The sequence below is a fragment of the Dokdonia sp. Hel_I_53 genome (assembly GCF_007827465.1).
In the GTDB taxonomy this organism is placed as follows: Bacteria; Bacteroidota; Bacteroidia; order Flavobacteriales; family Flavobacteriaceae; genus Dokdonia.
On the sequence record NZ_VISL01000001.1, the window covers coordinates 1791029 to 1906371 of the forward strand.

Annotated in this window: 107 protein-coding genes and 1 tRNA gene (1 of these 108 cut by a window edge); 43 read left to right on the top strand and 65 right to left on the bottom strand. The window is 36.7% G+C overall.

Annotation, left to right across the window (positions count from 1 at the left end):
• Positions 1-229: 229 nt before the first annotated feature.
• The 6 genes from OD90_RS07990 to OD90_RS08015 form a co-directional block, all read right to left on the bottom strand.
• A complete protein-coding gene (locus OD90_RS07990; protein ID WP_144668661.1) occupies positions 230-4912 on the bottom strand; it encodes a LamG-like jellyroll fold domain-containing protein in 4683 nt (1560 codons plus the stop codon).
• 171 nt (positions 4913-5083) lie between these two features.
• The gene (locus OD90_RS07995) at positions 5084-5833 is read right to left on the bottom strand and encodes a LytR/AlgR family response regulator transcription factor (RefSeq protein WP_144668662.1); all 750 of its coding nucleotides are present in this window, start codon (positions 5831-5833) and stop codon (positions 5084-5086) included.
• Positions 5834-5854: 21 nt separating this feature from the next.
• Entirely contained in the window at positions 5855-8806 is a 2952-nt protein-coding gene (locus OD90_RS08000; protein ID WP_144668663.1) for a histidine kinase, read from the bottom strand.
• Positions 8807-8976: 170 nt separating this feature from the next.
• Positions 8977-10119 carry a methionine aminotransferase gene (locus OD90_RS08005; RefSeq protein ID WP_144668664.1) on the bottom strand — a complete coding sequence of 381 codons (1143 nt, stop codon included), beginning with the start codon at positions 10117-10119 and terminating at the stop codon, positions 8977-8979.
• A 54-nt stretch (positions 10120-10173) separates the two neighbouring features.
• Positions 10174-10740, bottom strand: a complete 567-nt coding sequence (locus tag OD90_RS08010; protein WP_144668665.1) for a DUF3109 family protein — start codon at positions 10738-10740, stop codon at positions 10174-10176.
• Between the two features lie 57 nt (positions 10741-10797).
• A complete protein-coding gene (locus OD90_RS08015; RefSeq protein ID WP_186434733.1) occupies positions 10798-11658 on the bottom strand; it encodes a winged helix-turn-helix domain-containing protein in 861 nt (286 codons plus the stop codon).
• A 116-nt stretch (positions 11659-11774) separates the two neighbouring features.
• On the opposite strand from OD90_RS08015, the gene OD90_RS08020 reads away from it, so the two are divergent.
• Complete coding sequence (locus OD90_RS08020) at positions 11775-12338, top strand: YceI family protein (protein ID WP_144668667.1); 564 nt, start codon at positions 11775-11777, stop codon at positions 12336-12338.
• A gap of 77 nt (positions 12339-12415) precedes the next feature.
• Here the strand turns inward: OD90_RS08020 and katG are convergent, their stop codons facing one another.
• A complete protein-coding gene (gene katG / locus OD90_RS08025; protein ID WP_144668668.1) occupies positions 12416-14635 on the bottom strand; it encodes a catalase/peroxidase HPI in 2220 nt (739 codons plus the stop codon).
• A 197-nt stretch (positions 14636-14832) separates the two neighbouring features.
• Between katG and OD90_RS08030 the strand changes: the two genes are divergently transcribed.
• Positions 14833-15417, top strand: coding sequence for a MarC family protein (locus OD90_RS08030; RefSeq protein ID WP_144668669.1), 585 nt, complete (start codon positions 14833-14835; stop codon positions 15415-15417).
• Positions 15418-15423: 6 nt separating this feature from the next.
• Entirely contained in the window at positions 15424-15618 is a 195-nt protein-coding gene (locus OD90_RS08035) for a hypothetical protein (RefSeq protein WP_144668670.1), read from the top strand.
• A gap of 345 nt (positions 15619-15963) precedes the next feature.
• On the opposite strand, the gene OD90_RS08045 is transcribed toward OD90_RS08035, so the two are convergent.
• The 3 genes from OD90_RS08045 to OD90_RS08055 form a co-directional block, all read right to left on the bottom strand.
• Positions 15964-17553, bottom strand: a complete 1590-nt coding sequence (locus tag OD90_RS08045; RefSeq protein ID WP_144668672.1) for a S41 family peptidase — start codon at positions 17551-17553, stop codon at positions 15964-15966.
• Complete coding sequence (locus tag OD90_RS08050) at positions 17554-17982, bottom strand: deoxycytidylate deaminase (RefSeq protein WP_144668673.1); 429 nt, start codon at positions 17980-17982, stop codon at positions 17554-17556.
• An 83-nt stretch (positions 17983-18065) separates the two neighbouring features.
• The gene (locus tag OD90_RS08055; RefSeq protein WP_144668674.1) at positions 18066-18659 is read right to left on the bottom strand and encodes a HupE/UreJ family protein; all 594 of its coding nucleotides are present in this window, start codon (positions 18657-18659) and stop codon (positions 18066-18068) included.
• A 90-nt stretch (positions 18660-18749) separates the two neighbouring features.
• Here OD90_RS08055 and OD90_RS08060 point away from each other — a divergent pair, with 90 nt between their 5' ends.
• Positions 18750-19178, top strand: coding sequence for a TerB family tellurite resistance protein (locus tag OD90_RS08060; protein ID WP_144668675.1), 429 nt, complete (start codon positions 18750-18752; stop codon positions 19176-19178).
• Positions 19179-19265: 87 nt separating this feature from the next.
• On the opposite strand, the gene fbp is transcribed toward OD90_RS08060, so the two are convergent.
• Complete coding sequence (gene fbp / locus OD90_RS08065; protein ID WP_144668676.1) at positions 19266-20270, bottom strand: class 1 fructose-bisphosphatase; 1005 nt, start codon at positions 20268-20270, stop codon at positions 19266-19268.
• Between the two features lie 118 nt (positions 20271-20388).
• Between fbp and OD90_RS08070 the strand changes: the two genes are divergently transcribed.
• The 3 genes from OD90_RS08070 to OD90_RS08080 all read left to right on the top strand — a co-directional run bounded on the left by OD90_RS08070 (position 20389) and on the right by OD90_RS08080 (position 24127).
• A complete protein-coding gene (locus OD90_RS08070; protein ID WP_144668677.1) occupies positions 20389-20868 on the top strand; it encodes a GNAT family N-acetyltransferase in 480 nt (159 codons plus the stop codon).
• A 78-nt stretch (positions 20869-20946) separates the two neighbouring features.
• Complete coding sequence (locus OD90_RS08075; protein ID WP_144668678.1) at positions 20947-22197, top strand: aspartate kinase; 1251 nt, start codon at positions 20947-20949, stop codon at positions 22195-22197.
• A 103-nt stretch (positions 22198-22300) separates the two neighbouring features.
• A complete protein-coding gene (locus tag OD90_RS08080) occupies positions 22301-24127 on the top strand; it encodes a GNAT family N-acyltransferase (protein WP_144668679.1) in 1827 nt (608 codons plus the stop codon).
• Positions 24128-24131: 4 nt separating this feature from the next.
• Here OD90_RS08080 and OD90_RS08085 read toward each other — a convergent pair whose 3' ends face one another.
• The 23 genes from OD90_RS08085 to OD90_RS08195 all read right to left on the bottom strand — a co-directional run bounded on the left by OD90_RS08085 (position 24132) and on the right by OD90_RS08195 (position 44016).
• Positions 24132-24914, bottom strand: a complete 783-nt coding sequence (locus tag OD90_RS08085; RefSeq protein ID WP_144668680.1) for a DUF1206 domain-containing protein — start codon at positions 24912-24914, stop codon at positions 24132-24134.
• A 159-nt stretch (positions 24915-25073) separates the two neighbouring features.
• Positions 25074-25604: a DUF421 domain-containing protein gene (locus tag OD90_RS08090; protein WP_144668681.1), complete on the bottom strand. Its 531-nt coding sequence runs from the start codon at positions 25602-25604 to the stop codon at positions 25074-25076.
• A gap of 117 nt (positions 25605-25721) precedes the next feature.
• Entirely contained in the window at positions 25722-26138 is a 417-nt protein-coding gene (locus tag OD90_RS08095) for a response regulator (RefSeq protein WP_144668682.1), read from the bottom strand.
• Positions 26135-27628 carry a PAS domain-containing sensor histidine kinase gene (locus OD90_RS08100; protein ID WP_144668683.1) on the bottom strand — a complete coding sequence of 498 codons (1494 nt, stop codon included), beginning with the start codon at positions 27626-27628 and terminating at the stop codon, positions 26135-26137. Before OD90_RS08100 ends, OD90_RS08095 begins: the two co-directional genes overlap by 4 nt.
• A 131-nt stretch (positions 27629-27759) precedes the next feature.
• Positions 27760-28179, bottom strand: a complete 420-nt coding sequence (locus OD90_RS08105) for an arsenate reductase ArsC (protein WP_144668684.1) — start codon at positions 28177-28179, stop codon at positions 27760-27762.
• Positions 28180-28217: 38 nt separating this feature from the next.
• A complete protein-coding gene (locus tag OD90_RS08110; RefSeq protein ID WP_144668685.1) occupies positions 28218-28703 on the bottom strand; it encodes a DUF6428 family protein in 486 nt (161 codons plus the stop codon).
• A gap of 10 nt (positions 28704-28713) precedes the next feature.
• Entirely contained in the window at positions 28714-30132 is a 1419-nt protein-coding gene (locus OD90_RS08115) for a pyridoxal phosphate-dependent decarboxylase family protein (protein WP_144668686.1), read from the bottom strand.
• A gap of 6 nt (positions 30133-30138) precedes the next feature.
• Complete coding sequence (locus OD90_RS08120) at positions 30139-30462, bottom strand: ArsR/SmtB family transcription factor (RefSeq protein ID WP_144668687.1); 324 nt, start codon at positions 30460-30462, stop codon at positions 30139-30141.
• Between the two features lie 107 nt (positions 30463-30569).
• Entirely contained in the window at positions 30570-30971 is a 402-nt protein-coding gene (locus OD90_RS08125; protein WP_144668688.1) for a TM2 domain-containing protein, read from the bottom strand.
• A gap of 56 nt (positions 30972-31027) precedes the next feature.
• A complete protein-coding gene (locus tag OD90_RS08130; RefSeq protein ID WP_144668689.1) occupies positions 31028-31423 on the bottom strand; it encodes a VOC family protein in 396 nt (131 codons plus the stop codon).
• A gap of 58 nt (positions 31424-31481) precedes the next feature.
• On the bottom strand, positions 31482-31997 hold the full coding sequence (locus tag OD90_RS08135; RefSeq protein ID WP_144668690.1) for a DUF4199 domain-containing protein: 516 nt from the start codon (positions 31995-31997) through the stop codon (positions 31482-31484).
• 30 nt (positions 31998-32027) lie between these two features.
• On the bottom strand, positions 32028-32966 hold the full coding sequence (locus OD90_RS08140) for a 2-hydroxyacid dehydrogenase (protein ID WP_144668691.1): 939 nt from the start codon (positions 32964-32966) through the stop codon (positions 32028-32030).
• A gap of 45 nt (positions 32967-33011) precedes the next feature.
• A complete protein-coding gene (locus OD90_RS08145; protein ID WP_186434734.1) occupies positions 33012-33416 on the bottom strand; it encodes an acyl-CoA thioesterase in 405 nt (134 codons plus the stop codon).
• A complete protein-coding gene (mgtE, locus tag OD90_RS08150; protein WP_144668693.1) occupies positions 33413-34762 on the bottom strand; it encodes a magnesium transporter in 1350 nt (449 codons plus the stop codon). Before mgtE ends, OD90_RS08145 begins: the two co-directional genes overlap by 4 nt.
• A 96-nt stretch (positions 34763-34858) precedes the next feature.
• Positions 34859-35725 (bottom strand): 16S rRNA (adenine(1518)-N(6)/adenine(1519)-N(6))-dimethyltransferase RsmA, encoded by an 867-nt coding sequence (gene rsmA, locus OD90_RS08155; RefSeq protein ID WP_144668694.1) that lies wholly within the window; start codon positions 35723-35725, stop codon positions 34859-34861.
• Positions 35725-36033: a DUF4286 family protein gene (locus OD90_RS08160; protein WP_144668695.1), complete on the bottom strand. Its 309-nt coding sequence runs from the start codon at positions 36031-36033 to the stop codon at positions 35725-35727. Before OD90_RS08160 ends, rsmA begins: the two co-directional genes overlap by 1 nt.
• 9 nt (positions 36034-36042) lie before the next feature.
• Positions 36043-37836 (bottom strand): tetratricopeptide repeat protein, encoded by a 1794-nt coding sequence (locus OD90_RS08165; RefSeq protein WP_144668696.1) that lies wholly within the window; start codon positions 37834-37836, stop codon positions 36043-36045.
• A 73-nt stretch (positions 37837-37909) separates the two neighbouring features.
• The gene (serS, locus tag OD90_RS08170; RefSeq protein WP_144668697.1) at positions 37910-39181 is read right to left on the bottom strand and encodes a serine--tRNA ligase; all 1272 of its coding nucleotides are present in this window, start codon (positions 39179-39181) and stop codon (positions 37910-37912) included.
• Between the two features lie 95 nt (positions 39182-39276).
• Entirely contained in the window at positions 39277-40698 is a 1422-nt protein-coding gene (locus OD90_RS08175) for an HTTM domain-containing protein (RefSeq protein WP_144668698.1), read from the bottom strand.
• Positions 40698-41642, bottom strand: coding sequence for a bifunctional riboflavin kinase/FAD synthetase (locus OD90_RS08180; RefSeq protein ID WP_144668699.1), 945 nt, complete (start codon positions 41640-41642; stop codon positions 40698-40700). Before OD90_RS08180 ends, OD90_RS08175 begins: the two co-directional genes overlap by 1 nt.
• Before the next feature lie 2 nt (positions 41643-41644).
• On the bottom strand, positions 41645-42274 hold the full coding sequence (pth, locus tag OD90_RS08185; RefSeq protein WP_144668700.1) for an aminoacyl-tRNA hydrolase: 630 nt from the start codon (positions 42272-42274) through the stop codon (positions 41645-41647).
• Positions 42275-42408: 134 nt separating this feature from the next.
• Positions 42409-43047 carry a 50S ribosomal protein L25/general stress protein Ctc gene (locus OD90_RS08190; protein WP_144668701.1) on the bottom strand — a complete coding sequence of 213 codons (639 nt, stop codon included), beginning with the start codon at positions 43045-43047 and terminating at the stop codon, positions 42409-42411.
• Positions 43048-43074: 27 nt separating this feature from the next.
• The gene (locus tag OD90_RS08195) at positions 43075-44016 is read right to left on the bottom strand and encodes a ribose-phosphate pyrophosphokinase (RefSeq protein WP_144668702.1); all 942 of its coding nucleotides are present in this window, start codon (positions 44014-44016) and stop codon (positions 43075-43077) included.
• 165 nt (positions 44017-44181) lie between these two features.
• Between OD90_RS08195 and OD90_RS08200 the strand changes: the two genes are divergently transcribed.
• Positions 44182-44262: transfer RNA gene (locus tag OD90_RS08200), tRNA-Leu, on the top strand.
• 82 nt (positions 44263-44344) lie between these two features.
• Here OD90_RS08200 and OD90_RS08205 read toward each other — a convergent pair.
• Positions 44345-44734: a DUF2721 domain-containing protein gene (locus tag OD90_RS08205; RefSeq protein WP_144668703.1), complete on the bottom strand. Its 390-nt coding sequence runs from the start codon at positions 44732-44734 to the stop codon at positions 44345-44347.
• 177 nt (positions 44735-44911) lie between these two features.
• Between OD90_RS08205 and OD90_RS08210 the strand changes: the two genes are divergently transcribed.
• The 4 genes from OD90_RS08210 (at position 44912) to OD90_RS08225 (ending at position 51079) form a co-directional block, all read left to right on the top strand.
• On the top strand, positions 44912-45232 hold the full coding sequence (locus tag OD90_RS08210; RefSeq protein ID WP_144668704.1) for a hypothetical protein: 321 nt from the start codon (positions 44912-44914) through the stop codon (positions 45230-45232).
• 122 nt (positions 45233-45354) lie between these two features.
• Positions 45355-46398, top strand: a complete 1044-nt coding sequence (locus tag OD90_RS08215; RefSeq protein WP_144668705.1) for a ligase-associated DNA damage response exonuclease — start codon at positions 45355-45357, stop codon at positions 46396-46398.
• Positions 46399-46484: 86 nt separating this feature from the next.
• Positions 46485-48080 carry an ATP-dependent DNA ligase gene (locus tag OD90_RS08220; RefSeq protein WP_144669669.1) on the top strand — a complete coding sequence of 532 codons (1596 nt, stop codon included), beginning with the start codon at positions 46485-46487 and terminating at the stop codon, positions 48078-48080.
• A gap of 497 nt (positions 48081-48577) precedes the next feature.
• The gene (locus OD90_RS08225; protein WP_144668706.1) at positions 48578-51079 is read left to right on the top strand and encodes a ligase-associated DNA damage response DEXH box helicase; all 2502 of its coding nucleotides are present in this window, start codon (positions 48578-48580) and stop codon (positions 51077-51079) included.
• A 20-nt stretch (positions 51080-51099) separates the two neighbouring features.
• On the opposite strand, the gene OD90_RS08230 is transcribed toward OD90_RS08225, so the two are convergent.
• The 3 genes from OD90_RS08230 to metG all read right to left on the bottom strand — a co-directional run bounded on the left by OD90_RS08230 (position 51100) and on the right by metG (position 56529).
• Positions 51100-52002 carry a histone deacetylase gene (locus OD90_RS08230; protein ID WP_144668707.1) on the bottom strand — a complete coding sequence of 301 codons (903 nt, stop codon included), beginning with the start codon at positions 52000-52002 and terminating at the stop codon, positions 51100-51102.
• Positions 52003-52322: 320 nt separating this feature from the next.
• Positions 52323-54446 carry a Tex family protein gene (locus OD90_RS08235; RefSeq protein ID WP_144668708.1) on the bottom strand — a complete coding sequence of 708 codons (2124 nt, stop codon included), beginning with the start codon at positions 54444-54446 and terminating at the stop codon, positions 52323-52325.
• 4 nt (positions 54447-54450) lie between these two features.
• Positions 54451-56529, bottom strand: coding sequence for a methionine--tRNA ligase (metG, locus tag OD90_RS08240; RefSeq protein ID WP_144668709.1), 2079 nt, complete (start codon positions 56527-56529; stop codon positions 54451-54453).
• 135 nt (positions 56530-56664) lie between these two features.
• Between metG and OD90_RS08245 the strand changes: the two genes are divergently transcribed.
• Positions 56665-57564 (top strand): LD-carboxypeptidase, encoded by a 900-nt coding sequence (locus OD90_RS08245; RefSeq protein WP_144668710.1) that lies wholly within the window; start codon positions 56665-56667, stop codon positions 57562-57564.
• Positions 57565-57924 carry a YraN family protein gene (locus OD90_RS08250; RefSeq protein WP_144668711.1) on the top strand — a complete coding sequence of 120 codons (360 nt, stop codon included), beginning with the start codon at positions 57565-57567 and terminating at the stop codon, positions 57922-57924. It begins immediately after the preceding gene.
• 16 nt (positions 57925-57940) lie between these two features.
• Here OD90_RS08250 and OD90_RS08255 read toward each other — a convergent pair whose 3' ends face one another.
• Complete coding sequence (locus OD90_RS08255; protein ID WP_261374485.1) at positions 57941-58768, bottom strand: helix-turn-helix domain-containing protein; 828 nt, start codon at positions 58766-58768, stop codon at positions 57941-57943.
• Positions 58769-58942: 174 nt separating this feature from the next.
• Positions 58943-59866 (bottom strand): LysR family transcriptional regulator, encoded by a 924-nt coding sequence (locus OD90_RS08260; protein WP_144668712.1) that lies wholly within the window; start codon positions 59864-59866, stop codon positions 58943-58945.
• Positions 59867-59955: 89 nt separating this feature from the next.
• On the opposite strand from OD90_RS08260, the gene OD90_RS08265 reads away from it, so the two are divergent.
• From OD90_RS08265 to OD90_RS13275, 6 genes are read left to right on the top strand one after another with little or no spacing between them, the layout of a single operon-like run.
• Positions 59956-60204: a hypothetical protein gene (locus OD90_RS08265; RefSeq protein WP_144668713.1), complete on the top strand. Its 249-nt coding sequence runs from the start codon at positions 59956-59958 to the stop codon at positions 60202-60204.
• Positions 60205-60232: 28 nt separating this feature from the next.
• Positions 60233-60541 (top strand): hypothetical protein, encoded by a 309-nt coding sequence (locus tag OD90_RS08270; protein WP_144668714.1) that lies wholly within the window; start codon positions 60233-60235, stop codon positions 60539-60541.
• A gap of 31 nt (positions 60542-60572) precedes the next feature.
• On the top strand, positions 60573-61535 hold the full coding sequence (locus OD90_RS08275) for a sodium-dependent bicarbonate transport family permease (RefSeq protein ID WP_144668715.1): 963 nt from the start codon (positions 60573-60575) through the stop codon (positions 61533-61535).
• A gap of 48 nt (positions 61536-61583) precedes the next feature.
• Positions 61584-61895, top strand: coding sequence for a hypothetical protein (locus OD90_RS08280; RefSeq protein WP_144668716.1), 312 nt, complete (start codon positions 61584-61586; stop codon positions 61893-61895).
• 25 nt (positions 61896-61920) lie between these two features.
• Positions 61921-62565, top strand: coding sequence for a YitT family protein (locus OD90_RS08285; protein ID WP_261374486.1), 645 nt, complete (start codon positions 61921-61923; stop codon positions 62563-62565).
• A gap of 12 nt (positions 62566-62577) precedes the next feature.
• Positions 62578-62856: a DUF2179 domain-containing protein gene (locus OD90_RS13275; RefSeq protein ID WP_261374532.1), complete on the top strand. Its 279-nt coding sequence runs from the start codon at positions 62578-62580 to the stop codon at positions 62854-62856.
• Here the strand turns inward: OD90_RS13275 and OD90_RS08290 are convergent.
• The 3 genes from OD90_RS08290 to mfd all read right to left on the bottom strand — a co-directional run bounded on the left by OD90_RS08290 (position 62851) and on the right by mfd (position 67672).
• Positions 62851-63537 carry a DUF2490 domain-containing protein gene (locus tag OD90_RS08290; protein ID WP_186434735.1) on the bottom strand — a complete coding sequence of 229 codons (687 nt, stop codon included), beginning with the start codon at positions 63535-63537 and terminating at the stop codon, positions 62851-62853. The genes OD90_RS13275 and OD90_RS08290 overlap by 6 nt on opposite strands.
• Positions 63534-64133, bottom strand: a complete 600-nt coding sequence (locus OD90_RS08295; protein ID WP_144668718.1) for a hypothetical protein — start codon at positions 64131-64133, stop codon at positions 63534-63536. Before OD90_RS08295 ends, OD90_RS08290 begins: the two co-directional genes overlap by 4 nt.
• 128 nt (positions 64134-64261) lie before the next feature.
• Positions 64262-67672, bottom strand: a complete 3411-nt coding sequence (mfd, locus tag OD90_RS08300) for a transcription-repair coupling factor (RefSeq protein ID WP_144668719.1) — start codon at positions 67670-67672, stop codon at positions 64262-64264.
• Positions 67673-67760: 88 nt separating this feature from the next.
• Here mfd and OD90_RS08305 point away from each other — a divergent pair, with 88 nt between their 5' ends.
• Positions 67761-69146 carry a dihydrolipoyl dehydrogenase family protein gene (locus OD90_RS08305; RefSeq protein WP_261374487.1) on the top strand — a complete coding sequence of 462 codons (1386 nt, stop codon included), beginning with the start codon at positions 67761-67763 and terminating at the stop codon, positions 69144-69146.
• A gap of 1 nt (position 69147) precedes the next feature.
• Here the strand turns inward: OD90_RS08305 and OD90_RS08310 are convergent, their stop codons facing one another.
• The 4 genes from OD90_RS08310 to pdeM all read right to left on the bottom strand — a co-directional run bounded on the left by OD90_RS08310 (position 69148) and on the right by pdeM (position 72834).
• A complete protein-coding gene (locus tag OD90_RS08310; protein ID WP_144668720.1) occupies positions 69148-69804 on the bottom strand; it encodes a haloacid dehalogenase type II in 657 nt (218 codons plus the stop codon).
• Positions 69805-69819: 15 nt separating this feature from the next.
• Complete coding sequence (locus OD90_RS08315) at positions 69820-70617, bottom strand: tryptophan-rich sensory protein (RefSeq protein WP_144669672.1); 798 nt, start codon at positions 70615-70617, stop codon at positions 69820-69822.
• Positions 70618-70673: 56 nt separating this feature from the next.
• A complete protein-coding gene (locus OD90_RS08320) occupies positions 70674-72122 on the bottom strand; it encodes a pyridoxal phosphate-dependent decarboxylase family protein (protein ID WP_409994634.1) in 1449 nt (482 codons plus the stop codon).
• 79 nt (positions 72123-72201) lie between these two features.
• Positions 72202-72834, bottom strand: coding sequence for a ligase-associated DNA damage response endonuclease PdeM (pdeM, locus tag OD90_RS08325; RefSeq protein ID WP_144668722.1), 633 nt, complete (start codon positions 72832-72834; stop codon positions 72202-72204).
• Positions 72835-72879: 45 nt separating this feature from the next.
• On the opposite strand from pdeM, the gene OD90_RS08330 reads away from it, so the two are divergent.
• Positions 72880-74025: a lycopene cyclase family protein gene (locus tag OD90_RS08330; RefSeq protein ID WP_144668723.1), complete on the top strand. Its 1146-nt coding sequence runs from the start codon at positions 72880-72882 to the stop codon at positions 74023-74025.
• Positions 74026-74067: 42 nt separating this feature from the next.
• On the opposite strand, the gene OD90_RS08335 is transcribed toward OD90_RS08330, so the two are convergent.
• Complete coding sequence (locus OD90_RS08335) at positions 74068-74832, bottom strand: TerB family tellurite resistance protein (protein WP_144668724.1); 765 nt, start codon at positions 74830-74832, stop codon at positions 74068-74070.
• 199 nt (positions 74833-75031) lie between these two features.
• Between OD90_RS08335 and OD90_RS08340 the strand changes: the two genes are divergently transcribed.
• Together OD90_RS08340 and OD90_RS08345 are read left to right on the top strand one after the other, a co-directional pair.
• On the top strand, positions 75032-75445 hold the full coding sequence (locus OD90_RS08340) for a BrxA/BrxB family bacilliredoxin (RefSeq protein WP_144668725.1): 414 nt from the start codon (positions 75032-75034) through the stop codon (positions 75443-75445).
• 135 nt (positions 75446-75580) lie between these two features.
• Positions 75581-76234 (top strand): HD domain-containing protein, encoded by a 654-nt coding sequence (locus OD90_RS08345; protein ID WP_144668726.1) that lies wholly within the window; start codon positions 75581-75583, stop codon positions 76232-76234.
• A gap of 61 nt (positions 76235-76295) precedes the next feature.
• Here the strand turns inward: OD90_RS08345 and OD90_RS08350 are convergent, their stop codons facing one another.
• The 14 genes from OD90_RS08350 to OD90_RS08410 all read right to left on the bottom strand — a co-directional run bounded on the left by OD90_RS08350 (position 76296) and on the right by OD90_RS08410 (position 93031).
• On the bottom strand, positions 76296-78566 hold the full coding sequence (locus OD90_RS08350) for an alpha/beta hydrolase family protein (protein WP_144668727.1): 2271 nt from the start codon (positions 78564-78566) through the stop codon (positions 76296-76298).
• A 12-nt stretch (positions 78567-78578) separates the two neighbouring features.
• Positions 78579-78731 carry a hypothetical protein gene (locus tag OD90_RS13200; protein ID WP_186434737.1) on the bottom strand — a complete coding sequence of 51 codons (153 nt, stop codon included), beginning with the start codon at positions 78729-78731 and terminating at the stop codon, positions 78579-78581.
• A gap of 8 nt (positions 78732-78739) precedes the next feature.
• On the bottom strand, positions 78740-78934 hold the full coding sequence (locus OD90_RS08355) for a hypothetical protein (RefSeq protein WP_144668728.1): 195 nt from the start codon (positions 78932-78934) through the stop codon (positions 78740-78742).
• 11 nt (positions 78935-78945) lie between these two features.
• The gene (locus tag OD90_RS08360) at positions 78946-79353 is read right to left on the bottom strand and encodes a hypothetical protein (RefSeq protein WP_144668729.1); all 408 of its coding nucleotides are present in this window, start codon (positions 79351-79353) and stop codon (positions 78946-78948) included.
• A 233-nt stretch (positions 79354-79586) separates the two neighbouring features.
• Positions 79587-81305 carry a helix-turn-helix domain-containing protein gene (locus OD90_RS08365; RefSeq protein ID WP_144668730.1) on the bottom strand — a complete coding sequence of 573 codons (1719 nt, stop codon included), beginning with the start codon at positions 81303-81305 and terminating at the stop codon, positions 79587-79589.
• A 76-nt stretch (positions 81306-81381) separates the two neighbouring features.
• On the bottom strand, positions 81382-82446 hold the full coding sequence (locus tag OD90_RS08370; protein ID WP_144668731.1) for a PA0069 family radical SAM protein: 1065 nt from the start codon (positions 82444-82446) through the stop codon (positions 81382-81384).
• Positions 82447-82634: 188 nt separating this feature from the next.
• Positions 82635-83408, bottom strand: coding sequence for an enoyl-CoA hydratase/isomerase family protein (locus tag OD90_RS08375; protein WP_144668732.1), 774 nt, complete (start codon positions 83406-83408; stop codon positions 82635-82637).
• 24 nt (positions 83409-83432) lie between these two features.
• Complete coding sequence (locus OD90_RS08380; protein ID WP_261374488.1) at positions 83433-84890, bottom strand: sensor histidine kinase; 1458 nt, start codon at positions 84888-84890, stop codon at positions 83433-83435.
• The gene (locus tag OD90_RS08385; RefSeq protein ID WP_144668733.1) at positions 84883-85434 is read right to left on the bottom strand and encodes a CopD family protein; all 552 of its coding nucleotides are present in this window, start codon (positions 85432-85434) and stop codon (positions 84883-84885) included. Before OD90_RS08385 ends, OD90_RS08380 begins: the two co-directional genes overlap by 8 nt.
• An 80-nt stretch (positions 85435-85514) precedes the next feature.
• The gene (locus tag OD90_RS08390; RefSeq protein WP_144668734.1) at positions 85515-86186 is read right to left on the bottom strand and encodes an outer membrane protein; all 672 of its coding nucleotides are present in this window, start codon (positions 86184-86186) and stop codon (positions 85515-85517) included.
• A 129-nt stretch (positions 86187-86315) separates the two neighbouring features.
• A complete protein-coding gene (locus tag OD90_RS08395) occupies positions 86316-89423 on the bottom strand; it encodes a WD40/YVTN/BNR-like repeat-containing protein (protein ID WP_144668735.1) in 3108 nt (1035 codons plus the stop codon).
• A gap of 95 nt (positions 89424-89518) precedes the next feature.
• Positions 89519-90901: an MATE family efflux transporter gene (locus OD90_RS08400; RefSeq protein ID WP_144668736.1), complete on the bottom strand. Its 1383-nt coding sequence runs from the start codon at positions 90899-90901 to the stop codon at positions 89519-89521.
• 21 nt (positions 90902-90922) lie between these two features.
• A complete protein-coding gene (hemH, locus tag OD90_RS08405) occupies positions 90923-91963 on the bottom strand; it encodes a ferrochelatase (protein WP_144668737.1) in 1041 nt (346 codons plus the stop codon).
• Between the two features lie 171 nt (positions 91964-92134).
• Positions 92135-93031, bottom strand: coding sequence for an AraC family transcriptional regulator (locus tag OD90_RS08410; protein WP_144668738.1), 897 nt, complete (start codon positions 93029-93031; stop codon positions 92135-92137).
• 129 nt (positions 93032-93160) lie between these two features.
• Between OD90_RS08410 and hemA the strand changes: the two genes are divergently transcribed.
• The 9 genes from hemA to OD90_RS08455 are packed head-to-tail and all read left to right on the top strand — an operon-like array spanning position 93161 to position 100229.
• Complete coding sequence (gene hemA / locus OD90_RS08415) at positions 93161-94468, top strand: glutamyl-tRNA reductase (protein ID WP_144669674.1); 1308 nt, start codon at positions 93161-93163, stop codon at positions 94466-94468.
• The gene (hemC, locus tag OD90_RS08420; RefSeq protein WP_144668739.1) at positions 94461-95378 is read left to right on the top strand and encodes a hydroxymethylbilane synthase; all 918 of its coding nucleotides are present in this window, start codon (positions 94461-94463) and stop codon (positions 95376-95378) included. The genes hemA and hemC overlap by 8 nt, the downstream gene beginning before the upstream one ends.
• 29 nt (positions 95379-95407) lie before the next feature.
• Complete coding sequence (locus OD90_RS08425; RefSeq protein ID WP_144668740.1) at positions 95408-96064, top strand: uroporphyrinogen-III synthase; 657 nt, start codon at positions 95408-95410, stop codon at positions 96062-96064.
• Positions 96065-96080: 16 nt separating this feature from the next.
• Complete coding sequence (hemE, locus tag OD90_RS08430) at positions 96081-97106, top strand: uroporphyrinogen decarboxylase (RefSeq protein ID WP_144668741.1); 1026 nt, start codon at positions 96081-96083, stop codon at positions 97104-97106.
• Positions 97106-97594 carry a DUF6973 domain-containing protein gene (locus OD90_RS08435; RefSeq protein ID WP_144668742.1) on the top strand — a complete coding sequence of 163 codons (489 nt, stop codon included), beginning with the start codon at positions 97106-97108 and terminating at the stop codon, positions 97592-97594. The genes hemE and OD90_RS08435 overlap by 1 nt, the downstream gene beginning before the upstream one ends.
• Complete coding sequence (locus tag OD90_RS08440) at positions 97595-98128, top strand: GNAT family N-acetyltransferase (RefSeq protein ID WP_144668743.1); 534 nt, start codon at positions 97595-97597, stop codon at positions 98126-98128.
• Positions 98125-98877 (top strand): EI24 domain-containing protein, encoded by a 753-nt coding sequence (locus OD90_RS08445; RefSeq protein WP_144668744.1) that lies wholly within the window; start codon positions 98125-98127, stop codon positions 98875-98877. Before OD90_RS08440 ends, OD90_RS08445 begins: the two co-directional genes overlap by 4 nt.
• Positions 98874-99779: an oxygen-dependent coproporphyrinogen oxidase gene (hemF, locus tag OD90_RS08450; RefSeq protein ID WP_144668745.1), complete on the top strand. Its 906-nt coding sequence runs from the start codon at positions 98874-98876 to the stop codon at positions 99777-99779. Before OD90_RS08445 ends, hemF begins: the two co-directional genes overlap by 4 nt.
• A 33-nt stretch (positions 99780-99812) precedes the next feature.
• Positions 99813-100229, top strand: a complete 417-nt coding sequence (locus tag OD90_RS08455; protein ID WP_144668746.1) for a hypothetical protein — start codon at positions 99813-99815, stop codon at positions 100227-100229.
• An 87-nt stretch (positions 100230-100316) separates the two neighbouring features.
• On the opposite strand, the gene OD90_RS08460 is transcribed toward OD90_RS08455, so the two are convergent.
• Positions 100317-102569 (bottom strand): DEAD/DEAH box helicase family protein, encoded by a 2253-nt coding sequence (locus OD90_RS08460; RefSeq protein ID WP_261374490.1) that lies wholly within the window; start codon positions 102567-102569, stop codon positions 100317-100319.
• Entirely contained in the window at positions 102518-102907 is a 390-nt protein-coding gene (locus OD90_RS13280) for a DEAD/DEAH box helicase family protein (protein WP_261374491.1), read from the bottom strand. Before OD90_RS13280 ends, OD90_RS08460 begins: the two co-directional genes overlap by 52 nt.
• Positions 102908-103027: 120 nt before the next feature.
• Here OD90_RS13280 and hemB point away from each other — a divergent pair, with 120 nt between their 5' ends.
• The 9 genes from hemB to OD90_RS08505 all read left to right on the top strand — a co-directional run bounded on the left by hemB (position 103028) and on the right by OD90_RS08505 (position 110614).
• Complete coding sequence (gene hemB, locus OD90_RS08465; RefSeq protein WP_144668747.1) at positions 103028-104014, top strand: porphobilinogen synthase; 987 nt, start codon at positions 103028-103030, stop codon at positions 104012-104014.
• A gap of 13 nt (positions 104015-104027) precedes the next feature.
• Positions 104028-104483: a DUF3291 domain-containing protein gene (locus OD90_RS08470; RefSeq protein ID WP_144668748.1), complete on the top strand. Its 456-nt coding sequence runs from the start codon at positions 104028-104030 to the stop codon at positions 104481-104483.
• Between the two features lie 102 nt (positions 104484-104585).
• Positions 104586-105689 carry a CNNM domain-containing protein gene (locus OD90_RS08475; protein WP_144668749.1) on the top strand — a complete coding sequence of 368 codons (1104 nt, stop codon included), beginning with the start codon at positions 104586-104588 and terminating at the stop codon, positions 105687-105689.
• The gene (locus tag OD90_RS08480) at positions 105661-106185 is read left to right on the top strand and encodes a DinB family protein (protein ID WP_261374492.1); all 525 of its coding nucleotides are present in this window, start codon (positions 105661-105663) and stop codon (positions 106183-106185) included. Before OD90_RS08475 ends, OD90_RS08480 begins: the two co-directional genes overlap by 29 nt.
• Before the next feature lie 3 nt (positions 106186-106188).
• Positions 106189-106662, top strand: coding sequence for a methylated-DNA--[protein]-cysteine S-methyltransferase (locus OD90_RS08485; RefSeq protein WP_144668750.1), 474 nt, complete (start codon positions 106189-106191; stop codon positions 106660-106662).
• Between the two features lie 78 nt (positions 106663-106740).
• Positions 106741-107886, top strand: coding sequence for a serine hydrolase domain-containing protein (locus tag OD90_RS08490; RefSeq protein WP_144668751.1), 1146 nt, complete (start codon positions 106741-106743; stop codon positions 107884-107886).
• A gap of 34 nt (positions 107887-107920) precedes the next feature.
• Positions 107921-109684, top strand: a complete 1764-nt coding sequence (locus OD90_RS08495) for a DUF4153 domain-containing protein (RefSeq protein WP_144668752.1) — start codon at positions 107921-107923, stop codon at positions 109682-109684.
• On the top strand, positions 109677-110393 hold the full coding sequence (locus OD90_RS08500) for a 3'-5' exonuclease (protein ID WP_144668753.1): 717 nt from the start codon (positions 109677-109679) through the stop codon (positions 110391-110393). The genes OD90_RS08495 and OD90_RS08500 overlap by 8 nt, the downstream gene beginning before the upstream one ends.
• A gap of 23 nt (positions 110394-110416) precedes the next feature.
• A complete protein-coding gene (locus tag OD90_RS08505) occupies positions 110417-110614 on the top strand; it encodes a gliding motility protein GldL (RefSeq protein ID WP_144668754.1) in 198 nt (65 codons plus the stop codon).
• A 90-nt stretch (positions 110615-110704) separates the two neighbouring features.
• On the opposite strand, the gene OD90_RS08510 is transcribed toward OD90_RS08505, so the two are convergent.
• Positions 110705-114667, bottom strand: a complete 3963-nt coding sequence (locus OD90_RS08510; RefSeq protein ID WP_144668755.1) for a M36 family metallopeptidase — start codon at positions 114665-114667, stop codon at positions 110705-110707.
• A 266-nt stretch (positions 114668-114933) separates the two neighbouring features.
• Between OD90_RS08510 and OD90_RS08515 the strand changes: the two genes are divergently transcribed.
• Positions 114934-115343: the 5' portion of an ABC transporter ATP-binding protein gene (locus OD90_RS08515; protein WP_144668756.1), read on the top strand. The gene runs 1279 nt beyond the window's last position; the window shows 410 of its 1689 coding nt (coding positions 1-410); the start codon lies at positions 114934-114936; the stop codon falls past the right edge of the window.

The following is a 115343-nucleotide window of genomic DNA, read 5'->3' on the forward strand; positions in this document are numbered from 1 at the left end:
ATGCAAATATGATTTAATTTGCTTTCGCGAAAACAGCGAAATTGCTGAAAACAGCGTTTGAACTGCTTAAAGGAAACAACACGTAAAGTTCAATTGCTGTCTAAAAAATCAAGAATTAAATTAATTTACACTGAGAATTGATTTAAAAAAAAGGGTTGCTATATAGCAACCCTTTATGGTTTATATACTAAAGTTACCTAAGCATACAAACACCCTTAAGTTATACAACTTACTGCTTAATAACTCTTTTATAAGAAGATCCTTGACCTGTCGTGATATGTACAAAATAGATCCCTGTAGAAAGTGTACTCATTTCCACTTGGCTACTAGTGGTACTAAACACTTTTTGTCCCGATAGTGCATAAACATCCACTTTTTCTACAGGCGTAGCTGTATCAATCATAAGTATATCAGTCACTGGGTTAGGATAAACGCTGACTTTAATAGCCGGCTGATCTTTTACCGAAAGTGTTTCATCTACTGTAAGATCAAAGCTACAATCTGAAGTATTACCACTTGGATCTGTTGCAGTAAAAGTAATAGTCTGCACACCTGCACCTATTGTAGTTCCAGCAGCTGGACTCTGGTTTATTGTTGCACTACAATTATCTTGAAAAGAAAGAGTATAGTTAGGTATTGTATATTGATCCCCTTGATCTACAGAAACAGTTTCATCTGCCGGACAGGTAATTATTGGTGCTTCATTATCTTCTACAGTAATTGTCGCTGTACAAGTATCTGAGTTTCCTGCTGCGTCCATTACCGTAAGTGTAACCGTAGTGGATCCTACGTTTGAACAATCAAATGAAGTGATATCAATTGCAATACTTGCAACACCTACATCATCACTACTTCCATTATCTACTTGAGCAGCAGTTAATGTAGCGGTACCATTGCTATCTAACTGTAACGTTACATCCTGGCAAACTGCAACTGGATCTTGTATATCTGTTGTATTTGAACAATTATCACTATAGTTTGCTGTCGCATCTTTAAGCCAATTATTAGACGGTGGTGTAAACCCACTATCAATCTGAATACAAGTAAGGTCTGGGTTATTAGTAACACGTACTACGGCTAATGTCGGATTATTACCGTTTGCTAAATCTAAATCTGTTAATTGATTATTTATTAAGTTAACAGAAGTTAGAGCGGGATTATTACTAAAATCAATAGACGTAAATTGATTAGAATTTAATGTTGTAATTCTCAACATAGACAAATTGGTAGTATTAATAGTACTAAGAGAATTTTGTCCCAAATTGATTACCTCCAAATTTATATTATTACTAACGTCTATAGTATTAAGATTATTGAATGATAAGTCTAGGGTCTCTAATTTAATATTTTGAGATAGGTCAATACTGCTTATACCATTTTCACCAGCAGTAAGTGACTCTAATTTTATAAGATTTGTGACATCTAGAGAAGTTAGATTATTACCTAAAAATGAAATTGTTAATAGTTCAGTATTATTTTGTAAATCGATCGAACTTAATCCGTTATCCTCAGCAAAAAGTTGAGTTAAGTTGGTAAATGCTTCAATGCCTGTAAGATCAAAAATATTCTGATTGCTTACATCTATTGTTCCCGTAAATAGACTTGCTTCATCACATTGTATCTCTGCATCTCCATTTGTATTAATAGCTGTATCCCCAATTAATGCAGCTTTAAAGTTTGCGTCTGGAAGATTTACAATACAATTACTTGCTGCACAGTTATCACTATAACTGGTTGTGGTATCTTTTGTCCAAGTTGATGGAGGGGAAAAACCTGCATCTATTTGGATACAAGATAAATTAGAATTGCTAGTAGCATTCATTGTACCCAAAGCTGCATTATTTCCATTTGCAAGATTAAGTTCTGTTAGTTCATTAGTCGACACATTTAATGTAGTTAAGTTGCCGTTATTTGTAATATCTATAGTGTTTAAATCATTATTTGCCACAGATAAAAATGTAAGAAGATTATTTTGTGTAATGTCTAATGTACCCGCTAAGGCATTACCCTCTGCAACTATAATATCTAGATTTAAGTTGTTTGTAACGTTTAGAGTTGCTAATTGATTTCCGCTAATAGATAAAGTGGTAAGGTTAATATTTTGGGAAAGATCTATTGTATTGAGACTATTTGAGCCACAGGATAAAACTTCAAGATTAACAAGATTGCTTACATCTAACGCAGTTAGCGAATTAAAAGTTAAATCTATATCGACAAAAGCTGTATTGTTGGATAAATCTACATTTGAGAGGTTATTACGAGAAGCACGTAAAATGGTAGCATTTATAAAGGCTTCTATACCAACAAGACTATTGATATTTGAATTCCCTAGATTTATAGCACCAGTATATTGACTTGCCTCATCACATTGTATCTCTGCATCTCCATTTGTATTTATTGCTGTATCCCCAATTAATGCAGCTTTAAAGTTTGCATCTGGAATATTTACGGTACACGCACTAGCATTACAATTATCACTATAACTAGTTGTAGCATCTTTTTGCCATCCTGATGGAGGTGTAAATCCACTGTCTATCTGGATGCATCCCAGATTAGGATTTGATGTTGCGTTTAGGGTAGTAATTGCAGAATTGTTATTATTTGCAATGTTTAAACTTGTTAATTGATTATCAAAAACAAAAATTTTCTCCAATAAATTATTACTTGTTAAATCTAAATTTTGTAAAGAATTTTGAGTTAAGTCTATTAATGTAAGCGAGGCATTTGAGCTTAAATCTATAGAAGCAATATTATTATTGCCTAAAGACAAATTAGTTACGGATGTTAAAGCTGAGACATCAATTGATGTAAGTGAGTTACTAACAATACCCAGAATATCTATAAGAGTATTTGAACTTAAATCAATGGTACTAATATTATTATTACCTAATCCTACGGTCAATAAATTTGTATTAGTAGACAAGTCTATAGAATTTATTGCATTACCTGACGCCAAAAATGTTTCTAAACTGGGCTGACTTGATACATCTAAAGCTACTAAATTATTATTAATAACATTGAACGTTTCTAGCAGGGTATTTGCACTTATATCTATGGTGTTTAAATCATTTCCTCCCAAATTTAAGTTGGTTAAAGAAGTGTTGTTTTGAAGATCAATTGTAGTTAAATTATTATTAACTAGAATTAATCCAGTAATATTTGTGAATGCTTCAATCCCTGTCGCATCGTTTATATTAAAACGAACAAAATTAATTTCTCCATTGTAATTACTAGCTTCAGAACATTGGATTTCAGCATCCCCATTAGTGTTAATTGTTGTATTTGCTACTAGTGCAGCTTTAAAGTTTGCATCTGGAATATTTACAGTACACGCACTAGCATTGCAATTATCACTATAACTAGCTGTAGCATCTTTTTGCCATCCTGATGGAGGTGTAAATCCACTGTCTATCTGGATGCATCCCAGATTAGGATTTGATGTTGCCCTTAGTGTATTAATTGCAGCATTGTTATTATTTGCAATGTTTAAACTTGTTAATTGATTATCAAAAACAAAAATTCGCTCTATTAAATTATTATTTGTTAAATCTAAATTTTGCAAAGAATTTTGAGTCAAGTCTATGTAAGTAATCGCGGTATTTGAGCTTAAATCTATAGAAGCAATATTATTATTGCCTAGAGACAAGTCAGTTAGAGATACTAATGGAGAGACATCAATCGATGAAAGTGAATTACCAACAATACTTAGATCACCTATTAGAATATTTGAACTCAAATCAATAGTACTAATATTATTATTACCTAATCCTACGGTCAATAAATTTGTATTAGTAGACAAGTCTATAGAATTTATTGCATTACCTGACGCCAAAAATGTTTCTAAACTGGGTTGACTTGATACATCTAAAGCTACTAAATTATTATTGATAACATTTAACGTTTCTAGCAAGGTATTTGCACTTATATCTACGGTGTTTAAATCATTTCCTCCCAAATTTAAGTTAGTTAAAGAAGTGTTGTTTTGAAGATCAATTGTAGTTAAATTATTATTAGCTAGAATTAATCCAGTAATATTTGTAAATGCTTCAATCCCTGTTGCATCGTTTATATTAAAACGAACAAAATTAATTACTCCATTATAATTACTTGCTTCAGAACATTGGATTTCAGCATCCCCATTGGTGTTAATTGTTGTATTTGCAACTAAAGCTGCTTTAAAGTTGGCATCTGGAATATTTACAGTACATACTCTCGGGTCTGTAGCATTAAAAAGACTTGTAACCTCAGCTTGAGATAATGCTCTTTCGTATAAAACAACATCATCCATTGTCCCGGAAAAAGCCTGACCTGTAAATGGCGATAATTTAAATGTTGCGTTTGATGTAAGGAATTGTGAAACCCTATTTGAGGATATAGCAGAAGATACATTTGTATCCAAAACTCCATTTATATAAAAATTATTACTAAATCCAGTACTCGTTTGTTCTATGGTAAGTGCTAGATGTACCCACTGTCCTTTTGGAACTGATACTGTACCTGCAGATTTAGCATCATTGACACTTTCAAAATCTACCTGTGTTAAAGGCCCATTCGGTTGATATGTTATTTTAAAACCCTTACCAGAATTATCAATTAACTGCACTAACCTTTGAGTAGCAGGATCGTTTACAGAGATATTTACCCAGAAAGAGATTGACACATTATTATTGGTACCCGTATATGTATAGCCATTAAATATATTACTATCAATATAAATGGAGCTTAGTGCATTGCCGAAGCGATCTGAGAAGTAGGTCAACGAGCTTGCGGAGGTTGTAAAATCCTGACTGCCTGCACTATTGTCTAGATTACCAGAAAAATAATATTCTCCTACAGCTCCAGGAGGTACTTGACCACTAGCACAGAGACTAGCAATACAAAATGTAAAGATTAATAGTAATTTTGTTCTCATATTGAAAAATTTAAAAAGTAAGTTTGATGCAAATATTCTTCAATTTGCTTTCGCGAAAGCGATCAATCTTCTAAAACAAGAGTTTCAACTGCTAAAGCAATTTTACTCTATAAAATTCTAATTAAACGACTTAAATCTTCACTCATATGAAATTGCCATGTAATGCGATTGTTACATATTAGCAACTAGCTGTAGAAACATTTCCCTTTTATCCTTAGAGATAGATACTGAAACATCATTTGTCATTAAAATATAGCCTCCGTCACTTTTGACATATTTTTTTATGAAATTGAGATTAATTAGATATGAACGGTGTGTTTTATAGAAATAAGAAACATCCTTGAGAAGATCAGTAAAATGTCTCAACGGTTTACTGATAAGAATTTTTTCGTCATCTATAGTTGTTACAGTCGTATACATACCGTCTGCTTGGAAGAAAATGATATCTTTAAAGTTGACAAACTTAATTCCATCGCTCACAGGCAATGCAATTTTCTTAAAGTTTTGAGTGGCTAGACTTTCTTTGAGTGCTTCTATTTTTTTATTGTTTTTACTAGAAGATTTTTGGTCAATTACCTTTTGAACAGCGCTAATTACTTTAGAAGGTCTTAAGGGTTTCAACAAATAATCTATTGCTGATAATTCAAAGGCTTGTACAGCATATTCACTATAAGCCGTTGTAAAAATAATCTCAAAGTTAATGGTGTTTGGATCAAGAAATTCTAAAATTTCTAAACCAGAATTTTCTGGCATTTCTATATCTAAAAAAACAATATCAGGTTTTTCATTCTTGATGATATCAATTCCAGAAAGCAAATCTTGAGCGGTAAGTACATTTGTAATTTCTTTACAGTTTTCTTCTAATATTGTAGATAGAAGTATTCTAGCTTTTTTTTCATCGTCAATAATTATTGCTTTCATATCCTTATTTTCTTCTAGAATTTATACCAGAGGTATGGTAATAACTACACAAGTACCTATTGCATTACCTTCACTATCCATTAGATCTTTATAACTCACCCCTATTAAAGCAGCTGTGCGCTTTCGCATCAATTGTAATCTTTTTTCTGTCGCTCTTGTTGCAAATGGCTTGTGCCTCTTTGAATTATAATGTGCAGATTTTTTATAGTTTCTTCCTACTCCATTATCCTCAATAGACACTTGAAGTGCCTCTCTGTCAGTTCTATAATTGATAATATTTCCAGAAATTATAAGAATTTTCTCACCTCTTTTATGTAGTAACCCGTGTTTAAGTGCGTTTTCTATATATGGCTGCAATAACATTGTAGGTATTTCATAATCATTTTCTCTAGACTGTCTATCAAAAGAAAATCTATAAGAAAAATCTTCTTCAAAACGCATTCTCTCAAGTTCAAGATAGGTTTCTAGTCCATTAATTTCATCAATTAGTAAAATCCTATCCTGGGAGCTATTATCCAGATATCCTCTAATGAGATCACTAAATTTACCTAAGTAATCACTAGCCAAATCTTTCTGATTAAGAATTATGTATTCTTGAATACTATTAAGAGCATTAAAAATAAAATGAGGATTCATTTGAGACCTGAGGTTTTCAAGTTCTAAATGAACAAGATCGTTCTGGAGATTTGCTAACTCTAATTTTTCTTCTTGCTTACGTTCTTTTTTAAGCAATAGTTGTTGAAAAACTAAACCTGCAGTGATTACTGTAACTAAGATGCAAAGAGACAAAAACCACCATCTCTTCCAAAATGGACTCTCGATAGTAAATGCGATACTCGCAGCATTTGGAAAAGTAACATATCCAAAATTTTTAGGACGCACTTGCAATTCATAATTACCACTTTCCAAAGCATTAAAGGATATAGTATTTTCTCCTTCATTCAATAATTTCCAATTTTTATTTGAATTTAGTTTGTACTCAAATATTGAATTTTGGTCTTCTTGAAAGGAATTTGTATTGACCGTAAATGATAAATTATTTTTGTCATAAGGAAGCGTATACAAATTCTTAATTATAGTATCACGATCTTGAATTTTCACATTTGAAAAATAGATATGTGGTGGTCTTACTGTTTTAAATACTTTTGATCTATGTATACCAAAAAGTCCAGAATTACTTGCAAAAATAATTTGCTCTCCTATTTTCTCAATCCCTTTAATTTTGAATGAGGGAATTCCATCTCTTTTATCGAGGGATTTAAACGTTTTAGATTTAGTGTTAAACGCTTGAATTGCATTATTACTCACTAGCCACAGATTATCTCCATCGCTAAACACTTCTGAGACCTGATTTGATAACAAACCATCATCCGTCGTGTAATTGTCAACTGCTATACCGTTAAAAATTTTGTAAATGCCATTTTTAAAAGTACTTACCCAGATTGCACCTTCATCATCCTCTGTTATGGAAATAGCAAAAATACTCTGATTCTTAAAGCGAATTGGAAATGGCTGAAAGTCCTGATCGTACCTTGTTAAATCATCTACGTGCGATACATAAAAATCTTTACCGTTCTTGCTTTTATAACTTGAATAACCGCGATTACTTGATATAATTTTTCGATTTTCTAAAGTACTCGGTTTATGCGCATTTTCAACTAATCCTGTACCAAAATATGATGTAATTAATATATCATCTTTATTTTGAAGTTCAATATCTTTAGCATTTGCAAATCCTTTTGTAGTCAAAATTTCATTTGTCTTGAGATTAATTACCTGAGCAATATTATCTTGACTCACATAAAGAATATCTCGGTAAGGATTAACCTTAATTGAGCTCACATTTGCTTCTGTAAGTAATTTTGTCAATTGAAGGCTATTGTTACTAAAATTATATACCCCCATTTTTCCATTAGTGGTCCCAAAAACAATTTGATCATTACCAAGCTTTTCTAAAGCGCTTAAATTTTTGCTATTCTTCCCATTATGAAATATACTTACGTGAATATTTGTTATTACATACACGCCATTACGTAAGGAAGTGAACCAGTAGTTATCGTCCTTATCAACGATAACATCAGAAATTGTTTCAGACGTAAGAAAGCTTTTTACAAAGCGGTAATCTTTACTTTTTTCAAAAAAATAAACACCCTTATTTGTACAAAATATCAGATGATTTTTGTGAACTACAAATTTTAAAACTGAAAGTCCAGTCAGGATTTCAAAACCTTTCATAGCTTTCTTCACTATAGCCCCATCTTTTAATTTAAATATTGCATGCCCATTTATTAATTTATGACTTAATAACGTGTCCTTGTTAAAAATTAAAACTTGTGGCACATTGTCTAACTGAAATTTTTGTCCCCTAGTCGTGTTATATAAATCTGAAATATCTGAGATTACCCTTTGTTGAAATGTTTTGTCAAGTGAAATAATCTTTTTATCTCCAACAAATAGATAATTTTCACCATAACGAGATGGTTCACCAACTGGGCCAGTATCTAATCCATTATTGTACTGTAATTTTATTTGCTTAGTAGTTATATTAATGGAATAGATGTTTTTTTTACCAAAAACCAATAAGTGGTTGTTCACTACTTTGATATTAGGTAGATTCCCTTTCAGTTCGGATCTTAAGTCAATGAAAGTTTTTAGCTTATTCCCTTCAGAGTAGAAAATTTGACCAGAAATATTTACGCACCATATTCTTCCTTCATCATCTTCATTAAGTCCAAAAACGGAAAGTCCTCTTTTTTCAGAATTTGTATACTGTAAAAAATCTCTACCATCATATCTAAATAATCCACGATCTGCAGCAAGCCAGATAAAACCTTTTTTATCCTCTAAGACATCATAGAATTCAATATCAGGCAGACCATCTTTTTCTGTAAGGTGAATGGATACAGGCTCTTGACTTTGTAAAGTAAGCCCAATAAAAAATATCCAGATAAACAATCTGACTTTAATTTTCATATGTAGAACCCAGTTATTCAAGATATATGGAATTTGTAATTTTAAATAAATTTGGTTAAGGCAAACCGATGTCTTGTCCGTAACCCTGCTAAATTATAGCTATAGTCCACTTTAAAGAAACGATAATTGCCAAAACATGCATTCTAACTTCTAAATAAAAAGAAACTTAGTTACACAGCACACAAAATTTCTCCAGCGCGTTTTAAAACATCATCATCTTTGGCATAGCAAAATCGTAGCATTTTATAATCCTCTTGATGTAGGTTAAAAACTGATGTGGGTATAGCAGCTATTTTGTATTGTTTTGTAAGTTTTTTTGCAAAATTAACGTCAGATTCATCTGTAATGGCGCTATAGCCTAGCATCTGAAAATAGGTGCCAGCACTTGGTGTATACGTAAATCGTGATCCCTTGATAGCCTCTAGAAATACATCTCTTTTTTGCTCGAAAAATTTGCTAAGCTGCATGTACTTTTTCTCATTTTCTAAATACTGACTAAGCGCATGTTGAGAAGGATGATGCACAGAAAATACGTTAAACTGATGTACTTTTTGAAATTCTTGCATTAACTCCTTAGGTGCTAGTGTATAGCCTAATTTCCATCCCGTAGTATGAAATGTTTTACCAAATGATGCGGTAATAAAACTTCGTTCTCTTAAACCTGGATAGCGAGCCACACTTTCATGTTGTTTTCCGTCAAAAACCATGTGCTCATACACCTCATCACTTAACAAAATAATATCCGTATTTTTTAGAATGCGTTCTAGAGCAATCATATCTGATTTTTCCAAAATTGTTCCCGTAGGATTATGCGGGGTATTTATAATAAACATCTTAGTTTTTGGAGTAATCGCGTGCGCTACTTCGCTCCAATCAACTTTGTAACTTGGTGCTTTTAGTTGAATAGGGACTACCTTACCACCATTTACAATCACTGCAGGTTCATAACAGTCATATGCTGGCTTAAGGACTATAACTTCATCGCCCGGTCTTATAAATGTGGAAACTATGGTAAAAATAGCTTGTGTTGCACCTGCTGTAATGGTTATATCAGAACCTGGAGCATACTCACTCCCGTAAAGTGAGTTTGTTTTTTCGGTGATTTTTTCGCGTAAGCGAAAGATACCTGGCATAGGTGCATACTGATTGTAACCCTTTGCCATTGCCTGAGAAACCAAGTTATGAAGTTTAGGATCGCTACCAAAACCTGGAAATCCTTGCGCTAGATTTAGTGCTCCCTCCTCATGCGCAAGCTTACTCATTATAGAAAATATCGTAGTTCCTACGTTGGGCAATTTTGATGTGTGCTTCATGCGATTGTTTGAAACCTAAAGATAGCAATTGGCTTTCTTTTGAATCATAAAAGACTATTTTCCTAAATCTTGAGCTGCTTTTTCTAACTCTGCATACCACTCTTCTCCAAATTTTCGAATAAGAGCATTCTTTGTAAACTTATAAACGGGTACTTTAAGTTCTGCGCCTAGCGTACAAGCATCGTCACAAATAGGCCATCTATGGTAATTTACGGCAGAAAATGAGCTGTATTTTTGGACACGCACAGGATATAAATGACATGAAATAGGCTTTCTCCAGTCTATCTTGCCATCATTATACGCATCTTCTATCCCACAACTTGCCCAGCCTTTATCATTAAAAGTGACATAAGCACACTCTGCACCGTTTACAAGTGGTGTCTCTAGCTCCCCATCTCTAGATATAGAGGTACCTTGTGCCTCAATAGCCGCAATTCCTTCTGGTCTTAAAAAAGGCTTTACATCATCATAAATATCTTGCATGATTTGTACCTCCTCTTCTTCCAGAGGTGCTCCAGCTTCTCCAGCTATACAGCATTCACCTTTACAGGCATTAAGATTACAGACAAAATCTTTTTCGATTATATCTTCTGATACGATTGTTTGTTTGAGTTGAAACATAAGTTCACAAAGATAGTTTCTCCTACTAGAAAAACAACACCTTCTGTAACTGGAATTCTAGGCTATTAGAAGTTTATAACCCACCCCATGAACGTTAGTTATTTTAATTTGTGGATCGTCTTCTAACTTCTTACGCAGTTTTGAGATGTATGTGTCCAGACTTCTACCTACAATCACACCGTGATCTTCCCACACAGCTTTAGTTATGACCTCTCGCGTTACTACTTGGTTAACATTAGTTGCCAGTAATGTTAAAATCTCGCCCTCCTTCCTAGAGAGTTTAATGTCCTTATCTGCTACCACAAGTTTACTTTGTTCTTTATAGAATTGAAAGATTCCTAAAGTTTCATACTCTTGTACAAGTGGATTTTGAGTTGCTAGTTTTACGCTTTCGCGAAAGCGTACCCCAAGAAATATAAGTAGTCCCAGTGCGAGTGCTGCTATACTCACCTTACTTAGTGAAAGAGTTGTACTGCTGTCGTTAAAAGTGACTTCTATACGATGACATGCTTCAGGAACTTCTCGTCCTTTACAGGGTACAATGGTTTTGTCCCAATTCGTATGCATTTGATAACTGTAAGAAATCTCTTGATCTTTACAGCGTACCACCTCAACGATATAATTTTTTGACAAGTCTGCTTTTTCAAAGTTACTATCCAAAAGTGCTACAAGACTATCTGGTAAAATGGCTATATCTCTCTCAAATGAAAGTTGAAACTGCTGTAAACCTATTTCCTTAACTGGTAATACCAAACTAGAACTATCACCATCCAGCAACAAAAGCTCATTACCCGCATTACGCAGGGCAATTTTTACTCGTTCTGGTGTATTCCCGTGGCTAGGCTGTTCAAATGGAATCGCCCAAGAGAGAGTAATTAAACAAATGGCAGCTATACTTATGTAAAGACTATTTTTCATTATAAATACAAATAACTGATATCTGCCTGAGAATTGACACCTATTGACACTTCTTTTACACTCTTTTGACATTTGGTAGGTTCACTTAAAGGTAGTTTTAGGCAAAACTATATTTTATGAGAACATTCTGCCTAATTATTCTTATTTGCACTGCTTATGTCTGTAATGCACAATACCTAAACACTGTTTATGATCTTGACATTGACAAAAGTTTTATTGAGTGGAAGGGAAGTTATTCTTTCAATTTTGGAAACCACAAAGGATTTGTTAAGCTCAAAAGTGGCAGTATTACCACTTATAACAACACTATAATTGATGGCGAGTTCGTGATAGATATGACCACGATTGCTAGTGATCCTGAGCAAGACCATCTAAGCCCTATAAAACATTTAAAAAACGAGGATTTCTTTTATGTAGAAAAATTTCCAGTGGCAACTTTAAAATTTAATGAGGTCAAGTATATACCGGAGAAGAATATACATGAAATAGTTGCAGCTCTGACCATTCGAGGGGTTACAAAAACTCAAAAGTTTTATGCGACTGCAAATGGCGCAGAAAAGTCATTTGTCACCCAACTAAAAATTGACCGAACTCGTTGGGGAATCATTTACAATCACAAACTAAAAGATGACGCTATAAGCGATGCGATAGAATTTGACGTTCGACTGTTTTTTAATTAAAGGGTTGAGAATTAAAAAACCCTTGATAAAAGTATCAAGGGTTTTAAATATCTGTTCGCTTTCGCGAAAGCGGAAACTTATTTTTTCACATCAAAGCGATCTGCATCCATCACTTTTACAAATGCTTTTACAAAATCATTTATAAAACGCTCTTCACCATCGGCAGCTCCATAAACTTCTGCAACAGCTCTAAGCTCAGTATTTGAACCAAAAATTAAGTCTGCTCTTGATCCTGTAAATTTCATTTCTCCCGTGCGACGATCTGTACCAGAAAACAAAGTGTCATCTGATGAAAGCCCTTTCCAGGTATAGGTAAAGTCTAAAAGATTTGTAAAAAAGTCATTAGTTAGTTGACCTGGTCTGTCTGTAAGAACTCCTACTTTAGAATTATCATAATTGGCTCCTAATACACGTAAACCACCTACAAGCGCCGTCATTTCTGGTATAGAAAGATTGAGCAATTGTGCGCGATCAATCAACATGTTTTCGGCTGCTGTATCCTTCTGTGTCTTTGAAACGTAGTTTCTAAAACCGTCTGCCTTAGGCTCTAGGTAGCCAAAACTGTCTTTATCTGTATCTTCTTGTGTGGCATCTACACGTCCTGGTGTGAATGGTACTGTAATGTCATGACCCGCATCCATTGCAGCCAGCTCTACTCCTACAGATCCTGCTAAGACAATTAAATCTGCTAATGAAACTTCACTTTCAAAAGTATCTTTAATGTCTTTTAATATAATAAGTACTTTATTAAGTTGCTCAGGATTATTTACTTCCCAGTGGCTTTGCGGTGCGAGTTGAATACGCGCTCCGTTTGCACCACCCCTTTTATCAGAATTTCTAAACGTTGAAGCACTTGCCCAAGCCGTAGTAACCATTTCAGAAACGGTTAAGTCACTATCTGCGATTGCATTTTTGAGTAGGACAATTTGTCCTTCATCTAAGGTGTAACCGTTTGCTTCTGGCAATGGGTCTTGCCAAAGTAATTTTAATTTAGGTACTTCTGGCCCTAAATATCTAGATAGTGGACCCATGTCACGATGGGTTAACTTATACCAAGCGCGTGCAAAGGCATCTGTAAAAGCTTGATGATCCTTGTGAAATTTCTGTGAAATTCTCAGATACTCTGGATCTGTTTTAAGTGCAATATCTGCCGTAGTCATCATCAAACGTTGCTTTTTTGAAGCATCTCCGGCAGTAGGAGCCATGCGTGCATTGCTTTCTTCTGTAGGCGTCCACTGATGTGCACCTGCAGGACTCTTTGTTAACTCCCAATCATAATTTAATAGTACATCAAAATAATCTGCATCCCATTGTGTAGGGTTAGGAGTCCATGCTCCTTCAATACCAGAGGTAATTACGTCATCTAAAACACCTGACTTATAACTGTTTTTCCATCCTGTGCTCATTTCTTCTATAGATGCACCGTGTGGTTCTGTCCCTACATACTTATCTGGATCTGCAGCTCCGTGTGCTTTACCAAAAGTGTGTCCTCCAGCTACTAAGGCTACGGTTTCTTCATCATCCATTGCCATGCGACCAAACGTTGTTCTAATATTTGCTGCAGATCCCATAGGATCTGGGTTACCATTAGGACCTTCTGGGTTTACGTAAATCCAGCCCATCATAACTGCGCCAAGTGGTGCTTCTAGCTCGCCATCTTCATAACGCTCATCATTTGCTCCCCATTCAGTTTCTCTTCCCCAGTAAATATCTTGTTCTGGCTCCCATACATCTTCACGACCACCTGCAAATCCAAGTGTTGGAAAGCCCATAGATTCTAAAGCACAATTCCCCGCTAATATCATTAAATCTGCCCAGGAAATTTTATTACCATATTTTTTCTTGATTGGCCATAATAGGAGACGTGCCTTGTCCAAATTTCCATTATCTGGCCAACTATTAAGAGGTGCAAATCGCTGTGTACCCGAACTAGCGCCACCACGTCCATCACCTATTCTATAGGTTCCTGCACTATGCCAAGCCATACGTATCATAAAGCCTCCGTAATGACCATAATCTGCAGGCCACCAATCTTGAGAGTCTGTCATTAAGTCAAGCACCTCTTGCTTAAGAGCTTTAAAGTCTAGACTATTAAAAGCTGTAGGGTAGTCAAAATCTTCACCCATAGGATCAGATTTCTTAGCATTTTGACGTAGTATATTTAGTCTTAATTCATTAGGCCACCAGTCTCGGTTCGTTGTACCTCCACCAGCTGTTTTTTTATGAGCTCCCCCCATAAAAGGGCAATTTGCAATTGCAGCTGGGTCGTTTAGGTCAAAAGTTTCTGTATTTTTCATATCTTAAGGTTGTGATTCACAAGTTTGAATCCTAAAGATATTTAATATACCACGATTATAGTATAGTTTATTATTAAAATTAAATGATCTGCTATAGAATATATTTATAGTAAATTTTACAATTTGTTCATATTGAATCTACAGGTTTAATGGATTAGAATAGAGTACCTTTGCCGGCATTTTAAAATAGTACAGCAATGAATTTTGATTTAAAAGAGACACTTACAGCTACAATGGTTCTTTTTGCAGTAATAGATATTATAGGGAGTATTCCTATTGTATTGAAACTTCGTAAAAAAACAGGACATATACAAAGTGAGAAGGCCGCTGTTGTGGCCCTAGTTGTAATGATCCTTTTTGTGTTTGTAGGAGAAAGTATTCTTGGGCTTATTGGTATTAATGTTTACGAGTTTGCCGTTGCAGGTTCTTTCATTTTATTCTTTATAGCCTTAGAGATGATTTTAGGAGTAAGTATATTTAAAGATGATGATACGCTTAGTAAGAAAACCGTTTCCGTATTTCCGCTTGCTTTCCCATTAGTCGCTGGACCAGGTACCCTAACCTCGCTTCTTGCATTACGTGCAGAATATAACTTAGTCAACATCATAATTGCCATCGTGCTTAACATCCTTCTTGTATATGTTGTGCTTAAAACCTCAAGACATATTGAGCGTTTTTTAGGTAAAAACGGGATTGCTGTGATACACAAAGTTTTTGGTGTAATTTTGTTAGCCATTGCTGTGAAACTTTTTACAGCAAACATTCAAGAACTTTTTAAATAACCACATATGAAATATATCATTCCAATTGGAATTTTAATGGCTTTAGCGCTTCTTATTTATAATGCTATACTTATAGACTATTCTGATCCCTTTAGAAATGATAGTAGTGTAGCCCTTATTGGTGTAATTGCCTGTGCCTGTGCGATTTTATTACTTCTTATCTTAAGAACCTCTCGTAAAATAGCTGCTAAACACCAATAACTTGTCTGTTTTGTTTCTATCTTATAGTTTTAAGAAAGTCCAACTTTCATTTCTACATTAAGTAAATGATAGACGGGTTATAAATCTCGTAAATCAGTCCTATTATAAAAGTTAGAATTGCTAGTATAGAAAATAACTTATGTAACTTTTGATATAATAGATTACGGCGTAATTTTGAAATTAACCTTTTATCCTTAAGATTCTCAATCTGAGATAAAATGACCGGAGGTTTCAAATAAAATGGACTAACTGAAATTCCATGGTTTATAAGTAGTGCAGCACTATTATCAAGCAATCTAAAGATGATAGCAATGATGTAAACAAAAAAAGCCACTACCATTAACATTACTTATCTTCTTTTGTAAGTTCTATAATTTTCTTTATCATACTATCCTCTTCATTAACCATCATTTCAAACATGTTGTTTCCATAAAGTTGACGAGCCATGGTTGCTTTCAAGTATTTCTTATATAATTCTCGATATTTGACAGCTTTTAAGCTAATATTACTTAATTGTGCAAATGCAATAAATTCTTCTACTACCTGATCGTCCACAAGAACCTCTTTTTTAAAGCGGACTATAGGTAGATTACGATAATAAGGCCTGTTTTTCTCTAGTTGTTCAAAAATAAACCTACTCATAAATCCAGACCTAAGTACATAATTGAGATGTTCTATCTCATAATCTGTATTCTTTGGCACAAATATATCAGGTATGATCCCACCGCCACCATATACAATTTTACCTAATGGGGTTCTAAATTTTAATGAATCTGCAACCTTAATACTATCTGCACTTCTAAGCTCTCCATTTTCATACCTATTGAGATAGTCTTCAAAATAATCTTTATTACCTAACTCATACGGTTTCTGAATAGAGCGTCCAGTAGGAGTATAATATCTTGCAATGGTTAATCTTACGGCACTTCCATCTCCTAAATCCATCTCACGCTGCACTAATCCCTTTCCAAAGGATCTTCGCCCCACAATTAGTCCTTTATCATTATCTTGTAAAGCTCCAGCTACAATTTCACTGGCGCTGGCAGAATTTTCGTTAATCAATACAAACACCTCTCCATCTTCAAAGAGACCATCATCAAGAGAAAAGCTATTTGAAATATTACCTGTTTTATTTTTTGTGAATAGTATGAGCTTATCTTCTTCTAAAAATTCATCTGCAACACCCTCTGCACTGGATATATACCCTCCGGGATTATCTCTAAGATCTAATGCTAATTGCGTAGCACCTTTTCTTTTGAGCTCCCTTAATGCAGTCCTAAATTCATCATGGGTAGTTTCTGCAAATCGATTAATTTTTATATAGCCCAACTCATCTGTAATCATATAACTCCCCACCACACTGGAAATAGGCACGTGATCCCTCTTGAATTTAAAGGTAAGAAGCTTGTCTAAGCCAGGTCTTTTCACTTTGATTTCTATGGGTGTTCTTATCTTACCCTTTAGAATTTTTGATAATGAATCATCTGTAATTTCATTGTCCGTTAACTCTATACCATTTGCATAAACAATACGATCTCCTCCTTTAATACCAGCCTTCTCACTAGGCCCACCTTTAATCGCTTGTATCACTGCAACAGAGTCTTTATAAGGATAGAAACTAACACCTATTCCCACAAAGTCCCCTTTCATGTTTTCTTCTAAAACTTGATATTCGTCTGATGGTATATAAGTTGAGTGGGGGTCTAAATTATCTAAAATGCCATTTACTGTGACATCTACGATACTATCTGTATTAATAGCATCCACATACTCATAATCAATGTAATCTATGAGCTTGTTAAGTTTCTCTTTTTTTGCGTTAGATGTAAATAGCGCTGTATCATTGTACCCAAAATCTAATAGACTTCCCAGAAAAATACCCAAGGCAATGCCTAGGCCTAATAATATGGGAATATACTTTCTACTAATGTTCATTTATAGGTCTATATCTTCTAAGTGTACTATCTCAACGCCAGCTTTGGCTAAAAATTCTACTCCAGCTAAATCTTTATATGAATTTGTATAAACGACTCTTTTAATGCCTGCTTGGTGTACTAATTTACTACAATCTTTACATGGGCTTAATGTAATGTATAATGTTGCTCCATGACAAGACTGAGTAGAACTTGCAACTTTTAAGATTGCATTTGCCTCTGCATGCAATACATACCATTTTGTTATCCCATTATCATCTTCACATACATTCTCAAAACCAGTAGGCGTTCCGTTATAACCATCTGAGATTATCATTTTATCTTTAACAATAATAGCACCTACCTGTTTGCGCTCACAATGAGAAAGTTTCCCCCACTCCCGTGCCATGCGTAGATAAGCGATATCATATTTAAGTTGCTTTGAAGACATTGTTGCTTTTTTTATTTCGCGAAAGCGTAATTATCCACACTCTTTTCTAAAAATAGTCTTAACACTAGGCTGTAAAGGTTTCATTAAAAATTTATACTTGAAAGTGCTGTTCTAAATACTGGTATTGCCACCCCAATTACTATAGATGAAATTACCATAACCCAATCTCTCAACGAAAATCTAAAAATAGCTTGTCCCACAAAACTTATGATAAGCACTATAAACACAATTATGAGTTGTGCGGCTTCTATACCTAAAGTATATTCTAATAAAGGTAGTAATTTACTTTCTTTACCAGCGGTCATCATCTTAAAATAGGTAGAAAACCCTAATCCGTGGATGAGGCCAAAGAAGAGAGCCGCAAATAGGTGTATATTGATTTTTGAATTGCGAGATTTTTTTCCCGCAGTAAAAATATTATATAGTGCTGTAATTAATATGGTAATAGGAATAAGCACCTCTACTAAAGAAGTATTTACGGCAATAATACCGTAAGCAGATAATGCTAGTGATACTGTGTGTCCTATGGTAAAAACAGTAACTAAAGTGAGTAATTTTTTCCAGTTTGAAAATAGGTAAGGAACTGTTAAAACTACAAGGAAAAGAATGTGATCATATGCATCCCAATCTAATACGTGATAAAGTCCTTCTTTAAAATAGAACCAAAATGTATCCATCTGCTAATTTTAGGGGGTTTTTATCAAATGTACAAATTAAAAATGGTCAATAAATAGCTATATTTGACACTCTATTTTAAAATTAAAATTATGTCTTTTTCAGATTTATATGATAGCGGTTTCCGCACTAGAAACCAAGATCACTTTGCCTCAATTGTTAGAGTGGCGATGGATGATGGAGTAATTTCAGATGCAGAAAAATCTTTTTTAGATCGATTGGCTCGTAACCTTTCCATATCTATGGAAGAATACGACGTCATACTTGAAGATTATATGTCTCACCCTATCAATCCTCCTACGACATATGATAGGAGATTAGAGCGCTTATATGACCTTACGAGAATGGTGCATATTGATCATAAATTTGATGAAGAAGAGCCTCTTTTAAAAAGACTTGCTATAGGCTTAGGATTTTCTATTAGCAATGTGAAATATGTGGTTGATAAAGCTCTTAATCTAGTTAGAGAAGGTGTGGATATTGATACGTTTCAAGAGGAAATTAAAAGTATGCACAAATAAAAGATAAAGTCTATTAAAAAAAAGTGGGGCTACACTGGTGTAGTCCCACTTTTTTTATTTTGTATAAACTCTTTTCTAGTAAAGCAATTATTCATTACTCATAAATTCTTCTGCTTTTTCTACCATAAGCTTGCTTCCACAGAAAAATGGTACTCTCTCGTGTAATTCTTTAGGCTTAATATCCAGTATTCTAGTAAACCCATCGCTTGCTTTTCCTCCAGCTTGCTCAGTAATAAAAGCCATTGGGTTACATTCGTAAAGTAATCTCAGTTTACCATTTTGTGCTCTAGAGCTTTTAGGATAAATATAGATCCCGCCTTTTATCATGTTGCGGTGTATATCTGACACTAAAGAACCTATATACCTTGAAGTATAAGGTCTTCCTTCTCCCTCTTCTTGACAGTATTTAATATATTTCTTTACTCCTTCTGGAAAGTGCACATAATTTCCCTCATTGACAGAGTAAATAGGCCCCATCTCTGAGAATGTCATATTAGGGTGGGAAAGATAAAATGTTCCTATAGCAGGATTTAAGGTAAAACCATTAACTCCATGACCCGTTGTATATACTAACATTGTAGACGTTCCATATATAATATATCCAGCGGCTACTTGTTCTCTTCCTGGTTGCAAGAAGTCCTCTAATTTAACAGGAGTGCCAGCCGGAGTAATACGTCTATAAATCGAAAAAATAGTCCCTACAGATACATTGACATCAATATTAGAAGATCCATCCAGTGGATCCATAAGTAAGACATATTTATTATTATGATCTTCGCCTTGTCCTTGGATCGTTATAAAATCGTCGTTTTCCTCACTTGCAATTCCACAAACAATGTTTCGGTTAGTGAGTGTAGATATAAATGTCTCATTTGCCATCACATCTAACTTCTGTTGATCTTCACCCTGGATGTTTGTTTCTCCTGCTGTACCCGTTATATCTACAAGACCTGCTTTATTTACTTGATGATTTACCACTTTTGCGGCAAGCCTTATAGAATTTATTAACCTGGATAATTCTCCAGAAGAATATTGAAACTCTCCTTGATTCTCAATAATAAATTCGCCTAGGGTTTGATTTTTACGTGACACTAGAAGTAGATTTTATAAATTTCCGTAAAAATACTTTTATTTGTGATTACTACAACGTTTTAGACCTTTATTAATGGGTTATATTCTTTATTTTCGTTAAGAACCATTACTATACTATATGTCATTTTCTATACGCAAAGCTACCTCAGAAGATATGGACGGTGTGCTAGACCTTATAAAAGAACTAGCTGTTTTTGAAAAGGAGCCACATGCTGTAAAGATAGATAGTGAGATTCTACGCAAGTACGGCTTAGGAACGCACCCTCTATTTACCTGCTTTGTTGCAGCAATAAAAGAAAATATCGTAGGGATAGCATTAGTTTATAATCGCTTCTCTACTTGGGCAGGAAAATCTCTACATCTTGAAGACTTGATTGTTTCTCAAAAATACAGAGGTCAAGGCATAGGGCAATCTTTATACGACAGGGTAATGACTCACGCACATGAGAATGATGCTAAACGGGTAGAATGGGTTGTATTAGATTGGAATAAAAATGCCATTGATTTTTACAAAAAAAGTGGCGCACAATTTTTAAAAGATTGGTATTTGGTGCAAATGGATGAGAAGCAATTATCATCTTATGTAAAGAGATTATAGTCCGCTTTCGCGAAAATTTGAAAGCCTAAAATTAATTCGTAATGAAAATATTTCGCGAAAGCGGAAACATAGAGAGTTATGCAAATATTTAAATTTGGTGGTGCATCTGTAAAAGATGCATCTGGTGTTAAAAATATCGTTGCCGTTTTACAAACGATGGAAGCTTCTAATAAAGTGGTTGTAATCTCTGCCATGGGTAAAACGACAAATGCGATGGAAGCTGTGGTTAAGGCATACTTCAAAGAGACTTCAAGTGCGATTATACAATTACAAGAGTCTATAGATTATCATGCCTCGATTGTAAAAGAATTATTTAAGGAAGGGCATCAAGTCCATACATCAATACAGCTTTTGTTTGACGAGCTTAAAGGCTTTTTATTCTGGAATAAATCCCCCAAATATGACTTTGTATACGATCAGATTGTAAGTTATGGCGAGCTTATTTCTACTACCATAGTAAGTTTCTATTTGAAAGAACAAGGAATAAAAAATACTTGGTTAGATGCTAGAAATCTTATTAAAACAAATTCTAATTATAGAGATGCTAGCGTAGATTGGGATCAAACACAACGCAATATCAAAGAAAATATAGTTTCTAAGGGGCTTTATATCACACAAGGTTTCATCGCATCAGATAGCAATAATTTTACAACTACATTAGGAAGGGAGGGCTCTGACTATACTGGAGGGATTTTTGCATATTGTCTAGGTGCGCAGAGTCTTACAATTTGGAAAGATGTTCCTGGTGTATTAAATGGAGATCCACGTGTTTTTGAAAATACCGCACTATTGCATGAAATTCCTTACGAGGAAGCTATTGAACTGGCGTTTTATGGAGCCTCAGTCATACACCCTAAAACGTTACAACCTTTACAAAGAAAAGAGATTACACTTTTTGTAAAATCTTTTAAAAACCCTACCGCTAGTGGTACTTCTGTCACAAATACAAAGTCACTTGTACCTTTAATACCCTGTTATATAGTAAAAAAAGGCCAGGTTCTTATATCGCTCTCCTCTTTAGACTTTTCCTTTATGATGGAAGACCATATAGGTGAGGTATTTAAATTACTAGCTCAATATAAAATGAAAGTAGATCTTATACAAAACTCGGCGATAAGTTTTTCTGTTTGTGTAGATAATAAGTTTAACCGATTAGAGGAACTCACTCAACAGCTCAAAGGAAAATTTAAGATAGACGTGCAAAAAGATGTTTCATTATATACTGTAAGACACGCTACAACAAAGAAGCTAGAAGAGTTTACTAAGGGCAAAAACATTCTTTTAAAGCAAGTAGCTGGCCGTACAGTACAGCTTATAGTACAAGAATAATCTTTGTTTCTTATTTTTTCAATTTATGAAGGCTCGCTATACTCAAAGAGCTCTCTTAAAGTGTGTATTGCCTATATTTGTTATCTAATATTCTTTTAAAAATATGGGTCTTGTTACCGCAAAAGAGGTTGCACATGCTATTAAAGTCGATAAGCTAGGTTTTATAGGCACGTTTATGGGGTGGTCACTAATGAAAGTGCTCAAGATTTCTACGGCAAATAAGATCTACAACCGAAACAAACACCTTAACGATCTAGACTTCTTAAATGCGCTTCTAGATGAATTCCAAATTAAATTTGAAATACCCGAAGAAGATTTAAAAAGGCTCCCTAAAGATGGTGCTTATATTACAATCTCTAACCACCCATTAGGCGGAATTGATGGCATTTTATTACTTAAATTAATGTTAGAACAGCGCCCAGATTTTAAAATCATTGCAAATTTTCTACTACATCGTATTGAGCCCTTGAAGCCCTATGTAATGCCAGTAAATCCTTTTGAAAACAACAAGGAGGTAAAGTCAAGCATTGCAGGTTTCAAGCATGCTATTAAACATTTAAAAGATGGGCATCCACTTGGAGTTTTTCCAGCAGGAGAAGTCTCTACGTATAAGGATGAGAAACTTGTCGTTGATAAACCTTGGGAAGAGGCAGCTATGAAATTAATCCAACGCGCAGAAGTCCCTGTGGTTCCCATTTATTTTCACGCAAAAAACAGTAGACTTTTTTATCAGCTATCCCGCATTAGTGATACTTTAAGAACAGCTAAGTTACCTAGTGAACTTCTTTCTCAAAAAAATAGGGTAATCAATGTGCGTATAGGCAATCCAATTAAAGTTGCAGCTCAAAAAGAACATGCATCCATACCAGAATTTACTGAGTTTTTACGCAAGAAAACGTATATGCTCGCAAAGACTTTTGAGAAGAAAAGTTTACTTAGTAGTATTCCTGGCACACTAAAATCAACAAAAGAGCCCAAGGAGATTATCACAGAAACTAGTGCACGACTCATAGCAAAAGAAATTGAAAAGCTTAGAAATGACGATAAAAGACTATTACAATCTAAAAACTACGAAGTCTTTTTAGCACCCGCAAAAGAGATCCCTAACACCTTACAAGAAATAGGCAGATTACGTGAAATTACTTTTAGGGCCATAGGTGAAGGAACCAATGAAGCAACAGATGTCGATAAATTTGACCGTTATTATTACCACATGTTCTTGTGGGATAATAATGCAAAGAAAATGGCAGGTGCTTACAGAATGGGGCTTGGGTCTAAGATTTATAAAAAGTATGGTATAGATGGTTTTTACTTACAAGATCTATTTAGATTTGAACCTGAGCTGCACAAAATGATGAGTCAGAGTATTGAAATGGGTAGAGCTTTTATTGTAAAAGAATATCAACAAAAACCAATGCCACTATTCTTACTTTGGAAGGGAATCGTTCATACTACACTTCGTTTTCCAGAACATAAATTTTTAATTGGCGGTGTTAGTATTTCAAATCAATTTTCAAACTTCTCGAAGTCGTTAATGATTGAGTTTATGAAATCGCATTACTACGATCCATATATCGCACAATACATAAGGCCTAAAAAAGAATTTAAAGTCAAGCTTACTGATGCAGACAAAGAATTTGTTTTTGACGAAAGTGAAGCCGATTTAAATAAATTTGATAAATTGATAGAAGAAGTAGAGCCGGGCTCTTTAAGGCTTCCAGTGCTTATCAAAAAATACATCAAACAAAATGCAAAGGTTATTGCATTTAACGTAGATCCGTTGTTTAACAATGCTGTAGACGGCTTAATGTATATAAAGATTTCTGATTTACCAGAAAGTACTGTAAAACCAGTTATGGAAGAATTTCAAGAAGAATTAGAGAAGAAATATGGAAATATAGCTTCTACTACATTAGATAGCGATAATTAAAAAATTAGCTAGATTGTGAAACCACAAGGCTGCTATATTTTGCCTTGATAATCATAAAAACTCCATAGCCAACTAATCCAAGAGCTACAATACCCATAACAATAGACCCAAATTCGTCTTGAATAAAACTAAAAGCGTCTGTTTTACTAAGCTTTTGAGCATTATCACCTAGACCAGCTTTTACAAAAAGAAAGCCAAGTACACCTGCAACAATACCCCTCGAAGTATATCCTACTTTACCAGCTTTCATAATAAATTTTTGAGCTCTATGATCAAGGCCAGCAGACTCAACTTCATCTTTAAATTTACCTGAATAACCTTGATAAAATTCATAGACACCTTTTCCTACTAATATCAACCCAATAATTATAGCACTTGCAGTGGCATATTCTGAATTAAAAAGTTTAGAAAAAAATGAATTTCCTCCTTGAGAATTGTCTCCCATTACAATTTTTATGGCTGTATAGGCCAGTGAGCCATAAAGAATACCACTCACAAAATATGCAACTCTTTTTATAATGCCCTTACTGTCGTTATCTAAGTTGTTTGGATTTGCAATTGCTTGATACCACCTCCAGAAGACATACCCTAAAAGACCTATAGCTAATACAATAAGTATAAATTTTCCATAAGATTGAGAGGATAGGAATTCTAAAACAGTTGTAGAGTTAGATTTTTTACCTCCGTATCCAAAGGCTGTCATAGCAGTCAAAAGACCTATTATAAAATAAACAATTCCTTTTGTTGCAATTCCAAAGCTGGCAAGACGTTCTCTTTTACTACTCATTGTATATCATTTTCATGCAATTTATTTTAAAATAAAGAGAAGTGTACTAATTTTTAGATACTTTATTATTTATTGTTAAAGAAATGTTGGGAAATTAACTTACGCTTTCGCGAAAGCGTATATAGAAAATTTATATACTATTTTAAGACAATTTGCTTTTCAAGACTCAACTCCATCTAAAATATAGTCATCTACAGAGATATTTTCTGAAGTATGAAGAACGCTTACATCCCCCGTAGTTTCTAAAATCACAGCTTTAACATGGCTCAATTGTAAGGCATTAGCCTCTCGTAGTTTACCTCTAAGCTCTGCTTCTGTAATTTTTGTTCTTTCAAGATTTTTGTGTAATAGTTTCCCATCTTGCATTAATAGAATAGGAGAATTATCTATAGCTTCCTCTATGTTTTTACTCCTATATCTAGCTAAGGTAATTAGATAGTTGAATAAATATAAGACACCTATAATTAGCGCCCCTAGTAAGGGACCTGGCTTTGCGGTGGCAATACTCATTGCTAATAAGTTACCGATAGCCAGCGTATTGAGAAAGTCAAAGCCTGTCATTTTACTGAAGCTCTTCAATCCAAATATTTGTGTATATAAGAGCACAAGTATGTAAACTCCTACTGCTGCAATAATAGACTCTGGTAATTTATCAAAGCCTTGTAAAAAGTAATTCCAATTGATATCCATAACTCCATGTTTTTTTATGAAGTTACATGAAATAGAACGAATGCAATATCAATAGCAAAAATTTCACATAGCTTTAGCAAAATCACGTCTATGTTGAATGATCACTAGTAAATAAAATTAATTGTTTGCATGCATTTCCATTTGTTGCGAAAGTGTTTTTAGTTTATCTTGACTTATAGGTTTAACCACAAAGTTTTTGACATTAGAGTAAGACGCTGCCTTTTCTTGATCTCTTGGATCGATAGAGCTTGTCACAACAAATATTGTCACCTCTTTAATTACTTCTATCCCAATTATTGCATCTAAAAACTGCCATCCATCAAGAACAGGCATATTTATATCTAGCAAAATCACAGAGGGAATAGCAGATTCTATATCACCTCGCAATACTGGAAGTAAATGATCTAATGCTTTCTGTCCGTCGTGAAAAATTAAAAATCCTTTACAGAAATTTGACATTTTCATTAAGCGCTGTGCGCCAAAAACGAAAATGGGATCATCATCGATTATACATGCTATGTCTATTGGTTTCATTTTTTTAGATAGATTTTAAATGTTGTTCCTATTCCTTCTTCACTCTCTACAAGTACTTTGCCACCCATAGCTTCTATTTGATTTTTAACTATAAAAAGTCCAAGACCTCTTGAGTCAGGATGTCTATGAAATGTTTTATACATTCCAAAAATTTTACTGCCGTGTAAGTCTAAGTTTATGCCAAGCCCGTTGTCTTTAAAGCTTACTATGGTATAATCCTCACTAATATCTATTTTAATTGTAATGTTTAATACCTCTGTTTGCTTTCTGTATTTAACAGCATTTGTTAATATGTTGAGAAAAGAACTTCGCAAATATTCTGGAATCACTGTAACTTTAATAGCGTCTTCTTTCGAAAAACTAATATTGCAATTAACTTCATCTAATAATGCTTTTATACTTACAATACTACGTTCTATTTCTTTACATAAATCTACTTCAATATAATCTTCTTTCCTGCAGTTTTCAAAACCAGAAATATCGCTAAGGTTTACAATGGTTTCCTGCAAATTCTTAAACGCTTCCTTTAATAATGAGAATACCTCAACATCCTTAACTTGTGGTACATCATTTTCAAGGAAACCTAATAACATATCAAGATTACTCGTGTGAGATCTTAAATTATGAGAAACTATGTGTTTAAAATTTAGAAGTTTATTATTCTTGCTTTCTGTCTCTTCTAAGAGTAGTTCAATCTTTTTATTAGCATTTTTAAGAGAGCTAATATTTGTTATTTGAGAAATAAAGTAAGACGGTGTTTTATGTTTAGTGCGCACTAAAGAGACAGACAGTATGCACCAAATAATATCCCCAGATTTATGGATATAGCGCTTCTCAATCTGATAATTATCATCAACACCTGCAAGCAACCTGTTGACATTTTTGAGATCCTTAGCTAGATCATCTGGATATGTTAATTCTTGAAAAGTTCGAGTTAACAATTCTTCTTCTGTATAACCTAATATGGTAGATAATTGCTTATTGGCCTTGATCCACTTCCCATCTAAGGAAACCAATGCTACGCCATTAGGAGCACTTTCAAAAGTTTGTTGAAATTTCTCTTCACTTTGATATATAAGTGCTTCGGCTTTTTTTTGCTGATCTATATCTTGAAAAACACCATATACCTTAACGCACTTTCCATTATTAAAAACAGGGACCCCTACAGATCTTACCCATTTTTCTTTTCCAGATTTAGTGACTATAATATATTCCTCATCAAATTCTTCACCTGTTTCAATAGAATTGTTAAAGTCTCGAGAAATTTTGTCCCTGTGAAATCCCTCCTTATAAAAATTTATAGCTTCTTCTATAGAAGGGTCGTAATCTAAACAAACTTCATGAATTCTTTTTGTAGTATCACTCCACTTAACGGTATTAGATTCAATGAAAACTTCCCAAAGACCCACTGACGCAGCTTTCTGAAGCAATTTATAGGATTTTTCCCTTCTTGAAAGAGAAAGTTTTTTAGGGATTTTAAAACTTTTCATTTGTATGTTATTCGACTATAACTAATCGGGGGAGTACTTCAACTTCGTGATTTAATATTAAATATGAAAATGATATATTAAGTTTAATACAATTATAAGTAAATAATCGGTAAAAACAACATTTATATCGATCAAATGCAATAATCGAAAATAAATTGTTTACAGTAGGCCTTTATTTCCTCCCTAGCCTTTTCAAAAGCTAATTCAGTTTCTTGAGGTGAACCTTCAAATTTTGAGGGATCGTAGAAGTCATGGTGCAGCCTTACCGCGTTAGGAGCAGCTATAAATGGGCATTTTTCGTAAGCATGATCACATACCGTAATTATATAATCCCAAGTTACATCTACATACTCGTTAATGTTATTTGAGGTATGACTTGATATGTCTATTCCATCTTTTTTCATAATAGCTACGGCTCCAGAATTAATCCCGTGGGTTTCTATCCCTGCGCTATATATATTTGCATTTTTTCCGGTCATTTTTTCTAAATAACCGTGTGCCATTTGACTACGGCAACTATTTCCTGTACAGAGAACTAATATATTTTTCATTTTTTCATTTTTTATGCTTTCGCAAAAGCGTATGCTACTTAACAACACCCACTTCCTGGGGCGCACCCTGCCATTTCTTCTACTTCACTAACTTGAATACCACATGCTTCTTTTGCTTTACAATCTGTCGCTTGTGAAGTAAGTTTCATCAAAATATTCTTGCCACGCACCTCATAGTCATTTACAAAAAGTTGTGCCGTATGAAAATTTGCATTGCTATACTCTATTTTAAGTTCGGCATCCATTATATAGGACTTTATAGTCCCTACCTTATTTAAAATACCCATTGCTTTAAGTGCACTCATAAAAGTAGTTTTCCCAAGCTCGTTAGGGTCTTCCCATAGTTGAACAATGGTTTCTTTCCAAGCATCTACACCTGCTCCACAGTCTACAGAGTCTACAGTAATGTGCTTTATTTCTGTGATGTGATAATTTGCTCCCACTAATAAATTAGGTGCATACTCAAAGAGTAGTGATTTATCTTGGTGCTGTTTGAGTATTTGTAAAAATTCTTCAGTTTTCATGAAATGTAATTTATTTGTTATTTACTATTTTCCTGATGTTTTCTAAAAGCGCCGCTAGGTGGGTCATGTTAGTAAATGGATTCATCACCGTCATCCTAAGAAAGAAATCACCTCTTAACCTAGTAGAGACTATGTAAAATATTCCATCTTCAAGAAGAGATCTTCTTATGTTTAAGTTTATATCATCTAAATTTCCACCCTTACCTATATGTCGAAAACAAACAATGTTAGATACAGGATCCAGTGCTAATTCAAAATCTTTTTGTTCTTTTATAAATGCACCAAAATTTATAGCGGTGTCATACAATGTGGTGAGGAAATCTTCAAAGAATTGACTTCCATATGCGTTAATCAGTACATAAAAGCGCAAGCTCATCATGCTCTTTGTACACTCAAAAGTGCGTTTAGCAAGATTGAACCAGTCAGGATCGTCATTTTTTTCCCAAAGATATTGTGCCTTTTGCTCAAAAGCAGCATAGCTTGATGTGCTTTTTTTAAATAGAACAGCAGTAGTTATTGCGCTGATCCCCATCATTTTATGGCCGTCAATAATTATAGAATCTGCTTGATTAGCTCCATTGAGCAACTGCTTGTACTTTGATGAAAAAATAGCCGCTCCTCCGTGAGCAGCATCTATATGGAACCAAATATTTTTTGCTTTCGCGAAAGCAGAAATAGCCTCAAGATCATCATAAACTCCAGTACTCGTACTTGGGGCGCTGCCTACAACTGCAATTATTTCAAATCCATTGTTAATCGCTTGAGCATAATATGTTTCAAGCAAATCTGTACGCATCTTAAAATTTTTATCTGATGGAATTTTTATAATTCCTCCAGAGCCTAATCCCATAATACGAGCACTGCGATCTACACAGTAGTGTGCTTCTTCTGAAACCAAAATGGCTAATTTATGAGTAGCACCTTCATTCCAAACATCGCTAGAAGCTTTTATACTGCGAGCGGCTAACAGTGCCGTAAGGTTTGCAAGTGTACCTCCTGAAGTCAAAAAGCCATCTCCATTTTTAAAACCCAAAGCTTGGGTAAAAAATTCAATTACAACCCGTTCCAGAGCTGTAGAGGCAGCTCCCATTTCATAAACCGCCATTCCATTGTTAAGCTGTGCGCTTAGTAAGGTGGCTAGTGCAGATAGTGGTACAGAGGGTGCTACTTGATGTCCTATGTAGTGAGGGTGATGGGTATGAATGGATCGCTCTATAACCGTCTGAAAGAGCTGCGAGGTAGTGTAGCCTTTTTGTTTGAAATTTTTCCAAAAGAGGTATTCTTCATCTGGCTCAGACCAGTTAATAACCTTCTCACTCTCCATAGAGACTGTCTTACTTAAATAATCTGATAGTAAGTTAATGAGATGATCACCCTCTTCCTTAAAAATGGAACTATCATATACTTTATGCAATAAAGGTGTGCTCATAATAACTTAGCAACATTTTGCTTTTGTAACATTAAAAAAACCATTGAAAAGCTCTTGAACTTGTTCCCACTTAAGGACATCTATACTGTAATATTGTGATTTTCCTTTGAAGTAACTTTTTAAGATTCCAGCCTTTTTTATGACTTGTAGGTGTTGAGAAGTGGTAGGTTGTGATAATCTTATTTTATCTGATATATCTTGACATAAGCAACCATCACAATCTCCTATATAATCAATAATAGCAACACGAGCGGGATGAGAAAATATTTTTGCCAAATCTGCTATCATATTTGCCTGAGTGGAGTGAATGTGTCGTTTTGTAACGCCCATAATAATTAAACTTTAAACAAAGTTAATTAAAAAATGTAATATAGCAATATTACGATGATAACCTATATTAAAAAAACGCTCAGCATTGCCCAGCGTCATTTATACTTTTAAAACCAAGGCTTTCTACCTGATTGGTAAGTGTTATAAAATTCGGCATCTGTTTTTGTTAAATATATGACACCTTCTACAATTCCAACAACCCAAGCAATACCAGAAGTTATACCACAGGTTACAAAACCTAATAAACTCATTACAAGAAGAACAATCCCTTCTTTTGTATAGCCTAAAATAAATTTATGAATCCCTAGTGAGCCGAGTAAAATTGCTAGTATTCCAGAGAGTAATTTTTTATTTTCAGTACTATTGGTTGTTTGATTCCAATCTTCTTTAGCTTGATGAAAAGTGTTTTTTGCCTCTTCTGTAAATTCTCTTGCTTTCTCTTCAAACTGGTCTGCCATTCTCTTTGCATCATTTCCAGTCTTATCTCCTGGTATTTTATCTTCTTCCATGGTTTAATGTGTCTTATCGATACTCATTTCTTAAAATTCAAAAATCTATTTTAAAGCTATGATCCTTCCTTTTCAAAAGCACTGTCAATAGGCTCCCAAAGCTCAATCTTATTTCCTTCTGGATCTAAAATCCAGCCAAATTTCCCATAACTATACTCTTCCATTTCACCTATAACCGTAACTCCTTCTTTTTTTAAAATAGCTAATAAATCTACTAGATTATCTACTCTAAAATTAAACATAAATGGCTTCTCACTAGGTGTAAAGTAATTGCTATCACTAGCCATAGGGCTCCACTGTGTTGAGCATTTATTGCCATTTTCATCACGCCACCAAAAAGTCCATCCATACTGATCTGTAGGTAGGTCAAGATGTTTTTTATACCACTTTTTTTGGGCATCAGGATCCTTACTCTTAAAAAACATACCACCTATACCTGTGACTCTTTTCATAAATATATTATCATTTTTTACCCTAATGAAACAGTTCAAAAACTGTTAGCTACCTTTACTATATTGTCCTCTTTAAAATAACACCAGAAAGTACCGCGCATAAAGAGCCCAATGTAAATGTCATAAAAAACATCATAGCTCCAGCCATAAGTGATATTTTAAGTGGACTTATATTTTGATAACTCTTAGATGCATTTTGTGCTTGCTCTATTTTTGACGGAATTCCACTTTCTTCTGCTAGTTGCAGTTGATAAGCGTTGTAGTCTCGAAAAAAGTCTGGATGTATAAACTGGGTAAATATGACATCGATGAGCGCTATTCCGAGTGCGCCACAAATAGCAATAACAATACCTGTTTGTAAAGCCTGGCTAAAAGTAATTTGCCCAGCATTTACAGTATCTCGTCTATAGGCAATTCCAAAATAGACTAAGGCCACCACCATCCCTATAACTGCATACCCTATAAGCTCTTGAGTGCTATAATCAAGTGATTTTCCTAGAAACAATGCTGCCCCAAAACCTATAAACCCAGAGAGAAAAGCAATCATTCCAAATTTTTTTACAGCTAGACCCATTTTAATATTTAATTTAGGACTTCTAAGTTACTAAAAACGTGCGAGTATTTTATCAACTATAGTTTGAGACAATTTAACCTTACTCTCTATTGTCCACCCAGCAATGTGAGGTGTAAGTATTACATTATCTTGTTTGATAAGATATTCTAATGGCACAGGTATGCTTTGGTTTCCTGTAAAAAGATTTTCAAAAGATAAATTTTCATATTCTAAAACGTCTAATCCAGCACCTAATATTTTACCATCCTTCATCGCAGCAACGAGATCTTTTGTAACAACTGACTTACCCCTTGCAGTGTTTATGAGATAGAACGCTTTCGCGAAAGCGTTTATAAAATTACTATCTACCATTTGATCGGTTTTAGGGGTCCAAGGTGTATGTAAACTCAACACATCTGCCTCTTTTTGAAGGGTTGTTAAAGACACTTGTCGAGCGTTTTCATCTCCCAGCCCATTCTTTAGATCATAGCATACTACATTGCAATCAAAACCTTTTAATTTCTTTGCAAAGGCTTTTCCCATATTTCCATACCCAATGATCCCAACGGTTTTTCCCTCTAATTCAACACCCCTATTCTGCTCCCGGTTCCAATGACCCGCTTTTACCTCTCTATCTGCACGATTAATATTATTGAAAAGATTTAGAAGCATTCCTAATGCCTGTTCTCCTACAGCATTTCTATTTCCTTCTGGTGAGTTTATAAGATAAATCCCTTTTTCTTTTGCATATTTAACGTCAATACTCTCTAAACCAGCACCTACACGAGCGATGAATTTTAAATTAGTAGCAGCATCTATAAAAAGTCTGTCTATTTTGAATCTGCTTCTTATCACAATGCCATCATACATTCCTATAATCTTCTCAGTCTCTGCTTTTGAAATTTTATAATTCTCATCATTAGTATGTCCTGCATCTGTAAGTTGATCTACAAGTAGTGGGTGATTTTTATCTAAATGTAATATTTTCATTAAATACTAATTAAAATATAATGTGTATGGTTTTACGTACATTCTTCAAAACAAAGCAATGATCTCTTCGGGAACTCTCATGGGTTTACCCTCCGGCATTTTTAATAAACACCAATTTGTGATTGCGCTTGCTAAGATTTTATCGTCATCCTTACGACGTATGATTGTATGACGCTCTGAAGTTACGGCAGTGAATTTCTCCACAAAGGTGGTGACAATGACCTCGTCATTTTGAAAAGCTTCAGACTTATAGGTTATATAATGGTCCTTGACTACCCACACCATTTCATTTTTGGGAATATCTTTAAAATAGTTTGCTGTGGCTTGTTCCCAATGCTTTGAGGCTGCCGTTTGCACCCACTCTAAATACACCACATTATTCACATGACCTAGCATATCGATGGCAATAGCAGGAACTGTAAGGTGATATTCAAACTTTTGCTTTTTCAAAATCCTAAAATTAATTTGGCTATAGAAAAGAACAACAAAATTCCAAAAATATCATTACTAGTAGTTATAAAAGGTCCTGTAGCAATCGCTGGATCGATACCTCGCTTATCTAAAATAATAGGAACAAAAGTTCCTACTAAAGAAGCTACTATTATTACAGATAGCATCGCTGCAGCAATCGTAATACTTACTAAAATACCAAAGTCAAACACAACTCCAAAGATGATGACCAAAACACCTAAGGCAACACCATTTAATAAACTCAAACCTACTTCTTTTAACAAACGATTAAAAAGACTCCCTTTTACATTATCATTTGCTAGACCTTGTACAATAATTGCACTTGATTGTACCCCTACATTTCCAGCCACCGCCGCTACAAGTGGCGTAAAGAAAAATAGCTCTGGATGTGAACTCAGTGCCCCATCAAAGGCTTGCATAATGTTTACTGCTCCTAGACTTCCTATCAATCCTAAAACAAGCCAAGGCAGTCTTGCACGCACAAGCTCAACAATCGTATCATCTGCTTCTGCTTCCCCTGTAATACCAGCGGCCATCTGATAATCTTTATCTGCTTCGTCTTTAATGAAGTCTACAATATCATCAATAGTAATTCTACCTAGTAATTTTTTCATGTCGTCTACCACTGGGATAGCCTCAAGATCATACTTCTGCATTAACTTTGCAACATCCTCTGCAGGATCGTTAACATTTACAGCATCTACTTTTGGAATATAGATTTCAGATATTTTTGTTTGTGCAGTAGAGGTAAGGAGGTCTTTAAGAGATAACCTACCTATCAATTCATCCTCTTTGGTAACTACATAGATAGAATGTACGCGTGTCACCTCCTCTGCCTGACGGCGCATCTCTCGCACACATCCAGCAACCGTCCAAGTCTCTTTTACCTTAATAAGCTCTTTGGCCATTAATCCACCAGCACTATTTTCATCATAGAGCAACATCTCACGGATGTCTGCTTTATGCTCTGCATCTTCTATTTGATCAATAACAGCTCGCTGTATATGATCATCGAGCTCTGCAATCATATCTACCGCATCATCGGTATCCATTTCTTGCACCTCATCTGCAATTTCTTGAGGAGTAAGGTTAAATAGTAATTTCTCTCGGACATCCTCATCCAGCTCCATTAAAGCTTCAGAAGTTTGCTCACTATCTAGCAGCCTTACAAGATATGCTGCTTCTTCACCATGAATCTCATCAAAAACTTCGGCAATATCTGCGTGGTGCTCACCACTCAAGATCTCGCGCAGTGCACTATCGTCCTCATTTGCTATGAGAACTTGAATGTGATCTATAAAGTCTTCTGTAACTTCAAACTGCATGATATCCTAGATTTTTCGAGCTTCACAAATATAGGTAAATACTATGTCTGAGTCGTGTGAAAGAAGATGAATGAAATGCAACTTAAAAAAAAGTATTTACTCAGATTTTAATTCGATTTCTATCGATCGCGTAAGGTTTATAAAGTCTTGTACTGATAGCTGTTCTGGGCGCAGGTTTAGGATTTCGCTTTCGCGAAAGCGATCACTCAATTCAAACCCCTTGAGACTATTTCTCAACGTTTTTCTACGTTGTTGAAAAGCTGCTTTTACCACTTTGAATAACATGTCTTCACGACAGCCAATGTTCTCAAAATTTTCTTTTCGCTTTAAGCGTAATACGCCACTATCTACCTTAGGTGGTGGAATAAACACAGTAGGAGGTACTGTAAAAAGATACTCCGCATCATAAAAAGCCTGCGCTAGTACTGAAAGAATTCCATATGTTTTACTTCCATGACTTGCACAAATACGCATTGCCACTTCCTTTTGAAACATTCCTGTAAATTCTGGGATACGACATTTGTGTTCAATCGTTTTAAACACAATTTGAGTAGAAATATTGTAAGGAAAATTACCCGTTATAGCTAGTTGCTCATTTGGATATATAGTATCCAGATCGTACTTAAGAAAATCTGCTTCTAGCACTGTGAAAGTCTCTTCGTTTAAATTATGTTCTAAAGTGAATGAACTTTGCAAATAGGCTATAGACTCTCTATCTAAGTCCATTACGGTGAGTTCTACTGGTTTTTTAAGGATGTATTTTGTGAGCACACCTGTTCCAGGGCCTATTTCTAAAACATGTTTGTATTTCTCTAAGGTAAGTGTGTCTGCAATGTCTAGAGCCACACTCTCATCTCCCAAAAAGTGCTGACCTAGATGCTTTTTTGCCTGCACACCTTGATCTCTAGCATTACGGCTAGCGTGTGGCTTTTCAAACTTACGCTTTGCTGAGTATTTTGCCATTAATGCTGTGATATTAACTCTAATTCTGTTCTAAATGCAACAAATTTTCCGGCAAATTTATTGGCCGATAATTGCATGCGCTCTTGATCTTCATTATAATAAGCCTCCAGCATTTCTTGACTTGGGCAGCTGTATTGGACACTGTAAGTTACTCCACCCATGTCTTCCTCTACACGTACTTTTGTCATCAAAGCACTTTGAAATTTTTTAGTTTGAAGTACTTCTGGAATATGTGTTTCCTGCATCCAGATAAGCCATTCTTTCTCAATTTCTTCTTCTACGTTAATCGTGACATTGTATATAATCATAGTAGTTTCTTAATTAATTGCATCTCCCCGCAAGTTCCTAAATCGTTTCTGTGCTTCTACATAGTAAATACTATCTGCTAAATCAAAGATGATACGCTCATAGTGTTCCTTTGCTTTTTCTGTATTATTAAGAGGCCCCTCATAGAGTCTTGCAAGTCTATAGTGAGCATCATCTGCTAGAATACCATCACTATAATAAGCGATGATAGTAAGGTAATTTTTTTCTGCTTTTGCAAAAGCGTTTTTAGATTCGTGTAGTTTTGCCTGTGCAAGTAAAGCCTCATCTTCTATTTTCTCTCCTTTATGCTCCTCTAAAATGTTTTCATAAAGCTGGATGGCTTCATCTGGCTTGTTTTGATAGGTGAGTAAATCTGCTCTCGCATATTTCTTAAGTGCCGTTTGTAAACTATCATCCATAGAGTTATCACGGATCACTAATAGCAACTCTAGTGCGTCATTTGCTATCAATTGAGTATTTCCTCGTTTAAGTACGTCCAGTTGTTGTTCTGCCCAGTCAAAATCACCTTTATAATAACTTGTCTTGGCTACTTTAAATCTTGCTTCTTGTGAAACAAGGTTATTTTTAATCTTGTTCTGAATTTGAGAATAGTAAATAAGCGCTTGATTGAATTTCTCCTTAAGCACAAGAATATCTGCCAATTCCATCTTTAAACGAGCTTCATCAAATCGGTTACGGGGTTTTTTAACTTCCTCTCTAAGGTATTTAAAAGCCTCGTCTGGTTTATCCATATCAAAAGCAACAAAATGCGCATAGTTTACTTGTATAGGAACGGCGTATAAAGCAATATCTGGTTTTTGCAATAATGTTTCAAAACGACTTTTTATAAGTTCTTTATCTTGTGTTGTAACCGCCTTAATGATGGCTATTTGTAATAGTTTTTGCTCAGATTCAAACTCAACATCCTCATTAACTATATTTTCTTTTAGAAAAAGAAGAATTTCTTCTGCTGCCTCATACTCTTTTTCTTCTATAGCAATATCTGCAAGATTTACAAGGCCATTAAAACTCCCATCTGTTCTTCTGTAGATTGCCTTTTCTTGTACAAAAGCTTTGTGATATTCTTTCTGTTGAATGAAGAGCCAGCTCAACAATTCATTATAAAGCACATTTTGCTCAGTCTGTAATCGTTTGAGAATGGTTTTTCTAAAAATAATATTTGCATCATTAAGAGGATCTTCATTAATATAGATAGCAAATGTGCGTTGAGCCACCGCCGCATAATTAGGGTTTTTATTAATAAGATTGAGGTAAGCATCATACATATTTTTGACTTGACCTAATTCCCCATAGAGTTTTGCCAGCTGTATATTATAGTTTGCATTTACATTTGCTTTTGCGCCAGCTTCATAAGCTGCGACAGCCTGTTCCAATAAACTATGACTTTGAAATGTAGTCGCCACACGGTGAGTATTCATTGAGTTATTCACAACACCTTCTATGGCTCTAGCGTAAAATTGTGTAGCTAAGGAATCATTTCCTCTTAACTGTTCGTTATACCCTAATTCAACCAGTAGAAATCCTTTATCTACAACTTTAGATAAATAAGATTTGAGTTCGGCTTCTGCCTCTTCGTATTGCTCTATTTGCTGATAACTTTTTACTAATTCTGCTAAGAGCTTAGGGTTTCCTCGTTCTGTTCTGAGTGCTTTTTGATATAATAAAATTGCTTTTTCATACTCGCCTTGGTCTGCATAGTTACGAGCAAGCTGTCCTGACTGCGCGTGTATTAAACCGCAACCAAGCACAACCCATAGTAAAAACAAAACAAAATCCTTCTTCATAGCCTTAAAGATAACTAAAAACGTGCCATAGCAATCGCTACAACACGTTTGTTAAGTAGTATTAGTAAAACCTCTAGTCAATCATCTCAAAACCGCAATAAGGGATCAACACTTTTGGTATTTTAATTCCTTCTGGAGTTTGGCAGTTTTCAAGAATACCTGCAAGTACTCTAGGCAGTGCTAAAGCACTTCCATTAAGAGTATGGGCTAATTTGTTTTGTCCATCTTTATCTTTAAATCGTAGTTTAAGGCGATTTGCTTGAAAGGTTAGAAAATTCGATACAGAACTTATCTCTAGCCAGCGATCTTGAGCTGTAGAAAACACCTCAAAATCATAAGTAAGATGTGATGTAAAACCTAAATCTCCACCACAAAGGCGTAAAATTCGATACGGTAATTCTAATTCATCAAGAATTGTTTTTACGTGATCTACCATTCCTTCAAGTGCAGCAGCACTTTTATCTGGATGTTCAATACGTACGATCTCTACTTTATCAAATTGATGTAAACGGTTTAACCCCCGTACATGAGCGCCATAAGATCCTGCCTCACGGCGAAAACATGGTGTATATCCAGTACACGTAATAGGAAGTTCATCGTGAGAGCGTAAATCTCCACGAAACATATTGGTTACAGGAACCTCTGCCGTTGGTATTAAATACAAATCATCCTCTGTAATATGATACATTTGCCCTTCTTTATCTGGAAGTTGACCTGTACCAAAACCTGAAGCTTCATTTACAAGATGTGGCACTTGATATTCTGTATACCCTGCCTCCGTATTTTTATCTAAAAAATAACTTATTAATGCGCGTTGTAGCTTAGCTCCTTTTCCTTTATATACTGGAAAACCAGCTCCCGTGATTTTAGTTCCTAACTCAAAATCTATAATGTCATATTTTTTTGCAAGTTCCCAGTGGGGTTGTGCACCATCGTGTAAAACTGGGACTTCTCCTTTTTTAAAAATCTCTACATTATCTTCATCTGTGTTCCCAAGAGGAACACTATCGTGAGGAATATTTGGCAGTTGGTATAATAGACTTTGAAGCTCTTCAGAAGCAGTATTTAATTGCTCTTGTAATGTCTTAGACTGCTCCTTTAAACCTGCTGTTTTCTCTTTAAGGAGATTTGCCTTTTGGGTTTCTCCAGATTTAAACAACATACCTATTTCTTTAGAAAATTTATTACTATCTGCTAGAACTTCATCTAATTGAGCCTGCGAACTACGGCGCAACTCATCTGCAGCAAGTACTTTATCCAGTAACGGAGCAGCATCAATATTACGTTTGTGTAACGCTTTCGCGAAAGCGTCCTTATGTTCTCTAATCTGTACAACTTCTAGCATAATAGGATGTTTTAAAAGATGGGTGCAAATTTAAGGAAATGCCAGTAGCTTGGCTATAGAAACCTATTGTTTAGAAATAGAAATTATTAAGCTATCTATTTAGTACTTTCTTTTTCTTTTGATCGTGCATATTTTTCTACAGAAGGTGACTTCTTATCTAAATATCCATCACTATCTAAAACCCACTCATTATGACGCAGGTGATCCCATTTTACACTGGCAAGGTCTACTTCTGGATCAATAAGAAGTTTTGACGGTCGTCCATTCACTCTAACACGGCATTTTACATAAATCGCCACATCTTTTCCTAGTGCTTGCTGTTCTCGCTTTACATATTGCGCAAATTGCCAAATAATATCGGGCTTAGACCGAATATTACGCTGTTGATTTTTGGTTAAATACTCTTTATAATTCAGGACTCTTCTTTTCCCAGTCGCCTTATCTTCCATCGTGAATGTTACTGCACCTCCTTTTGATCGTAACATCATACGCCAACTAAGACGATGTCCTTCTTCTGTCCATAGAACTTTATCTTTTATAAAATGTTGACGTAGAGGTAACGCTATCTGCACAAGGAAGTAAATTCCAAATGCCATGAGCATTAAGTTCTTATAGTGAGGAATTGACACATTGCTATCCTCTAATGTTACTACATCGGTATCGCCAGCATAATAATAAGGTTTCCAGCGAGTTAAAAAGAGACGGTGAATAGTTTTGGGCTCAAAAAAGAACACACAAAAAGCCAGTGACATATATGGGAAAATCCCTATTTGAAAAACGATGGAGTTGAATAGGTGAAAAAAGATAGAAATGAAAAACGCCCATTTTCGAGTACGTTTCCATAGAAGTAACGGAATGATTAATCCGTCAAAAAGTATCCCTACGTATGAAATAGTCCAATGTACCCAGCGTTCTTGTAACAAATCACCCACAATTCTATAATCGCTGCGTCCTCGCATTAAAATTTGTGGCACCGTAGCATCTAGCCAGTCTGGGTATAATTTTGCAATGGAAGCATAGGTGTAAACTATCCATAGTTGTAAAATAATCAAAAGCGTCACCCATCTAGGCATGGAGATGTCTCTTACGCTTTCGCGAAAGCGTGCATCTATTGAGAAAGCAGCATTTGCAGGGAGAAGGGCCATTATCCATAACAACAACATCAACAAATAGTAATGGTTATTATAGGCTGTTTTTTGCATTAAATACACCACACTCCACATAATCGCATACCCAATAATGGCTATACGATACTTGTAACCTAGCATTACCATGACACCAAATATTCCCATCACTGCAAACCAGCCATACATTTGTGGTCCTGGGCCTGGAAATGTTTGTAGAAAATCAAATCCAATAAAGTTGAATGTAAATTCTGGATTTACAAGAATACGACGCACCCATCCAGTAGCTAGTGCTCCCCATGCTTCGCAGGTAATTAAAAATCCAAAAAATACTCTAAAAACAATGAGAGCGCTATTATCTATTCGTGTAAAAAGATATTTATCAAGATTCATCAAACAGCTGTATTATCTAATTTAGAAATGTATGCTCTAGAAAAAATCTCGTCTTCTTTCATTGCAGCAACCAGCTCCTCTATATTTTTAAAAGACTTTTCATCACGTATGCGCTCTAAGAGTTGAATCTGCAGGCTCTTCCCATATAAATCTTCATCAAAATCAAAGAAATAAGTTTCAATTGTTTGGGACTTTCCACCTACTGTAGGGTTGGTCCCAACATTCATCATTCCGTAAACGGGAGTTTCATTTATTAATGATTGCACTACATAGACCCCTTGTGCTGGGATGAGTTTATAATTTTCTTCAACACTTAAATTAGCTGTGGGGAAACCTATAGTTTTACCTATTTTTTTTCCATGAACAACCTTGCCATTTATAATAAAAGGAGCTCCTAAGAAGTCATTAGCCCGTTTTATATCTCCGCTGTATAAAGCTTTACGGATTTTTGTAGAACTTATCGCAACGTCCTCTATTTCTTGTTTTGAAATTTCTTCTACCTCAAAACCAAGTTGCTTACCAAAACGCTTTAAATCTTCAATATTTGCGTTGCGATTACGCCCAAAACGATGATCATAGCCTATGATTACTTTCTTTGCATTCAAAGAATTGACTAATATTTCTTCTACAAATGTCTCTGCGTGATATCTAGAAAAATCTAAGGTAAATGGATGTATCACAAGGTGATCTAAACCTAGCTCCTCAAGTAATTGAGCCCGCTCATCTATAGTATTTATAAGCTTAATATTGGCGTCTTTTTGTAACACCATTCTTGGATGAGGGAAAAAAGTAAGCACACAAGATTCCCATCCATTTGTGTGAGCACTCTCATTAAGTTTTTTTATAATCTTACGATGTCCCCTATGCACCCCATCAAAGGTGCCTATAGTAACTACAGTTCCTTTTGTAGATGAAAATGTATGTGCGCTATTGTGTGTTTTCAATATTATTTACCGTTAAAGGCGTTCATTGTATTATTTATCCCTGCACTTACAAAAGAGGCTATTACTTCGCAACTCTTATCAAGACGCTCAGGCATTGCTGCTGCTTCTTTTGCATCCCATTCACCTAATACATAATCTACTTGACGGCCCTTTGAGAACTGGTCACTTATCCCAAAGCGAAAACGATTATATTTAGTTGTATTAAGCTGTGCTTGTATATCTTTTAATCCATTGTGACCTCCGTCAGAACCTTTGGTTTTTACCCGAACGGTACCGAATTCTAGATTCAAGTCGTCAGTAATCACCAGTAAATTTTCTATTAAGATTTTTTCCTGCTGCATCCAATAACGCACTGCCTTTCCGCTTAAGTTCATAAACGTATTAGGTTTAAGCAATATAACCGTTTTACCTTTTATTTTAGTACGAGCGATATCGCCTAGTTTTTCTGTTTCAAATATTATATCATTCGCTTTCGCGAAAGCGTCTAAAATCTTAAACCCAATATTGTGACGTGTATGTTCATATTTGGGACCTATATTGCCTAGACCGACAATGAGAAATTTTTTCATAGGATCTACTACAGAAACCTCCTTTGTTGATCTTTTTAAAATTCTACCAAAAAAAGAAAGCATTATTTGTTTGTATAAATGTGATTAGTAAGTACGCTCTGGATTTTCTACAAAGTATATTAGTACTATTTGCTATAAAAATAAAAAAAGCATCTCGAAGAACGAGATGCTTTTGAAATTATAATTGCTAAAGTGAATTAATCTTCCTTTACAGCAGCGACATCATCTGTCTCTGTTGCTGGAACATCTCCTTCTTCACCTTCTTCATCTTCATCCTCATCATCTACAATTGCAGTACGAGAAGTTCTTACTTGACAAACTACGGTGTTGTCTGGATGCATAATAGTGATACCATCACTTGCAAGTGCCCCAACATACAATTTATTACCAATTTTAAGTTCAGTAATATCTGCTTCTAAATAATCTGGAAGATTTTTAGGAAGCGCTTTTACACGTAATACACGGTTTGTCTTACGTAAAACACCACCATTACGTACCCCTTTAGAGTTTCCTACAAAGTGTACTGGTATATTCATTGTTACTTCTTTACCTTCAAAAATCTGGTAGAAGTCAATGTGTAAAATACGATCTGTCACTGGGTGAAACTGTATATCTTGTAAGATGGCAAGGACAGTTACTCCGTCTAATTCAATTTCTACAGTATGCGCGTCTGGAGTGTAAACCAAATCTTTAAACGCTAGTTCTGGTGCGCTGAAATGTAATGGCTCGTCCCCTCCGTATACTACGCAAGGTACCAGTCCAGCATTACGTAAGGCTTTTGTAGCTTTCTTGCCTACGCTTTCTCTTTTAGATCCTTGGATCGAAACTGATTTCATGTTAAATAATTATAGTTAAAAAAAATATTACATAATAAACTTTGATGCTATGCTCGTGTTACTATTCACACGGTGCATAACATCTGCAAAAAGTGGGGCACAGGTTAACACCTTTACCTTATCACTTTTATGATCTCTCGGGATTGAATCTGTTACAATTAATTCCTTGAGCTGACTGTTTTCTATTTTCTCGTAAGCGTTACCGCTTAAAATTGCATGCGTACATATGGCTCTTACACTTAGTGCTCCTTTCTCCATCATAAGATCTGCTGCTTTCGTAAGCGTTCCTGCAGTATCTACCATATCATCTACAAGCACTACATGCTGTCCTTCTACATTACCTATGAGCTCCATATGTGATATTACATTTGCTTTTGCTCTTTGCTTGTAGCAAATTACAACATCACTCTCCATCGCCTTACTATATGCATAAGCTCTCTTACTACCTCCCATGTCTGGAGATGCGATGGTAAGATTATCTAGACCTAAATCTTTCAAATAAGGAAGAAAAATAGTAGAGGCAAATAAATGGTCTACTGGTTTTTCAAAAAAGCCTTGAATTTGATCTGCATGCAAATCCATAGTTATGATACGCGTCGCGCCAGCAGTTTCTAATAGACTTGCCATTAATTTTGCTGCAATAGGGACACGAGGCTTATCTTTACGATCTTGTCTCGCCCATCCAAAATATGGAATCACTGCGGTAATATGCCTTGCACTAGCACGTTTTGCTGCGTCTAGCATTAAAAGCATTTCCATCATATTATCTGCAGAGGGCATGGTACTTCCAATTATGAAAACACGAGATCCACGTACAGACTCCTCAAAAGAAGGTTGAAACTCCCCATCACTATACGTCGATGTGATAATATTACCTAGTGGTTGTCCAAAAGCTTTGGCAATCTTTTCAGCCAGTGGTTTGCTTTGTTGACAAGCAAAAATCTTCGGTTGTGGTATGCTAGCGGTCATCTTTGTGACAGTTAATGGTTTGAATTTTATATAGTTCTCCCTAAGGAGGTGCAAAAATAGTAATTAAAATGAGTGCAGCATCACAAAAAAAGCAGTTTTATAGGTTGTAAATCAAATTATTCTTTAATTTTGCAGTCTACCTAATCGTACAGATTAGTTCCATTTGCCGAAATGGCGGAATTGGTAGACGCGCGCGACTCAAACTCGCGTTCCTTTGGAGTGCGGGTTCGATTCCCGCTTTCGGTACAACTTAAAATCCTTATTCAAAAAATGAATAAGGATTTTTTTTGACCTTTATTTTAAATAAGCACTTGGATCAACACCTTCTCTAGTTTTCCATATCTCTTAATTGTATTTCTAATGCTTTCGTAGAGAGTTGAACCTCATAAAGTGATAATAATAAAGAGCATAATAAAGCCAGTAAGCTAACACCAAATATCATATTAGCCCAAAACAGAATCTCGATATAGATTAAAAACATAGTTATCACAGCCAATAAAAAGCTTATGATCGCCATGGCTTGCATGTTTTTTATAATTATGAGTCGTTGCCTTAGTTTCTTAACCTGTAAGCCTATGTTTTCAGATTCACTGACCTGATAAGCCGCATACAAATTCCTTATCAAAGCAGCTATAGCAAGATATCTGGCGTTATAAGCGAGCATAGTAAGTGAGATTGCTGGAAACAATAATGCAGGAATACTTAGAGAGAGTGTCATTTATGATTTTAGGATTTATTTGTTCTAAATATAGCCATTGTATAATTCATATTTGTTTGCAATTTATTAAGATGCAGTCACAAACAATGGTTAATTAAAATTTTAAAATACTCCTTCCTAATTATCTTTATAATAGGAAAATTAAAAGACAGCTAGTCTTTTCAAAAACAGCTTATTATGAAAACGATTCTTATATTTTTGACAGTAATCATGTTAGGGTTTAACTCGACATCAACCTTGGTAGAATCATACGATATCTCAACAACTAAAGACGTAAATATTTTGACTTTTGACGGTTATGAAGGTGAGTATTTTTTCTTTACAGACCACAATCAAAAAGCGTTGATTCTTGAAAAAAGTTATCAAACTGAATTAAATAGTAAATTATTAGAAAAAAATAACAACACAGGAAAAAGATTTAGAGTAACTTATTTGGCTTCAGATATAGAAGAAGATAGCTCAAGTCAAGGAACCATACTTTCGGTAGAAAAAATTTAAAAACGCACTAAAAAACCAAAGCCTTTTCATTCCCGAAAAGGCTTTTTTATGCCCTAAACTTTTCCTAAAACTCCTAGCGCAAAAGGCTGGCACCTTTATCTTTAAGAAAAAACTAATTACCCTTGAAAAAACCACTCCTAGAATTTACAGATAAAGGCATCTATTGCCCTCCAGCAAAAGTCTATCTCGATCCTTGGAAACCGGTTGACAAGGCACTTATAACCCACGGCCACGCAGATCACAGCCGTTGGGGTCACAAAAAATACATTACGCACGAGAGCAACGTCCCTATAATTTTTCATCGTTTAGGAGATATAAATGTTTCTGGAGTACGCTTTCGCGAAAGCGTAAACATCAACAACGTAAAATTCACCTTTCATCCTGCTGGGCACATTCCTGGTTCTAGTCAAATTCGGGTAGAACACAAAGGGGAAGTTTGGGTATTCACGGGTGATTACAAAACAGAAAACGACGGAATATCACAACCCTACGAACCCGTAAAATGTGACACGTTTATTACGGAATGTACCTTTGGCTTACCCGCTTTTAAATGGACTCCGCAGGATGAAGTCATGCGGGATATCAATGAATGGTGGGCACAAAATAAAGCAGATGGTAAGTGCTCTGTGTTATTTGCCTACAGCTTAGGTAAAGCTCAACGATTACTGAAACACTTGGACCCAAACATCGGAAAAATACTTACACATGGCGCGGTAGAAAAAATGACTGCCGTATTGCGTCCCATGATTGACATGCCTGCGACAGAATTGATTACAAGAGACACGCCAAAGGCAGATTTTAAAGGTAGCCTTGTTATTGCTCCACCGGCAACACACGGCAGTACATGGATACGTAAAATGGTTCCTTACGTTACTGCAAGCGCAAGTGGATGGATGGCATTTCGAGGTGCACGTAGACGTAGAGCAATAGACAAAGGGTTTGTAATGAGTGATCACTGTGACTGGCCATCACTATTAGAGAGTATAAAAGAAACGGGCGCAGAAAAAATCATTTGTACACACGGTTACACAGATATCTTTTCAAAATATTTACGCAGTATAGGATACGATGCGCGCACAGAAGAAACCCAATATGAGGGAGAAAGTATAGATGACAAGAGTAAAGAAGATGAACTTAAAAGCGAGACACTTGAAACCTCAACTTAATAAAGGGCAAGCCTTAAGATAATTACATGGAGAAAGTGCAAAATATAGCAACACCACCGTTAACAGAAACTAAAGAGATTTCGGGTATGCAACTCTTTGCGTCGCTCATTAAGATGCTAGACTCTACCAATAAAACAAACGAGAAAGTAAAAGCTCTAGCCCATTACTTTATAGAAGCACCAGACACAGACAAAGTCTGGACAATTGCCATACTCTCTCACAGAAGACCCCCTCGCCCAGTAAACACTACCCTGCTTAGAGAATGGGCTAGTGAGCTTGCAAACATACCGCTGTGGCTCTTTGAGGAGAGCTATCATATTGTAGGCGATCTAGCAGAAACCATTGCGCTTGTGGTTCCCGCGGCTACAGACTCATCAGAAAAGTCGCTTACGCAGTTTTTAGAAGAAATGATTGCGCTCAAGAAAAAGAGCGATAAGGAAAAGAAGGAGTACCTCTTTGAAAACTGGGCAAATTTAAATTACTACGAGCGTTTTGTATTTACTAAATTAATTACAGGTGGTTTTCGTATAGGAGTGAGTCAAAAGCTTATGACAAGAGCGTTGTCTCAAGCAACTGCTATAGATGAAGATGAGCTTGCTTATAAATTAATGGGAGATTGGAAACCACAAACCGTCACCTTTCATGATCTTGTGATAGAAGAAGACGCTAGCCAGCAATACTCAAGACCCTATCCATTTTACCTTGCCTATGCCATTGAAGAAGATCCGGCAGATCTAGGTGATGTAACAGATTTTCTTGCAGAACACAAATGGGATGGTATACGCTCACAAACCATTTTTAGAAATGGAGAGATGTATATCTGGTCACGAGGAGAGGAGTTGGTAACAGACAAGTATCCGGAGTTACAGGCTTTACTAGAAATTATTCCAGACGGGACCGTTATAGATGGAGAGCTATTGCCATTTTATGACGGACAAATAGGTACTTTTAATGATTTACAACAGCGTATTGGACGTAAAACTGTAAGTAAAAAAATGCTCAAAGATGTGCCGGTTATTATCAAGGCATATGACATTTTAGAGTGGGAAGGAAAAGATATACGTGAGACCGCTTTTGCAAAAAGAAGAGAAATTCTAGAAAAATTATATCAAGATGTAGCCGCAGAAGCACTTCCACTAAGGCTATCAGAAACGTTAGAATTTGATAGCTGGGAGACAATGGCTATAGAGCGTAGTAAAAGTAGAGAGATGCGTTCTGAAGGTTTAATGATAAAACGTAAGGACAGTCCTTACAGAGTAGGTAGAAAAAAAGGCGATTGGTGGAAGTGGAAGGTAGATCCGCTCACCATTGATGCGGTTCTCACTTACGCTATGCGTGGCCACGGGAGAAGAAGTAACCTCTTTACCGATTATACTTTCGGTTTATGGAATGAAGACAAGAGCGAACTCGTAACATTTGCAAAGGCCTACTCAGGACTAACAGACGCAGAGTTCAGAAAAGTGGATGCTTGGATAAAACGCAATACTTTAGAACGGTTTGGTCCCGTGCGTTCTGTTACTCCGCATCACGTGTTTGAGATTGCTTTTGAAGGTATTGCACTATCAAAAAGACATAAAAGTGGTATTGCCACTCGCTTCCCGCGTATACTTCGCTGGAGACAAGACAAAAAAATTGACGAGGCAAATAGTTTAGAAGATCTTAAAAGTATGATTCCGAAATAAAATTTTCTTCTCTTAAACGAAAAACGTGGAAAGGTTAATAATATGAAAATGAAATTTCACGATATTCAAGAAATTAAATACTAAATGAAAAGCGCAATTAAAATATTTCTTTTTGTCATTATAGTAATCATTTTTCATTTCTTAATAGAATTATTATATCGAACAGTTTTATATTCGATAACTAACATTTATAATTTTGAAAAGATCCAAAGAATGGCTATTAGAATGAGTTCGTATCATATAGTTTTTAACTTTTTTCAAATACCGTTCTTATTCATATTGTGTTTTAATATTAATAAGCTATCAAGAATATTCTTCTTAAATTTTCTATTCGTCCTTTTAATGTGTGTTTTTTGGATACCATCTGGTCCCTTTAATTCAAATTGGTATCTTAAATATAGGTTCAGTTTATCTTTATCATCGCTTATTTTATTTATAATTTCTATATTTTACCAACCTAGATATTTGCAACTTAGTAATTGGGTTTCTAAATTTAATTGACAAAAAAAGACTTACTACATATAGCCGAATCTTGGTTTGAGTCGCAAGACTGGAAACCCTTTCCCTTTCAAAAGCAGACTTGGAAGGCCTTTCTCTCAGGGAAAAATGGGCTTCTAAATGCGCCTACAGGAAGCGGAAAAACGTATGCGCTTTGGTTTCCTATAGTGTTGAATTACATTAAAAAAAATCCAGAATATAAAACTAAACACAAGAAGGGATTAAAGGCCATATGGATCACCCCACTTAGATCCCTTTCAAACGAGATCGAACTTTCTGCCACGCGAATAACCAGTGATCTAGGCACACAAATGACAGTGGGCATTCGTAATGGAGATACCCCACAGTCTGAAAGAGCGAAGCAAAAACGCTCCATGCCTGATTTATTAATTACCACCCCAGAAAGTTTGATGCTACTGCTAGCCTCAAAAGGGTATGAAAAAGTTTTCAAAGATTGTAGTGCAATTGTTGTTGACGAGTGGCACGAACTTCTAGGTACAAAACGTGGAGTGCAAATGGAACTGGCTCTTAGTAGACTCAAGTCCATAGCAAGCGAAATGCGTATTTGGGGTATTTCGGCAACGATTGGTAATTTAGAACAAGCCAAAGATGTTTTGCTGGGACTTCCCGAAAATCAAACGGAAGATCGTAAAATACTAGATGACCGCTTTCGCGAAAGCGTAATTATCAAAGCGAACATTAAGAAAAAAATTACCGTAAAATCGATTATTCCAGAAACTATGGAAACCTTTCCTTGGAGAGGTCACCTCGGTATTCACTTGCTCGAGTACGTAATCCCGATTATTAACGCCAGTAAAACTACCTTACTTTTTACGAACACAAGAAGTCAGTGTGAGATTTGGTTTCAACGTATTCTTGCCGCACATCCAGAATATGCGGGAGAGATTGCCATGCATCACGGGAGTATTAACAAGGAAACGCGCACGTGGGTAGAAGGCGCCATACGTAACGCCTCTTTAAAAGCTGTAGTGTGTACGTCAAGTCTTGACTTAGGCGTCGACTTTGCCCCGGTAGAAACTATCATACAGATAGGAGGCCCTAAAGGTGTTGCTCGTTTTTTACAACGTGCAGGACGTTCTGGACACAGCCCTGGGAAAGAAAGTGTTATTTACTTTTTACCCACCCACGCTATAGAATTGGTTGAAGCTTCGGCATTACAGCGCGCTGTTAAAGAGAATACAGTAGAAGATCGTATTCCGTATTTAAACAGCTTTGATGTCTTGATACAATACCTCGTGACACTAGCGGTATCTGATGGGTTTTTACCTGAGGATATCTGGCCAGAGATACAAGGAACCTTCTGTTTTCAAGCGATGAGTAAGGAACAATGGGAATGGTGCCTCAATTTCATCACCATGGGTGCTCAATCTCTTCAGGCTTATGACGAATATAAAAAAGTTGAAATTCTAGAAGATGGACGCTTTAAGGTAAATTCTCGTATGGTGGCTATGCGACATCGTTTACAAATAGGTACGATTGTGAGTGATGCTAGCATGCTTGTAAAATTTCAGTCTGGTGGATACATAGGTACTATCGAAGAGTTTTTTGTAAGCAAACTCACTCGTGGTGATGTGTTCACTTTTTCTGGACGGACATTAGAATTTATTCGGATTAAAAACACAGAAGTACACGTAAAAAATAGCCGCAAAAAAACCAACCGAGTACCCTCCTGGGCGGGTGGTCGTATGACCTTTAGTAGTCAGATGTCTCAATTATTACGTGAGGAATTGTATACGGGGAATTCGCTTTCGCGAAAGCGATCTCCAGAAATCAACGCTTTAGAACATATTTTTCGCCGTCAAAAGGAGGAAAGTATGATCCCAAGTGCTGATCAGTTTTTAATTGAGACTTTCAAGTCCCGAGAAGGGTATCATCACGTTTTCTATCCATTTGAAGGAAGATTTGTGCACGAAGCCATGGGAAGTTTGCTGGGATATCGCGTGAGTTTGTTAGATCCAATTACTTTTTCTCTGGCATTTAATGATTATGGATTTGAGCTGCTTTCTGACCAACAGATCGATATCCAGCAGCTGCTAGACAACGACTTATTTTCAACCGAATATGTACACGATGACCTCCAAAATAGTCTAAATGCCACAGAAATGGCACGCCGTAAATTTCGTGATATAGCTGTTATTTCTGGCTTGGTATTCACGGGATTTCCAAACAAACAAATCAAGCAAAAACACCTGCAAAGTAGTAGTCAGCTATTTTTTGATGTTTTCCGGGATTATGAGGCAGATAATTTATTGTTTCAGCAGGCTTTTAGAGAGACCTTTGAGCATCAATTAGAAGAAGGCCGTTTGCAAGAAGCGTTAGAACGCATTGCCACACAAGAAATCGTATGGATGGATTGTGAAAACCCAACGCCGCTTAGTTTTCCAATTATTACAGACCGCTTACGCGAAAAATTAAGTAGTGAAAAACTCGCCGACCGTATCAAAAAGATGACGGCAAAGTTGATGAAGAAAAAGAAGTAATAGCCCTACGAAAGTTTGTACTAAAAGTAAATATCTTGCGCCAATCTAAACGTATTTGCGTGTGCGTCAATTATCACTTTTATGTCTCGAGAATAGCCACCTCCCATACTGCATTGCACAGGAATTTTTAAATCGTGACAAGTTTGCAAAACAAACCGATCGCGCTCTTTACAACCTTCAATACTACATCCCAGTTTACCCAATTTGTCACTCGCCAAAATATCAACACCGCATAAATAGAAGATAAAATCTGGTTGTTGGTCTTTGATAAGATTTGGTAATGTTTTTTTGAGAATAGTGAGATATTCTTCATCACCTGTGTGGGTTTCTAGTGCAATATCAAGATCTGAGATCTCTTTTCTAAAAGGATAGTTTGCCTTACCGTGCATAGAAAAAGTAAACACCGAATCGTCACCCGTAAAAATCTCTGCCGTTCCATTACCTTGATGAACATCGAGGTCTACAATGAGAATCTTTTTTGCAAGCTCGTTTGCCTGTAAATATCGCGCAGCAATCGCTTGGTCGTTGAGAAGACAAAACGCCTCTCCGTGATCTGTATAAGCGTGGTGTGTACCTCCCGCAATATTCATAGCAATCCCATTTTCTAGCGCATAGTGGCACCCATCAATGGTACCTTGAGTGATGATTAATTCTCTATCTACCAGTTCTTTTGAAAGCGGAAAACCAGTTTTTCGTTGCGCCTTTGGAGTTATTTGTAAACTTTTTAGGTTGGTTAGATATTCTTTGGTGTGACATCTTAGAATATCAATATCATTTGCAGTATTCGGTTTAAAAAAATTCTCTTCAAAGCAGGTTCCTTCATGTAAGAGTTGGCGCGGCAATAAATCATATTTCTCCATAGGAAACCGATGCCCTTCTGGAAGTGGATGCTTGTAAATAGGGTGGAATGCGATTTTGAGCATTATATAATTTATAGTACACAAACAAAGATACAGCCATTTGTCATTTCGAGCTTGTCGAGAAATCACATTTGAGTAAGCAAACCATCTAACTTAAAAAAATAGCTGTTACTTTAACCCCTCGACAGCATTGAGGTGACTACGGCTAATAAGAAAAATTTAAGTTTTCTAACAACTACACTCTTTAGCCACTTGTGTGATCTCTCCTATTGTCGAGATGACAATCGTTCGTCATTTCGAGCCTGCCGAGATATCGCATTTAAGTGAGTGCACAAAAAAGCTACTTGTGAGACCTCTCGATAAGCTCAATGTGATTAAAATCTTTACTTCTCCAACTTCAATTGTATCCTCTTTCTTGCGATATCTACTTCCAGTACTTTAACGATCACCTGCTGTTGTAAGCTTATGTGTGCCGAAACATCAGAAACAAAACCATCTACAAGGTTTGAAATATGTATAAGGCCGCTTTCTTTAATACCTATGTCTACAAAGGCTCCAAAAGCTGTTACATTATTTACAATCCCTGGCAGTAACTGTCCAGACTGTACATCTTCTATGGTGCGTATGTTTTGATTAAAAGTAAACACCTTTGCTTTTTCTCTAATGTCTAGACCAGGCTTTTCTAGTTCGCTTATAATATCGGTGAGTGTAGGAAGTCCTACCTCATCGATTACATATTTTTGAAGGTCTATTGATTTTAGAAGGCTTGTATTTCCTATCATTTCGGCAACAGAGACTTTTTGATCTTTGGCGATGCTTGCAACCAACTTATATCTTTCTGGATGTACAGACGAATTATCTAATGGATTTTCGGCACCAGTGATTCTTAAAAAGCCTGCCGCTTGTACGAATGCTTTTTCTCCCAGACGTGGTACCTTTTTAATCTCTTGACGTGTTTTGAAGGGTCCTTCGCTTTCGCGAAAGCGTACTACACCCTCAGCCAGTTTTGGTCCAATACCTGACACATAACTCAATAGCGGAGCACTTGCCGTATTTATATTCACTCCCACGGCATTTACACAGTTTTCTACCGTTTGATCTAGTGATTTTTGAAGTGCGGTCTGGTCTACGTCGTGTTGATATTGTCCGACACCTATAGATTTAGCATCAATCTTCACAAGCTCAGCTAGCGGGTCTTGCAACCTGCGACCTATGGAAACTGCGCCGCGTACCGTCACATCATAATTAGGAAACTCATCACGGGCAATCTTACTTGCACTATAGATAGAAGCACCCGCCTCGCTCACGACAAAAACTTCCATCGCATTCTTAAAATGGATGCGTTTTACAAGTCGCTCCGTCTCGCGGGAAGCCGTACCATTACCGATGGCAATTGCCTCCATTTTATAAGCATCTGTAAGGCTAGCTATTTTCTTAATAGCACCTTTTTCATCATTTTTAGGGGCGTGTGGATAAATGGTTTCATTGTGCAGTAGTTGTCCTTGTGCATCAATACACACGAGCTTGCAGCCTGTCCGAAATCCTGGATCTAGTGCAAGAATACGTTTCTCACCTAGCGGCGAACCAAGGAGTAATTGTTTTAAATTTTTTGCAAAAACCTGAATAGCAGTTTCGTCTGCTGTTTTCTTTGCTTCAGATAGCGTTTCATTAGAAAGTGCTGGAAATAAAAGTCGTTTGTAAGCATCTTTTATCGCAAGCTCAATTTGAGTGGCGCTATCGCCGCGAGAGCGTATGAGTTTGCGTTCTATTTTCTCCAGTGCGCGCTCATCGTCTATTACAACTTTTACACGAATGTAGCCTTCACTTTCTGCTCTTAGAATGGCGAGTAGTCTATGTGACGGACAGCGATTAAGCGATTCTGACCAGTCAAAGTAATCACGGAATTTCTGAGCCTTTTCATCATCTGCCATCTTCTTAACCACTTTGGTTTCAATGGTGGCAAATCGCTTCAACTGCTCACGTATATTGTTACGTATATCTACACGCTCATTAATCCACTCGGCTATAATGTGACGTGCTCCTTCTAGCGCACTTTGTGTATCTGGAACCTCCTTATTAGTATATCGATGCGCTAGTCCTTCCGGGTCTTGCGCATTTTGAGACATAATAATTTTGGCAAGTGGTTCTAGTCCGTTTACACGTGCTGTCTCGGCCTTCGTTTTACGCTTTTTCTTGTACGGTAAATACAAGTCTTCTAGCGTAGTAAGATCTAGCGTTTTTTCAATCTTATCTTTGAGTTCGCTAGTAAGAACGTCTTGCTCTTCTAGTGATTTAAAAATTGATTTCTTACGTTTTTCTAAGGTCTCATACTGTTCTTTGAGCTCGATAATTTTTCCAATCTCCACCTCATCTAATCCACCCGTCGCTTCCTTACGGTAACGCGCTATAAAAGGTAGTGTGCAGTCTTCTGATAGGAGATCTAGTGTGTTTTTTACACCTTTTTCTGATAAGCCTGAGCTTTTTATTACGTATTGTAAAACCTCCACACGCTTAACTTATCATATTCCCATTAACCACTCCTTCAGTATCAGGATTTACAAAAACCAATTTCCCGCTGGCATCTTCTGTCATTAAGATCATTCCTTCACTCTCTACACCACGTAGTGCTCTAGGAGCTAGGTTTACGAGTACGGTTACTTGTTTCCCTATTACTTCTTCTGGCGTAAAGCTCTCTGCAATACCAGAAACGATGGTACGTACGTCTATACCTGTATCTACCTTTAAGATGAGGAGCTTCTTCGTTTTCTTCATCTTTTCTGCTCCGATGATGGTACCTACTCGCATATCGAGTTTTGTAAAATCATCAAAGGTAATTGTGTCCTTTTGTGGCTCTACAACTGCATTTTCGGCAGTGGCTTCTGCTTCGTTTGCTGCTTTGCTTGCTTCTAGCTTATCTAGCTGTACTTGTATCTGACTATCTTCTATTTTTGAGAAGAGTAATTGAGATTTATTAATGGTGTGACCAGCTGGAAGTAAGACCTCCTTAGATGATATATCACTCCATTGTAATGCGTTTTCATCTGCACTTGAACTCACATTAAGAATATCTTTCAGTTTTCCGCTTGTATGCGGTAATAATGGCTCACTCAACACAGAAAGTGCAGCTGCTATTTGTAAGGCTACGTACATTACAGTTTTAGTGCGCTCTTCATCTGTTTTGATTGTCTTCCACGGCTCTTCGTCTGCTAGGTATTTGTTTCCTAGACGAGCGAGATTCATGAATTCTATTTGGCTTTCGCGAAAGCGGTATTTTTCTATACTGCTACCTATCACTGCAGGATATGCTTTTATAGCATCTAACACTTCTGTATCTAACGCATTAAACGCACCCGGCTCTGGTATCGAGCCATCATAATACTTGTGGGTAAGCACGGTAACTCTGTTAATGAAGTTTCCGAAAATGGCTACAAGTTCGCTATTATTTCTAGTTTGGAAATCTTTCCAAGTAAAGTCGTTGTCCTTAGATTCTGGTGCGTTTGCCGTAAGTACATAACGCAACACATCCTGTTGATCTGGAAATTCTTCTAGATACTCGTGTAACCATACTGCCCAGTTTTTTGAAGTAGAAAGCTTGCGCCCTTCAAGATTCAAAAACTCATTTGCAGGCACGTTATCTGGTAAAATATATTCGCCGTGACCTTTGAGCATCGCAGGGAAAATCAAACAGTGAAAAACGATATTATCCTTCCCGATAAAGTGAAGTAGCTTTGTGTTTTCATCCTTCCAGTACGGCTCCCAGTCTTTACCCTCACGCGCTGCCCACTCCTTTGTAGAAGAAATGTAGCCTATAGGCGCATCAAACCAAACGTACAACACCTTTCCATCTGCTCCCTCAACTGGTACTGGGATTCCCCAGTCTAGATCACGAGTTACGGCACGAGGACGTAGTCCATCATCTATCCAAGATTTGCACTGCCCGTACACATTGGTTTTCCAGTCTTTTTTATGTCCTTTTATGATCCACTCTTTAAAGAAGTCATTGTATTGATCAAGCGGTAAAAACCAGTGTTTTGTTTCTTTAAGTGTAGGTACAGCTCCTGTTATAGCGCTTTTTGGGTTTATGAGATCTGTTGCGTTGTGTGAAGTACCGCAGCTCTCACACTGATCTCCGTAAGCCTCCTCATAACCGCACTTAGGGCAAGTACCCGTTACAAAACGATCTGCAAGAAATTGGTTTGCCTCTGCATCATACAACTGCTCATTTGTTTCTTCAACGAACTTACCTTGGTCGTACATATTTTTAAAAAACTCAGATGCTGTATCGTGGTGAATTTTTGCAGAGGTACGTGAGTAGTTATCAAAAGTAATCCCAAAGTCTTCAAAAGACTTTTTGATAATCGCATTGTACTTATCTACCACATCTTGTGGAGTAACGCCTTCTTTTTTGGCTTTGATGGTGATAGGTACACCGTGCTCATCACTTCCACAAATAAAAGCAACATCTGCTCCCTGCATACGCTGGTATCTTGCATATATATCTGCTGGAACATACACACCAGCGAGGTGTCCTATATGTATAGGTCCGTTAGTATAAGGTAAAGCGGCAGTAATGGTAAATCTCTGTGACATGTAACGTATTTTGAAGCCACAAAAATAGGTAATTTGAGAGCGAAATTCTTCTCGATTGACACTGAATAGAAATTTACAGAACTCGAGGTCATAAAAGTAGAATTTATAGTATATTGAATTGTGAAAAACCAACTGATGATTACACCTCCTTCTCTTAAAAAAGGCGACAAAGTTGCTCTAGTGGCTACTGCACGCAAGATAAAATTAAAAGAACTTGACGAAGGGATTGCTTTGCTCAAAAGCTGGGGGCTCGTGCCTGTGATAGGTAACACGATAGGACTTGAAGATAATCAGTATGCGGGTACTGATGAGCAACGTAGGGCAGATTTTCAAACAATGCTGGATAACACTGAAATTAAAGCCATTTGGTGTGTACGAGGAGGCTATGGAACTGTGCGGATTATCGATCAGCTTGATTTTTACAGGTTTGTAAAGTATCCAAAATGGATCGTCGGGTATTCTGACGTAACCGTATTGCACAGTCACTTACATAAAATTGGATTTAAAACGATACACGCCACAATGCCTGTATCGCTGGATAATAATACCGCTTTCGCGAAAGCGACACTCAAACAAGCATTTTTTGGCAAAAAGCCAAACATTACATATGACACATCAAACACCCTAAACAGACTAGGAACAGCCTCTGGCGAACTCGTAGGCGGAAACCTGTCTATGTTATATAGCCTTACAGGTAGCAGTTCTAGTTTAGATACGGAGGGGAAAATTCTATTTATTGAAGATCTCGATGAGTATTTATATCACATAGATCGTATGATCATAAACCTGAAACGCAATTTCATGCTAGACCATTGTGCAGGAATGATTGTAGGAGGTATGACGAAAATGCACGATAATAGAATTCCGTTTGGAAAAACAGCTCAAGAGATTGTTATTGATGCGGTAAAGGATTGCAAATTCCCTGTTGCCTTTGATTTTCCTGCTGGACACGTGGACGATAATCGTGCGTTAATCTTAGGAAGTGAGGTAAGCTTATCTGTAGATAATGCAAACTCTTCATTAATATACCGCTAATTGACACCAAAAGAACTAGGCGAATACGGTGAAGAACAAGCAACCCTGCATTTGATTAAGAAGGGTTATAGCATACTTGAGCGTAATTGGTTTTTTGGGAAAAATGAAATTGATATTATTTGCCAAAAGGAAGAAAGTACCTTGGTTATTGTAGAGGTGAAAGCAAGAAATTCAGATTTCTTTGGTGATCCGCAGAGCTTTGTAAGTCCTGGAAAGCAAAAAACAATTATAAAAGTTGCCAATGAATACGTGCTTGAGAACAATCTTGATGTAGAGGTTCGTTTTGATATAATAGGCGTACTCAAAAATTCTAAACAAGAACGGTTAGAACATTTTGAAGACGCCTTTTACTTCTTTTAAGAAAGTAAGATAGCTGTTATGTAGTTATTTGATTTTTTAGTACTTCATACACCTTCAGAATAATAGCTACATTAACCCCCTGTACAAGTATACTGGCTGGCCCACCCACAATAGCAAATAAAATCGTAAGAAGCATTCCACCTATTACTATGTGCATAATACCAGAGACTTGCGGTAGTTGCCCAAGACCCTTGAGTTTGAAAAGCCCCCAGCCAAAAAACACATACATAAGCCCTATTATAATACAATACACAACTCCATAAGCCTCTTTAGGAATGAGTTGAAATTCAAGATCTATCAAACCATAGCAAGCTAACACGGCATTGATAATAATCAACAGTATGGAGATCATTTTAAGAAAAGCGTTTTTGAATAAATTACCTATAAGTACAAAGGACCGCATGTATATACTAAACAACACTATTGAAATTATTCCTAAGATTACTGTATATGTTTTCCCAAAGTAATAGGTCTCATCTATTACATAATGCCAGTCGTCTATTGCCTCAAAAACAAATGCAATCATACTTAATATACCAGCAATCCACCCTATATGTAGTTGAGTAAATAAAAATGACACATCCTTACTTTCGTCTATCTCCACAAACATTACCTCCTTGACCTTTTTTTCAAAAATGGATTCTTGCTGCAAATCATCAAGGTCTCTATCCAAAGCAGATAGAATGGTTTTAATAGTATAAACTCTAGGCGTTGTTTCTCCTGCTTCAATACGCTGTATGGTGCGCACAGAAATATTGCATTGTTCTACAAGTTCCTCTTGAGTAAGCCCTTTTTGTGTACGTAGTTCTAAAATTTTTTGTCCTAATTCTGGTTGTTTCATCATAATAGTTTTGTCTTGTAATGATGCGCATCAAATGTACAAGAAGTTATACAAGACAATAGTACTATGGTTTTGAAATAAGTTTAAATATTTAGGCAGTAATTAACCCGACATTTGCCCGTCACTTTAGAAAATACAGCACTTTACATGGATCACGCTTTCGCGAAAGCTTACCCTTTAATACGTATTTAACCAACCAAAATGCTTCTCATTAAGCGCTGTTTTATGCTCTTCAAGAAAAGTAATAAAGGCCTTTGCAGTAGGAGAAAGCTGTTTGCTTTTTTGCCAAATGAGATTCCAGTGTGTGGTAATAGGCAATCCTTTGCTTGGGATAATTTGGACATCACCACTAATAAGAGCATTTTTAAGCCCCACGAGCGGAAGAATAGAAATCCCTATTCCAGAAATTACAGCTTGCTTTACCGCCTCATTTGAGGTAAGTTCTATTTTTTTTCGGGTAGGAAGTTGTCGCTCTGCAATATAATTTTCCATAGATACCCGTGTTGCAGATCCTTTTTCCCTGTACACCACGGGTAGTTTATCAAAATCTTTTTTTGATATGGTTTTACCAGAGTAGGTGTGCTGCCTTCCTCCAACTAAAAATAACTTGTTTGGAATAAGTGTCACTTTATCTATCGCAATGTGTTCTGGAACTACAGATACCAAAGCAAAATCTGTTTCGTTTTTTTCAAGATGACGTATCACTCTGGTTTTATTTGTAACATCCATTTCTAGATCTACACCAGAGTGCATATTCATAAAGTCTGCGACATAATAAGGCATCAAATACTTACCTGTGGAGACGATGGATATTTTTAATTTACCCGACAGCTGACCTTGATAAGCCATCGTTTTGTAATTAATTGCATCAACTTCGGCAATTATTTTACGTGCTGCAGCGGCAATTTCTTCACCAAAATCTGTTACGAATAATTGTCTTCCCACTACTTCTGTAAGCGGAATAGGGAACTGATTTTGAAAATTTTTAACCTGTATCGAAACCGCTGGCTGCGTGAGATGTAGCTCTTCAGCAGCTTTTGTAATGCTTTTAAATTCTGTGACTTTCAAGAAGACTTGAAGCTGATGTAATGTATAATGCATTAATATTTTTTATGTAGTTCATTATAAATATAAATAAAAATATATGAACTCTAGCATCCATCTTTGCATCATCAAAACAATGAGAACCTATGATACAAAAACTAATAATTGAATCATTTAGAAATGACAGGTACACACCTCAACAGGTCAAGACCAGTATATCTCTAAACTGGACAGCTCTATTATTTGTCTTAAAAAATTTGATACTACTCGCTATCCCTATAGTAGCCATTACACTGTCCATATTTTCAGACTACCTGTTTCTTACAGAAATTCTATCTGCTAGTTTGTTAATAAGCCTACTTGTGTTTATAAACATTGCTAGTAAAGCATCTTAATCACTTATTCATTAAAAAAACATTTATTATGAAAACATTACACACAGAAACTGTAACAATAACAAATCAAAAAATCAATCTAATTGAGGGAGAATTTACAGCAACTGAGGCTGGAGACATCTTACACGCTATGCTTGACAAAAAAATTAACTTTCACAAATTACAACGCTTAAGTCGTACTGAAGGAAATATAAATGACTCTTGCAAGTACGATAGTGGACGCATTATTGAACTACTAGATGAGAAAGGAAAGCTAAAAGACTTTTTAACTAACGTACGTGCAGACGGAGGCAAATTAGAAATAAAAAGTACTGTAGAGATACGTATTAAAGATTGATTACCACACGAAGAGCCTAATTCTTTTTTTTATGGACTTACACTTACTCGTCGATAACTTGACAAACCCTGCACTCTTGTTTTTCTTTTTAGGATTACTTGCGGTACAACTCAAAAGTGACTTAGCCATACCGCCTAGTTCTTCAAAGTTTATTTCTCTTTACCTTCTACTTTCAATTGGATTTAAAGGAGGACAAGAGCTCGCTCACTCAGCATTTGATATGGAGATTGTATGGTCTTTAATTTTTGGAGTAGTTCTTGCTCTTTCAGTTCCCCTTTATGCGTTTTTTACTCTCAAAAAGCGCGTCGGAGTTCAAAATGCCGCAGCCATCGCTGCGGCTTATGGCTCTGTAAGTGCAGTTACTTTTGTCACAACAGTTGCTTACCTTGATATGGAACAAATCTCATATAGTGGGTATATGGTCGCGGTTATGGCCATTATGGAAGCGCCGTCTATTATAATAGGAGTGCTTCTTATGATGCTCTTTACGGCAAACAGAGACAAGACTATCTCTATGGGAAGTATTATTAAACACTCTGTTACAAATGGGAGTGTGATATTAATTATAGGAAGTCTCGTCATAGGTTTTATGGCGAGTGACGCACAAGCCCAAGGCATTGCTCCTTTTACCACAGATATATTTAAAGGTTTTCTAGCTGTCTTTTTACTAGATATGGGAATCTCAAGTGGTAAAAAAATAGGGACCCTGAAAGAATATGGTGTATTCCCTTATGTATTTGCAATCGCCGTCCCTGTTATAAACGGTATCATCGTGAGTTTATTAAGTGGGTTTATTACAGAGTCCGTAGGTAACAGGTTGCTGTTTGCTATACTTGCAGCAAGTGCCTCCTATATTGCAGTCCCTGCCGCTATGAAACTCGCTGCGCCTAAAGCAAACGAAGGCCTATACCTACCTATGGCACTTGCCATTACCTTTCCCTTTAACATCACACTAGGGATGCCGCTTTACCTCTGTATTATAAACTGGAGCTAATATATTTTTAATCACGCTTTCGCGAAAGCGTACTCAATACTTTACTCTATGATTCTCTCACAAAGCAATACCCTAACAGAAGATATAGCAGCAGCGAGAGTCGCACGTTTTACGTCAGATTTTATGTATAGAGACGGCCGTTTATTGTGTAGAACTAACAATCGCTGGTATCAAATAGAAGACCTCACACTTGTAGAATATTGCAGGCACGAGGGAATGAATGACCCAGGGGATAGTTCGATTTTATTTTTGATAGAAACTAATGATACTATAAAAGGTTGCCTTACGAGTGCCTATGGTAAGGATGCAGATACAGACCTCATTGATTTTGTAATGAGCTTAGAAAAGAAAGAGAATTAACTATCTTACAATAAAATCAAAAGGTATGGCGAAGGCATTAAGATCGCTTTCAGAATATGTGCAAATTCTTATAGGTATATCTTTAGCTAGTATTGGTCTTAAAGCATTTTTATTGCCTAACGGTTTTTTAGATGGAGGAGCCACGGGTATCGCAATTTTATTGAGTAAAAAATTTGACTATAACATTTCATTTCTATTGTTTATCGTGAGTATTCCTTTTTTAATATTAGGGTTCTATAAACTTTCAAAAGCCATTATTCTTAAAAGTTCAATATCTATATTGCTACTTGCGATATTAATAGGGCTAGAGTCTTTTCCTATAATTACAGAAGATAAACTGCTTATCGCCATTTTTGGCGGAATGTTTCTAGGTGCCGGAATTGGTATAAGTATTAGAAATGGCGCTGTGCTTGATGGGTCAGAAATTCTAGGTATTTATGTTTTTGATCTCTTTGGTATAAGTATTGGCAAAACAATCCTCGCTTTTAACGTTATACTCTTCGCAATTACCGCTTTAGTATTAAGTATTGAAGTAGCATTGTATTCCATTCTTACATATATCGTTACAGCTAAGTTTATCGACTTCTTTATTGAGGGTTTTGAAGATTTTATAGGTATCACGATTATCTCTCCAGAATCAGAAGCTATAGAGCAAAAAATATTAACTTAACTTGGTACAGGTATCACCGTTTACAAAGCAGCTGCTGGTTATGGAAGTACAGGTCAAAATAAGGAGCGTCGAGTTATTCAAACAGTAATTAATCGTATTCACTTGCGTAAAATTCATAGAATCATTGATGCTATCGATGCAAACTCCTTTATAGTGGAGTTTGATGTAAATAATGTAAAGGGAGGGGTTTTACGGAGATACTTAGAAAAACATCTAAGAAGTTGGCCAGTATATAAATGCTTTTTATTAGAAAGTGTTTTTCTCCGCTTTCGCGAAAGCGCAAATCTATAAACTCAAATAATAGCCTAGGTTAAGCCAGAATCTGTGATCTGGAGCACTTGTAAGAAACGAATCAAGACGATAGTCAATACCCAGCTCTACTTTATTTGCATCGTCAAAATAATATCCAAAAGACGGTACAAGTCTAATCTCAAGATCCGTCTCACTCCCTTGTATAGCGTAAACGTACTCCTGACCTATTTTTAAATATACTTCTCCAGGATCTATAAACTCTCCATTAAGGGATATATCTGAGGATAATCTATAGCGCATACGTACCTCAAGATTTTCATTAGGTGCAAAAGTTTGATCCACTCGAAACCGATGTCCAAGACGGTATCCAAAGTAGGGAGTAGTAAAAGAATACTGCTGGATAAAACGGTGAATCACTGCATCTTCTCGAAAACGCACCAAATACCCGAAACCCACCTTTGCATCTACGCCCACAGTGCGAGTCATTACAGACGTAATATCCAGAAGTGAATAAAATATATCTGTTTCACTTTCACCTTCAAAAGTACCTTGAGCCCACTCAAAACGTGGAGCAATCTCAACATTAATGGCATTTAGAGTAGCTAGCTTTGTGTCTATATTCACTTCTGGAAGAACGCCAATCTCATAAGTAGACTGCCCATAACTAGATAAAGGTCCTAATAGAATTAAAAAAATAATATACAGTCTAACTACCTTCAAAATCGCAAGATATTATCTCTCCGTATCGTAATTTGAGATCGATTAATAAACTGCCCATTGTGATCAAAAAGGATTTCAAACCGCTGTGACTTTTCTCCAGAATTACGTGTCTTTATCACGATTTCATAATAGGGCTTAAGAACTAGGCCTACTTTTTCTCTTATAAAAAAATCGTAGATATTTAATTCACTATCTATGTACTGTGCTTGTGTCTTTTCAATTTTAAAATAATCAAACGCATTGATAAAATAGCGATCTATTTGCTCTCTAGCAAGCACTGGTATTTCAGAATAATCTATCACTACCTCAACATCCTCTAGGACACCTTGAGGTGTAAATTCTATACTGTAGCGACTACCTTTAAACTTAAACTTTGCTTCAATACTAGCACCATTTTCACCTTCTTCTCTAAGCCACTTGAACTTACGGCTTTTTTTAAAGTTTGAAATAAAGGCTTTGGCCTTTTGAGGCACCTCACTGTTGTCAATGCGAAATTCTGTTTCTGTCTTAATGATCTCTATCTCTTGCGCAATGCAAACTACTGTCTGAGTTGAGATGTATAAACACCCTATAAAAATTAAAAAACTACTCCGCATGATCCTCTTTTTTTGAACGAAACAACCACCCCAGAGGTAACCAAATGACAAAGAACAAAAATTTACCTGTAACTAACCCTACTATAGTAATAATGGCAGCGATCATTGCAAGTGCTATTTTCCAAGATTTAGTCATGTGTTTGAGAGGTCTTTGTTGTAGCTTTTTTAGTGCTTTCTGGCATCAAAGGCCTAAGTAGAGCCACCACATCATTTACCGTTTTTGCATCGTCAGACTTTAAAAGCAAGCGCAATCCTTTGGACGTTTTCTTCTCTTTAATGGAAATACGAAATGCATTTTCTTGAACGTATTTTAACACACGACCAAAAGCGGGGCTTTGGTAAAACGGACTTTGTTGATCTGAAATAAAGAAACCTGTGAGCTTCCCATTTTTCATAACTACCTTCTCTAAGCCTATTTTTGTTGCCACCCATTTGATACGCACAGAATCTACCAGATCTTCTGCTTCTTCTGGAAGTGGCCCAAATCGGTCTACCAATTTTGCTTCAAAAGCATCTAGCTCTTCTTCGGTTTTTACCTTATTGAGTTCTGTGTATAGATTTAATCTTTCGGTTATGTTGTTGACATAATCGTCTGGAAATAGTAAACTAAAGTCTGTATCTATAACAGTGTCTTTAACGTAATCTTTATCCGCTTTCGCGAAAGCGGAATCCTCATCATACAACTCTGCAAATTCATTTTCCTTAAGTTCATCTATCGCTTCATTGAGAATTTTCTGATAGGTGTCAAAACCAATTTCGTTTATGAATCCGCTCTGTTCACCTCCTAGTAAATCTCCGGCACCACGTATCTCAAGGTCTTTCATAGCAATATTAAAACCACTACCCAAAACAGAAAATTGTTCCAATGCCTGTATACGTTTGCGGGCATCCTCTGTCATTGCGCTATATGGGGGCGTGATAAAGTAACAGAAAGCTTTTTTATTACTTCTACCTACACGACCACGCATCTGGTGCAAATCTGAAAGTCCAAAATTATTAGCGTTATTAATAAAAATCGTATTTGCATTAGGTACATCAAGTCCACTTTCAATAATTGTCGTTGATACTAAAACGTCAAACTCTCCGTCCATAAAAGCGAGCATTTTTGCCTCCAGCGTTTTTCCTTCCATCTGCCCGTGACCTATTCCCACCTTAGCATCTGGAACCAAACGCTGTATAAGCCCTGCCACTTCCTTTATATTCTCTATTCTATTATGGATAAAGAATACTTGTCCGCCTCGTTGTATTTCATACTGTACAGCATCACGTATCACTTCTTCAGAAAATCGTACGACATTACTTTCTATAGGGTATCTGTTAGGTGGTGCTGTAGTGATGGTACTTAAATCACGGGCTGCCATTAATGAAAATTGTAATGTTCTTGGTATAGGCGTTGCGGTTAACGTGAGTGTATCTACCGTTTCAGAAATGGTTTTCAGTTTATCTTTTACAGCTACTCCAAATTTTTGTTCCTCATCAATAACTAGTAATCCCAAGTCCTTAAACTTTACGTTCTTACTAGTGAGTTGGTGCGTGCCAATCACAATATCTATGGCACCGCTTTCCAGTCCTGCTAGCACCTCCCGTTTTTCTTTTGCTGTTCTAAAACGATTCAGATAATCTACTTTAACAGGAAAATCTTTAAGGCGCTCCTTGAATGTTCTTGCATGTTGGTATGCTAGTATAGTTGTAGGTACTAGTACTGCGACTTGTTTGCCTCCATCTACTGCTTTAAAAGCTGCACGTATGGCAACTTCTGTCTTACCAAAGCCCACATCACCACAAACTAATCGATCCATAGGACGATCGCTCTCCATGTCTCGTTTTACATCTTCAGTAGCACTACTTTGGTCTGGAGTATCCTCATAAATAAAGCTAGCTTCCAGCTCATGTTGCATATGAGTATCTGGACCAAATGCATGACCTTTTTGCAGTCTCCGTTTTGCGTATAATTTGATGAGGTTAAAAGCAATATGCTTGACCTTGGACTTCGTTTTGGCTTTTAATTTTTTCCAGGCTTGGCTGCCTAATTTATAAACCTGAGGTGGCTTGCCATCTTTACCGTTGTACTTAGATATTTTATGTAAGGAGTGAATACTCAGATATAAAATATCCCGCTCGCCATAAATTAACTTTATAGCTTCTTGTGGCTTTCCTTCCACCTCAATTTTTTGGAGTCCGCCAAATTTTCCAATACCATGATCTATATGTGTGACGTAGTCACCCACCGAGAGGTGACTCAATTCTTTTAATGTTATAGCCTGCTTCTTTGCGTATCCATTTTTAAGATTAAATTTATGGTAACGTTCAAAGATCTGGTGGTCTGTATAAACAGCGATTTTAAGATCATTATCAATAAAACCTTGATACAAAGAAAGCACTACTGTTTCGTACTCATTTACAGTATCACTAGCATCGTCAAAAATATCTTGAAAACGTTTTGCGGCCTGCTCGCTCACACAAGCGATATAATTTTTATATCCTTTTTCCGTATTATCATTTAAGTTAGAAATTAGCAAGTCAAATTGCTTATTAAATGAAGGTTGCGGTTGTTGTGCAAAAGTCACAATCTCTGTAGCAGAGGCTCCGTCAATTTCATTTGTAAGATCTACAGTAGTGAAAGCGTCTAATTGCTTTTTTAAGGACTTGCCGTGCATAAAAAGTTCTTCAGGCGAGTTGCGCTTTACTTCAGAATCTAACTTTGAAAAGGCTTCTTCCGCTTTCGCGAAATTCTTATCTGTACGATCCACAAGTAGTGATCTATTTTTGATAAAAACGACCGTTTTGGGCGAGATATATTCTAAAAAACTCTCTCGAGTTTCCATAAGTGCCTTGTTCTCTACATTAGGCATTACCGAAATCTTCTTTACTTGACCGGTAGATAGCTGACTTTCGACATCAAAGGTTCTGATACTATCCACCTCATCGCCAAAAAATTCAACACGATACGGCTCGTCGTGAGAAAAAGAAAACACATCTACAATACCACCTCGCACCGAAAATTCTCCGGGTTCAGTTACAAAATCTACGCGTTTAAATTTATACTCAAAAAGCATCTCATTTACAAAATCTAAGGAGAGCTTGTCGTTTACAGCAATTTTTAAAGTTTGTCTATCTAGCTCTTTACGGGTTACTACTTTCTCAAAAAGCGCATCTGGATAAGTAACTAAAAGAGCTGGTTTTTTACGTGAGTTTATTCTATTAAGTACCTCTGCCCTGAGCAGTATGTTTGCATTATCTGTCTCCTCTATTTGGTAAGGACGACGGTAACTACCCGGATAAAACAGTACATTTTCTTCCTTACGGAGCTGTTCTAAATCATTTAGAAAATAGGCCGCCTCTTCCTTATCATTCATGATAATAAGAAAAGGGGTTTTTGCAGCTTCAAACGACTGACTAATGGTAAAAGACAAGGCTGAACCTATAAGGCCTTTAGCCTGTACATGCTGCTTATTTTCTTGAGAAATGGCAATGGCTTCCTCTAGTTTTCTTAGTGAAGAAGACTGGGCGAAGTGTTGCGAGAGGGCGTTTTTGCTCACGTTATTAGCATTTTATACAAAGATAAAGCTGTATACGCTTTCGCGAAAGCGTAACACTACAATTTACCATTTTCCTAACACCCAAAAAATGAACCCATCACTACCTTTATCCAAAAGCAATACAATGGGATTTGAACACTATGATATTTTTGTAATAGGAACTGGAAGTGCTGGTAGAAAAGTGGCTGTGAGCTGTGCTAAAGAAGGCATGAAAGTCGCCATTGCAGATAATCGTGAATATGGAGGAACCTGCGCAAACAGAGGTTGTGATCCTAAAAAAGTATTATTAAACGCCAGTGAGATTATAGCTCGCACTACAGATCTGGCAGCCGTTGGTATTACCGAAGTGCCAAAAATAGACTGGCAAGCGTTGCAAAAATTTAAAGAAAAATTTGTGTCTGCAATGCCCATAAAAACAGAAGAAAGCTTAGAAGAAGTAGGTATTAAAATGTACCACCAATCGCCAGAGTTTCTTGAAGATGGATTGCTTATTGTCGAAGGTAAGAAAGTAACCTACGATAAAGTGGTAATTGCAACAGGACTCATCCCAAGGCCGTTGCACTTTAAAGGAGCAGAGCTTTTTAAAATTTCAGATGATTTCTTAGATCTTCCTGAGCTTCCAGATAGTATGATTTTTATAGGTGGAGGTTACATTGCCATGGAGTTTGCACATATAGCGGCAAGGTGTGGCGTAGATGTTACCATCATTGAACGAGGTAAAAGCATCTTAAAACATTTTGATGAAAATATTGCTGCGTATCTCCAAAAGATTTCAGAGGATATTGGGGTAAAATTTATTCTAAACGCCTCTGTTACGGGTGCAGAAATGTTACAAAAAAACACTAGGGTTTATTACGAACAAAATGGTAAGGAAAAAGATGTAAAAGCTATGATGGTGTTTAACACCTCTGGAAGAGTGCCTTCTATTGAAATGCTTTCTTTAGAAAAAGCAAATATTACCACAACTCCAAAAGGAATTAAAGTGAATAAATTTTTACAGAGCACCTCAAACCCCAATGTGTATGCATGCGGTGACGTAGCCGACTCTGGTGCTCTACCACTTACTCCGTTATCAAGTAAAGAAGGAAGTCACGTAGCCAAACAACTTACTTCTGGTAAACATGAAGAATACACCTTCGCTGCCATACCTACATCGGTTTATACAACTCCGCAACTTGCAACTGTAGGATTAACTGAAGAACAAGCTAAGGAACAAGACATTGAATATAAAGTGCTCTCAGAACATGTGCCAGACTGGTTTAGCGTTAAGCGTTTAAACTCGCGAGACTATTGTTACAAAACTTTAAAGGGTCCTAACGATGAAATTTTAGGCGCAGAAATTCTAGCGCCAGAGGCTAGTGAAATGATTAATTTATTTGCCATGGCGATTCAGCAGAAACTAACCTGCACGCAGTTTAGACAGACCATATTTGCTTATCCAACTTTTGCAAGTGATATGCAAAGCATGGTATAGCTTATAGTAGCTCAGCTATGTTTTTTATTGTAAGATCTGCTGGTTTAGCTAAAGGGAATTGTTTTTTATTTGGTCTTTCTACAAAACAGGTACGCATTCCGCTATTTTGAGCTCCTAAAATATCCCAGGCGTGTGAGGCTACTAGCATTGCCTCTTCTGCTTTTACATTTAGTTTTTTTAGAGCCCAAACATATACCTCTGGATCTGGTTTGAACTTTTTTACGGGTTCTGAACTAAGCATATGATCAAAGAAATGATCAATACCTGCAAATTTTAGCTTTTCTTCTAATGACTGTTGTGATGAATTTGTAAGTGCAACTAGTGTAAAGCCAGCATCTTTTAAAGATTTCAATCCATCCATAACGTCATCATAGGCGGGTAATTTTTTAAAAGGTTCTATAGTCGCTTTTTGGGCATCTTCTTTAGAAAGTGCAATGTTATTGATTTGAGCAATCATTAATAATGCACGCACTCCTATTTCACCAAAATCCTGATAACTATCGGTAGCATTTGCCACCAATGAATAATGTAGTAGTGTACTAAACCATAAGGGTATGAGTTCATCTCTATCATTTAATGCACTAGCGATATGTTGCTTTAAAGGTTGTAAATCTAATAAGGTTTCGTTTACATCAAAAAAAAGTGTCGTTGGTTTCATAGGGATTCATAGGGATTAATTAGATAGTCTTTCTTTCAATTTAATATGTGGAGCAGTCTCCCTATTCTTATAGGCATGAATACTCACAATGATAAAAAGTATAATCGCACTAGATAGCGCATAATAAGCTATACTCTCATATTGCTCTTGATGTCTTATAAAAATAGCAACTAGTGCCCAGATGGCCACTGCAGCAAACTCTCTCATATTACGCAGCCAGACCATTAGCACATTTATTAAAACAGCTACTGTAATAAGAACCATTGTCCATACAATCTCATTAAATTCTGTTCCCGTCCATCCTATGCTAGCAAAAAAAGCAGAAAAATTTGCAATCGTTGCGACAGCTATCCATCCTGCATAGATGCAAACGGGCCACCATACAAATGCAATTATGGCAATTGGGGCATCCCACCGCTCCATATTTGTACGCCAGACTACCAGAAGTAAACTACACAAAATCCCCAGCATTATAATCACAGAAAGCCCTATATATTCATAGGTGAAAGCAACAACCCAAGCTGCATTTAAGAAATTTGCGATAGCAAACCACCAACCAGTTTGTTCTATAAAGGGTGACTTTTTATTGCTAAAAAAAGCTCTTCTTATCTGAAAAATAGCGTAGCCTACAAGCATGAGAAATATCAATCCCCAAATAGAAAAAGCATAGCCCGCGGGTGTAAATAAGTTTTCATATTTATCAGACTGTTCTCCTATAGTAGTGTTATTCCATCGTTGTGCTTGAGACAAACCGTTGACTAAGAGAACGAGAAGTACAGAGATAAAATTTACAATTGCGTAGGTTTTCTTCATCATACTTTTTTTTATAAAAGTAAGTACGCTTTCGCGAAAGCGTACCCAAAATTATATTAAGACTTACCTTTTGACGCTAACAACTCATTTGCAAATCCTTCACACAGTGACAAGGTTGCTTTGACATCCTCAAATTTTGTGCGTGGATTTATCAAGCACATGCGCAATACGACTTGCTTGTTAAGAATTGTTGTCACCAGTTGAGCTTCGCCAGAAGCTGTAACCTTACCCGAAATTTTTTGGTTTAAATTGTCAAGCTCCTTTTCACTGAAGTTTTCACCAATAGGATTATACCTAAAATTAATAATCGCAAGGGTCGCTGGGGAGACAACCTCCCATTTTTTACTCTTGCGTAGTAACTTTTCCGTTTTTTCTGCAATGACGATATTATAGGTAATAGCATTTCTAAATGCCTTTAAACCAAAAGTCTTTAAGGACATATAAAATTTCAGTGCTCTAAAGCGTCGTGTAAGCTGGACACCATGATCGTAAAAGTTTATTTCAGATTCATTTCCTTCGATATCTCTTAAATATTCTGGCTTTTCAACAAAAGTACTTTTGAGGTATTTATGATTTCTAATTAAGAGACATCCCATTTCATAGGGTTGGAAAAACCATTTATGAGGATCTACAGTAAGTGAGTCTGCCTTACTTACTCCTTTAAGAAGTTGCTTTCCGTTTTTGGCCAAAATTGCAGCACCACCATAAGCGCCATCAATATGAAACCAAAGTTTCTCCTCTTTGCAAATTTTTGAAATCGCTTCTAGTGGATCTACCGTTCCTGTATTTGTGGTTCCTGCAGTTGCAATCACACAAAACGGATTATAGCCTTCTAGTCTATCTCTGGAAATAGCGCTCTTTAACTTAATGGTTGAAAATTTAAATTCTGAGTCAGTCGGGATTAATCGTATTTGCTCTCGTGTAAAGCCTATAATGCGTAAGGCCTTAATATTAGATGAATGCGCTTGATCCGATAGGTAAATCACAGCATTTGCAAAATTTTCTCCACACATCACACGTCGTGCAGTGACAATTGCAGTAAGGTTTGCCATAGAGCCACCACTGGTGAAAATTCCGCCTCCTTTTTTTACGGGTAGTCCAAAGATTTTGAGCAGCCAACTGATAGTTACAATCTCTAACTCTGCTGCTGGTGGCGATTGTGCCCATCCTCCTGAAAATACATTGAAACCCGTGGCAAGCGTATCAGACATTGCGCTTATGTAATTACTTGGGCCAGGTACAAAAGAGTAAAATTTTGGGTGAGAGACAATAGCACTTTTTTTCATTACTTTTTCAATAACAAAATCTAATACTTCTTGCGGATCTGAAGATTGTTCTGGCGCTTCTTCTAAAAATAGAGAATCCATTTCCTCTCGTGTGGCAGAGGCTAATGGAAGTTTTTTATCTTGGGTTTCAAAATGCTCTACTACAGCATCTACAATGCTATAGCCGTAAGCTTTCATTTCCTCTTTTGATAACTGTAATTTGTCTCTATCCATCAACATTAAATTTAATCTTGCAAAGGTAGACTATTGCCCAAACCATTAAAAATTGGTTGTACTTGGATTGCAAATTAATTGTGGATTACTCTACTAATATTACTTCGTCTGGTGTCACGACAAATACCTCATCATGCGCTTCTGGCTCCAATATATATTTACCCGTAAATTCCCCAAAGGCAGGTAAAATAAGTTGATTAGGTTTTTTAAAAAAGCAAGGCATTTTGAGCAATTGCCTACCCACACCTTGTAGTTTTACTCCTGGGTGAATGTGACCACAAAAATTAAACAATCCGTCCCTTTCTTCTGGAATATGTGTCAATAGGAACGTATCTAAAATGCGTTCTTGAAATATCTCAATTCCAATACCTGTAAACTGAAGCGGATTAATAATATCATGATTACCTGCTACTAAAGTGATTTTAGCTTCTTGCTGCTCCACCCACTTTTCAAAATACAGCCACTCTGTATTTAATGCCGAATGAAAAAGATCTCCTAAAAAACAAACCTCCTGAGGATTACAGCATGATATTGCAGCATCTAATTGCTCAAAATTTTTTAAAATAGCTTGTTGTGGCACTGCACTGCCATGTTTTCTAAAGTGCGCCACTTTACCTAGATGTACATCGGCTATAAAGAGAATCTCACGTTGCTCCCAGTACATAGTTCCAGTAGGCTGAAGTGTAAAAGTATTATTATGAATAGAGATTTTTGTCACCCTGCAAAGATACAGCACTACATCTTTTAGTGGTATCTTTATCTCGTGCAAACTCATTTTGACTATATCATTTTAGGAGCTGGGCTCTCTGGTTTGACAACCGCTATACGCATGTCTCGCGCTCCATTTTTTTCTCAAAAAAGTATTGCGATTATAGACCAAAATCTTAGCAAAAAGAATGATCGCACTTGGTGCTTTTGGGAAACTAAACCTAGCCTTTATGAAGAGACCGTTTCCTATTCATGGAACTCTATTCTTGTAAAAGAAAATAATATTTCAAAACCAATACCCATTGCTCCTTATACCTACAAGAAAATTGAAAGTGCAGATCTATACGCTTTCGCGAAAGCTGAATTATCTCAACATAAAAACATTTCATTTATAGAAAGTGAGGTCTCTAGTTATACTGAAAATGAAATTGGTGTCACTGTGACAACGACTGATAATTCTTTTACTTGCACCCGCTTATTAAGCAGTATTTATAATCCGACAATTCTTAAAAAACAGGATGAAGCGGTAGTTTTACAACAACACTTTGTTGGCTGGTTTGTCGAGACAAAGGAGCCTGCATTTGATAAAAGCGTTGCAATCTATATGGATTTTAGTGTCGCTCAAGAGGGTAATTGTCGTTTTATGTATGTATTACCTACAACAGCAAACAACGCATTGATAGAATACACTTTATTTTCTAAAGACTTACTCCCGCTTTCTGAATATGAAGATGCCATCAAAACGTATCTAGCAAATCTCGGGGTATCGGATTATAAAATAACAGCTCGTGAGAAGGGAAGCATCCCTATGACTACCTATGATTTTACACAGCATAACTCTGAGAATGTTTTACACATAGGTACTGCTGGTGGCTGGACAAAAGCAAGCACTGGGTACACATTTACACATACACTTGAGAAATCTGCCGCGCTTATTACCTTCTTGAAAAGCGGCAAACCTTTTACCCAATACAAATTAAAAAACCGATGGACTTTTTACGATGAAGTACTTCTCAAGGTTTTGGACCATAAAAATTATTTGGGAAAAGAGATTTTTACTGGCATGTTTAAGAAAGGAAAAACCGGTCATATTTTTCGGTTTTTAGATGAAGAATCTTCGATATTAGACGAATTGAAAGTTATTCTCAGTGCACCTAAAATTCCTTTTATTAGAGCAGCCCTTCAAGTTCTTTTTAGGTAGTAAAATTGGTAGTTACGCTTTCGCGAAAGCGTATCAATAAGATTACATTCCGCGCTCTTTCTGTATTTGTTCATAAGCCTCTTGCACATTTCTGAATTTCTCTTCAGCGCCTTTTTTGTAAGCTTCATCCATATTTACAAGCTTATCTGGATGATATTTTTTTGCCATGGTTCTAAAAGCTTTCTTCACCTCATCATCACTGGCTGATTTTTCAATTTCTAGGATTTTATAAGCACTGTCTGCCTTCTTGACAAACATATTTTTGATACTTTCAAAATCTTGATGATTTATTCGAAAATAACCAGCTATGGTACTCAACACATTTACTTCTGGTTGACTCACCTGACCGTCTGCTTGAGCTATCCCGAATAAAAAGTGTAAAATTTGTAAACGCACCTCATATCTTGTTCTATTATTGAGGTATGTACATATTCTTGAAGCAGAGATTTCTCGATTTTTGATGACCTCATTAAAAGTTCTAAAGGTTGCATTTGCACGTTCCTTACCGTAAGCTCTAACAAAGTATTGACGAGCATAGTCTAACTCATTTTGGCTTATTTTTCCATCTGCTTTAATTACTAAAGAGGCAAGGGATAGCAAGTTAAGTTCAAAATCACCAGGTGAAACATTCTGCTGTGTGGCACTTTCAAAAACATCTCTAAAAGAACGTCTATTTTGACCTCCTTGTGTTTCCGATTTATTAATAAATAAGATGTCGATAGCACTTCCTATGAAATAGCCTATCACTGCGCCAAAAAATCCGCGGCCTACAAACCACCCCACGATAGCGCCTATATATTTAATCATATGTATACTTCTTAATATAAACCACAAATTTAATGGTTCTTCTTAGTTTGACGGTTACGCAATACTATTGTTACGTTTTTTCTTATTCCCTCATAAATCTTAATACAAAACATAAGCCGTTTTGATTATTTACTGCCATTTTTGCGGTCTTACCAGCAAGGCATCCTTTTTGTATCTTTGTTTTTAAAATATATTGATTATGTATCCAGCAGATTTAGTAAAACCAATGCGTGAAGACCTTACCAATAATGGCTTCACAGAATTACATACAACAGACGACGTACACGCTGCCATGAAAAAAGAAGGGACAACCTTAATGGTTGTAAATTCTGTTTGTGGTTGTGCCGCTCGTAACGCACGTCCAGCAGCAGTTTATGCAACTGCAAATGGGAAAAAGCCAGATAATTTATATACTGTATTTGCAGGTGTAGATGGTGAGGCAACAGATCTAGCGAGATCTTTCATGGTTCCTTTTCCTCCTTCTAGCCCATCTATGGCATTGTTTAAGGATGGTGAGTTAGTACACATGTTAGAACGTCATCATATTGAAGGAAGACCAGCAGAGATGATTGCAGAAAATCTTATGGATGCCTTTAATGAGCACGTAGGATAACCTTTCTGTTTATAAGAATTATAAAACCACTCTTTCAAGAGTGGTTTTTTTTATGGAGTACCTTTAAATTTGTTTTCCTTACTAATAAGAGTCTCTCTCTTTAATAAGCCTATATTTTTTTTATTTCTCTGTTTTATGGAACATTCTCAACGTATTATAAACACTATAGCTTTTGTTCAATCTACACTAAAAAACGCAGAAGGTGGCCATGACTGGTTTCATATAGAACGTGTGTATAAAAATGCCCTAAAAATAGCGCAAGGAGAACAGGTAAATACGGCTGTTGTAGAATTAGGTGCCTTATTACATGACATTGCAGATTCTAAGTTTCACAATGGAGATGAAACGGCTGGACCTAGAGTGGCTACAGAATTTTTACTTAGCCAAAATACTGATAGCGCAGTTATTGAACATGTAGTTCAAATCATTAAGAACATCTCTTTCAAGGGAGGGAACAAAGCTCAAGAGTTCACATCACCAGAATTAGATGTAGTGCAAGATGCAGACAGGCTAGATGCACTAGGCGCCATAGGCATTGCACGAACATTCAATTATGGAGGTTATAAAAACAGAAAGCTTTATGACCCATCTATTTCCCCAAAACTGGACATGACTGTGGCAGAGTATAAAAAAAGTGATGCTCCTACAATCAATCATTTTTACGAAAAATTATTGCTACTCAAAGACCGTATGAATACACAAACGGGAAGAAAAATGGCAGAGCGTCGTCATCAATATATGGAAGATTTCTTAACCGAATTCTATAGCGAATGGGAAGGTGAAAAATAAAAAGCCTTCTGACCACAAATGGTCAAAAGGCTTTAAAATTAATTGATCTTTACAGTTTACATTATTTAAGATGCTCTGCAAAGAAGCCCATCATTGTTTTATACAAATCCAATCGATTTTCTTCTTTTGCAAAACCATGACCTTCGTCATATTTCACCATATAAGGTACAGAAACGCCTCTCTCTCTTAGCTGGGCTACAATTTGATCTGCCTCATCAATATTTACACGAGGATCATTTGCACCTTGCACTACAAAAAGGGGTTTTACAATTTTATCAGTATGTAATGCTGGAGATATCTCGTCCATAATCTCTTGTTCCTCAGGGATTTCAGGATTATACCAGATTTTTTCTACGATTGCACGGTAGTTTTCCCAGTAGGGAGGGAAAGTCGTCATGAATGTATTTAAATTACTTACTCCTACATAATCTACTCCACAGGCGTACTTTTCTGGGGTCTTCATCATGCCACGCAGTACGGCATAACCGCCGTGACTTCCTCCAAAAATAGCTACTCTATCTTTATCAATACTTCCTTGATCGATCACATAATCTATACCGTCCTCAATATCATCCATCACTTTGCGACCTATCTGTCCATATCCACTATTCAAGAATTCTTTACCATATCCTCCAGAAATTCTAAAGTTTACGTGTAGCGTCGCATACCCACGACTTGCAAAAAGTTGTGCTTCTTGATTAAATGCCCACGTATCACGCAATCCTTGAGGTCCTCCATGAGGATTGACAATCATAGGGACTTTCTCTCCTTTTTTCACTCCTTGAGGCATTGTAAGATATCCATGAATGGTTTTACCGTCCCTGCTTTTAAAAGTAATAGGCTCCATTGCTGCCATATCTTTTTCTTTTAAATGAGGTAGCAACTTGTACAATAATTTTACCTGATCTTTCTTTACATCATATAAATGATATTCTCCTACAATACGATCACTAGTGAGCATGATCATAAACTTATCCTCCTCATCCGTACGTCCTACGGTAAAAAATTCTTTGTCTCCAAACTCTTTTTTTAATCGCTTGTGCAATTTTTTATAGGTACTACTCACAGGTACCACTACAGATTTTTCTGCAACATGTGAAAAATAGTCAATTTCGTAATTACGCTTTCGCGAAAGCGAAATACCACTTACATCATAGGTATCATCTTCATACACCGTTTCGATCACCTTATTTTCTTTTAGGTCAAATCGTTGAATCTGATACTTGTCAGAATCCAAGTTTGATACTACATAAGCATCGTGCTCGTATGAAGAGTTGTAATCAAATCTTAAAATCCCAAATCCATCACCAAAGGGTACTACCTTTAACTGTTTGAAATCACCATCTATATTATATAAAATTTCAGTTTCAATCTCGTTCACTACGCGGGTTATGGCTCTTAAATTTCCATCTTTATCAAAGTCAAAACCTGCTACTGGTGGGTCTCCCTCCTTTACACTATATAATTTCTCAATAGCTCCGGTCGCAATATTTAATTTATAAGGCTCATTTTGCTTGAGATCATCTTTATTCATCTGGATGATAATATTCTTTGGATCCTCTTTTAATATGGCAAGTATATCTACTCTAACACCTTCATACGGAGTGAGATCTTTTTTATTACTTCCGTCTAAGTTAACACCATATACATGGTAATTTTCATCACCTTTAGAGTCCTGTAGATATAATAATCTATCCTCACTAGCCCAGTAATGAACCCTAATCACATCTTCGTCTTGAGCAACAGCTAATGTCTCTTTCTGTGTTTGTGTGTTTTTTAAATATAAATCCTGTTTGCCATTTTCTCTTCGTTTCATATAGGAGATATAATTGCCATCTGGAGATAATGTGAAACCACTCACCGCAGATTTTTTGAAGTAATCTTCTACGGTATATTTAAAATCTCCTGTTTCCTTAGCGGCAAGTGTAGCAAGAACAGCATCTGACGAAGGAAGTGCTGGATTCCCTGGTATTGTTTTTTCTGTTTTCATTAAATCTAATGGATAGTCTGTACCTAATTGTGTGTAGGTGCCTGTGATTTTATCATTTGTAAGTGTGCCAATATAATTCATTTTGAGCTTTGCACTTGTTATAGATATCTTATTTTCTTCTAGGATTGCACTGTCCATCGGGATATCTGTCGCTCCTTGTAGGGGTACATCCATCGTTGCCGTTAAATTACCATCTATATTCTTAAAGTTGTAAAGAAGTTCCATTTCCATTCCTTGAACTTTTAAAATACCTTTATAAGTTCCTATAAGTTCTTGTCCCATTGCAATTTGGGCAAATGCACCTAGTAAGATGCCGAGTATAAATTTAATTATTGTTGTCATAATATTATTATTTTAGTGATTAGTGATGTGTATAAGAAATAAAATAGCGATGGCCGTAAGAACACCTATGGTAATCTTACCTATTTGATCAAATCGATATTTTTTAAAACTCTGCTTAGCGTCTTGCGAGAATGATTTGAGTACTAATTCTTCTGCTGATTTCATGAGTGTTACTATTTTTGTGATGTTTTATCTTTAAAAAATTTTGTAAATAATTGATTATAAAACACATAATACAATGAGCAAAGTAGAATTAATAGCCATGCTTTTGTTTGTATTTTATCTGTAAAAGGGTTTGTACTAACAAGTTCTGAAGCAACTGCAAACAAAATAATAAAGACAATTCCTAAGGTTCCATTTTTTATCATATCTAAATGTTTTACTGAATTTGAGCATTTTTAATAATAAAAGTTTGGTGGTTTTCAGTACCTACAAACTCTAGTTTGAGTAGATCTAAGTCTTCATATCCCGCAACTTGATTTGCTAAGAGCTCATTGATGCGAGCAACCTCTTTTGTAATATTTTCATATTTGCAGTTCACAAGTTCATACTCTGCTTTCTCTGTGGAGAGTCCATCTGTCTTGCTATATTGAATTCCTTGCGCGTAGATAAATTGATTTATCTCATCACATTGACAATTTGCTGTAAGCGTTTTTTTAATAGCATCTGCTTTACTGCCACTTAGAGCGTCTTTTGCTCCACTTACAATTCCTACCAGAAATATTCCTGTAATAAGACCTACAATTAATAGAAGTACGTATTTGATTCCTTTTGTTACTTTTTTCATGGGTTCAGATTTTAAATGTTATTATGAATGATTTCTGAAACCAAAGATGTGGAGAAAACCCCCTTTTAAAAAGAAAGGCTACCCGATTTTAGGAAAATTAGGGCACCTTTATTTAATTGTATACGACTGTTATCTAAGGTGTTAATTATAATAAGTACGCTTTCGCGAAAGCGCGATAACACCTACCCTAATTTTATAAATTTAGGGTTCACAAATGATAGAAATGAAGAAAATTACGCTGCTTCGTTAAGCTTTTTGATATAAAAAGAAGGAAGGAGACCCGTATCTTTTTTGAAGTATTTTGTAAACGAGTCTGCGCTTTTATAACCCAGTTCTGTCGCAATAGAACTGATGGTGTAACTGCGAAATTTTGGATCTTGTTTGAGTCTTACAATTGCATGATTAATACGTAAATCATTAATGTAAGTGCTAAAATTTTTACCAAACTCTGCATTAATCACCTTTGAAAGGTACGTGGTATTTGTTTTAATACGTTTTGCTACGTTGTGTGCACTGCAGGCAGGATGTAGAAAATAATTTTGACGCTCTAGTTTTTTGAGACCATCGAGAATTTGTTGCGTTGTTTCTGGATTCATATCAGAGCTAGTTTGCTCTTCTAGTACCTCATCTTTTGTATCAATGATATCTTTTGGAGCTTTTGCATTATCCACTTTGTCTAGTAAGGTTTTAAACTTTATTTCATTTTCCTTACGCCTCTGGTTAGTTTTTACTAGACCAACAATTAATAAAATGATTATTACTCCACCAGCAATGCTTCCATACATTAAAAGGTTTTCTTTTCGGGCTTTCTGTTTAGAAAGTAATTTCAATTCTTTTTGAAAAGAAACTGCATCTTGACGTTTTGATACAGAATAGATATCGCTTTTCATTCTATCAAGCTCACTTGAAGTATTTATATACTTTTCTAGATAAAAGTTTGCACTATCTAAATTACCCAAACCTTTATATGCTTTTGCGGTGAGCTTATAAAGGTCTCCCATTAAACCTTCTTGTTCTTTTGGCACATCATACTTTCTAAATGCCTTTAAAAAATAATTTACAGAAGCCCTATACTTTTTTTGATTCAAAGCGATCTCACCACGATACCCATTCTCTTGAAGATGAACGTGTTTTGAATCTATTTTACAAACTGAATCTGCTTTATCAAGGCTTTGTAAAGCGTCCTTAAATTTATTATTACCTATATAGCCATCGGCCTGCATAAAATACAAGAATTTTACAATACAAGAGTCTGCAATAGAACTCATAATAAGAGCTTGATCAATGTGATACAATGCAGAGTCTGGCTTTTCTAATGTAAGGTATGCGCTAGTTAATGTATAATGATTTGATACCAAAACACTGTTCTTAAGAGTTCTTAAACTATCTGTTTCTGCTAGAACATTTTGAGATTTAGCAAGAGCCTGTTTATTTAGGGCTAATCCCCTTTGAATATCTCCAGCACGAGTATTTATAAATGCTATGGTACTAAGAATAGCGCTTTCACCAAAAGCATCATTATTATTAACAGCAATTTCTTTAAGCATATTATAGTATTCCAAACTCTTTGACCAGTTTGTGAGCGAAAAATATCCTCCAGCTGCTCTTGCATAGATTCTTTCTTCTTGGTCAACTAAATTATTGTCAAGAATGAGAGTTATTGCTTGTTGAATTGCCTTTGTAAATTCTTTTTCGTTTTTAAATTTTTCATAGATTCTTGCTTGAACTTCGTAACCAAATTGTTGTTTCTCTATATCTCTATCTCGACGCGCTTTATGAGAATAAGATAGGGAAGCCTCAAGAGCTAGCGAATCATTTTTACCAAAGTTTGTAATTATAAGTGATTTTAACTCATCATAACTTTTTGTAGCCAGTGTATCTTGCTGTGCAACACTCTTAATAGCTATGAGTCCAAAAAATAATATAGGTAAAATTATACGTAATGATATCATAGTTAATGAGTCCCTGTTAATCAGGTTTTGTTACGGAGCCAAATATAGGGAAAGGAAATACGAATGATATTAAGTCTTAAAACAAACCTAACTGACCTCTATCTGTTCTCACAAAATTTTTTGTAGAAAGTTCAGGAAGTTCTCGATCAGACATATATTTTTTCTTAGCAATCTCAAACTGTCGGTTTATTTGTGATGCTACAGGACCACTACCTCGCATTCTAGTTTGAAAGGAAGAGTCGTTTAATTGTCCTCCATGAAAAGCCGCTATTTGATGAAGAATTTTTGCTGCTTTATTAGGCATTTTTTTATAAGCCCAATCTTCAAAAATACTTCCTATCGCTCCATTGAGTCGTACTATGGTATGGCCGATCTTTAACGCACCACGATCGGATACCTCTTTTACTATAGGCAAGATCTCATGACTGGTAAGCCCAGGAATAACAGGAGCTACCATCACTCCTACAGGGATTCCTGCTTGAGTTAATTTTTCAATCGTTTCAAGTCTTTTCTTTATCGTTGCCGTGCGCGGCTCAAGTATACGACGCGTTTCTTCAGATAATGTGGTAATAGAAATCCAAACCATTGCTAGCTGATCTTGAGCTAATGCGGTTAAGATGTCAATATCGCGTTGTACTAGCGCATTTTTAGTGATAATCCCTACTGGATTTTTATATTTAAAAAACACCTCTAAAAGGGAGCGGGTCAATTGCAATTTCTTTTCTATAGGTTGGTAGCAATCTGTGTTACCGGAAAGTACAATAGGAGCTGGATTCCATGACTTTTTTTGAAAAAATTCTTCTAAAAGCTGTATACAGTTTTGCTTTACTAGTATTTTTTGTTCAAAATCTATCCCAGGACCATATCCCCAGTATTGGTGACTATTGCGGGCATAACAGTAAATACACCCATGTTCACAACCTTGATACGGGTTGAGTGAATAGGACATATGCACATCAGGGCTCTGTACTTTAGTGACGATTGTTTTTGGGAAAGTAGCTATAAAGTCAGTTTTGGGCTGTTCACTAAGCCCTTCTCTATGTAAGTGCTCCTTATAGTCATCACGAAATTCATGACTAAGATCGAAAAATTTATTTTCAACCTTCTGTTGCGCTCCTCTGCCAGTAAAACACTCTTTCATATATTGATAATGAATTAGAACTAGAAACTCATTTATACGCTTTCGCGAAAGCGTGCTAATCTAGTAGAAGTAAACAAATACTTTTTTAGTATAAAATCCAAATTTAAGTATTATTTCCATATTTCTAACTTATATCAAAAAAACCACAACATAAAGATGTTGTGGTTTTTGTAGCTATGTTATTTTATTTAAAATTCAGCCTTTCTTTTTTCTAAAAAAGCCGTGGTTCCTTCTACAAACTCATCTGTGCCAAAGCAACCTCCAAATTCTTCTATTTCTGTATCATAACCATCAACGCCGTCTTCATATCCAGCGTTTACAGCATTAATTGCCGCAGCAATAGCCATAGGCGAGTTGCGCATAATTTTACTAGCTAGTTTTTGAGCCAGTGGAAGTAGCTCTTCCATAGCTACAATATGATTTATAAGACCGTATTCTAGAGCAGTATTTGCATCTATCATTCCTGCCGTCATTATCATTTCCATAGCACGACCTTTACCTACAAGTTGTGGTAATCTTTGTGTACCTCCGTAACCTGGAATTACACCCAAGCTCACTTCTGGTAATCCCATGCGTGCATTGTCACTCGCAATTCTAAAATGTGCTGCCATAGCTAGTTCAAGACCACCTCCAAGTGCAAAACCGTTTACTGCTGCGATAACAGGTGTTCCCATTTCTGCCACGTAATCAAACAAAATTTCTTGTCCTTTTCTAGCAAGATCTGCACCTTCAGACTCTGAAAATTTTGCAAATTCTGAGATATCTGCTCCAGCAACAAACGCCTTTTCACCACTTCCGGTTACGATAACAACTCTGATAGCTGAATCATCTTCCGCTTTCGCGAAAGCGTTATGCAACTCTTCTATAGTCTCCTTATTAAGCGCATTGAGTTTTGACGGACGGTTAATAGTTATGGTATGTATACCGTTTTCTGTTGTGGAAAGTATGTTATTGTATGCCATTAGTTATGTATGTATAATTAAATTTTATTTGGGAAAAATTACTCTAAAAACGGTGCCTTTTCCTTCTTCTGTGGTAAAGGTAATAGAACCATCATAGGTTTCTACAATATTTTTTACCATGGCAAGCCCTAATCCCATACCACTGCTTTTTGTAGTAAATTTTGGTTCAAAAATTTTAAGCCTATTTTCCTCAGTAATCCCTACTCCATTATCACTTACACTAATTTCAACATCATTTTCTAAGTCATTGATATCTACAAGGATTTTAGGATTTTCTACCAGTTTTGTTGCTTGTACTGCATTTTTCACAAGATTTGTAACCACTCTTATTAATTGTGTTCGATCAAAGTTTGCGTGAATCTCCTCTTTATTAGATGCAAAGTGAATATATTGCTCATTAAAAATATCTAGAGACAACTTCACAATCTTTGGCACATCAAGCATCTCCGTTTGCTGGGCCGGCATATCAGCAAAGTTTGAGAAAGCACTAGCAATGCTACTCATAGTATCTATTTGCTGTATCAGAGTTTTGCTATATTCCTTAATCTTAACATTCACTTCTGGATCTTGAGGGTCAAAACGACGTTCAAAACTTTGTACTGTAAGTCGCATAGGTGTTAACGGATTTTTAATCTCGTGTGCCACCTGCTTTGCCATCTCACGCCAAGCGGCTTCCCGCTCATTTTGGGCAAGTTTTGCCGCACTGCCTTCTAATTGATCAATCATACCGTTATAGGCATTTACAAGAGTAATTAATTCTGAAGGCAACTCTGTTGTTTCTATTTTCTCATTGCGCTTATCCAGTTGGGTTTCTTTGATGTTGTCCTCAACAGTTTTTAAGGTCTTTGTTATGTATTTTGCAAGAAAGTAAGCTAGTACAATAGCAAGTATTACGATAAGTATTGTAATGACTACAAGTCGCCATAAAATCTCTCTCATCTCTTTATTAATAAAAGACTCACTGTCTTCATATTGTATTTCAAGTATGGCTAGAGGCTTATATTTAGGGTCATTTACATAAGAATAAGATAGTTGTTGAGAAATTTGACCGTCAATTTTATTTACATAACGCTTGTCTACCTCTGCTTCCAATTGTGCAAGTGTCTCTTTAGGTATTTTTCGCAGCTGTGGACTGTCAAAAAGTTCATTAGTAGACGTAATGAGTGGATTACCTTCTAAATCATACAACGTTAAATTTTCTCCTTGTACACTGGCAATTTCAAAAATTTCGTCTTTAAAAATTAACGGAATTTTATCTGTTTTGAGCTCGTAGGTAGTTTTTCTCAAAAAGAAATCAATCATCTTTCTTATAGATGACTCTTTACGTTCTAATCGCTCTTCATTATAATCATTGATTTGTTCTTTGTATTGAAAAAAAGTAACCAGAGCTATGAGTAAAAATGCTGCAAGGACTAGCCCGAGCATGGAGGTGAATATGGTAGTTCCTAAAGACTTTCGATTAAAATTGAGTATACTACGCATTTGGATTTTTGTCTTGTATTTTTTTGTACAACTTAATCCCAAGCATCAATAATACTGCCAGACCTATTAATCCACCTAGACCTAATAGCCAGTTTGTTGTACTTTTTGTCACCGCCAGAAAGACAACAGCAAAAAGAATGAGGGTTGCACCTTCGTTCCACAGTCGCATTTGTCTGGACGAATACCTATACATTTTTTCTTGTAAACCTCTATGTATGCGCCATGTTTTCCAATGGTATAAAAATAGAAGTGCAATAAAAGCTAACTTTATGTGCATCCAAGGCGCTCTAAAAAGTGCTGGGTTTATATAAAACATCAATCCGCCAAAAATTACCGTAAGTGCCATGGAAGGTGCTGTAATAATTTTCCAAAGACGGTGCGCCATTAGACCTAACTGTTTGCCCAATATTTCTTTTTCTGGAGATGATTTTTCACTGGCCTCTATTTGATACACAAATAATCGTGGCATATAAAAAAGCCCCGCAAACCAAGTGACTACAAAAATTATATGAAGCGATTTAAAATAGAGGTAGTATTCTCCCATAACATCAAAGATACAAAGGATTAGAAAATGAAAAAGGCGCAGAATTTCTTATGCGCCTTTAAAAATTATTCGAATGCTTCCTACAAGAATATGCTTAAGCCTCCATTTAAACCTATATTAGAGAATTTATATTTAGAATCAGATTCATCATCAGGATCTTTGATTGAACGATTACTATAAACTGCTTCAACATTTATAGAAATTGTATCATTTAAGAAAAAAGCTGCCCCAGCACCGACATTCCATTCAAATGATTGTTGTTTAAACTCATTATCTTGAATGATGGTAGGATCATTGTAACTTGGCTCGATATAAGGGTTACTAGTTTCAGTCTTTATAGAACCAAATAATACAGCTATATCTACATATGGACGTATTCTATTGTTTCCTAGATCAAAATAGTAAGTTGCAAAGGGTCCCAAATTTATATAACTTCCTGAGGATTCAATGCCTCCTGTTTTTGATTCATTTTTTGAAATTGAATAACCTAACTGTACGCCACCTACGAGGTTATCGATAATGAAATAACCAACGGATCCATTTAAGACAAAACTGCGATTCTCACGCTCACTAAAAGTTTCCCCTTCAAACTCATAAGAAGTTTTTGAAAAATTAAGCCCTCCATTTGTTGACGCTCCTAATAATAATCTACCTTTTCTTGTCGTATTTTCTCCACTACCACTCTCTTGAGCAGAGAGGCTAATTGTAAATAGAAATAGACAGAGTGCCTTAATTTTTTTAAATTTTGTCATTTTTGGTTTTATGATTGAATATTTTGATACAGGTGGCAATTTACAGAATAGTTAGTTTAGTTGACAAAACCATAATAAATAAATGCGCAGAATTTCTTATACGCCTTTTAAAATAATAAACTTCTCAAGTTACTCCTTTGCTTCCTCCACAAACAAATAATCTAATTTCAAGCTATTAAATTCTTCATTAAACGCAGCTACCTCAGCATCTAGCATATTGTCAAATGTTTCTAGTTCCTTATTAATTTGAGCAGTGAGTTGATTCTTAACGGCTATATCCTGCGCCGTTGGCGCAAAATCTCCCATCCCTACCAGGCTATTGAGGTGACCAAGTTTGTTAGTTAATTTAATGGGGAAGTTAAGCGGGTCTTGCCCTGATCGGTTTTTAGTTTGGTATAGCTCCTTTTCAATCTCGCCAAAATTTTCCTGCATTTTTTCAGCTTTTTCACGTAACGCTGTCGTGCGAGCATCATCTTCATATTGCGCTGTAAAAGATTTCAATTGCTCATTTATCTTTCTAATTTTCTTGATACTTTGGTGTGCACGATCAACCGCTGCATTTACCTCTGTTATAAAAGTATGCTGCGCTTTCATATCTGCTACAGTTGCCTCTGCATTAGGGTTTGCAAGTATTTCAAAGTTCTCAGTTTGTACTTTCCCGTCAACGTTGAGCGCTACTTTATAATTTCCTGGTACGGCTTTAGGTCCGTCTAGACTTGCCCACCATAAAATCATGCCGTCTAGCTTTTCGGCACCATCAATTCTGGTGTCCCAAGTAAAAAGATTCCCTCCTTTTTTAGCTTTTAATTGTTTGTCTTCCTTTTTTGCAGCGGTATTAAAAGACTGTAATGTATCGCCAGCCATGGTCATATAGGTAAGCGCAATGGTGTCATTTTCTTTGTCAAAATCTTTCAAATTAAAGTACGTCATCACGCCACTTGGATGATTTGTCCCTTCGGTAAGGCTCTTATTGCCACCACGGCCACCCATTCGGTAGGTAGCTTTGGGTTGGAATAATGTATCGGTTCCCGCTTTCGCGAAAGCGGCCTGACGCAACATCCCCAAGTCATCAATAATCCAAAGACTACGCCCTTGTGTAGCTACAATAAGGTTGTCGTTCTTAATGGTAAGATCTGTAATAGGAACAATAGGCAGGTTTAACTGAAATGATTTCCAGTTCATACCATCATCAAAACTGATATACATTCCGGTTTCTGTTCCTGCGTAAAGGAGACCTTTTTGCTTAGGGTCTTCACGTACAACTCTTGTAAAATGCTCGGCTGGAATTCCGTTAGTGATTTTTTTCCATGACTTCCCGTAGTCGGTTGTTTTGTATAAATAAGGTGTAAAATCTCCCAGTTTGTAACGTGTCCCAGCAACATACGCCGTTCCTTCCTCAAAAGCAGATGGCTCTACACTATTAATCATCATATTTACGGGCATACTCTTAGGGGTAACATTCTCCCAAGACTGACCGCCATTTTGAGTAACATGTATTAAACCATCATCACTCCCTGTCCACAATAACCCTTCCTTAAGTGGCGACTCTGCTGCTGCAAAAATGGTACAGTAATATTCTACACTCGTATTATCCTGAGTAATGGGTCCACCAGACGATTTCATTTTTTCTGGGTCATTAGTCGTAAGGTCCGGGCTAATGACTTTCCAGCTCTGCCCTTCATTCTCACTCACGTGAACACTCTGTGAGAAGGTGTATAATTTATCTGGGTCGTGTTTTGAGAAAATGATTGGGAAATTCCACTGAAAGCGGTATTTCATATCTTCTACACCGTGACCCATAGGGTTGTCTGGCCATACTGAAATAGATCGGACTGTGTTTCTATCGTGATTCACACGCGTTAAGAAGCCATCATAACTACCACCGTACACAATCTCATTGTTCTCTGGATCTACAGCAATATGTGCACTTTCACCACCAGCGGTGCTCTCCCAGTCATCCTCGCTAATGCTTCCCCCTTCGGTTCTATGCGGAATACGTATCGTACTATTATCCTGCTGCGCCACATAAATTCTATATGGAAATGCATTATCTGTAGTTACTCTATAAAATTGCGCCGTAGGTTGGTTCATATAAGTACTCCACGAGCGGCCACCATCATAAGATACTTGTGCACCTCCATCATCTCCTATAATCATACGATTAGGATCTTCTGGAGCGATCCATAGATCATGGTGATCACCATGAGGCGCGTTGTAGGTACTAAATGATTTACCACCATCAGTTGATTTGTGGTAACGCACATTTAATACGTATACCGTATTCTCATCTGCTGTGTCTGCATATAAACGAGTGTAATACCAAGCGCGTTGACGTAGCTTACGCTCATCATTAATTTTTTTCCAAGTAGTACCAGCATCTGTAGAGGTGTATAATCCGCCCTCTTCTTGGTTTTCTACCATCGCATACAGGCGATTACTATTTACTGGAGAAACGGTAATACCCATAATTCCTAAAATACCTTTTGCAAATCCTTCGTTGGTAGAAATTTCTTTCCATGTCTCCCCACTGTCTGTACTTTTCCATAGTGCAGACCCTTCTCCTCCAGAGCTTAAGCTGTACGGAGTTCTACGTGCATTCCAAGTAGTTGCATATAAAATACGTGGATTATTTGGGTCAATGATCAAGTCTACAACACCACTGTCTTCATTTGAAAACAGTGTCCTTTTCCAGGTTTTTCCACCATCAATACTTTTATAAACACCACGCTCTTGTGTAGGTTTATAGATATTACCCAAAACCCCTGCATAGACGATATCTGAGTTTGTGGGATGCACCCGTATTCTAGGCACATGTCTACTTTCTTTAAGTCCAGACTGCGCCCACGTTTTCCCCGCATCTTCAGATTTCCAAATCCCGTAACCAGAAGACACATTACCACGCAGAGTTTTTTCACCACCTCCTACATAAATAACATTAGGGTCGCTTTTGGAAACTTCCACCGCACCTATACTTCCGCCAAAGAAACCATCTGAAATATTCTCCCATTCTTTACCGCCATTAGTTGTGCGCCATACACCGCCTCCAGTGCTTCCCATATAAAAAAGATCTGGCTGCCCAGGCACTCCAGTGACTGCTGCACTACGCCCTCCTCTAAAAGGGCCAATAAGGCGATATTCTAGAGCGTCGTAGGCAGTTTCTTCTTGAGAAGTCTGAGCGTTACTATTAAATGAAAGACCTACTAATAGGAAACTTATAAGTAAATTAATTTTGCGCATTGTTTGCTATGGTGTTGATTCTGAATTAGAAATTTACAGAATTCTTATGAATGGCAGAAATGCGGTTGGGTATTTAACGCTTTCGCGAAAGCGAACTAGGCGTCAGAAGCTACGACCAAATTCTTTTTTACATCCCGTCTTAAAAAATATGCTGTTACAAGCGTAGACAAAATATCTGCAATAGGGAAGGCTATCCAAACCCCCCAAACGCCGAAATAGCGTGGTAATAGAAGTATAAGAGGTATGAGAAAAAAACCTTGTTTGCTCAAACTTAAAAACAAAGCAGGAACAGCTTTTCCAATAGCTTGAAAATAAACCCCTCCTATTAACTGAACAATAATCACCGGTGTCGCTGCAAATACCCATCGCAACGCATCTGGCGTACGATCTAAGAGTGCAGCATTATCTGTAAGGGTCTTTGCCGTAGCATTTTGATCGCTTATAAACCAGGACACAAAAAATCCTGGAAAAAGCATGATTACCGTAAAAATCATAAGTGCAAGAGCACCACCATATTTGATAGAGATATTAATACTTTCTCTCACTCTCGAATATTTGGTAGCCCCAAAGTTGTAACTGGCAATAGGCATAAATCCTTGTGTTATCCCAATCACAGGAAATAAGGCAAACATTAACATCCTACTTATGATTCCGTAGGTGGCGACGTCAAGTGCATCTCCATAACTTATAAGTACATTGTTGAGAAGAATAGTAAGTACTGAAATTACTCCCTGTCTAGCTAAGGTTACCCCGCTTAAACCTGCAATCTCTGAGACGACTTTCTTCTTAAGTTTAAGACATTCGGCTACGATTCTAAGTTCACTCTTAACGATGAAAAACCACAAGATAAATGCAAAACAAACCGCATAGCTTGTAAAAGTTGCCCAAGCGGCTCCTACCATCCCATAGTCTAGAACGTTAATAAGCAAATAGTCCATCCCAATGTTTCCTACAGCAGGTATGATTAAAGCAAACATGGCAAATTTAGGTTTACCTTCGGCTCTTATCACATTATTACCCATCATACACATGGCTAGCAAGACTATACCATAAAGGACAATGCGGTAATAGGTAAGTGCCATGTCTTTAAAAGAGGCATCTGCTCCAAAAAATTCAATGAGTGTGTCTTGAAAAATGAGTCCAATTACGGCAAGCAAACCAGATGAAAAGAAAGTAAGTGTTATTTGGTTACCAAATACCCGTAAGGCTTTATCATCATCTCCAGAACCTAATGCCCTCGAGAGTACAGAGCTCCCACCAATCCCTATTGCTAATCCAATGGCGGCTATAAAAAAGGTGACTGGAATGACCACTGTAATAGCCGATATCGCTAGCGGACCTATCCATCTTCCTACAAAGATGGTATCTACTATCATATTAAGCGACATCACAAGTATACCTATAGATGCTGGACCCGCTTGTTGTACAAGCAGTTTTGAAATGGGTTCAGTACCTAGAGCTGTGGAGTTTTTGGACAAATGTGACTAGATCAATACTGGTTATGCTATGGCCTTTCCAGACTCTACTATTCCCCACTCATTGATCCAACCGGCAAGAACTCCTGCCCAGTCATCTCGATCATTGATGCAAGGTATGGTGTGAAAATCATGTCCTCCTGCCTCGTGAAATATTTCTTCTCCTTCCATTGCTATTTCTTCCAGTGTTTCTAAACAATCAGACACAAAGGCTGGTGTTGCAATGGCCATTTTTTTAAACCCTTCTTTCCCCATACGTTCTATCGTACGATCTGTATACGGTTGTAACCAAGGGTCAAAACCTAAGCGTGATTGAAAACTTGTAGAATATGTAAGTGGTTCTAGATTGAGATACTCTCCTACTAATCGTGTAGTTTCATAACACTGGTGGCGGTAACAAAATTCGTGAGCTTTAGATTGTGACGCACAGCATGATCCATCAATTTTACAGTGCATGTTTGTCACATCACTTTTTCTAATGTGTCGTTCTGGAACGCCATGATATGAAAATAACAGATGCTCGTGAGCTACCCCTTCTAAACTTTCTGCAATAGCATCTCCTAGCACTTTGATGTATTCTGGCTTATTATAAAATGGCTTTACTTCAGTGATTCGCATTTTTGGAAAAAATTCATCTCTTAGCTCTTTTGCAAGCACGACAATAGTTTCTACAGTTGCCATCGCAAAATGTGGATACAATGGAAGCAATAATACTTCGTCTATTCCTTGGTCGTGTAGCTTCTGTAACCCCTTTTTTATAGACATAGAACCATAACGCATCGCAATCTCTACAGGAAGTTTTGTATGTGCTTGTACTTTCTTCTGCAAACGCTCTGTAAGTACAATAAGAGGAGAGCCTTCTTCCCACCAGATTTTACTATACGCCTCTGCACTTTTTTTAGGTCGTGTATTTAATATAATTCCCTTTACCAGCAATGCCCTCGCTGCATAGGGAACGTCTATCACACGCTCGTCCATCAAAAATTCATCTAAGTATTTTTTTACATCCTTTGGGTCTGTACTGTCTGGAGATCCCAGATTAACCATTAATACTCCTTTATTCATTAATTCAATTTTTATGCTGGACACTAAAATAGAGTGCGTTCTAAATATGAGACTTTCTTTTAAACGCTCTTACAAAAATACGATTTGTAGTAGGTTTGCTATAGAGGAATGTATAAGACTTTATGATAGTAGTATTGAGGTTTGTTACGCTTTCGCGAAAGCGTACTTCCATCAACCTAAACTCATCAGATATTTCTTAGGTGTCGTTCCAAATTTCTTTTTAAAAGCACTGATAAAATGACTTGCTGTACTGTAACCTACCTTTAATCCTACTTCATTTACGTTATGTGAGCCAGTTTCTAATAGTTGTCTCGCCACTTCCATTTTGTAATCAAACAAAAAGCTGAAAACTGAATCTCCATAAATTTGCTTGAAACCTTCTTTTAATTTATTTAAAGACAATCCTATCTCTTCAGAAAGCTCAGCTAGCGTAGGCGGGTTATCCATCCGGTCCATGATGATACGCTTGGCTTTTTTGATTTTTTGGACATTATCCTCGTCTACGAGAAATGGGCATTGCTCCACATCTACATCTGCCGGTCTATTAAAATATAGGCTTAAAAGCTCGTAGCTTTTACCCTTAAAATAAAGTTCTTTAACAGAATGGTGCAGGCTATAATTCATCAATTGGTTCAAAACAATCGCCATGCTCGGTGAGATATGACCATCTTTGTAATATTTCCTATTCTTATTATCGCCACTTAAAAACGTTATATAATTTGCTTCAGAAGAAAAGAGACTATGAAATTTTTTTATGGAAATCAAGACGGTAACCACCCAACTATCTGCATTAATTTCAAGATTTATAGGTAATTCTCGTTGTGGGTTATACAATAGCAATGAATTCTCTTCTGCTATGGGAAGCACATAACTACCATCATTAAAAAGAAACGCTGCAGCGCCCTTTACGCAAAAGTGAAATTGAATATAATTTTGAGGAATCTGCCGTTCAATTTTCTGTTTTGAAGAAGAGTCATTATTATAACGAAGGACATAAAATCCATCCTCAATACATGTTTCTTGAGCTAAACTTTGAGCGTTACTTTTGATTTCTTGACTCACAATAATGGATTGTTATTTATTTAGAATGATTCTAATTAACATTTCTTTTGGAATCTTCTCAGCCTATATATTGCGCTGCTTACCTACAAAAATAAGGCAAATGTGACTCTTATATTACCTTAGTCGACACAAATGATGCCGATAGCGTTATTTTTTTTAAATTCGGAAACTTATTTTTGCATCGCTTCAAACAAATACTCTTTTTTGAAAGAACAACAGTTTTATACCATAGGTCTTAGCTACAAAAAAGCAGACGCAACTACGCGTGGCCATTTTGCTATAGATGAAACTGCTCAGGAAGCTATTCTTAAAAATGCAAAGCAAGTAGGTGTTACATCACTTGTGGTTATGTCTACCTGTAATCGTACAGAATTATACGGCTTTGCACCAGATGCACTTACACTGGTTAAATTATTATGTGAGCACACCCACGGCACCATAGAAGAATTTTTGGATGTCGCTTATCTCTATAAGAACGAGGAGGCAATTGCGCACCTCTTCAAAGTGGGAACAGGACTTGATAGCCAGATTCTTGGAGATTTTGAAATTATTGGCCAACTCAAAATTGGCTTTAGAAGATCAAAAAAACACAAGCTTGTAAATCCTTTTATTGAACGTTTAGTGAACTCAGTTATTCAAGCTAGTAAACGTGTTAAGAACGAAACTGAAATATCAAGTGGAGCGACTTCTGTAAGTTTTGCCGCAGTTCAATACATCATGGCTCGAGTGCCTTTTATTTCAGATAAGAATATTTTACTGTTTGGAACAGGGAAAATTGGCCGTAATACGTGTGAGAACTTGGTCAAGCATACTAAAAATGAGCACATCACGCTTATCAATAGAACTAAAGAAAAGGCAGAGAAGATTGCTGGTAAGTTTAACTTACTTGTTAAAGACTACGCAAACATAGAAAGTGAGATTGCACAATCTGACGTATTAGTTGTAGCTACTGGCGCTCAAAAACCTACCGTTAATAAAGCAATTTTACACAGTAAAAAACCATTATTAATTCTTGACCTTTCCATACCAAAGAATGTTTCTGACGATGTGAAAGAACTGGATAATGTGACTTTAATTCATCTAGATCAACTATCAAAGATGACAGATGCGACTTTGAAGAGACGTCAAGGTTATATTCCTCAAGCAGAGGCTATCATTGAAGAAATTACAGCAGATTTTAATGAGTACTTGCAAACACGAAAGTTTGCCCCTACCATGAAAGCGCTTAAGCTTAAACTCAAAGAAGTCCAAGCTGCTGAAGTCGAGAACGTTCGTAAGAAAATACCCGATTTTAGTGAAGCAACTGCAGAGGCAATGAGTAAGAAAATTATTCAGAAAATTACAAATCAATTTGCACATCATCTTAGAAATGCAAATGGCAGTACAGAAGAAAGTCTTGCACTTATAAATTCTATTTTCCAACTTAATCAAGAGGATGTCTAAGACCATAAGAATTGGAACAAGAGATAGTGAACTAGCTCTCTGGCAAGCAAAAACGGTACAACATCAACTTGAATCCCACGGCTATAAAACGGAACTGGTTGCGGTAAAATCTACCGGTGATCTCATTCTAGACAAACCTTTATACGAATTAGGAATTACTGGAATTTTTACAAAAACCTTAGACGTAGCCATGTTGAAGGGAGAAGTAGACATTGCCGTACATAGTATGAAAGACGTTCCTACAGCTTTACCTATAGGAATCGTGCAAGCCGCGGTACTTGAAAGAGCAGCTACTGAGGATATTTTAGTACATAAAGGAAATCCAGATTATACAAAACCGTGCACTATTGCTACTGGAAGCTTACGTCGCCAAGCACAATGGCTCAATCGTTACGAAAACCATCAAACTACAGATTTACGTGGCAACGTAAATACTAGATTACAAAAGCTAGCAGATAATGATTGGACAGGCGCCATTTTTGCAAAAGCTGGTCTCGATAGAATAAATATTTTGCCAGAAAACTACGAAGTTTTAGACTGGATGATTCCCGCACCCGCACAAGGAGCGATGCTTGTTGTTGCGATGGAAGAAGATGCAATCTCTCTTGAGGCTTGCGCATTATTAAACCACAAACCAACTGCCCTTTGCACATATATAGAGCGTGAGTTCTTACGCACGCTAGAGGGTGGATGTACAGCTCCTATTGGAGCTTTGGCGGAAGTTATTGGCGACGAAATTAGATTTAAAGGAGTTCTATTTTCATTAGATGGTAAGACAAAAATTGAAGTAGAACAAGTAGTTTCTCAAGCAAATGCCGTAGGTTTTGGGACAGACTGTGCATTAGAAATTCTAGACAACGGAGGTCGTGAATTGATGAAGGCTATCAAAAGTAATTTGGCTAAAAAATAATTTATCATTCTCATATTGAGGAAATATTTATGACAGTCCTTTCCACAAAAAAACTTGAAACCAATCAGCGGGAATTACTTCTCAATGCTGGGATCAATTTTGTGGACTATGATGCCATTACTATAAAGCCTTTATCTTTCGATATTCCTTCTAGATTGGATCATGTTATTGTCACCAGTCAGAATAGCGTTCGGCAACTTATCAGATGTAGTATAAATTTTCAAGAATCCGTATTTTACTGTGTGGGTAGCAAAACTTCAGCGTTACTAAAGAAATATAATTGTGAAATTGCCCTTGCTGCTGAGAACAGTGCTCAATTAGGAAAATTAATCGTTGAAGATTACAACACCTTAGCATTTACCTATTTCTGCGGAAAACAGCGTAGAGATGAACTTCCAACAATTTTAAAAAAACACAACATTAGTTGTAACGAAATTCCGGTATATGAAACTCATCATAACGAGAAGTCATTTGACAGAGCGTTTGATGGGATTTTATTTTATAGCCCGAGTGGGGTTTCCGCTTTCGCGAAAGCGAACCCAACCTCAACAACCGCTTTTTGTATAGGAAATACGACCGCAAAAGAAGCAAATACATATTTTAACAACGTAATCATTTCTAACGCAAGCACCATTGAAAGTACGATTGCCAAAGTAGTTACAACTTTAAAAAAATCATCAATCTAGCCTTGATATCAATATTATGATTAAAAACGACTTATTTTTAAGAGCACTTAAAGGAGAAATTGTAGACCGTCCACCTGTATGGATGATGCGTCAAGCTGGCCGCTATCTCCCAGAATTTATGGAAATCAAGGCAAAGTATGATTTCTTTACACGCTGTCAAACTCCTGAGCTTGCTAGTGAAATTACAGTACAACCTATACGCCGCTATGGGATGGATGCTGCCATTTTATTCTGTGATATTTTAGTGATACCACAGGCAATGAATATACATGTGGAAATGAAACCTGGAATAGGGCCTTGGTTGCCTAACCCTATACGCTCTGCCAAAGATGTCGAGCAAGTAATCGTACCAGACATTGACGAAACCTTAGGGTATGTGATGGATGCCATTAAAATGACCAAAGAAAAACTTAATGACGAAATCCCACTCATAGGTTTTGCTGGTTCACCGTGGACTATTTTGTGTTATTGTATACAAGGGCAAGGTTCAAAAAACTTTGACAAAGCAAAAGAATTTTGTTTTACACAACCGCTTGCTGCGCATGCATTGTTGCAAAAAATCACAGATACTACCATCGCTTATTTAAAGAAAAAGGTTGCGGCTGGTGTAAATGCTGTTCAAGTTTTTGATAGCTGGGGAGGAATGTTATCTCCGGTGGATTATCAAGAGTTCTCTTGGCAATACATCCAGCAGATTATCGACGCACTTAAAGATGAATCTCCTGTAATTGCCTTTGGAAAAGGATGCTGGTTTGCGCTAGATGAAATGTCAAAATCTGGAGCTTCAGCATTAGGAGTAGATTGGACGTGTTCTCCTCAAAATGCACGTAAATTAACTGGTAACCGCATCACACTACAAGGTAATTTTGATCCAACACGTTTGTTTTCTCCACCTAGCGAGATCAAGAGAATGGTGCATGAGATGATTAACGCTTTTGGTAAAGACATGTACATTGTGAATTTGGGACATGGCATTTTACCCAATATTCCAATAGAAAATGCTGGTGCCTTTATAGAAGCTGTAAAAGAATATAAGGCCTAATGAATGTACTCTCTGTAGTAAAATCGATGGATTTTAGACAGCTATGGAGTTTATTCTGGCTGAGTGTAAAGCACTTGAGATTCGTGATACCCACCATTAGGGCAACACAAAAAACGATAGCGATTAGTGACGAGTTGTATGGTGATAAACACCATCAAAATGGCCCAGAAAACGGCTTTCGTCACGCCATATGGAATATTCTCATCGTTCAATATTGTGTAGAAAGAGGACGGTCACTAGATGCATCAATTGCTTGGGCAAAACTGATTACAGATTGGCATGAAGATTTTTCACCAAACGAACCTCTTGCCAGAGCGATGGACTTACATAACAATCAATTAGGCAGAGACCTCATTGAAGAGTTTCCAGCTGAAAATGAAGATTTTTTAGTTGCCCATCTTTTAAAAATGGTTCCGCTTTCGCGAAAGCGAACACTTGTCCAACAACTGGAAAATGATAAAGGTTTTTTAGTTCACATAGAAGACTAAATGACAGAAGAAGAATTTAATATTATTCCCCTTGAAGAAATAGAAGCTCAAGAACTACACAATCTTATAGCTAAAAATAAAGAGTTTTGGGGACGATACTTTCCCGTCACAATTGCAAAAACTGAGACCCTCTCAAAAACGCTTTTGTTTATTGCAGAACTGGCGTTGCAAAAAAGCAAGGAAGAATTGTTTTTATTCGGGTTAAGAGCTTTTGATACAGGTTTGTTAATCGGTATTATATATCTCAAAAATATTGATTGGGAATTGAAGGAAGCAGAGCTTGCCTATGCCATTGACAAAGGTTACAAGAATAGAGGTTGGACTTCCAGTGCGGTAACTAGCGTATCAGACAAGGCATTCAACATGGGTCTTAAAACTTTAATCATCATTGCTCACAAGTCTAACAAAGGCAGTGTTTCTGTAGCCAAAAAATCTGGCTATCTTTGGTCAAGAACCTTAAAAAATGAGTTTACTCCCACTGGAGAAGAACCATTAGATATGGAACTTTTTATACGTAAAAAACATTTAGTATGATAAAAGGTATTCTCAATGGACTATCAACCTATAGCAATTCCTTTAGCTTAATTTCAAAGCTAGGATTGTGGAAGTATTTTGCAGTCCCTATGATTATTAGTTTCTTGACTGCGGTTACTATAGGAATGATGGCGTGGGGCTTTTCTGATGATTTAGGTCACTGGATTGCTGGTATCTGGCCCTGGGAATGGGGTGCAGGAGGATTTGACACCATCGCGCAAATTGTAAGTGCATTGTTTATTATCGCTATTGGGCTAGTGCTATATAAGCATATTATTATGGCGTTTAGCGCGCCATTTATGAGTCCCGTGTCTGAAAAGATTGAAAAGCACATGCGCGGTGAGCATCACACCCATAGAAACACCTCTAATACAGAGCAGCTTATAAGAGGGATACGCATTAACGTACGCAATCTTGCTTTTGAACTTATACTTACCATCCCGATCTTACTATTAAATATTATCCCCCTCATAGGGAGTGTTACAGCTACCGTGTTGTTATTTCTCACGCAATCGTATTATGCTGGTTTTGGTAATATGGATTACACCCTAGAACGACATTATAAGTATAGACAAAGTGTAGACTTTGTAAAAGCTCATAAAGGCCAAGCGATAGGTAATGGTATGGTGTTTATGTTATTTCTATTAATTCCCGTAGTAGGTATTATTTTGGTCTTACCTATATCTGTAACAGCAGCCACCGTACAGACGATTAAATTGCTTGATCAAAAAGAAGAATTACCAGTATGAAAAAAGAATTTGTCAATTATATCCTCACGCTCCAAGATCAAATAACTTCTAAACTAGAGCAGGTTGATGGAGCGGCAACGTTCAAAGAAGATAATTGGAAGCGCCCAGAAGGTGGTGGTGGTCGCACGCGTGTGATTGAAAACGGAAATATCTTTGAAAAAGGAGGTGTTAACACTTCACAGGTGCACGGCGAGCTACCAGAGGCGATGCAACAGTATTTCGGGGTAAAGGATGCCAACTTTTTTGCTTGTGGATTATCGTTAGTCTTACATCCTAAGAGTCCGATGGTGCCAACTGTTCATGCAAACTGGCGCTACTTTGAGATGTATGATAAAGATGGAAATATTGTAGACCAATGGTTTGGTGGCGGGCAAGATCTCACTCCTTATTACCTCTATGATGAAGACGCTTTTCATTTTCACCAGACATGCAAAACCGCTTGTGATGCACACGATCCAAACTTTTACCCAAAATACAAAGCACGTTGTGATGAGTATTTTTACAACGCACATCGTAATGAAGGCCGCGGTATAGGCGGTTTATTTTTTGATTATTGTAAAGCGACAGAAGAGCGTTCTATGCAAGACTGGTACAATTTTGTAACAGAAGTGGGTGATAGTTTTTTAGACGCTTATGTGCCTATTGTAGAACGAAGAAAAGATACCGCTTTCGCGAAACCAGAAAAAGATTGGCAAGAAGTACGTCGCGGGCGTTATGTTGAATTCAACCTTGTCCACGACAAAGGAACGCTCTTCGGACTTAAAACCAATGGCCGTATTGAAAGTATTTTAATGAGCCTACCTCCAGTAGTACAATGGAAATATGATCATCATCCTGAACCAGGGAGTGAAGAGGAGCGATTAATTAAAGTATTACAGCAGCCGAAGGATTGGGTTTCCTAGTAAGTCACGACAAGATGAATTAAAATCTAACAAATGTCAAAGGAACTAAATTTAGAAGACTGGCAACAACAGATTGGAAAATTGATTATGTCCTGCACAAGAGTTGAATATGAGCTCTCTAAACTTTACAAGATCTGGCTTTCTAATAGAAATTTTTCAGATGACAGCTATGAAGAAAAATATAACAAATCTATAGGTATATCTAAACTAAATATTGGGGAGCATCACGAAATGATTCAACAGCTAGTAGAGATGAAAAAAATAGCTACTCATCGCCATTTAGTAGCTCACAACCCCGTCCACTATAGTAACGAATCATCTACCTGGAGAATTTTCAACTTAAAATCTAATAAAGAATCAATCGGCCTATTTGAACTTGAAGTTTTGGCAGAAAGAGCGGAAATACTTTCTCTAAAACTCTCGGCAAATCTTCGGGTTTTAATTAGATAATTTTCAAAAATCAACTAACCTATCTCCATATAGCGCTCGTTTTGGTTTTAAATCCGCCTTTGGTATTTAAGTAATGAAAACGTGCTTTTAAGAGTCGTTTTCTACCTTCCTTGGTTCGTGTGAATGTGAGCCTTGCATTTTCAGAGATATAAATTCCCCAAAAGTTAAAAAAGAGCCAAGCATCTTTTTATTACCTGCAAAGAGTTCTGGTACTGGATAATAATTTGCAAAGCCAAACTTGCGCTGCCACCATCCAGACTGCTCAATCATATAGCGTGCATTATCTATAGGTGTGAGAAGTTCTTCCATACACTTTACAAAAAGGATTTCTTCTTTGGCAGTGGCTCCTGTAAGAAAGCAAGAGACGGCTCCATTAGGTAGATACTCTACACCTAGTTTTAGAGCTTCTTGTTGCGTGGTGATGTAGTACTGCTCTCGTAGGCTTTTAAGCACTACTTGCCCCATTTTATATACTAGTTTATCTACACGTCCATATTTTAAGTACAACACGAGAGTTTTATAAGTCTTGGGCGCAAGTACTATTGCCGCTGTGCCTAGCACTGCATATATAAAAAAGCCCATACCTCTAGAGAAGTAAGCTCCTGCATTATTAATAATAATTTCCGGTACGGTAATCGTGAGTAAGGCTCCCAGTTGTAGTACTCCATATTTTACAGCATCTTTATAATAGACGCTGTTTTTTTGTAACGGCTTACCCTTAGGTTTAAAGTCTAGTTTCAGTTCGCGCACTAGGAGTTTTCCCGTACCTATAGCTTGTTCCCATCGCTGTTGTATCGCACCTCTCTTTCCCGCAAGGGTACACATTTTACTATTTAATACTTCTTTATCTAAAATAGTGGTAGGTAGAGCAAACCGCTCTGCGCCATTTTCTATAAAGGGAGTTCCCTCTAGTGATACACCACAAAAGGCATCAAAGCGTCTGGTTAATTTTATCACATCCTCACCTCCACCATCTATGGTAGGATCTATACAGGCAAGATGCCAGATAGAAGCCACCTTATCTGGATTACTAGGCTCTACTCGTATAGCTCTACCGCGCATCTGGTTAGACATTACAAAAGAACTCACGTAAGAGGCAAGGACTAATGTATTTATAGCTGGCGCGTCCCAACCTTCTCCTAGCAATGCCGCTGTGCCTAGTAGCACTTCTATATGGCCGTCTGTAAAAATAGCCGTCATAAGGCTTACCATCTGGCTTTTTACCTTTTCTCTGGGGAGTACTATCACAAAAGCTGTATCACCTAAAGCATCGTGCGTAAAATCATCACTATCTAGAGTCTCTGTAATTTGTGCTACCAGTGTTTTATGTACTATGATAATGGTACCTGTGAGTACGGCAAGTTTTTCTAGTTTATCCTTACCCTGCCACCTATCTGGATGTTTTTCAAGTGAGTATCGCAGATGGTGAAAGATAGGTATTACTCCCAGCTTGTTTATTGTGTCAAGCGCCTCTGTAGAGGTGTCTATAAACTCCTTACGCACGTAATCTGAAAGTATAACAGCACGTAGGTCGTTATCCATTTGAGCACTTTCATAATCTATAATCTCTCGTATGCTCTTGAGCTTATTAGGGCTTTGGGCTAGTGATTTATATAATTGCTGCTCGCCTTTAAAATTTACACGTTTTTTATCAAAAGCACCTACCTTACGAAGTGTTTTCTCAACAGTGGCGAGTACCTCTTCGTCCACATAATGATCTTCTCGGCCATCTACTAATAGCGGTTGCAATAACTTTTCCGCCCACTCTTGATTAAAGGTAGGAAGCTTTTCTTGGATAAGGTCTACACCTAGCAAATCTATTTTTTCCTTAGGGATTTTATGCCGACGTGCATTAAGATAGACAAGAGAAGCTATATAAAAGTTAGGGTCTTTATAAATGATCTCAAGATGTTTTCCTGGTGTTTTATAAACTGGGAGATTTATAATAAAACTGCCAAACTCACTATTTTCAACTAGCTCATCTATAACTGCTTTTGCCTTAACACGATAGTCTAAAATGTATTCTATTTGTGCAGCATCTGGCTCAGAAAAATAAATATAATCTTGGTGTGCACAGAGGTTTCCTTCTTTAACCAGCTCTGGCACACTTATCTCAATATCTATGGGTCCACAAAGCTGAAAATACTTTGCTATCTCTGCTTGATCACTATCATATGGCGGTGTTGCCGTGAGTGCGGTAATAGTGCACTCTGGTAGTTCTTTAAGTGTAAAAAGCGGTTTCCACCACTCGTTTTTTAGGTGATGAGCTTCGTCTAGTACGATGTTTTTTATTCCCGCTTGCGCGAAAAAGTTAAGCACGCGTTCCATATCGCCTTCCATTTCATTTTTGGCAAATGCGTGTAATGATTGATAAGTTGCAAAGGTAATGTGTGCAGGTTTTTTATATTACGTGAAAGCGGAATAGTACATTTTTCTTGCTCGATAAAGCACTCAAACATACGCTCCTCCCACTGGTTGCGTATCGTGATAGTAGGTGCGAGCACAAGCGTGCACTTATCTACACGACGCATCATCTCGAGACCAAGCACAGTTTTACCAGAGCCTGGTGGGGCAACTACGTGCAAGTGATCATCTGCAATGTGATCTTGAAAATCTTTTAAAAATCGCTCCTGATAGGTGCGCCAAGGATAAATAAATTGAAAGGCTTCTTTGAGCAAAGGAAGGCGATGTTTAAATTGGTAAATTTGTAATGCAAAATACGAGGTTTGGATAGATATTGAAACCAGATTTATTTAAAATCACATGCCTATTTACCTCAACATATTGAAGATAGAACCATGCTCATAAGAAATAGAAGACTAAGATCCAGTGAAGCCATACGCTCACTAGTGCGTGAAACATATATCACACCAAATGACTTTTTGGTACCGCTTTTTGTGGTGGAAGGCACAGGAGTGAAGCAAGAGATTGACTCTATGCCTAATTATTATCGCTACAGTCTCGATTTGCTTACAAAGGAAGTAAAAGAGCTTTGGCAAATGGGATTAAAATCTGTACTGCTTTTTGTAAAAGTACGAGATAATCTAAAAGATAACTCTGGCACCGAAGCCCTTAATCCAGATGGACTTATGCAACGCGCCATAAAAACAGTAAAGGATGCTTGTCCAGATATGCTTGTAATGACAGATGTTGCACTAGACCCATATTCTAGTTTTGGTCACGACGGTATTGTGAGTAACGGTGAGATTGTAAATGATGATACCAGCGCTATTCTTGCAGAAATGGGATTAAGCCACGCCCAAGCAGGAGCAGATTTTCTAGCTCCTAGTGATATGATGGATGGCCGTATTTTTGAAATGCGCACCCTACTCGAAGATGAGGGATATTACAACACAGGAATTATGAGTTATAGCGCAAAATATGCAAGCTCGTTTTATGGCCCTTTTCGTGATGCCTTAGATAGTGCTCCTGTAGACCTCCAGAATGTTCCTAAAAATAAAAGTACCTATCAGATGGATTTTGCAAATCGAGACGAGGCTATAAAAGAAACGCTCATGGATATCGAAGAGGGAGCAGATATTGTGATGGTTAAGCCTGGATTATGCTATCTCGATATTGTAAGAGACTTAAGAGAGGCCGTAAATGTGCCTATCGCCGTATACCAAGTAAGCGGTGAATATGCTATGGTAAAAGCAGCCGCAGCAAATGGTTGGTTAGATCATGACCAAGTAATTATGGAGCAAGTAACTGCTATAAAAAGGGCAGGCGCCCAAATCATTGCTAGTTATTTTGCAAAAGATGTCGTAAAAATTCTTAACGGCTAGGAGGCTTAATAAAATGAAAGACTACCAACTTGCGCAGGTAAATGTCTCTCGTATGAAAGGACAGTCTATAATGGATCCTGAGATGAAGGGCTTTCGGGACCATACGGCGATGATACATACGATGGCAGATAATGCGCCAGGATTTATTTGGCGTCCTCCATTTGATTCTGATAATACCTCAGCATCTAATCCGCTGGTGGATGATCAATTGCTTATCAATATTTCGGTTTGGCAAGATGTGGATTCACTCAAGGATTTTACCTATAACACTTTTCATAGCAATATCATGAAACGCCAGCGCGAATGGTTTCAAAAATACGGCAGTGCACATTATGCGTTGTGGTGGATTATCGCAGGAGATTTCCCTTCTGAAAGACAAGCCATTGAAAAATTAAACCAACTCGAAAACAAAGGCCCAACTGCCGAAGTTTTTACCTTCAAGAATATCTATGACAAACCTACGCTTTAGAGTACGCTTTCGCGAAAGCGTAAACCTCCAAACTTAAAGTATTGCTAAGTAAGTTAAAGCGTGCTCACTTTTCCTTATTTTTACATAAACAGCAAGTTTATTATGGGACAACTTTTACTTTGGGCAACCGTTTCTATTTTCTTTTCTTTTTTGTGTTCAATACTCGAAGCAGTTCTTTTGAGTGTGACGCCTACATTTATAAACGTTAAGAAAAATGAAGGCAAGGCATATGCTGAAACTTTAGAAACGCTCAAGAAAGACGTAGATAAACCACTTATTGCCATCCTTACACTTAATACACTGGCGCATACGGTAGGTGCGATGATGGTAGGTAAGGTAGCTGCAGATTTATACCCTAGTTTTGTCATAAACCTAGGTTTCACAGAGATCAATTTTCTGGGTTTTGTATCTGCTATAATGACATTTTTAATTCTTGTGGCTAGTGAAATTATACCTAAAACAATAGGTGCAAAATTCTGGAAGCAACTTGCAAATTTTTCAGCTAAAACGCTGAAGATTATGGTGCTTATTCTTAAGTATACTGGGCTTCTGTTCTTACTTCAATTATTTACTAGAATGGTAGGTAGCAAAGGTCATAATGAAAGCGCATTGACTAGAGAGGACTTTACAGCAATGGCACAAATAGCTAGCGACGAGGGTGTATTTGAAGAAGGAGAGTCTAAGATTTTAAATAACCTTCTTACGTTTAAGGAAGTGCTTACTAAAGATATTATGACACCTCGCACAGTTATAAAAATGGCAGATGCCACTACCACAGTAGCCGACTTTTTTAAAGACAATCAATCTTTACGTTTTTCTCGCATTCCTATTTTTGAGGGAACTAGAGATCATATTACGGGTATTGTTTTAAAAAGTGAAGTCTATAGAGAGGTAGCTCTAGATAATGATAATAAAACACTTAAAGAACTAGAGCGATCCGTTCTGGTTACTAAACGTACTTTACCTATTCCTGAACTTTTCGATCAACTTATTTCTACTAAAAATCATGTTTCTTTAGTCATTGATGAATATGGAACAACAGTTGGCCTGGTTACTATGGAAGATGTGATTGAAACGTTACTTGGTCTTGAGATTATGGATGAGAGTGACAGCGTAGAAGATTTACAAATACTTGCTCGTAAAAATTGGGAAAAGCGAGCAAAAACACTTGGCCTATATGATGACAATGACACGCCGCTGGTTTAGTCTACTAGCTTTTACAATTTTAGCATCTGTTACACTACAAGCGCAAAAAACTACAGTTAAAGGTGCGTTTCTAGAGAAATGGGACAACTCGCTAAAGTATCTCGTTGCTATTGCAGAGGCAATGCCAGAAGAGCATTTTGAGTACAAGCCTATGCCTCGTGAAATGTCTTTCATTCAACAACTTATTCATATTCAAGAAAATATTGACTGGGTTGCTACAAAATACTTTGATGCCGATAACAGAGGTGTATCTATTGTCGAAAATGACAAAAAGAGAACTATTGAAAATTTAAAACATAGTTTTAAAAATGCAAGAAAGGCTATTGTCAATACTAAAGAAAGTAATCTTGACGAAGTAGTAGGTTTTTTTGCAGGACCAAAGTCTAAATATCAAATTCTAAATTTACTGCAGGATCACGTAACACACCATAGAGGGCAACTTATTGTATATTTAAATCTCATGGAAATAGAACCACCGGCATACGTGGGCTGGTAGATTATGCAGACTGCAATCATTAATACGCCTATAGGATTACTAGAGCTTAAAGGCACTAGCGAAGGGTTGGTTTCTGTGGTATTTTTAAATGAAGAAGCCGTCACATCTACCACGATTCCTGAAGTTTTAGTGGTAGCCGTCACACAGCTCCAAGAATATTTTAAGCGTAAACGTAAAGATTTTACAATTCCTCTATCAATTGCGGGAACAAGTTTCCAGCAAAAAGTCTGGAACGAGCTTTGTACCATTCCATACGGGAAGACAGCCAGCTATTTACAAATAGCAAAACAAATTGGTGATCCTAAAGTAATTCGAGCTGCAGCTAGTGCAAATGGTAAAAACCCAATCTCCATAATAATACCTTGTCATAGAATTATAGGCAGCGACGGCTCCCTTACAGGGTATGCCGGGGGGCTTCATCGTAAAAAATGGTTATTAGAACACGAGAGTCCCTACACACAAGGAACGTTATTTTAGGGTTAATGGTGAGTTAATCAGGGTATAAATGCTTTCGCGAAAGCGTAATCATCCTATTTTTACTAAAAAAACTAATCAATGAAACACCTAAAAAGCTTCTTTAAAATTTTACTTTCTTTCATTGTACTCATCGTTATCGTACTCTATATAACAGACTATGACTATATACTGAAAGGTGTACGAGTTGTGTATGGTACAGGACACACTACCGCTTTTATTGATGATTACACGTATTTTGAAAATGCTGAAATCCAAAATGGTAACCCAAAACCCTGGCCAAAACATAAAAATTACAATACCGCGACCCCTACAGAAAGTCTCTTAAAAAATAATAGTGAATTAGGAACGGTAGCGTTTTTAATAATAAAGAATGATAGTATACTGTATGAAGATTATGCAAATTCTTATAGTGCTGCTTCAAAAACAAACTCTTTCTCAATGGCAAAAAGCATAACAAGTGCATTATTAGGAAAGGCTATACAAGACGGTTATATAGATGATCTTAATCAACCTGTTGGAGATTTTTATAAAGAATTTAAAAACACTAAAATGACGGTGGGTGACCTTTCTTCTATGGCTTCTGGCCTTAATTGGGATGAGAGCTACACAAGTCCTTTTAGTGTAACGGCGAGATCCTATTATGATGATGACCTAGCAGAGACAATACTTAACCTCAAAGTAACTGAAGAGCCTGGGAAAGAAGTGACTTATTTGAGTGGAAACACTCAATTATTAGGTATGGTTATACAAGAAGCTAGTGGGAAAAAACTAGCAACTTATCTTTCTGAAAGTTTTTGGAAACCTATGGGAATGGAACAAAGTGCTTTATGGCAACTGGATGATAATGAAAATCAACTAGCAAAAACCTATTGCTGTATCGCGAGTAATGCGAGAGATTTTGCCCGTTTTGGAAAGCTTTATAAAGACAATGGTAGATGGGGTGGTAAACAACTTATTCCATCAGGTTTTGTTGCTAAAAGCATCAATCCACGCTTTGAAAAAAATGACGACTATGGATATGGTTTTTGGCTTAGTGATTATAAAGACAAAGAGATTTTTGCGATGAGAGGCATACTGGGTCAGTATGTAATCACTATCCCAGAAGATAATCTTATTATTGTGAGGTTAGGGCATCAGAGAGGAGCATCATTAGAAGGAAAGTCATTTACTAAAGATTTTTATGACTATATAGATGCAGCCTATACCATGACGCATCTAAATTAAAAATCGTATTTTCATTAAAAACTAATCACTTCTAATGAAACTAGCTACAAAAGCAGCGTTTTTGTCAAAAGCCAGTGCAGCTTTTAAACGTTTTCCTTTTGCCATTATTTGGGCAATACTCAGTACTATTATTACTATAGTTATCATAGAAATAGACACGCGAGAATTCACTCAAATTAAAACCAACCTACTCTTAGTAATGTCGCTAGGTGTAAGCTGGCTCATAGCAACACAATTCTATATTGAACAATATAAAGCTAAGAGTCTCGTATGGATCAAGATAGTTGTAGTGGTCCTACTACTACTTTTTTATATAACCCTGCCATCATCTCCAGACTCTGTAACAGTAGGATATATACGCTGGGTTATATTTATGATCGCGGGACATCTCACCTTATTTTTTGCGCCTTTTGTAACAGTATGGCACCCTAAGGCTTATTGGAACTATTTAGGCAACATGATGATCGCCATCGCTCGTAGTGCGCTGTTCTCTGGAGTACTTTATTTAGGTCTTGTACTCGCGATGCTAGCTGTACGTTATCTATTTGATATTAGTATAAAAGAGATACGTTATGCAGAGTTATTTGTTGTTTGCCTTGGGGTTGTAAATACTTGGGTGTACCTCTCAGATTTTCCAAAAGAAATCCAACACAATATTGGGCTACATTTTCACAAAGCGATTGAAGTGTTTGTAAAATTTATACTTATCCCTCTAGCTGCGCTATACATTTTGATACTATATGTGTATGCAGTTAAAATTGTATTGCAGTGGGAGCTTCCTAAAGGGTGGGTTAGTTATTTAATTATAGCACTGGCTGCATTACTATTTTTGATACAGTTCATAATGCATCCTGTGAGAATTACTCATGATTCTTCTATTATACGGAAGTTTCAGCCGTTGTCCTACTGGTTATTTTTACCCTTACTCTTCCTGTTTTATGTAGCGATTTATAAACGTATTGCAGATTATGGTATTACAGAGTCTCGCTATTTTTTAATTGTTATTGCAATTTTTATTACAGGTGCTATGACCTACCTGATATTTAGTAGAAAAAAACAATTGCGTTATTTGCCTATGGCATTAGCAGTGAGTGCGCTTCTAAGTTCGTTTGGTTTTTGGGGAGCCTTCTCAGTAAGTGAGCGTAGTCAAACGAGGCAGTTTGAACAGGTTTACAAAAAATTTAAAGAAGCAAAATTAAATTCGGCTTTAGTATCTGCAGAGGACTACAAGCGATTTTTATCCATTTCAAATTTCCTAATCGACCATAAAGCACTACACCGAACAGAAAATATCTTAGGATACAACCCTACAGCTTCTACAACTGAATTGACTGCCTGGAGCTTGCGTAAAAATGTTATGGATTCGCTACAAATTTCAGTCGAAAAAAAAACCAATTTAAATACGCGTAGATACTTCCGTAGAGGTGAACGACAAGTGCTAAATATAAGTGGTTACGATTATTATAAGGAAGTTTCTTTTGAGTCATCATCTTCTATAACAAATCCTCAAGAGATAAATGATTATCAATTCCTTTTAGAGCAAAATCCCTCAAAAATAATGGTTACAAAGAACGAAGTTATCATTCTTGAAATACCCTTAGGTACGTTTACTCAAGAACTTTTAGAAAGACCCCTAAAAAATAGGGATGTACTAAATAAGGATTTCAATGTAAGGGGTGAAAATAAAATAATCGCTGTGCAACTACACTTTGATAGCATAACCTTAGAAACGATTGAAAGCACTCCAAGTATAAGCTATATGAGAGCAGAAGTCTTATTAAAACAAAAAGATGATTGATAAATTACAGTTAGAAAATATACTTTTTTTAGATATAGAAACTGTTCCGCAGTATTCCTCTTTTAGTGATCTTGATGTCACAATGCAATCATTGTTTGCAGATAAAACAAAGTACTTACGCAAAGAAGAATTTACACCACAAGACTATTATGAACGTGCTGGTATTTGGGCAGAGTTTGGTAAAATTGTATGTATATCTGTTGGTTATTTCCACACTAGTACTAACGGAAAGCGGTTTAGAACAACCTCTTTCTTTGGTGATGATGAGTCAAAATTACTCACTGAATTTACAACACTGGTAGAGACTCATTTCAATAGAAGAGAACACTTATTGTGTGCTCATAATGGTAAAGAATTTGACTTTCCCTACATTGCAAGACGCATGATTATTTTAGGGGTAAAGCTGCCCTATAAATTAAATTTATTTGGCAAAAAACCGTGGGAAATTCCACATATTGATACACTTGATCTATGGAAATTTGGAGATTACAAGCATTACACTTCTCTTAAGTTGTTAACTAAAATTTTAGGGATTCCTTCACCAAAAGACGACATAGACGGTAGTCAAGTACGTAGTGTCTATTATGAAGATAATGATATAAACCGCATTGTGATTTATTGTGAAAAAGACACTGTTGCCGTCGCTCAAATTTTGTTGAGACTTCGTAACGACAGGCTACTGGAAGAAGATGAAATTATTTCTGTTTAAACTATTTATTTAAAACTATAATTATGAGAGTAAAGCATATTTTGGCACTGTTAATTGTCGGGTTTATTTGTACACTTCTAGGTGCGTTGTTTAAAATATTACATTGGATGGGAGCTCCACAGCTTTTAATTGCGGGTACATTTATACAGGCAATTTCGGGAGTGTTAGCCATCTGGAAGCTATTTACATCTCATGCTTTTAAAGACTTTCTAAATAAATAAAAGTTTTATTAATTGAGTATTCGCTTTCGCGAAAGCAAAAAAAATCCCGACACCTTTTGATGTCGGGATTCTTAGTTTAAATATGATTTACTATTTTTTGATGAAGCGCTTGTTAAGTACGGTATCACCAGAAGTTACTTCTATAATATAGATCCCTGACTCTAATCGAGCTACGTCCAAAGAAGGTGTAAATTTTTGATCAACTACTCTCTGACCTAATAAATTATAGACTACTACCTTATCTGCGGTAGCTCCATTAAGATCAACATTTAATGTTGAGCTTACTGGGTTAGGATATAGATTCATAGAAGTAAGAGCTGTTGCCCCATTATCTACAAAACTATCTGATCCAGCTGCAAATCCTGTTGCAGAAGCCCCAATTACTACGATATAATCTTCAACCTCTCCGTATTGGAAGCTTTCACAAGCGGTAGGTATCCCATTATATTTCATAGAAACTCTCATACGTGTAGGTCCAGCTTGTGCTCCTGCTGGAGTGTTGAATGATCCCGTTATAGGAGTAGCAGTAGTTGCTGCTCTTGTATAGACAGTTTCTCCAGCATCTGTAAAGTCACCATCACGATTCCAATCTACAAACACAGCATATCCTTCACTATAAACAGTTCCAGTCCATGCAGGAGTAATTGTTATAGAATTTGAAGCGCTTAAATTTGTAGATAAGTTTGTATAGTTACCATAACCTCCAGAAGAAGCTGTAGTAGCATTATTAATACTTCCTATTTGAACCCTTTGGATATACTCGTCTACTACACTATTTCCATTAGAAGCACAGTAACCGGTAGGCGGATTAGGATCTGTTCCTCCAGAAACTGTTACTCTAGTATTATCAACCGCAACATCTGCTTGCCAAGTGTTCCCTGTTACTCGTACAAAACGAAGTTGTACAGCATTTCCTGCAAAGGCAGAAAGTGATACTGCTTGTGTTTGCCAAGCCGTTCCTTGATAAGCTGTTTGACTCCATAATGATGACCAGTTTGCACCACCATCTGTACTAGCCTCTAAGGCAATACTTCCCATAGTTCCAGCACCATTTGCATGGTAATTAAATGTAAAGATAGCATCCGTCTCAGATGAAAGATCAAAACATGGAGAGTTTAATGTTGCACTTTTGTTAGGATAACCTACACCATCACCAGATGCTTCTACAAACATATAGAAAGAACCTTGTGCGCCAGTGGTTGGTCCTGTTCCTGAAGATGGAGTACCTGAAGAATCACGTGTCCAATCTAAATCATCACCATTTCCTTGTGACCATAATCCAATATTTGCCTCAAAACTTTCAGTATATGGAAATGAATTTACTCCCCCAGCACATCCTGATGGGTTTGTTACTCCTCCAGTTGTAGTTCCCGTAGCCGTATTACTTGCATTTGAAACGTTACCTGCTGCATCTCTAGCTCTCACTGTAAAGTTATAGGAAGTATCTTCTGTAAGACCCGTAATTTCAGCAGTTGTTGCTGCCACATTTCCTAATAAAGTTGCTCCTTGATACACATCATACCCAGTTACAGCAACGTTGTCTGTTGATGCATTCCAAGCGATGTTTATAGTTGTATCAGTTACACTTGTTACACTCAAACTTGTTGGTGTAGTAGGCGCCTGAGTATCTGCTTGTGCAGCTCCTCCAACACTAAATCCATCTATCGCAATATCACCAGACCAAGAGGCTGCTGTAGTTGCTCTAAAGCGTAATTGAGTAGATCCAGAATAAGCAGAGAGGCTTACTGTTTCATCTATCCAAGCTGCTCCTTTATCACCAGATTGAACCCATAGCTCGGTCCAAGTTTGAGAAGCATCATCTCTAGCTTCAAGTCGTATAGTTCCTACCGCCGTACCTGTCATTTGATAGCTAAAGCTAGCTTCAGCACCATTAACTCCAGATAAGTCAAAACATGGAGAATATAAGATTGCTGTTTTATTTGGGAATCCTGCTCCATCTCCAGAAGCCTCTACATAAATGTAATACGTTCCTTCATTTGCTGCAGCTGGTCCAGTACCATTAGAAGGCGTTCCTCCTGTATTTACAGTCCAATTGATATTATCAGTAGTATCCTGTGACCAAGCTCCTATTGTATTTTCAAACCCTTCATTGTAAGGGAAATTTGCAACTGTTGAGTTACATGTAACTGGTTGTGGAGGGCCAGCACATCCACTTGTATATGACGTAATCTGATCTGTATTTGTATTTGTTCCACCGTTACTATTTTCAACAGCGTCTACACCTACTCCTCTTCTAGCAAAGGCATCCCAAATTAAACAGTTGTACTGACCTCCATAAAGGTCTTGATCTGCCTGTAGTATACCATCTCTACCAGATACATATCCAGGATTGTTTGCTGTATTTTTTAAACCTTCTATAACAAGTGCCATTGCAATGTTATTACCTCCAGTACCATTATACTGATCAGTACTCAATCCTTCAAGATCGATAAGATCCCAAGTCATATCCCATAAAATGGTTGCGAAACCGTATCCTACTCCGTGAGGAACTGCAAGACTACCTATGTTATCATATGTAGTACCATTTACAGCAAAATCTGGAGAATATCTAGTAGGACGTATTCCAGCTCCTGTCACTGATTGGCCGATTGCAAAATTACCAATACCTCTAGCTGTGTTTCTTGTATCACCAGGACGAATAGTCATTACTAATCCCATCCAGTCAGACCATCCTTCGCCCATTTGTTCAGAACCACCAAGACCGTTGAAACTTGGTCCTCCAACTAAACGTGAAGATATACCGTGACCATATTCATGTGCTATAATTCCATTATCAAAATCACCATCTCTTGTGGGGTTGGTGAATAAAAACATTTGCATTCTTGGATTTTGTCCGTCTGGTGGTGTTGCAAAATTTGCGTTATTTGTTCCGCTGCCATCTTGTGCATCTGCATTTACAGAGTCACTTCCAGCACCTCCTTTTCCATAGTTATTTTCTTGGAAGTTACCTGATGCCTCATCAAATCCGTACTGGTACCATACATCATGCATTAAGTTATTCCAGTAGAAAAGGTTTGTTGTTGCCGCTGGCAAATATGTAGATGGTGATGCATTTTGATCATATGGAAAGTTAAAGTTCAATGAACTTCCTCCGTTCGGACTTACACCTGTACCGTTATTTCCATTAGTATCATCTTGTGCCAAAACATTGTTACCACGTGTCGTTGTAAACTCTGCACCTGCAGCACCGTTAGTATCATGCCATCCATAAGGAGAGGCTGTGGCATTTGCTGGATCTGTAACTACAATTCGATTACCATGAATTGGGCTTTCAATACCTAATGGGTATACATTGTAAGACCCACCACCTACAACTGCTGTCGCTTCAGACGCTCTTACTGGACCAAGTACGATCTCGTTATTCTTTCTTGTTTTTGAATGACCGTGTTCTAAATGATTTGGATCTTCAAAAGAACAAGAAATAACCCAATCTGTTACTTTTAAAATTTCACCTGTAGATGCATCAACATTTACATTCCACCAGTGTTGACCATCTGTAGGGTATATTGATACATTCCAAGTAAGGTGCATTTTATCCCCAATTGCTAGATAAGTTTGCTCTACTCTTATTGGCTCAAGAGTCATCCCTGAGTTTGCGTATTCAAAAACATTACTGCTAACTCTTTTAGAGTTTAAGCTTCTAGGTGATTGAATTTTTCGATCACTTACTACCTTTTGTATTGCGTTTTCAGGGGAAAGTGACGCAGTTTTTCCTGCTGCTTTTTCTGTAAGATTTTTTACAAATTGATTAATTTCAAAAGTAACTTTATCTCCTTTAACGGTGAGCTTGTAAGTTCCATTTTGAATAGGTATTCCTTGATACATCTGTTGCACATAAACATGCTTGATGTTAGGGTTTAGGGATGGAACCACATTTGTCACTTTAAACTGTGACACATCTGTAGACTTCAATCCATCTTCTCCTGCATTACCTGTCAAATAGTTTTGGACAATTCCATCCATACTTTTTTGAGCGTAAGCTGTTGTTCCTAATAGAAAAGCCATTAGAAATAGAGTGTAAAATTTTTTCATATTATGAGGGTTTTGTTAGGGTTACGAGAATTAGTTAATTGATTAGAAATAGCAGTGAGGTATACATTTAAATAAATACAAGTACATATCTCAATAAATCACTAAAAAATATAGTAAGATCTCAGAATTTTGGGGAATTTCGTGATAATTATCTAATCTTCACAATTATAGTTACTAAAACATTAAAAAATATTTAACTTTTCGTTAACGTGCATGTTTTTGTGTATTTCATCGATATTTTTTGAGTATTTTCTTAAATTTATTTTATGGCTCAAACTCCGTTGTTACTTGTAGAGGGATTATCACAGTATTTTTATTCACAAGGAAAGGATAACCAAGTCTTATTTGATATTTCTTTTAAGCTACTACCTAATGAGATCTTAGGAATAGTAGGAGAGTCTGGCTCTGGAAAATCACTTACCTCTTTAGCTATTATGGGTCTGCTCCCAAAAATTAATAGTAAAACCTTAGGATCTATCAAGTATGAGGGAGAAGAACTGCAAAATATTTCTGAAAAGAGCTGGCAATCCATTAGAGGGAATAAAATTTCTATGATCTTTCAAGAACCTATGAGTTCGCTTAATCCTTCTATGAAATGTGGAGAACAAGTCTTAGAGATCTTACTGGAGCATTTTACGCTTTCGCGAAAGCGTTCAAAGCAACAAGTACTTGAGCT

Bases quoted from the DNA above. Each gene is read 5' to 3' on its own strand.
- OD90_RS08485 (WP_144668750.1), top strand. From the start codon at position 106,189: ATGCAGACTGCAATCATTAATACGCCTATAGGATTACTAGAGCTTAAA.
- OD90_RS08075 (WP_144668678.1), top strand. From the start codon at position 20,947: ATGCAAATATTTAAATTTGGTGGTGCATCTGTAAAAGATGCATCTGGT.
- OD90_RS08100 (WP_144668683.1), bottom strand. From the start codon at position 27,628: ATGAAAAGTTTTAAAATCCCTAAAAAACTTTCTCTTTCAAGAAGGGAA.
- OD90_RS08070 (WP_144668677.1), top strand. From the start codon at position 20,389: ATGTCATTTTCTATACGCAAAGCTACCTCAGAAGATATGGACGGTGTG.
- OD90_RS08320 (WP_409994634.1), bottom strand. From the start codon at position 72,122: ATGTTGATGGATAGAGACAAATTACAGTTATCAAAAGAGGAAATGAAA.
- serS (WP_144668697.1), bottom strand. From the start codon at position 39,181: ATGCTAGAAGTTGTACAGATTAGAGAACATAAGGACGCTTTCGCGAAA.
- OD90_RS08105 (WP_144668684.1), bottom strand. From the start codon at position 28,179: ATGAAAAATATATTAGTTCTCTGTACAGGAAATAGTTGCCGTAGTCAA.
- OD90_RS08220 (WP_144669669.1), top strand. From the start codon at position 46,485: ATGCAACTCTTTGCGTCGCTCATTAAGATGCTAGACTCTACCAATAAA.
- OD90_RS08435 (WP_144668742.1), top strand. From the start codon at position 97,106: ATGAATGTACTCTCTGTAGTAAAATCGATGGATTTTAGACAGCTATGG.
- OD90_RS08055 (WP_144668674.1), bottom strand. From the start codon at position 18,659: ATGGATACATTTTGGTTCTATTTTAAAGAAGGACTTTATCACGTATTA.
- hemB (WP_144668747.1), top strand. From the start codon at position 103,028: ATGCTCATAAGAAATAGAAGACTAAGATCCAGTGAAGCCATACGCTCA.
- OD90_RS08190 (WP_144668701.1), bottom strand. From the start codon at position 43,047: ATGAAATCAGTTTCGATCCAAGGATCTAAAAGAGAAAGCGTAGGCAAG.
- OD90_RS08455 (WP_144668746.1), top strand. From the start codon at position 99,813: ATGTCAAAGGAACTAAATTTAGAAGACTGGCAACAACAGATTGGAAAA.
- mgtE (WP_144668693.1), bottom strand. From the start codon at position 34,762: ATGCAGTTTGAAGTTACAGAAGACTTTATAGATCACATTCAAGTTCTC.
- OD90_RS08335 (WP_144668724.1), bottom strand. From the start codon at position 74,832: ATGATTAAATATATAGGCGCTATCGTGGGGTGGTTTGTAGGCCGCGGA.
- OD90_RS08030 (WP_144668669.1), top strand. From the start codon at position 14,833: ATGAATTTTGATTTAAAAGAGACACTTACAGCTACAATGGTTCTTTTT.
- OD90_RS08375 (WP_144668732.1), bottom strand. From the start codon at position 83,408: ATGGCATACAATAACATACTTTCCACAACAGAAAACGGTATACATACC.
- OD90_RS08500 (WP_144668753.1), top strand. From the start codon at position 109,677: ATGATTGATAAATTACAGTTAGAAAATATACTTTTTTTAGATATAGAA.
- OD90_RS08090 (WP_144668681.1), bottom strand. From the start codon at position 25,604: ATGGATATCAATTGGAATTACTTTTTACAAGGCTTTGATAAATTACCA.
- OD90_RS08425 (WP_144668740.1), top strand. From the start codon at position 95,408: ATGACAGTCCTTTCCACAAAAAAACTTGAAACCAATCAGCGGGAATTA.
- OD90_RS08495 (WP_144668752.1), top strand. From the start codon at position 107,921: ATGAAACTAGCTACAAAAGCAGCGTTTTTGTCAAAAGCCAGTGCAGCT.
- OD90_RS08315 (WP_144669672.1), bottom strand. From the start codon at position 70,617: ATGAAGAAAACCTACGCAATTGTAAATTTTATCTCTGTACTTCTCGTT.
- OD90_RS08390 (WP_144668734.1), bottom strand. From the start codon at position 86,186: ATGACAAAATTTAAAAAAATTAAGGCACTCTGTCTATTTCTATTTACA.
- OD90_RS08095 (WP_144668682.1), bottom strand. From the start codon at position 26,138: ATGAAACCAATAGACATAGCATGTATAATCGATGATGATCCCATTTTC.
- OD90_RS08035 (WP_144668670.1), top strand. From the start codon at position 15,424: ATGAAATATATCATTCCAATTGGAATTTTAATGGCTTTAGCGCTTCTT.
- OD90_RS08010 (WP_144668665.1), bottom strand. From the start codon at position 10,740: ATGTTTCAACTCAAACAAACAATCGTATCAGAAGATATAATCGAAAAA.
- OD90_RS08395 (WP_144668735.1), bottom strand. From the start codon at position 89,423: ATGCGCAAAATTAATTTACTTATAAGTTTCCTATTAGTAGGTCTTTCA.
- OD90_RS08480 (WP_261374492.1), top strand. From the start codon at position 105,661: ATGATGACAATGACACGCCGCTGGTTTAGTCTACTAGCTTTTACAATT.
- pth (WP_144668700.1), bottom strand. From the start codon at position 42,274: ATGCTTTCTTTTTTTGGTAGAATTTTAAAAAGATCAACAAAGGAGGTT.
- OD90_RS08280 (WP_144668716.1), top strand. From the start codon at position 61,584: ATGATTCTCTCACAAAGCAATACCCTAACAGAAGATATAGCAGCAGCG.
- OD90_RS08365 (WP_144668730.1), bottom strand. From the start codon at position 81,305: ATGATATCATTACGTATAATTTTACCTATATTATTTTTTGGACTCATA.
- OD90_RS08120 (WP_144668687.1), bottom strand. From the start codon at position 30,462: ATGGGCGTTACAAAACGACACATTCACTCCACTCAGGCAAATATGATA.
- metG (WP_144668709.1), bottom strand. From the start codon at position 56,529: ATGTCACAGAGATTTACCATTACTGCCGCTTTACCTTATACTAACGGA.
- OD90_RS08260 (WP_144668712.1), bottom strand. From the start codon at position 59,866: ATGCATTATACATTACATCAGCTTCAAGTCTTCTTGAAAGTCACAGAA.
- OD90_RS08305 (WP_261374487.1), top strand. From the start codon at position 67,761: ATGAACCCATCACTACCTTTATCCAAAAGCAATACAATGGGATTTGAA.
- OD90_RS08355 (WP_144668728.1), bottom strand. From the start codon at position 78,934: ATGATAAAAAATGGAACCTTAGGAATTGTCTTTATTATTTTGTTTGCA.
- OD90_RS08270 (WP_144668714.1), top strand. From the start codon at position 60,233: ATGAAAACATTACACACAGAAACTGTAACAATAACAAATCAAAAAATC.
- OD90_RS08310 (WP_144668720.1), bottom strand. From the start codon at position 69,804: ATGAAACCAACGACACTTTTTTTTGATGTAAACGAAACCTTATTAGAT.
- OD90_RS08470 (WP_144668748.1), top strand. From the start codon at position 104,028: ATGAAAGACTACCAACTTGCGCAGGTAAATGTCTCTCGTATGAAAGGA.
- hemA (WP_144669674.1), top strand. From the start codon at position 93,161: ATGCCGATAGCGTTATTTTTTTTAAATTCGGAAACTTATTTTTGCATC.
- OD90_RS13200 (WP_186434737.1), bottom strand. From the start codon at position 78,731: ATGAAATCAGCAGAAGAATTAGTACTCAAATCATTCTCGCAAGACGCT.
- rsmA (WP_144668694.1), bottom strand. From the start codon at position 35,725: ATGGCAAAATACTCAGCAAAGCGTAAGTTTGAAAAGCCACACGCTAGC.
- OD90_RS07990 (WP_144668661.1), bottom strand. From the start codon at position 4,912: ATGAGAACAAAATTACTATTAATCTTTACATTTTGTATTGCTAGTCTC.
- OD90_RS08050 (WP_144668673.1), bottom strand. From the start codon at position 17,982: ATGTCTTCAAAGCAACTTAAATATGATATCGCTTATCTACGCATGGCA.
- OD90_RS08445 (WP_144668744.1), top strand. From the start codon at position 98,125: ATGATAAAAGGTATTCTCAATGGACTATCAACCTATAGCAATTCCTTT.
- OD90_RS08085 (WP_144668680.1), bottom strand. From the start codon at position 24,914: ATGAGTAGTAAAAGAGAACGTCTTGCCAGCTTTGGAATTGCAACAAAA.
- OD90_RS08020 (WP_144668667.1), top strand. From the start codon at position 11,775: ATGAGAACATTCTGCCTAATTATTCTTATTTGCACTGCTTATGTCTGT.
- OD90_RS08060 (WP_144668675.1), top strand. From the start codon at position 18,750: ATGTCTTTTTCAGATTTATATGATAGCGGTTTCCGCACTAGAAACCAA.
- OD90_RS08440 (WP_144668743.1), top strand. From the start codon at position 97,595: ATGACAGAAGAAGAATTTAATATTATTCCCCTTGAAGAAATAGAAGCT.
- OD90_RS08115 (WP_144668686.1), bottom strand. From the start codon at position 30,132: ATGAGCACACCTTTATTGCATAAAGTATATGATAGTTCCATTTTTAAG.
- OD90_RS08125 (WP_144668688.1), bottom strand. From the start codon at position 30,971: ATGGAAGAAGATAAAATACCAGGAGATAAGACTGGAAATGATGCAAAG.
- katG (WP_144668668.1), bottom strand. From the start codon at position 14,635: ATGAAAAATACAGAAACTTTTGACCTAAACGACCCAGCTGCAATTGCA.
- OD90_RS08135 (WP_144668690.1), bottom strand. From the start codon at position 31,997: ATGGGTCTAGCTGTAAAAAAATTTGGAATGATTGCTTTTCTCTCTGGG.
- OD90_RS08045 (WP_144668672.1), bottom strand. From the start codon at position 17,553: ATGAACATTAGTAGAAAGTATATTCCCATATTATTAGGCCTAGGCATT.
- hemH (WP_144668737.1), bottom strand. From the start codon at position 91,963: ATGAATAAAGGAGTATTAATGGTTAATCTGGGATCTCCAGACAGTACA.
- OD90_RS08510 (WP_144668755.1), bottom strand. From the start codon at position 114,667: ATGAAAAAATTTTACACTCTATTTCTAATGGCTTTTCTATTAGGAACA.
- OD90_RS08505 (WP_144668754.1), top strand. From the start codon at position 110,417: ATGAGAGTAAAGCATATTTTGGCACTGTTAATTGTCGGGTTTATTTGT.
- OD90_RS08385 (WP_144668733.1), bottom strand. From the start codon at position 85,434: ATGGGAGAATACTACCTCTATTTTAAATCGCTTCATATAATTTTTGTA.
- hemE (WP_144668741.1), top strand. From the start codon at position 96,081: ATGATTAAAAACGACTTATTTTTAAGAGCACTTAAAGGAGAAATTGTA.
- hemC (WP_144668739.1), top strand. From the start codon at position 94,461: ATGTCTAAGACCATAAGAATTGGAACAAGAGATAGTGAACTAGCTCTC.
- OD90_RS08380 (WP_261374488.1), bottom strand. From the start codon at position 84,890: ATGCGTAGTATACTCAATTTTAATCGAAAGTCTTTAGGAACTACCATA.
- OD90_RS08015 (WP_186434733.1), bottom strand. From the start codon at position 11,658: ATGAAAAATAGTCTTTACATAAGTATAGCTGCCATTTGTTTAATTACT.
- OD90_RS08490 (WP_144668751.1), top strand. From the start codon at position 106,741: ATGAAACACCTAAAAAGCTTCTTTAAAATTTTACTTTCTTTCATTGTA.
- OD90_RS08265 (WP_144668713.1), top strand. From the start codon at position 59,956: ATGATACAAAAACTAATAATTGAATCATTTAGAAATGACAGGTACACA.
- OD90_RS08245 (WP_144668710.1), top strand. From the start codon at position 56,665: ATGATTACACCTCCTTCTCTTAAAAAAGGCGACAAAGTTGCTCTAGTG.
- OD90_RS08230 (WP_144668707.1), bottom strand. From the start codon at position 52,002: ATGCTCAAAATCGCATTCCACCCTATTTACAAGCATCCACTTCCAGAA.
- OD90_RS08195 (WP_144668702.1), bottom strand. From the start codon at position 44,016: ATGACCGCTAGCATACCACAACCGAAGATTTTTGCTTGTCAACAAAGC.
- OD90_RS08275 (WP_144668715.1), top strand. From the start codon at position 60,573: ATGGACTTACACTTACTCGTCGATAACTTGACAAACCCTGCACTCTTG.
- hemF (WP_144668745.1), top strand. From the start codon at position 98,874: ATGAAAAAAGAATTTGTCAATTATATCCTCACGCTCCAAGATCAAATA.
- OD90_RS08360 (WP_144668729.1), bottom strand. From the start codon at position 79,353: ATGAAAAAAGTAACAAAAGGAATCAAATACGTACTTCTATTAATTGTA.
- OD90_RS07995 (WP_144668662.1), bottom strand. From the start codon at position 5,833: ATGAAAGCAATAATTATTGACGATGAAAAAAAAGCTAGAATACTTCTA.
- OD90_RS08000 (WP_144668663.1), bottom strand. From the start codon at position 8,806: ATGAAAATTAAAGTCAGATTGTTTATCTGGATATTTTTTATTGGGCTT.
- OD90_RS08295 (WP_144668718.1), bottom strand. From the start codon at position 64,133: ATGCGGAGTAGTTTTTTAATTTTTATAGGGTGTTTATACATCTCAACT.
- OD90_RS08080 (WP_144668679.1), top strand. From the start codon at position 22,301: ATGGGTCTTGTTACCGCAAAAGAGGTTGCACATGCTATTAAAGTCGAT.
- OD90_RS08475 (WP_144668749.1), top strand. From the start codon at position 104,586: ATGGGACAACTTTTACTTTGGGCAACCGTTTCTATTTTCTTTTCTTTT.
- OD90_RS08345 (WP_144668726.1), top strand. From the start codon at position 75,581: ATGGAACATTCTCAACGTATTATAAACACTATAGCTTTTGTTCAATCT.
- OD90_RS08140 (WP_144668691.1), bottom strand. From the start codon at position 32,966: ATGAAAATATTACATTTAGATAAAAATCACCCACTACTTGTAGATCAA.
- OD90_RS08005 (WP_144668664.1), bottom strand. From the start codon at position 10,119: ATGAAGCACACATCAAAATTGCCCAACGTAGGAACTACGATATTTTCT.
- OD90_RS08205 (WP_144668703.1), bottom strand. From the start codon at position 44,734: ATGACACTCTCTCTAAGTATTCCTGCATTATTGTTTCCAGCAATCTCA.
- OD90_RS08160 (WP_144668695.1), bottom strand. From the start codon at position 36,033: ATGATTATATACAATGTCACGATTAACGTAGAAGAAGAAATTGAGAAA.
- OD90_RS08110 (WP_144668685.1), bottom strand. From the start codon at position 28,703: ATGAAAACTGAAGAATTTTTACAAATACTCAAACAGCACCAAGATAAA.
- OD90_RS08210 (WP_144668704.1), top strand. From the start codon at position 44,912: ATGAAAACGATTCTTATATTTTTGACAGTAATCATGTTAGGGTTTAAC.
- OD90_RS08350 (WP_144668727.1), bottom strand. From the start codon at position 78,566: ATGACAACAATAATTAAATTTATACTCGGCATCTTACTAGGTGCATTT.
- OD90_RS08370 (WP_144668731.1), bottom strand. From the start codon at position 82,446: ATGAAAGAGTGTTTTACTGGCAGAGGAGCGCAACAGAAGGTTGAAAAT.
- OD90_RS08255 (WP_261374485.1), bottom strand. From the start codon at position 58,768: ATGATGAAACAACCAGAATTAGGACAAAAAATTTTAGAACTACGTACA.
- OD90_RS08165 (WP_144668696.1), bottom strand. From the start codon at position 37,836: ATGAAGAAGGATTTTGTTTTGTTTTTACTATGGGTTGTGCTTGGTTGC.
- OD90_RS08130 (WP_144668689.1), bottom strand. From the start codon at position 31,423: ATGAAAAGAGTCACAGGTATAGGTGGTATGTTTTTTAAGAGTAAGGAT.
- OD90_RS08460 (WP_261374490.1), bottom strand. From the start codon at position 102,569: ATGGAAGGCGATATGGAACGCGTGCTTAACTTTTTCGCGCAAGCGGGA.
- OD90_RS08175 (WP_144668698.1), bottom strand. From the start codon at position 40,698: ATGAATCTTGATAAATATCTTTTTACACGAATAGATAATAGCGCTCTC.
- OD90_RS08340 (WP_144668725.1), top strand. From the start codon at position 75,032: ATGTATCCAGCAGATTTAGTAAAACCAATGCGTGAAGACCTTACCAAT.
- OD90_RS08285 (WP_261374486.1), top strand. From the start codon at position 61,921: ATGGCGAAGGCATTAAGATCGCTTTCAGAATATGTGCAAATTCTTATA.